The organism is Pseudoalteromonas sp. P1-26 (assembly GCF_001401795.1).
Taxonomy (GTDB): Bacteria; Pseudomonadota; Gammaproteobacteria; order Enterobacterales; family Alteromonadaceae; genus Pseudoalteromonas.
In genome coordinates, this window is record NZ_LKDX01000015.1 from 1 (window position 1) to 89840 (window position 89840).

Here is an 89840-nt window from a genome sequence, read left to right on the forward strand (position 1 = left end):
AAGCCGTTCCTACGTTTTGATGTAGGCGTGAAATTGTAGCAGCGGGTTTACCCCGCGTTATCTTTGAATATCTGTCAGTTTCTAGCCGAACGGTTTTGTTTGTAGGCCTTTGCCAAAGACTCACCTCGTAGGAGGTACTTTAGTGCTGAAAAACAATTCACGGCTAAAGCCGTTCCTACGTTTTGATGTAGGCGTGAAATTGTAGCAGCGGGTTTACCCCGCGTTATCTTTTGTATATTGCGCGATTTAAAATCGCGCCTACAATGTGACCACTAACCACTAACCACTAACCACTAACCACTAACCACTAACCACTAACCACTTAATACCCCTTCCCACCGCTCAAAAATGCGGCTCATCCTGTTTTGATAAGAATTGTTACATATTCGGTTTTATTGTTTTGCTTGAGAGGTTTATTATGGTGAAAGCGAAAAACTAATGATTAATTAGGTTTGCTAGTTTTTCGATAAATACATCAAAAAATAATTAGTACGGGACTCCCATGAAAAAAGTAACACTTACCGCGGCAAGTATTGCACTAGCCCTCGGTCTTGTTGGTTGTGGTGAAAAAGAACAAGAAACTAAAGCACCAGCAACTGCGACCGTAACTGAAGCAAAAGCTCCTTTAAATTCAGGCATTGAATTGGCGAACATGGACAAGTCTGTTCGCGCACAAGATGACTTTTACTATCACGTAAACGGCGAATGGTTAGAGAAAACAGAAATTCCAGGTGATAAATCAAACTACGGTTCATTCACTCAGCTTTACGATGATTCGCAAAAAGCGATGAAAGAAGTACTAGAAAAAGCAGCGGCAAATAAAGACGTTAAGCCAGGCTCTGATGAAGCTAAATTAGCTGCATTCTACAACAGCTATATGGACGAAGCAGGCCGTGAAGCGGCTGGCATCAAGCCATTAACACCAGTGCTAGAAAGCGTTGATGCAGTTAAGAACAAGTCTGATCTAGTTGCTTTAATGGCTGAACTTCGTATTAAAGGCGGTAGCCTACCGTTTGGTTGGTACGTAAACAACGACGCGAAAAATTCTAGCGAAAACGCGATGTATGTTTATCAGTCAGGTTTAGGTTTACCAGATCGTGACTACTACCTAAAAGATGAAGAAAAATTCACAAAAATTCGTGAAGCTTACCAAGCATACGTAACAGCTATCTTAAGCAAAGCCGGTGTAGCAGATGCTGAGTCTGCGGCTAAAGCAATTATTGATCTTGAAACAAGCATTGCTGATGCGCAGTGGAGCCGTGTTGAAAGCCGTGATGCAACCAAATCTTACAATAAGATGAGTGTTGCAGATGCAAATAAACTTACTGGCGACTTTGATTTTGCAGCTTACCTTGATGCATCAGGTATCAAAACTGAAGATGTAATCATTCGCCAACCTAGCTACCTAGAAAAATTCGCAGGTATCTACAATGATACAGACTTAGCAACTTGGCAGAACTACCTTAAGTTCCACTTTGTTAGCAACTACGCTCGCTTATTAGATAAAGAGTTAGTCGATCTTAACTTTGATTTTTACAGCACAACACTTCGCGGTGTAACAGAGCAATCTCCACTTTGGAAAAAAGCGGTTGATGCATCAAACGGTGTTTTAGGTGAAATTCTAGGTAAAGTATACGTGAAAGAAAACTTCCCGCCTGAAGCAAAAGCGCGCATGGAAGAGTTAGTTGATAACGTAATCAAAGGTTATGCAGTTGCGATTGAAAACCTTGAGTGGATGAGCCCTGAAACAAAAATTGCTGCTAAAGAAAAGCTTGATAAGTTCACACCAAAAATCGGTTACCCAGATAAATGGAAAGACTACTCAGCACTTGAAGTTAAAGGTGATGACTTAGTAGGTAACTACATTCGCCACAGCGAGTGGGAATATGCGGACATGACTGCAAAACTAGGTAAGCCAGTTGACCGTTCTGAGTGGCACATGACACCACAAACAGTAAATGCTTACTACAACCCTGTGAACAACGAAATCGTATTCCCTGCGGCTATCTTACAACCGCCATTCTTCAACCTAGAAGCTGATGACGCTGTTAACTACGGTGCAATTGGTGCAGTAATCGGCCACGAATTAGGTCACGGTTTTGATGACCAAGGTGCGAAGTACGATGGTGACGGTAACTTACGTAACTGGTGGAGCGAATCAGACCTTAAACAGTTTGAAGAGCGCACAGGTCAGCTAGTTGCTCAATATAACGAGTACAAACCATTTGAAGATGCAAGCGTTAATGGTCAGCTTACATTAGGTGAAAACATTGGTGACTTAGGCGGCTTAACTGTTGCTTATACGGCATACCAGTTATCACTTGGTGATGAAAAAGCGCCTATCATTGATGGCTACACAGGTGATCAGCGTTTCTTCATGGGTTGGTCGCAAATTTGGCGTCGTAAATACCGTGACGAAGAGTTACGTAACCGCCTAATGACAGACCCTCATTCGCCAAGCCACTACCGTGTAATCGGTATTCTTTCAAACATGCCAGAGTTCTATCAGGCATTTGATGTGAAAGAAGGCGACAAGATGTATATCAAACCAGAAGATCGCGTAAAAATCTGGTAATTGATTATCGATTATAAAAAGGCTCTGAGTGAACGCTCAGAGCCTTTTTTGTTTGGAGCAGTTAGCTTTGACTTAGGAAGTGTTTTAACGCCGAAATTATAGATAATTGTTGTGCGCGATATTCACGGCTAAAGCCGTTCCTACGGGATTGTAGGAGGTGTTTTAACGCCGAACATGTTTATCTTTTTTCCAGCTAAAGCGGTTCATACGAGGGTTTAACTTGATTCTTATACGTCTTTGTCTAGATTTAAAATAATAAATGGAGGGTTATGGATGACCGCACATTATCAAAATCTAAGAAAGCATAGGGTATCAATCCCATTTCACTATTACTCTGTTACCACTTCAACGCTTGACAGAAACTGTTATTTCTCTGACTTTAATAATGCACGAGTTTTAATTAACACTCTAAGGACTATAGAAGGTATTAAAGCTAAAACTATTTGTTTTGTGGTAATGCCTGATCACCTACATTGGTTATTTCAATTACAAGATAAAGTACCTTTAGCTCGATTGATTCAAGAGATTAAAGGGAAGAGTTCATATCTCATAAACAAGCCAACATGCTCTAAACGAAAAATTTGGCAGCCAGGATATTATGATTCTTTAATAAGGAACGAAGAACATTTGCTTGGAGTATCGAGGTACATCATCGCAAACCCATTGAGGGCTGGAATTGTTAAAAATGTGCGTGATTACCCTTTTTGGGATTGTATCTATTTATAGGTAAATTCTTCACGGCTAAAGCCGTTCCTACGAGGTTGTAGGAGGTGTTTTAACGCCGAAATGTTCAGGTGATTTTTTTGTTCGTGATGTTCACGGCTAAAGCCGTTCCTACGAGGTTGTAGGGGGAGTTAACGCCGAAATATTCAGGTGATTTTTGTACGTGATGTTCACGGCTAAAGCCGTTCCTACGAGGTTGTAGGGGGAGTTAACGCCGAAATATTCAGGTGATTTTTGTGCGTGATGTTCACGGCTAAAGCCGTTCCTACGAGGTTGTAGGAGGTGTTTTAACGCCGAAATATTCAGGTGATTTTTGTACGTGATGTTCACGGCTAAAGCCGTTCCTACGGGATTGTAGGAGGTGTTTTAACGCCGAAATGATTATTAAAAAGCCGCAAAATTATCATTAAGCGGCTTTCTTTATACAAATTAAAGCATAATCGCATCTTTTAGATACTGGAATAACTCTTTATAAGCTTTGGCTGGTTTTTCTGCTTTTACTTCTTTTGCGGCGCTGCGCACTAATTGGCGCATTTTTTGGCGCTCAAGAGACGGGTATTGATCAATTGTTGAATTGATCAGGTCGTCACCTTGTTTAATCAAATCATCGCGCAGGGTTTCGATTTTGTTCATCAAAACATCGGCTTGATTGTTTTTATTAAGCATGATGTCGATCATCGCTTGGATTTCATCAACGTTTTCTGTGGTACGTAATACTTTTGCGATGTAGTTTAAGTTACGACGGTAAGCATCGCTCTTATCACTTACTTTATCAGAAACAACTAACGCTTCTTTTAAATCGTGATTAAGCGGTAAACGATCGCGCTGCTTTTTCGGCATTTTTGCAATTTCAGCACCCAGACCATGATATTGCATGGCTTCACGTTTTAATTCGCTTTTTGATACGTAAATAATTTCTTCTTCGATAAGTGGCTTTTTCTTCTTCGCCATAAGGATGCTCATTCAGTAAACTTAACTATTCGCTATTATACGCCATTTAGTTAATGATTAATATTAGCTGATGCAGGTCTCGCAGTGTGTTAGCATTCGTTACACTATAAAAAATATCAGAACCTAGGACACACAAGATGAAAGATCCTATTTATCAACACATTTCTGAAGTGAAAGACGCGGTAAGCGAAGTACTGGAGCATGCAAAAAAATTGGGTGCAACAGCAGCAGAAGCGGCGATGTCGAGCACGTCAGGTTTGTCTGTCAGCACGCGCATGGGCGAAGTTGAAACAATAGAGTTTAACCAAGACGGTGGCTTAGGTATTAGTGTTTATGTGGGTAACAACAAAGGCTCTGCTTCAACAGCCGATTTAAACCCTAAAACATTACGTACAGTGGTCGAAAAAGCCATTGATATTGCAAAGTTCACCTCTGACGACCCATTTAATGGTATCGCTGATAAAGAGTTACTTGAATTTGCACCGCAAGATTTAGATTTATACCACCCGTGGGAAGTTAGCCCTGAGCAAGGTGTTGAGTTTTGTCATCAAGCAGAACAAGCGGCGCTGAATGCCGATGAGCGCATTGTAAATTCAGACGGTGCGAGTTTTTCTTCTCACCAAGGTTTACGTGTTTATGGTAACAGCCATGGCATGATTGCAGGTTACCCGCGTACGCGTCATAGCATTAGTACGATGGTGATTGGTAAAGAAGGCGAGCAAATGCAGCGTGACTCGGCTTATACCATCGCACGCCATAAAGATGATTTAAATGACGCTGCAAAAGTAGGCCTCGAAGCGGCAACCGAAACCTTGGCTAAACTTAACAGCCAAAAGCTCGGTACCATGAAAGTGCCTGTAATTTTTAGAGCAGATATTGCTAACTCATTATTCGGCCATTTAGTGTCGGCGATTGGTGGTGGTGCTCTTTATCGTAAATCGAGCTTCTTGCTTGATAGCTTAGGTACAAAAGTATTCAGCGATTGTGTGAATATCTCTGAGCGCCCGCATTTATTAAAAGGTTTAGCGTCTTCGCCGTTTGATGCTGAAGGTTTAAAAACCGTAGATCGTGAAATTATTCAAGGCGGTGAGCTGCAAACTTACCTATTAGCTAGCTACGCGGCACGCAAACTATCGATGGCACCAACGGGTCATGCTGGTGGTATTCATAACTGGCTAGTTGAACAAACCCATGCTGATCTAAAAGCACTTTTAAAAACCATGGGCACAGGCTTATTAGTAACTGAACTTATGGGCCAAGGTGTGAACACGGTAACGGGTGATTACTCACGTGGTGCGGCGGGGTTTTGGGTTGAGAATGGCGAAATCCAATACCCAGTAAGTGAAATCACGATTGCTGGTAACTTAAAAGACATGTTTAAGGCCGTTGTGGGCTTAGGTGGCGACATCGAACGTCGTGGCGGTATTCAAACAGGCTCTGTATTGATTGAACAAATGCAGGTTGCTGGTAGTTAATATATATACAACGAATCATTTTTTTAAAGCCTCACTTTTGTGGGGCTTTTTTATTTGAAAAAGTTCTTTACCTAAACTTAACTTGAGGTTTTATCTTGGTGGCAATTTAAAAATAAAAAGGAAAACTACCATGTATTTAGAACACGTAAACCTTGTTGTTAGTAATGTTGATGCCATGCTGCACTTTTATAAAGCAGCATTTCCGCACTGGCGTGTGCGTAGTCAAGGCGATAGCAAATGGTCGGGCAAACCGCGCAAGTGGCTGCACTTTGGTGATGATTACCAATACCTTGCATTAAGCGATAACGGTGAAGCTGAAAACCGTGATTTAGCTGGCCACCAAGTAGGCCTTGCTCATTTTGCTTATGTGACAAACGATATTAATGCCGTAGTTGAGCGTCTTGTTTCGGCTGGTTATGAAATTGATAAACACGGCCCAGAAAATCCATATCGTAAAAATGTATATTTCATCGACCCTGCAGGTTTTGAAGTTGAGTTTGTAGAGTATTTTAGTGATATCCCGAGTGAGAGGAATAATGACTTGTGAGGGAGCTGTCAGCTTTCAGCCGTCAGTTTTGAGCCGAGCATTGTTGTTTGTGGTCAGGCATTGATTGGTGGAATGGTGTTGTATGTAAGACGCGCCAAGCAAGCGTGACGCCTACGGTTGATGTAGGCGTGAAATTTATTTCGCGCGGTGGTTGTAGCAGCGGGTTTACCCCGCGTCATTTATTACCTATTGCGCGATATAAAATCGCGCCTACAATATCTCGCAACTCGCAACTCGCAACTCGCAACTCGCAACTCGCAACTCGCAACTCGCAACTCGCACCTTTACTGCACTTTATTCATCTCTTTCCAGCTGGCTTTTAGGCTGTTGGCAAAGCTGATGAACTTTTCTTTCATGGTACGTTTAACTGAAATCTCGACTGAGCCTAGCCATACATTACCTTCAATGGTGATGGTTGGGCCTTGGCCTTTGTTTAATGCAACAGATTTATTTTCTACGCTGCCAATCACACTAAATAATTTAGATACCACATTTACATGTTCTGGTACGTAGATTTCGTCGTTACCTAAAATACAGTTCACGTAAATGGTGACGTGCTGATGTTGGAAAATTGCTTCGCTAAAGTCGAGTTCGATTGAACCTAGGCAGTTTGTTAGGTGAATTTCTTTTGGTACTACCCATTGGCCGCTGCGCTCATTTGAACCCAAAATACTCCTAAGCTGTAGGCTTTCGTTGTCGCTGCTGTGGCTGTAGTGAGGTTTAAATTGCGCATGCTTATGCGATTTGTAGTCAATATCTGCCTTCAGATCTAAATCAGCAACCAGTTCAATCAGTACTTCGTTGCTGGTGGCTGCCATTGCCTGGTCTAGTCGGCGTTCAAATGCTTCGGCTGAAATAACAGCATGACTGTAGTTATAAATGAGTTGATCAATAACTTCTTCTCTTACTTGATCGATTGGGCGATCTTCAAGTTTAACGGCCATGGTAGTTCCCTGTTGTGATTTTAAAGGTGATTTTTTAGTTATTAATTACGAAGCAAGGCTTAGGCCAAAGTTTATTTTAATATAAATCAATGGTTTGTATTTTTTGCTAATAAGCAACTTCGTTAAATTAACCACAGATTAATAAAATCAGCAACTAAATGGTTATTTTTGCAACATCGTGAACTTCTTACCGAGCAGCTTGTAAATCTTTACCTAAATGAATATAAATAGCTGCTGAATGGGTGTTTAACCTGCTGAAAATAAACAAATAAATAGTTGGCATCATAGTCGCATTAGTAAATGTGTCTTAAATCAAAAGGAGAAGATTATGAACACTTTTAACAAATCTATGATTGCCGCTTTAGTAATTGGTGCAACTAGCATGTCAGCTCAGGCAAGCAGCTGGGAAAATGAAAGTAAAGATGCTTGGATTGATGGTAAGGCAGAAACTGTGCTTCTTATGAACACAAACCTTAACAACTTTGACATCAACACTGATGTAACGAATGGCAAGGTTGTACTTACAGGTAAAGTTGATAGCGAATTAGATAAAGAGCTTGCTGAAGAGCTAGTTCTTAGCCTAGACGGTGTTAGCTCTGTTGATAACAAACTAACTGTTGTTAAAAACATGAAAGCTAAGCACATGAAATCAGACAAAGCTGATTCAGCAGAAAGCGACTTAACCGACGCAAAAATCAGTACTGTAATCACAACACGTTATTTATTTAACTCAGAAGTGGGTGGTACAGACATCGATGTTGATACTGACATGGGTGTAGTAACACTAAAAGGTACTGTTGAGTCTGATGCAGAAAAGCAATTAGCGGTAAGCATTGCTGAAAATGCTGAAGATGTTCGCAAAGTAATCGATGAATTAACGATTGTTGCTGAATAATAGCAAGCCCTATATAGCCCAGCTTTGGCTGGGCTAAGCTTTTTCAAGGAGTGAGTCATGGATTTAATACGTATTATTTTATCGGTTTTAATTCCACCTCTTGGCGTATTTTTACAGGTAGGTTTAGGTGCGCAGTTCTGGATTAATATTCTTTTAACCTTATTAGGGTACATTCCAGGTTTGATTCATGCTGTGTATATCATCGCTAAGCGATAATCACCGCATTAATCTACAAGGATGGGTAATGGAGCACAGCAAGGAGTTGCTGTAGGAGTAACGGACGATAAACCGCAAGGAGTTTACAGTATGGATAATGTAACTACGCACAAAGGACAACAAGGAAGTAACAAGGCGTTATGGAGTAGCGCACAATGGCAACGCTTTATGGATAAAGTGAATGGAGATGACAGCAAGGAATAAGCTTAGGCAGGAGCCAAACAGGATGAAGCTAGCGTAAGGAGGAGACTATATGGAACAAGTACAAACGCAACCAACACAAGGATTGACCAACAATGGAGTTGCTTTATGGAACAAGCAACAGTGGCACGAATTTATGGAACACGCGAAAGCGGTTGCGCCACGACTAACAGGGAAGGCTGACGATAAAAACCCGATGTCATCTTCAGGTGACATCGGGTTTTTAACTACTTCAGCAATTTATCTTTATAACTTAAATTGATTCACCGTCTTATTTAAAGCGGCTGCCAATTCATTCAAATCACGTGCTTCATCCGCCAATTCATGGGCATGATCCGCAGTGCTATTCACTAAGTGATTAATTGCTGCCAAGCTATTGTTGATATCTTCTGCAACCACAGTTTGCTGCTCTGTCGAAGTCGCAATTTGATGACTTTGATCTTGCACATTTGTCACAGATTGCGCGATATCTTGTAGAGCTTGCAATACAATTTGTGTTTGCTCAACTGAACCTTCAGCACGCTCTTGACCTTGTTGCATCATAGTCGATGCTTGTTGGGCAATTTGCTGTAAGCGGCTGACCATATTGCGAATATCATCAGTAGATTCTTGCGTTCTGCTTGCCAGTGAACGAACTTCATCAGCAACAACAGCAAAGCCTCGACCTTGCTCGCCAGCACGAGCTGCTTCAATTGCTGCGTTCAGTGCTAGTAAGTTAGTTTGCTCTGCAATCGAGTTGATAACATCAACTACCGCACCGATATTGCCACTTTCTTGTTCAAGACCCGCAACCACTTTAGACGCTTCACCAATATGGCTTGCAAGGGCGGTCATCACTGATTGAGCTTGAGTAGAGCGTTTCGTACCGTCAACGGTAATGGTTTGCACTTCTTCAGCGGCATTATTGGTGTGCTGGGCATTACGCGAGATTTCCATCACTGTAGACGCCATTTCGGTTACCGCCGCACTAACACTATCAACTTGCTGCTTTTCTTGCTGAATTTCATCGTTGGTTTTTTGCGATACAATTTTCAACTGGCTTGCAGCTTGGCTTAGTTGCTCAGCCTGCGCAGCCGTATTTAGCATCATTGCACGAAGTTTATCGATAAAGGTATTCATGTGATGAGCAAGTTGGCCCACTTCATCATTACTCTTGATTTCGATTTTTTGTGTTAAATCGCCATCACCTGATGCGATATCACGCATGATGTAAGTTAGCTTAGTCAGCGGTTTGGTAATCATTTGCGTGGCCCAGAAGATCATCGCAATGATAATCGCAAGAATGATGATCACTGAGGTTGTGGTTGTCATCACTGCATCATTTACTGGCTCATCAATCATACTTGTTGGAATTAAAATACCCACGTACCAATCAAGGTAAGGGGTTTCTAGCTCAAGGCGGTTGTATACAACGTAATATTGCTCACCTTTGAAAGTAACAAAGCTGCTGCCATCTTTTTGGCTTTTCATCGCGCGGTTTAATTCGCTAAAGCCTGATGTGTCGCTAAATTGTTTTTCGAGGGCATCTAAGCCTTCCTTGCCATTCGGACCTTCGTCAGTCACAGATAGCTTGTGGCCAGTGCGCTTAGATAAGTGCACAACCTTTTGATTGCCATCAAGTAAGAAACCAAAGCCTTGGCCATTAAAGCGAATTTCTTCAACCATGTCGTTGATGTTGTTTAGCTGTAAATCAACACCACCAAAGCCTATTAGTTTGTTTTGCTTATAAACAGGCTGTTGTACAACTGCAGAGGCATTACCTGTGGTTAAATCCACAGAAATTGGGCCTACATAGAGTTTGTTGATCTTTAAAGCATCTTGCCACCAACCACGTTTGTAAGCGTAGTAAGGTTGGCCATTATAATGAGTGGTTCGCTCGTTTTCTTTAAAGTACTCACCAGTTGTTGCAGATGCAAAGAAGGCAGATAAGATGTTGTCATCGTTGCCGCTGATACGCACAAAATCTTGATTAACGCTGTCGTATCCAGGTTGGTTATCAAGGCTTTGGTCACGTTCAGTCCAATTGTCGAACCAATTCACTAAATGCGGATTTGTAATGAAGGTTTGAACCACTTTACCGTATTTGGCAAAGTAACCTTGCATTGAAAGTCGTTCACTCTGTAAATAGCTGTCGGCTTCGCGTTGAATAGCTTGGCGCGATAGGTCAGCAATATGGCTAACAAAAAAACTAGACGCGATGATCAGTAGTACACTTATCGTCCCGCCGATGAGTAGTAATATTTTTTTACGTAAAGAGAGGTTATTTAACATAGGTGCACGTGTTTTTATTATCGGGTAGAGTTATCTATCTAATCATATTTGCACCCAAATCGCTACACCGTTAAGCGAACGTTAATAATAATTTCTAGAGGTAGTTGGATAAATGAGTTCTGAAAATAATAAACTGGTCGTTTTAGGGGCAGGTTGGCTTGGTAGTGCGCTGTGTGTTGAGGCTAAAGAATTAGCATGGCAAGTGCAGGGGACACACCGAAGTAGCGAGCACGAACATGACTTTCAGCGCCAATTTGCGCTTGCAGACGATGTGCTTAAACACGATGTTTCTCTTGAAGGTGCATGGTGGGTGTGTGCAATTCCACCGCGTAGTCGCAGCTCAGAAAGTAATTATTTAGTCACTTTGCAAGCAGGGCTTGAGCTTGCCAAGCAACTAAATTGTAAAGGCTTTATTTTATGTTCTTCGACGGGTGTCTACCCAACTGAGAATGGTCAATACGACGAGAGTACAGTAATTAATTGTCAATCAGCGCGCCAGCAACTGCTATTTGATGCCGAGCAGTTAGTGCTCAATGCCGGTGGTAAAGTGCTGCGTTTAGCGGGCCTTGTTGGGCCTGGGCGCGACCCAGGTAAGTTTGTGGCAGGTAAAGAGCTGTCTAGCTCAAGTCAGCAAGTGGTAAACATGGTTCAGCAGCAAGATGTGATAGCGGCGATTTTTTCTGTACTTGAAAACTGGTCAAGCGCGAGCAGCATTTATAATGTGGTAAATCCGGCGCATCCAACAAAAGTAGATTATTACCAGCAAAAATGCGCTGAGCAGGGCAATCAGCCACCGACATTTACTAGCCATGATAAAGGCCAGCGCCTCATTGATGGCTCAGCGATTGAGTCACTGAATTTTCGTTATCAAGCACCTATTTAGCTACTTTTTAAAAGTTAGGTGGCCGCCCAGCCGGTATTTACTGCCCGGTGAGACTAAGCGTGCAAAGCTTACAATGCCTTGCGATGACCAGGTTCGGCGGATCACTTGTAAGCATGGCTCTTCGTTGTATAGGTTGAGCCATTCACACATTTCTTGGTTGGGCATGATTGCTTCGACCGTATGGCGAGCCTCGGTGAGTGGGGCATTTTGCGATAAGTATTCATGGGGTGTTAGGCTGTGAAAATCTTGTTGTAAGTAGTCTTTAGCAAGAGCAGGGTTCACAAAACGCTCCTCAACTTGCAAAGGTTGTTCGTTCTCATTGTGCACAATCACACTTCGATAAACATGGCTGTCGACCTCGACACCCAAAGCAATCGCGATGGGGGCAATTGCGCTGATTGATTCCATCACTAAAATCGTACAACTGTAATTGCTGTTTCGTGCTTTAACTTCATCGGCAATGTTTTTGATTTCTAGTAATGAAGATTGTGATTTGAAGCTGGCAACAAAAGTACCTTGCCCTTGGCTGCGGGTTAAAATACCGGCATCGGTTAACTCACTGAGTGCACGCCTAGCTGTCATGCGGCTAACTTGAAATTGACTGGTGAGTTCGTTTTCTGAAGGGACACGGTCGTTTTCTTGCCATTCTCCCGATTGAATATTTTCCAGAATGAATTCTTTTATTTGCGCAAACTTAGGGACGCTCATTATGAAAAGTTTATTGGTAAGTTAACAGTGTGTTACAAGGTGACATAATTTCCTTGTATATACAAGATGAGTTGATAAACTTTAAGCAATTTTAAATTTAGGCTCATACTGAGTCTTTAGCAAGCATCAATATAATAGGTGAAAAATGCACACAACCAACAATGATCAAGCGCTCTGGGATTTACTGATCACAGATGCCAATATCGCCACAATGGATCCTGCTGTCGATGCACCCTACGGCGCAATTGAAAATGCAGCGATTGCCGTTAAAGATGGCAAAGTTGCCTGGTTAGGTGCACAAACCGATTTACCTGAGTTTGACGCGTTAGCAACGCCAACTGTATCTGCAAAAGGGCAGTGGTTAACCCCAGGGTTGATTGATTGTCACACTCACTTAGTGTTTGCCGGTAGCCGCGCAGAAGAGTTTGAGCAGCGTTTACAAGGTGTAAGCTACGAACAAATCGCTGCAAACGGTGGCGGTATTGCAAGTACTGTACGTGCAACTCGCGAAGCCGACCACGAAACTCTCTTTGTTAGTGCTAAAGAGCGTTTAAATGCCTTATACGCAGAAGGCGTGACGACGGTCGAGGTTAAATCTGGCTATGGTCTTGATTGCGAAAACGAAATTAAGCTTCTCGAAGTGGCTCGTCTACTCGGTGAGAACCACCCGGTTGATGTTAAAACCACGTTTTTAGGTGCTCACGCATTACCGCCTGAATATAAAGGCCGTAGTGATGAGTACATTGATTTGGTGTGTGGTGAAATGCTTGACCGTGTTGTTGAAGCTGATTTAGCTGATGCCGTTGATGCTTTTTGTGAAAACGTAGGCTTTAGCAACGAGCAAACTCGTCGCGTTTTTGAAGCGGCTAAAAAGCACAACTTACCGGTTAAGTTGCACGCTGAGCAGTTATCTAATCAACATGGTGCAGAGCTTGTTGCTGAGTTTAATGGCTTATCGGCGGATCATATTGAACACCTAGATGAAGCTGGCATTCAAGCAATGGCCAAAGCGGGTACTGCAGCGGTATTGTTACCAGGTGCATTTTACTTTTTACGCGAAACAAAATATCCGCCAATTGAACTACTGCAGCAGTACCAAGTTCCGATCGCCATTTCAACAGACTTCAACCCTGGAACTTCACCATTATGTTCATTGCACTTAATGATGAATATGGCGTGCACTATTTTCCGTATGACACCAGAGCAAGCATTAGCTGGCGTAACACGAAACGCAGCGGGTGCGTTAGGCCTTGACGATCGTGGCGTACTAAAAGTGGGGGCTCGTGCTGATATTGCTCACTGGCAAATATCCCACCCTGCACAATTAAGTTACCAATTCGGCGTAAATAAACTGTTAAATCTGTGGATTTTGGGTAGACTTAGTTAGATAAGTTTTATTACGCAGTTTGGATTACATGTCATTGATTCTTAGTTTAGCGAGTAGTAGCACGCAACTCGTAAATTTAACAAGTGATGTAGTGCCAGTGTTTTTAGCTGGTAGCGTTTTTATGGCAATGATCTGTGCCTTATGCGTAACTCAAAACTCAACTTTAAGACTAAGCCTAGTCGTTAATGGCGTACTAGGTTTAGCTATTTTAAGCTTAGGATTACCTTGGCTGGTTATCTTACTTGCTTTAGCTTTATGCTTTCATTTATGGCAAGCATTTCGCACCACAAATTGGCTTGCCATAATATTGAGTGTCTCTGCTGCTATTTCATTTGCGGTTTTATACTCTGCCCACCTTTTACTCGACACCGCTTTATATTGGCTTGTTTTCTCGGTAGTTATTTTATCTATTTCAGGCTTTTTTAATTACGAAGAGCCCGAAGATGATGAGCAGGTTGAAGTTAAACCGCTCCATAACGATGATTTAGATGCCACACCACTGACTGGTTTACCTGATCGAAACGCGCTTAGAAATAGCTTTGTTGCATGGACTGAAGAGCACTCGGCTAACTGTGCACTAGTAATGATACGCCTTGAAGGCTTTAACGATGTTAACCAGCATATTGGTCGTGACTTTGGTGATTTATTATTAGCGCAATCGGCCACACGTATTAAACAGCAGCTCAGTGTTGATGCTGTGCTGAGTATGACAGGTAACACCGCACATGCTGAAAAATTAGCGCATTTGGGGGGCTTAAACTTTGCCTTTATTTGCTCACTCGAAGAGCAAAAACATCTTCATGAGCAGCTGATCAGCCAAATTAGGCAAGTCACATTAAAGCCATTCAACGTTGCTAATTGTACAATTGAAGTTAAAGTGCGCGCCAGTTACGTGAACTGTGACGAACCAGAATACAGCTTCGAGAACTTAATTTCATTTGCCAACCTTGCCCTTGATTCAAACCCAGAGCGAGAAATTGTGCCTTATCACCCGCAAATGATGATTGAGCAATTAGAGCAACAAGCACGTCTACGCGAATTAGCTCACTTAGATTTTGCCAGCGAACTTGAGCTTTATTTTCAGCCAGTTATTCGTAATAGCGACGAGCAAATTGAGTTTTTAGAATTGCTGCTACGTTGGCAGCATCCAAAACAAGGCATTCTTTCGGCTAACAAGTTCATTGATGATATTCGTGTCGCTGGCTTAAGTTACCCTGTGGCAGCATATGTTATTGAACGTGCTGCTGAGCTTGCTATGGCACTGCGTATGGAAGGCATTGAACTACCACTCAGTATTAACGTGTTTGGCCCAGAAATGCTGCATGAAGAGTTCATTGAATTTGTTGACCGCATTATGAATGAACACCGCTTAGAGCCGGGCGATTTAATCATTGAATGCCCGCTCGATCTATTTATGAGCTTAGATGACCAAGGTAAAGCCATGGTCGCAAGGCTAAATAGTATTGGTATTAAGCTATGTATTGATGGCTTTGGTGACACGCCAATTTGGCTTGCGAAGCTACCTAATCTTAATGTTGAGTATATTAAAGTAGCTGCATCGCTAACCGCTGATTTTGCCCATCAAAGCCAAGTTCGTAGTCTAGTCTCTGGCATGGTGGATATGCATAATCAAAATAATGCCAAGGTGATTTGTGAAGGGGTAGAAACCCTAGAGCAACTCAAGTTTGTTAAGTCGTTGAATACCTACGCCGCCCAGGGTTATTACTTTAATTACCCGCTTAGCAGCGTAGGCATGATGTCATGGTTAAAACAGTGGCGGTTAGAGCATCAGGGGGAAAGCTAAAGCCGTCAGCCGTCAGCCGTCAGCCGTCAGCCGTCAGCCGTCAGCCGTCAGCTTTCAGCTTGAAAGTTAGCGAGTAGTTTGACTCGTTACATCGTGTTTTATCTCGAATCTTGCTTCTAATTTAAGGGTCGCGGCATAAAGCCGCTGCTACAGGTAGGCGTGAAACTTGTTTCGCGCGTCTGACAGCTGAAGGCTGAGAGCTGACCGCTTCTATGTGTTGAGTATCGCTTATTTCGTCCCGACCCAACAAAAATCAGTCGTTACCTCGTTTCTCGCGTTTTTCTAACTTGCCTCTCTCGCCTGCAAATACGCATTCACTAGGGCGGTGATGATTTGGCCAGCGTCATTCATGCCTGCTTCTAAACTAACCGGGTGTTGTGATGGTGCGCCTTCGCATAAGTGAAGGTAATGAGCAGTTGTTTGGCTAGCTGCTAAATGCACAAAATGTTCTGCATCACTTACACTAAAGCCACAGTTGGTGTATGCACTAACCGGCATTAACGAAATGCTGTCTAGGTCGACTTCGACTCCTAGTGGCGCATTATCAAACTGCGCTAATGCGTGTTGACACGCTGAAGATAAATCAACTTTGCGACGTACTTGAATGTCTTGATAACTATCAAACGTGAAGTTTGCGCTTGTCAGGGCATCCATAATCGCTTGGTTATTTTTAAATTCGTGTAAACCCATCACATGGTAGTCAGCAAGGTGGTTTTCACTGTACGCATATCTAAAACCATTACCGCTATGACGGCCTTCACACTCTCTGAAGTCAGCATGAGGGTCTAAGTTGATAGCGTTGACTGGTTTACCATATTGCTTACTAAGGGCACGTAAAATACCTAAGCAGTTGTTATGGCCACCACCAATCACAATTGGCTCAAGGCCAGCTGCAAAAATCATTGCAAGCACTTGCTCAACGCGGGTGTCTATATCAGCGCATAATTCACGTAGTTTGGCTAAGTCGGCGTCGTTTTTATTATCAAGGTCAGCAGCTTGTTGGTTTAAATCATCAAGGGCCACTTCGCCGAGCAATAACACACGCTCGTGGTTTAAAAACTGATTATGCGTTTGGTTTAAAAAGCGCTTTAAAAATGCTTGCCACGCTTGTCCTGAGCCACCGTTACCTAAGTTAGCGCGAGGGCCAATATCTTCACATACGCCAACTAAAACATAGCGAATACCGAAGTGTTTTGCATCGATGAGTGCTTGTGGGGCGTTAACTTGAGTGTCGAGAAGGGCTAGGGCTTGCCAAGCTTTGAGTTCGTTAGCGCGGCGAGCACATAAGTGCTTTACCGCCGCTTCATCATAAATTTTAAGGTAGTTTGTCACCGAGATTAGTCTTCTATTATTTCTAACTCTAATTCTTCAGCAGATAATATAATACCGGTGCTATCAGCGTAAACAAAGTCGTCATCAAAGAAAGAAACGCCTGCGAAGTTAACGCCTATGCCGTCTTCACCTGCACCTTCACTATCGGCAGCAACAGGAATAGAGGCAATTGCTTGAATGCCTAAGTCTAGCTCTTCAAGTTCATCAACATGACGAATGGCACCGTAAACGATAATGCCTTGCCAGTTGTTTTCTAATGCGATTTCAGCCAGCTCTATATCAATAAGGGCGCGTCGGGTAGAACCACCACCATCAATCAATAACACGCTGTCAGTGCCATCGGTTGATAAAATTTCGCGGATCAGCTCGTTATTTTCAAAGCATTTAACGGTTTTTACTCGACCACTAAAGCTTGGGCGTCCACCAAAATTGATAAACATTGGTTCGAGCACATCAACCACATCTGCAAAGTGGTCGCATAAATCAGAAGTGCTGTAATCCATTTTTTCATCCTCTAAAGAGACTGTCTGTTTAGTACTCAGTATACCCTGATACAACTCAATAACAACGACTTAATAGCGGATTATTGGTTTAAATCAAAGGAATTTCGCCATCGCAACATTAGTGTCTCAAAAGCGTCACCTAATTGTTATTTTTAGCGCCTAAGCTGAGATGAGTATAAAAATTAGACGCAAAGTATGACAAGGAGCTCACCATGGCAAACAACATACTTACTAAATTGGCAAAAGTGGATGAACAGCTGTTTTTAAGTGTATTCAACGACGCTTCGCCAGTTTGGCTTAGAAGATCAGCGCTCGGGTTCTCTAAAAGCGGCGATGGCGGACTTTACGCGGTGTTGTTTCTTGGTTTTTGGTGGTTCACCGAGCAGCTGCACTTTCAACAACTGGCGATGAGTATTTTGGTGGGTTTTGCCATTGAGCGGCCTATTTACTTTCTCGCTAAAAAGCGCATTGCGCGGGTCAGGCCCTGCGACTGTTTAGTGCAAGGCGCGTATTTGGTGCCAAGTGACCAATTTAGCTTACCGTCGGGGCATAGTGCTGGGGCATTCGTGGTAGCGACGATTTTGACTATCTATTTTCCTGAATTTGCTGTGCTGTGGCTGATGTGGGCATCAGGGGTGGCGGCTTCAAGAGTGATTATTGGTGTGCATTACCCTGCTGATGTGGTGATTGGCGCAGTGATGGGTTCAAGTTGTGCGGTATTAGCTGTAATGGTGGTGGAGTCTATATGAGAATTTTGTACGGTATTCAAGGTACGGGTAATGGCCATATTACTCGAGCACGAGTAATGGCAACGACCTTTAAAGCATTGGAAGTGGATGTTGACTATGTGTTTTCGGGTCGTAAAGAGCAAGACTACTTTGATATGGATGACTTTGCCGATTACCGAGCTTTTCGAGGCTTGTCGTTTACCAGCAAGTCGGGGCAGGTTGATAGCTTTAAAACGTTGAAAAATGCGCGCCCGCTGCAGCTTTTAAAAGATATAAAAAACCTTGATTTACGTCACTATGATTTGGTGTTTAATGACTTTGAGCCAATCACCGCGTGGGCTGCTAAACAGCAAGGTATCCCCGTTATTGGTATGAGCCACCAAGCGGCGTTTTTATCTGATAAAGTGCCGATGTTTGGCCGAGCTTTTCTTCGTCGTGCCCTAATCCGTAATTATGCACCAGCGAGTGTTTATTTAGGGGTGCATTGGCAGCCTTATGCAGAAAACATCATTCCGCCATTTATTGCAAATCATCACCATGATAACCCGGTGATGGTCGAAAATAAGGTGTTGGTGTATTTGCCTTTTGAGAACCTAGACAGTGTGGTCGACTACCTTAAAGACTTTCCTGAGCGTGAGTTTTACTGTTATCACCCAGATGCGCAAGATTGCTCTATCGGTAATATTCATCTAAGAGCGCCTTCACGTGTTGGGTTTTTAAATGATCTGGCCAATGCTGGCGGCGTAATTGGCAATGCCGGATTTGAACTTGCAAGTGAAGCATTGCAACTTGGTAAAAAGTTATTGTTAAAACCACTTGGAAAACAATTTGAGCAGGGGATTAATGCACAGACGCTATTGTCGATGGGAGCAGCCCATGTCATGAGCTATTTAAACCCCAATGCGATGGATGATTGGTTGCAATCGCCACAGAACAAAAAACTGAATTTTCCGAGCGACCCAGCACCTTTGGTTGATTGGTTGCAAAAAAAACAATGGGAAAAGCTGGATAAATTGCATAAACATCTATGGCAACAGGTTGATTTAGAACAAAAACTGATTGTTTAAAAGTACCTTATATTGGAAAATGCGCGGCAAGTTTAACCACTTTTTATTAGCTGCTTTAAATAGTTTAGCTATACTTTAAATGCATGTTTCTATAAGGCACTTTGAATGAATGTATTACAAAACTTAACTATTAAGCGTCGTTTACAGTTAAACGCGCTCGTTGTTGGTCTTGCAATGATTGTGATGCTGTGTGTAATTATCTTTGAGTCGCGCATGATGCTAAAGCTCAACGAAACAATTCAAAATGCGGAGGAGCTCGACATTCATGAACTTGCGATGCGTAAACATGAAAAAAACTTTTTGTTTTACAAAGATGTCGATAGCCTCGAGCTTTTTGAGAAAGAGTATTCGCAGCTAAAAATTAAAATGGCGCGACTAGATGAGTTAGTGAAAGATTTGTCGATGGACTCATCTAAGCTCAATGAGTTTAGACGTCTTGCGAAAACTTATTACGATGACTTCAATGAAGTTGTGGTACTACAAAAGAAAATAGGTTTACACCCTAAAGATGCACTTTATGGTGATTTACGTGGTGCGGTGCATCAAGTAGAAACATTATTAAGTGAGCGCGAAAACTATAAATTACTAACTTTAATGTTACAGCTTCGCCGTGCAGAAAAAGACTTTATGCTGCGCTTTGATTTAAAGTATATGGGCAAGTTTGATGATTTAGTTGCTAGCTTTAGATCAGAGGTTAAAAACGCTGGGTTCGATGCAAATTACGAAAACCAATTACTTAGTTTGCTTACGACTTATCAAAGTAAATTTAAAGCCTTAGTTGATGCGCAAGTTGCCTTGGGCCTTGATTTAGAGTCAGGGGCACTCGGTGAGATGAAACGTAGTGTTGAGCTTAGTGATGCAATTGTCAGCCAACTGACCACACAAACTAAAGAGTTTGTAGAATCGAGAGCTGCTAGTGCGCAGTTGATTGCCATTCTTGTGTTTATTATTGCGAGCATTTTAGTGATGCTATTAGTTTACTTTACTAGCCGCTCAATTATTCAGCCTATCGAACGTGTGTACCACACGATTAACGAAATTCGTCGCAATAACGACTTAAGTATGTCGATTACTCAATCAGGTAAAGACGAAATCACCACAATGACGATCGACTTTAATAGCTTGATCAGTGATTTTAAAAAGCTGATTTACGAGGTAAATACAGCGCTAAGTACTCTTAACGTGGCAACAGAACATTTATCTGAAACGACTGCAGCAACTAGCTCAGGTATGCAAGAGCAGCTTCACGAAGCTGATATGGTTGCCACAGCTGCCACCGAAATGCAGGCGACGATTCAAGATATCTCACACAATACTGAAGCAGCAGCGAAAAAAGCTGAGTCGACTAACGTAAGTGCGCAGCAAGGCCGCTCTGAGGTTGAATCTACTGTGGTGCAAATAAACCACTTATCTGATTCACTCGGTAATGCGTCAAGCGTGGTGTCGCAGTTAGAAAAAGACGCTGAAACCATTGGCTCTGTACTTGATGTTATTCGTGGCATTGCTGAGCAAACAAACTTACTGGCACTCAATGCAGCCATTGAAGCGGCGCGTGCCGGTGAACAAGGCCGTGGCTTTGCGGTAGTAGCAGATGAAGTTCGCTCACTTGCGCAACGTACCCAAGATTCAACGCAAGAGATCGAGAGCATTATTTCGACCTTACAAGGGCGTACGCAAGAAGTGGTGAGCATTATGCAGCAATGTCGTACGCAAGGTGGCGAAAGTGCAGCACAGGCAAGTAAAGCTGGTGAGTTGCTTCGCTCAATCACCGAAGATGTACAAACCATAATGGATATGAGTACTCACATTGCCACCGCAATTGATGAGCAAAGCCAAGTGGCTTCTGAGGTGAATAAAAACGTGGTACGTATTCGTGATATTGCGCAAGAAGCATCGGGCCACGCGGCGACTAATGCGCAAACCAGCGAAGAGGTGTCTGAGCAAGCACGTGTGCTTTATCAGGCAATCGATAAGTTTAAAGTTTAATGAATTAGTCTGTTGAAAAACAAAAGCGCGGTGACGGTGTCGTCATCGCGCTTTTTTGTTTTTAGGTGTGCTTTATCGAGGCATTTTGATAGGTGTTAAGGCACAAACTTAATAGGCACGCTGTCTTTACTTGCTTCGTGCTCAGAGACTCTTGTTTGGTATTGCTGCCAAAGCTCATCATGGTTAGCTTGCAGCTCACTTAAATAGTGCCAACTGAATAAACCGCTATTATGATTATCGCTAAACACCAGTCGAATCGCATAATGACCAACCGGCTCAATCTTGCTAATTCCTACCTGTTGCTTACCAAGTACGAGTTTCATAGGTTCATTGCCATGACCTTGTACTTCAGCAGAAGGTGAGTGAACACGCAAAAATTCAGCACTAAATTGAGCAATAGTCTGATCATCAAAATGAACATCTAATACTTTGCTAACGCTGTGATAATGCACTTTAGTGACTTCTTTCATGTGAGCCTTACCTTATATAAACTAAAAAGCCTCCAACAGGAGGCTTTTAATTATAACGCTAATTTGTTGATTAAAGAATGAAGCGACTTAAGTCTTCATCTTCAACAAGTGCACCTAAATGCTGCTCAACGTAATTGGCATCAATTGTTAGTGTTGAACCAGCTTTTTCTGAAGCATCAAATGAAATTTCTTCCATTAGTTTTTCCATCACAGTGTGCAAGCGACGGGCACCGATGTTTTCGGTTTTTTCATTCACTTGCCAAGCTGCTTTTGCGATACGTTCAATGGCATCATCAGTAAACTCAACGTCAACTTGCTCTGTTTTTAACAGCTCACGTTGTTGCTCAGTTAATGAAGCATGAGGCTCAGTTAAGATACGTTTAAAGTCATCAGCACTTAGTGCTTCAAGCTCAACGCGGATTGGTAAACGGCCTTGCAGCTCTGGGATCATGTCTGATGGTTTAGACATTTGGAATGCGCCAGATGCGATAAATAACATGTGGTCAGTTTTAACCATGCCATGTTTAGTGCTTACTGTTGAACCTTCGATTAATGGTAGTAAGTCGCGCTGTACACCTTCGCGGCTAACATCTGGGCCAGATGCTTCACCACGTTTACAGATTTTATCGATCTCATCGATAAACACGATACCGTTTTGCTCTACTGCGAAGATAGCTTGCTCTTTTAACTCTTCAGGGTTAACAAGTTTTGCTGCTTCTTCTTCAACTAATAGCTTAAACGCTTCTTTGATTTTTAGCTTACGGTTGCTGCGCTTATCGCCACCCATGTTTTGGAACATGCTCTGAAGCTGGTTGGTCATTTCTTCCATACCAGGAGGAGCCATGATCTCAACATTAGGTTGAGCTTGTGCAACATCGATATCAATTTCTTTATCGTCTAACTGACCTTCACGTAATTTTTTACGGAAAGATTGGCGAGTAGAAGAGTTCTCTTCTGTTTTTGACTCACCAAAGGTATCGCGTGCTGGTGGTAAAAGAGCATCTAAAATACGCTCTTCTGCCGCTTCTTCAGCGCGATGTTTGAATTTTTTGGTTTGCTGTTCACGCGTCATTTTAATTGAGATATCAACTAGATCACGAATGATCGTTTCAACTTCTTTACCAACATAGCCCACTTCGGTGAACTTTGTTGCTTCAACTTTAATAAAAGGCGCATTAGCAAGTTTAGCTAGGCGGCGAGCAATTTCAGTTTTACCCACACCTGTTGGGCCAATCATTAAAATGTTTTTTGGTGTTACTTCACTACGTAAATCATCGCTCAGTTGCATACGGCGCCAGCGGTTACGTAGCGCGATTGAAACTGCTTTTTTAGCTTTAGCTTGGCCAATAATATGTTGATCAAGTTCGTGAACGATTTCTCTTGGCGTCATCTCAGACATGGCAGTTCCTATTACAATTCTTCAATAGTTTGGAAATTATTCGTGAATACGCAGATGTTGCCTGCAATAGTAAGGCTTTTCTCTACAATGTCACGTGCACTTAGGTCGGTGTTTTCTAGTAGCGCTGTGGCTGCTGATTGCGCGAAGTTACCACCACTGCCAATCGCAATTAGGTCGTTTTCTGGCTGCACAACATCACCGTTACCTGTGATAATTAATGAAGCAGTTTCGTCTGCAACTGCTAATAGTGCTTCGAGCTTTCTAAGTGCGCGATCACTACGCCAATCTTTGGCCATTTCTACGGCAGCTTTGGTTAAGTTGCCTTGGTGCATTTCTAGTTTGCTTTCAAATCGTTCGAAAAGGGTGAAGGCATCAGCAGTACCGCCAGCGAAACCAGCGATTACTTTGCCATTATAAAGACGTCGAACTTTGCGGGCGTTGCCCTTCATTACGGTGTTACCAAGCGAAACTTGGCCGTCGCCACCAATAACGACCTTGTCGTCGCGGCGTACACTTACAATAGTGGTCATGATTATTCCTCATCATCGAGCGGCAAGGCCGCTCGTAAAAAGCGATTGATGAGGTGTTTATATGGGTGAATGAACTAAAATCAAGTCCAAAGCCAAATTCCGCAGCCCATTATTTTGATGCGTTTAAGTTTATTCTTGTCACTTTCGGCTAAACGTTTGGTTTCGTATGGGCCTAAGCGCACTTTATACCAAACACCATTGCTGCCCTGTGTTTTCTTAACTTCGGCCACTAAGCCCGCAAAAGCGATTTTAGCTTTTAATGTTTGTGCTTGCTCTAATGTTCTAAAAGAGCCGCATTGCATTACATATGGGCCTTTTTGTTCAATCTCTTTTACTTCAACCTGAACTTCGTGCTCTTTAATCTCTTTGATAAATTCAGGTGTCTTAGGTGGTGGAATAACTACTTCTTCTTTTTTAGTCGGGTTCGCTTGCTGTTCTACTAACTCAGGATCAGCATTATGTTTGATATACCATAGGCCGTAACCAAACCCGCCTACTAAGATAAGCGCAATTAAAACAAGAATAATAGGGAAGGGCTTTTTCGCCGGGGCTTGTTTTTTATTATTTCGATTTGCTGGTTTTTTATTTATGTAATCGTGTTGTGCCATGACTCTTAATTGGCCTTTAAATCATATCTATAGGATCAACATCTAAGCTCCAACGCACCTTTTGCGCTAATTTACTGGTACTTATATAGTCGACCATTTGCGCTAAATATTGGTGTAAGTGGGAGCGTTCCTGCGCCTGAATATGTAACTGAAAGCGATATTTACCTGCTACACGTTCCAGTGGTGCAGGTATCGGACCGAGCAATTGTATACCAGATACGTTCTGGACAGGAACCAAATCAGTTAAAAAATCCATCACTTGATTTATGTTATGTCCTTCGGCACGAACCATAGCCATATTTGTGATTGGCGGAAGCTGCGCTTCTTCTCGCTCTGTGAGTGCGTAACGGGCAAAATCTTGGTAACCATTATTAACTAAGTCTTGTAGTAGCGGGTGCTCAGGAAAGTGAGTTTGTAATAATACTTGCCCAGGTTCACCACTTCGACCAGCACGGCCTGCCACTTGCGTAACCAGTTGCGCTAAATGCTCTGTGGCACGAAAGTCACAAGAATATAATCCACTGTCGACATCTAGGATTAAAACAAGGCTAACATCGGCAAAGTGGTGGCCTTTTGCCAACATTTGCGTGCCAACTAAGATGCGAGCACCGCCTTGGTTAATATCATCAAGCGCTTTTTCTAAGCTGCCTTTACGACGAGTTGAATCTCGGTCAATACGACTAATCGGAATGTCAGGGAAGGTTTGTGTTAAAAACTCTTCGATTTGTTCAGTGCCTTTGCCATTTGGAAAAATCTGCGTACTGCCGCAATCCGGGCATTGATGAGGGACCTGATGTTGTTCACCACAGTGGTGACAAATCATCTGGCCAATGGCTTTATGAAAGGTTGCACTGGTGCTGCAACGTGAGCACTCACTTAGCCAACCACACTCATGGCATATAAGGGTAGGCGAAAAACCACGACGGTTTAAAAACACCATCACTTGCTTACCACGTTCTAAATGTTGGCGCATATAAGCAAGGCTGGCATGGGCAATCCCTGCTTGCTCAGGCTGACCTTTCATATCCATTAAGTGGAACTGGTTATCAGTACTGGTTTGGGCGCGTTCAGTTAGACTCAACAGCTGATATTTGTTATTAATTGCTTTATGTAAGGTCTCAAGTGCTGGTGTGGCACTGCCTAGAACGAGCGGAATATTATGCTGATATGCTCTATAAGCGGCTAGGTCTCTAGCATGATAGCGTAGTGTATCTTGTTGCTTAAACGAGCTGTCGTGCTCTTCATCAACGATGATCATGCCAAGAGATAAAAAGGGCAAGAAAATACTCGAACGTGTGCCGATCACTATGGCGCAGCTGCCTTTTTCACAAAAACGCCAGGTCTGTAAGCGTTCGTTATCTGTTAGGGCTGAATGCCATAGCATAATTGGTGTATCAGGAAAGCGACGACGAAAACGGTTGACTGTTTGTGGTGTTAAGCCAATTTCAGGCACTAATACTAAGGCTTGCTGACCTTTTTTGAGTACTCCTTCTAGGCATTGCAAATACACTTCGGTTTTACCACTTCCGGTAACCCCTTCAAGCAAAAAGCTGGTAAAGCCACGAGCTTGGTTAATGCTGGTGCAGGCAACAGCTTGCTCTTTATTAAGCACCGGCTTGCTACCAACACTAGGCGCGCGTTGCTGCCATTGGTTATCATGTTCAATAAACTGAGTGATCAGTTCTTTATCGAGCAGACTGTCGATGGTTTTTTTGTTAAATCCGAGTGCTTTTAATTCTGTAACTGATGATTTGCCCGATTCGGCTAGCTGCTTTAATAAATTTAACTGGGTTTTTGCTTTCAGCGACGGCAGTTTTGTACCTTTATCGGTCAGCTCAACCATGTTAATGCTGGTTTTGTCTGGGCATTCGCCTTGCCTTAATGCAGCCGGAAGTGCCGTATGAATGGTCTCGCCCAATGGGTAACAGTAGTAGCGTGCTGTGAATTTTAGTAATGCTAAATGTTGCTCAGATAAAACAGGCGTGTCGTCTATAACATCAATAATCGGCTTGATTTTGTCAGCAGGAACATCGGTTGATGTTTTAAGAGCCAAGACCACGGCAACCTTTTTTTGACTACCAAATGGCACGCGAACGCGCATACCTGGCTTTAACTCAGGGCTATGCAGCAGCTGTTCAACTTTATAATCGAAGGTACGCTGTAAAGGGACTTTTATGGCAACTTCTACAAAGTGCATGACAACTCAACTGAAACAAAGGTAGAAAGATAATGTACTAAAATTACTGTTAAAAACCTACCAACAAATACTGAACAACACGCCATTTGATTATTTTTTTAGCGAAAGATGCATTTAAAGCTTGTCGCAAGGTCACTTGAGCTATAAAATACGCGGCCTATTAATTGTATTAACTGCGTATGGTGCCAGACTTCGGGTTTGGAGAGCGATACGGCCTTAACTAGAGGTTCCCTATGAAAGAAGGTATTCACCCTAAGTACGAAGCTATCACTGCAACTTGTTCATGTGGTAACAAATTCGAAACTAGCTCAACTCTTTGTAAAGACATCCACTTAGACGTATGTTCTGAGTGTCACCCGTTTTACACTGGTAAGCAAAAGATTTTAGACACTGGTGGCCGTGTTGATCGTTTCAACAAGCGCTTCGGTGCACTTAGCAGCAAGAAGTAATCTCTGCTGTTTAGTTAAAAAAAGCACCTTAGGGTGCTTTTTTTATGCCTAAAATTCACAAAACTCATTATTGATACCAATCCGCAATAATACTTAATCATTTTGAGGGATTAAACCTGTCGCTATCTGCGTTGAAAACTTTTGATTTAGAACAACTAAATAACGAAATTCTTGCCTTGCTATCAACGAGGTTTTATTGCCTCAAAATAGATCACTTAATTAAGCGAATTGGTATAACGCTGCCACTACTTATCATCTTCACTTATGTATCTTGCATAACTATTTCTGGCTGTTATGCCCATTATGTCGCTAATTTTGCAGACAAAGTGCCACCCCTTGGCTATATTCTTGTTTGTATAAACTTTCATAAAAGTTATTAAAAATAATAAATTTAAATAACTTTGTGAGTAAATGCTGTGAACTTCGTTGAAATGGATATTTTGGGCTAACTTCGGCTAATTGCAGTGTACGTGCGTATAAAATACAAAAACACGTGCTTAAAAGGTCATAAATAGGTGAATTTTTATGTCTGATTAATCGCAATTATGCGCAGAAATTGTTGGGAAATCCTTTAAAATTAAGCGATATAGCATATAACAGGATAGACCTGATAATACTTGGAATTTTTATACATTACAGGTATCGTACTGATGCAAGCTCTCTCACTTTTTAACTTTTTGCAGGATACTATCGCGTTATGTCAGATTTTCGTGAACAAGCATTACATTACCACGCTCACCCCGTTCCAGGTAAAATTAGTGTTGAACTAACCAAACCAGCCGAAACGGTTAACGATCTCGCTTTAGCTTATAGCCCAGGTGTGGCTGAACCAGTCCGTGAAATTGCTGCTGATCCAGCAAATGCCTATAAATATACAGGCAAAGGTAACATGGTTGCGGTTATTTCAAACGGTACCGCAATTTTAGGTTTAGGTAACTTAGGTCCGCTTGCATCAAAACCTGTAATGGAAGGTAAAGCGTTACTATTTAAACGTTTTGCTGGCCTTGACTCAATTGATATTGAAGTTAAACACCGCACAACAGAAGATTTCATTAATACGGTTGCTAACATCGCTGATACGTTTGGTGGTATCAACCTTGAAGATATTAAAGCGCCAGAGTGTTTTGAAATCGAAAAAGCGCTTATCGAGCGCTGTGATATTCCAGTTTTCCACGATGACCAACATGGTACAGCTATTGTGACTGCTGCTGGTATGCTTAACGCTCTTGAAGTGCAAGGTAAAGATATCGAAGATGCTATCATCGTATGTTTAGGTGCCGGTGCCGCTGCTGTTGCTTGTATGGAGCTTTTAATTAAATGTGGCGCACTGCGCGAACACATTTATATGCTTGACCGTAAAGGTGTGATCCATACACGTCGTGATGACTTAAACGAGTATAAGCAATTATTTGCTAACAATACCGATAAGCGTACATTACAAGATGTTATTGCTGATGCTGACGTATTCGTTGGTGTATCAGGTCCTAACTTGTTAACTGCAGATGATCTTAAGCTGATGGCTGATAAGCCAGTCGTGTTTGCATGTTCAAACCCAGATCCTGAGATTGCTCCAGAAGTTGCACACAGTGCACGTAACGATTTAATTATGGCAACGGGTCGTTCAGATTTCCCTAACCAAGTAAATAACGTGCTTTGTTTCCCATTTATTTTCCGTGGTGCGTTAGATGTTCGTGCAACGGCAATTAATGATGAAATGAAAATTGCTGCAGTTCACGCGATTCGTGGTATCGCGAAAGAGCCTGTACCAAGTGAAGTATTAAAAGCGGCTGGTGTTGAGTCACTTGAGTTTGGTGCTGAGTACATCATTCCTAAGCCAATGGACCCGCGTTTATTACCACGTATTGCACGTGCTGTTGCTGTAGCGGCAGTAGAGTCGGGCGTGGCGCAAATCGACATGCCAGAAGATTACATGCGTTAAGCTTAATTAGCTATTAGGTATATCGCGCAATAAAAAACTCAGCCTAGGCTGAGTTTTTTTATATCTGCGATTATCGGCGGTGATCCGATGGCCGAAATACTTATTCTGAATCAAGCACTGGGATATCTAATCCCATTTCTTGCATAATTCTTTTAACTTCTTCAGGTACCTTTTCAGGGTTGTCTTTACGTAGGTCGTCATCATTTGGTAATGGTTGACCTGTAAAAGCATGTAAGAAAGCTTCACACAATAACTCACTGTTCGTCGCATGACGCAGGTTATTGATCTGGCGGCGTGTACGCTCGTCAGTTAATACTTTTAATACGTTGAGTGGGATCGATACGGTAATCTTTTTTACTTGTTCTGATTTTTTACCGTGTTCTGCATATGGGTGAATGTATTCACCGTTCCATTTAGCCATAAGTTGTTTCGTTGCCTCGGTTGTCAGTGATTTACGCCTTATTCACAGCGCAAGATGCGGAAATTCTATCTCTTTAAAAAAGATAGTCAAATACTAGTTATTTAGCCATCTAGTGGTGTAAAAGTATAAACTTCTATGTGTAAGCCATAAATGCTTTGACTTCTCATATTTGATCATCTAACCTTTTAGACGTCTAAACATCCAATTTAAGAATAGGTGATGAAATGAGCGAAAAAAATAAAGCGACGATTGCTGTTCGTCACGGCATCGAAGCCGATAAACATCATGGTGCGGTTGTACCACCAATTTACTTATCAACCACCTATTCGTTTGCTGATTTTGATACTAAGCGCCAGTATGACTATGGTCGCAGCGGTAATCCAAATCGCGATATCTTAGCTGAAACCTTAGCTGAGCTTGAAGGTGGTGCTAGAGGTATTATAACTGCAACAGGTATGTCTGCTGTGCATTTAGCCACTCAGCTATTAAACAGTGACGATACGTTAGTGATCCCACATGACTGTTATGGCGGTAGTTACCGTTTATTCACCTCGCTTGAAAAACGTGGCCTGTTAAAACTAAAAGTTTTGGATTTAACTAAAACTGAAAATCTCCAAGAAATTTTAGCGATTAAACCCAAGTTGATTTGGATTGAAACGCCAAGTAACCCAATCTTGCGTTTAACAGATATTAAAGCAATTACTAGTATTGCTAAGCAGTGCGGTGCTTTGGTTGCGGCTGACAACACCTTCTTATCACCTGCATTACAAAACCCAATTGAGTTTGGTGTTGATATTGTTGTGCACTCAACAACTAAATACATCAATGGTCACTCTGATGTAGTGGGCGGTGCAGTGATTGCTGCAACGCAAGAGCTAGGCGACGAGCTTGCTTGGTGGGCGAATAATATCGGTATTACTGGTGCACCATTTGACAGCTACTTAACGCTTCGTGGTTTACGTACTTTAAATGTACGCCTAAAGCAGCACCAAGAAAATGCCTTTGCCATTGCTGAGTATTTAGAAAGCTCACCTTATGTAAGCCAAGTTTATTACCCAGGCCTTGCTTCTCACCCACAACATGAGCTTGCTAAAGCACAGCAACGTGGCTTTGGTGGCATGGTGAGCTTTGATATTAAAGGCGATATCAACGATGCAGCAGCGTTTTTAACAAGCCTTAAAGACTTTAGCCTTGCTGAGTCGCTAGGTGGGGTAGAAAGCTTGATTTGTCACCCTGCAACAATGACCCACGCAGGTATGGAGCCTAAAGCGCGCCTTGAAGCCGGTGTAGGCGATACGCTGATCCGTATTTCTGTAGGTATTGAAGACGTAAAAGATCTCATTGCAGATTTAGACCGTGTTTTCAATTTAGTAAAACCAGGTCAAGGCCAACAAGTTACAAAAGCTGAAGCTAAGCAAGCACAGCAAGATACACAGCAAAACGCGTCATTTAAGTTAACGCCAGCACATACGGCATTGTGGTAGAAGAAATGGTAAATATTGTTCATAAATTTGGTGGCTCAAGCTTAAGTTCGGCAGATCGTTACCATGCGGTAGCGAACATTGTTCTTGCTAATACAGAGCAGGGCGATTGCGTGGTTGTGTCGGCATCGGGTAAAACAACTGATACCCTGGTAAAGCTTTGGCAAAGTTACCAGCAGCAAGATAGCCAAGCTGTTAGCGATATTCTATTGCTTATTGATAATAATCAACGGGCTTTAATTGAGCAGTTACTTATAGGTCAGAATAAACAACAGGCCTTGGCACAGTTAAAAGATGAACTTGCCGTATTAAATGAATTAATTAGTCAACAGCAGCTACTTGAAGCACCTTTACTTGCTCATGGTGAAGTGTGGTCGGCGCGGTTATTGGCCGCTTACCTAAATCAGTTAGGTGTTGATGCGCAAGATGTTGATGCAAGGCAGTTATTTACTCTAAATGATGGTCAGCTTTTACATCAAAAAAACCAACAGCAGTGCAGTGATGCGATTAGCAGAACACATATCAACGTAGTAACGGGTTTTATAGCTGCAGATTGCCAAGGTAATGCGGTGACATTAGGCCGTAATGGCAGTGATTACAGTGCCACCTTGTTAGCGAGTTATACTTTTGCTAAGCAAGTGTCTATCTGGACAGACACACAAGGTGTATTTAGTACTGACCCCCGTAAAGTTAAAAATGCAGTTAAGTATGCCAAGGTGTGCCGCGAGCAAGCTAACTTATTAGCGCGTTTAGGTAACCCAGTATTGCATGCAAAAACCTTGTCGCCGTTAAAAGACACAGAAATTAAATTGGTGGTAAGAAGTAGTTTTGATTGTGATGCAACGCCAACCGAAGTAGTAAAAGAAGGTTACAGTAAAGCAAAGCGTTTTATTACTACCTTAGATAACATCGATTTATTAAGGGTTGATAAACTAAGCAGTGGTGAAGTCGGTGAACTTAGTCAGTTAATTCAACACAGCCTGCACCACTTTACTAAAGATGGCGATACTTACTTATTAGTGCCAGGTCAAAGCACTCACCAAGTTGTAAGCCACTTAGCGGGCCGTGCAAATATTGTCGAGTCTAATTTAAGTGGCTGTGCAGTGGTTGCACCGACGGCTGATGTAATTGCGCTGACAGAGCAAGCGACAGCACTTTTAAAAGAACAAAGCATTCATCCGCGTTTTGTACAACAAGACGATAACTATGTGTTGATCTTAAACGATCAGGCAATTGATAGTGATGTTTTAACCCTTCTACATGACAAGCTGGTAAACAAAGGTCAAGAGCTGGCTATTATTGTTGCTGGCCTTGGTAATGTAGGCGAAGTATTCTTATCGCAACTACAAGCTCAGTTTGCTCGTTTATCTGCTCAGTACAAAGTAAAAGTAGTAGCTCTTTTACGCTCTAAACAAATGCTTTTTAGTGCCAGTGGTTTAAATACCGAAACATGGCAAGAGCAGTGGCATAATGAAGCGCAAAGCTACGATAAAGCTGAGTTATTAGCACGTATCAATGAGCTAGATTATGAGCACAAAGTAGTGATTGATATCACTGCCAGTGAGGCTTTTAGCCAGTTGTATCCTGATTTTGTAGAGCTTAACTGTCATTTGATCAGTGCAAACAAATATGCGGGTACTGCCGCGCATAGTTGGTATCAAAACTTACGTACTAATTTAGCTGAGCGAAATCTACTATGGCGCTACAACACCAGTGTAGGCGCCGGTTTACCGATTAACTTTGCTTTAGCTGATTTACAAAATAGCGGTGACAGTATTAACCGTATTGAAGGGGTATTCTCGGGTACTTTATCGTGGTTATGTAGCAGTTACGATGGTAGCGTGCCGTTTTCAGATTTAGTGCTTCAAGCTCAGCAAATGGGCTATACAGAGCCAGATCCTCGTGAAGACTTATCTGGCCGAGATATGCAGCGTAAACTACTAATTTTAGCGCGTGACTTAGGCCTAGATTTAGAGCTAGATGACATTGCTTTGACACCTCTGATGCCTGAACAGCTTGCAGCAGGAAGCTGGCAAGATTTTCTTGCAAACAAACAGCTGCTCGATGAATTTATGACAGAAAAAGCAGCGCAAGCTGCGGCAGAAGACAAAGTGGTGCGCTACACCGGTGCTATCACACTCGTTGATGGCAAGGTTCAGGCGCAAGTTGGTTTAGTTAATGTTGGCAAAGATGATGTATTAGCAAGCCTTAAACCGGGCGATAACATCTTTGTGATCAATTCACAGTGGTATACAGACAATGCATTAGTGATCCAAGGCCCTGGAGCGGGTAAAGAAGTCACTGCCGCTGGGGTGCACTCAGACCTATATTGGCTGGTAAATAACCTAAAATAATTTTGCTGATCTTAGTTTAAATAGCTAAGCAAAAAGCGCCCCAAGGGCGCTTTTTTATTGTTTCAAAATAGCAATTCACTTATTTAGAACAACTCTTCCTCTGTGCTGAGCTTTTCTTCAAATACGTCTGTTGGTTGATCAAGTACGTACTTGGTTGGTGCTGTGCCTTTAATGAAGTATTCAAAACGACTGGTATAGTCATTCTTATGGCTTAAAAGACCTGTTGCTAAGTCGATACGAACCGATACCAAACCTTCAGGAAACTCAATAGGTGCTTCTGGCATGCCATCAAGAGCTGCACGCATAAAGTCGACCCATGCAGGTTGCGCGGTTTTTGCACCCGATTCTGCACCAGATATTTGTGACTTATCAAGGTTACTATTGTAGGTCGAGCGGCCAAGGGCTTTTCCAGGGTTATCAAAACCAACCCATACCGAGGTCATCACATTGCGGTTAAAGCCACTGAACCATGTATCAACCGAGTCATTAGTAGTACCTGTTTTACCTGCTAGATCGCGACGATCAAGTGCTTGTGCACGCCAGCCTGTACCACTCCAGCCGGTTTTGTGAGTCCAGCTACCACCACCCCAAATTGCGCTGTGCATAGCTTGCGAAATTAAGAATGCATTTTGCTTTGAAATGATACGCGGAGCACAACGCGGAGTGCTCACACTTTGTGCCTGATCCAATTGATTATCATCTAATGATGCAAACTCTGGTGTAACAACCTGCTCAGGTTCATCACAGGCAAGTTCTGGCTCTGTTTTGAATAACACATTACCAGCAGAATCCTGAATTTCAGAAATAAAGTAAGGGGTAATTAAGTGGCCGCCATTGGCGAAAGTACTCATTCCGCGAGCTAGTTCAAGAGGAGTGATTGAGGCACTACCCAGGGCCAATGACTCGCTACGATTAATATCACTATTTAAAAAACCAAACTTAAGTAAGTGATCTGCTGTACGTTCAAGACCTACACCACGTAGTAAACGTACAGAAATTACGTTTTTAGATTGAGCGAGTGCACGGCGAATTCGGATAGGGCCATTATAAACCGCCGGGCTATTCTTAGGGCGCCATGCTACACCTTGGCTTTTATCCCATTGATTAATTGGTGCATCGTTAAGAATTGAAGCGAGTGTGTAGCCGTTTTCAAGTGCTGCTGAATAAATAAATGGCTTGATATTTGAACCAACCTGGCGTTTTGCTTGAACTGCGCGATTGTATTGGCTTTGTTCAAAGCTATAACCACCGACAATGGCTTTAATACGACCATCTTGTGGGTCAAGTGAAACAAGTGCGCTCGATGCTTCTGGTACTTGGCTAAGGATGTAGCTTTCATCTGCATTTTTACGCAGCCAAATTTGCGCTCCCGCTGATAAAATTTCAGTAGCCGTTTTTGGTGCGAAACTTTGACGGTAACGGGTAATATATTTGCGTGCCCATTTTAGACCATCCCACTCAACCGTCACTTGTTCGCCGCTTTTTAATAGCACATCAATTGATTGCTCAGCGACATTAGTTACAACACCAGCTAATAGTGGGCCAAACTCTTTGACATCTTTTAATTTAGATAAGATCTCTTCTTGGCTAAGTGGACTTTCGTTTTCACTGTCCCATAACTGAGCCGTCGCACCACGGTAGCCATGACGCATGTCGTAAGCGTGTAGATTATCAACAATGGCATCTTGTGCAGCTTGCTGAATATTTGAATCAACACTGGTGTAAACTTTGAAACCAGTATTGTAAGCACGCTCATGACCATAGCGTTCAACCATTTCAGCACGCACCATCTCAGAGATATAAGGGGCGTACACTTCAATTTCTGCACCATGGAATTTAGCTGTAATTGGCGCATTGATAGCCTCTTCGTATTCACTCTGTGTAATATACTTTTCGGTATACATACGGCCTAGTACAACGTTGCGACGAGCCTTTGCGCGTACAGGGTTGCGAATAGGGTTAAGGGCTGAAGGAGCCTTAGGTAAACCAGCGATCATCGCCATTTGCGCTAAAGTAAGCTCATTGAGGTCTTTGCCGTAGTAAACTTGTGCTGCTGCACCAATACCAAAAGCGCGGTTACCTAATTCAATTTTATTTAAATATAATTCGAGGATTTCGTCTTTACTTAATATACTTTCAATATGTAAAGCGATAAAGATCTCTTTGACCTTACGAATGTATGCTTTTTCTCTAGTTAAGAAGAAGTTACGGGCAAGCTGCATGGTTATAGTACTTGCGCCTTGTTTCTTTTCGCCTGTAGATATGAGTACAATGGCTGAACGGACGATACCAATTGGATCGATACCAATATGCTCGTAAAAACGGTTATCTTCTGTTGCTAAAATTGCATCGATTAACGGTTGGGGGATTTGATCTATTGTAACGGGAATGCGGCGTTTTTCACCGAATTGGTTAATCAATAATCCATCACGTGAGAATACCTGCATAGGTGTCTGTAATTGAACGTCTTTTAGAACCTGTACGCTAGGAATATCAGGTTTAACGTAATAGTATAGACCAACTAAAGTGATTAGTCCTAAAAATGAGCAGATGATAATAAATTGTAAAGTTCGCTTTAATAAAATCACTTATATTTTCCCTAAATGGACTCCCAATTAGAATCGGAGACTGCTAGTATATATTGATTAAAAAATGAATAATATTTTTTCAGATAAAAATTATAACTTGTTTATTATTAAAACAAAGGCCAAGTTGCAAACATGCTAAGTCAGCTATTTAAAAAGCCTTCATCTATGATGGTAGGAATCGACATCGGATCGCACTGTATAAAAGCAGTGTTGCTGCAAGAGACAGACGCAGGTTTGCGGCTTGAAGCGTTAGCTATTGAACCTATGCCTAAAGGCGCTATGTCTGAGCGTTCTATTCAAGACATAGAAGCGATAGGTAATGTTATCGCTAAACTAAAAAGAAAAATTCCTAAATCAGTGCAAACCGCAGCAGTAGCTGTTTCAGGTCAAACTGTAATTACGAAAGTGATTTTTATGGATGTATCATTAACAGATGCTGAATTAGAGTCACAAATTGCCATCGAAGCTGATAGTTTAATCCCATACCCACTTGATGAAGTAAATATCGATTTTGAAAAACTTGCCATCAATGAAGCTGATCCAAGTAAAGTGAATGTTCTTCTCTCTGCTGCGCGAACTGAAAGTGTGCAAGCGCGAGTTGGTGCTCTTGAAACAGCCAACTTAAAAGCTGCGGTTGTCGATGTAGAAACTTATGCGCTAAGTCGAGCAATGGATGTGTATTATCAACAATTACCTAGTGATGCATACAATAAATGTGTCGCTGTGGTTGATATTGGTGCTGTGCTGATGCTTGTTAGTGTTGTACAAGAAGGTGAAACAATTTACACCCGTGACCAAGTATTTGGTGGCGACCAGTATACCAATAGCATTGTTGCGTATTACAACAAAAGCTTTGATGAAGCTGAAATTGGTAAAACTACAGGTGATTTACCACCAAATTATACCTTCGAAGTTTTAGCTCCATTCCAAACTTCATTGTTACAACAAGTTCGTCGTGCAGTGCAGATGTTCTTAACAACCAGTGGTAAAGATCAAGTTGATTACATTGTTCTGACTGGCGGCACAGCTATGATCGAAGGCTTAGATAGGCTCCTAATTGAAGAGCTAGGCATTCACACTGTTGTTGCTGAACCATTTGCTAACATTGAAATTTCGCCAAAGATTGATCGCAATATGTTGCAGCGTCACCGCACGCAATTTGCGATAGCCACAGGATTGGCATTAAGGAGCTTTTCATCATGCCACATATAAACCTTCTGCCTTGGCGCGAACAACAAAGAAAAGACTCACAAAATAAGTTCGTTACTGTGTTATTCGGCGTTGTTGTTATTAGCTTCTTAAGTATGTATTTACTAAGTTCTTTTTATGGCGGATTACGCGATGGGCAAAATGTAAAAAATAACTTTTTGAATACAGAAATAGCTTTATTGAACCAACGTATCCGTGAAATTAACGAACTTGATAAGAAAAAAGAAAACTTACAACAGCGTATGCGTCTAATCGAAGAGCTACAAAGTAACCGTAACCTAGGTACACAAATCATGGATGAAGTCGCCAAGATTGTTCCTGCTGGGGTTTATTTAACGAAACTTGAACGTCGTGATGACCGCATTCATGTAATTGGTCGCAGTGAATCAAATAACCGTTTATCTACCATGCTGCGTCAAGTTCAGAGCTCATATTTATTAGAACGACCTATTATGCAAGGTATTGTCGCAGGTGAACAAACCTCAAGATTATTGAGTGACTTTAATATGGATTTTTACGTTAAACCATTTGATCAGATAGGTGAGGCACGCAATGAACCTTGATATCAAAGCGTTAACAGACATAGATTGGAATGAAATTGAGCTTGAAAACATGGGCGATTGGCCTATTGCTGTTAAAGCTCTGTGCTGTGCGTTTGTGGCTGCGCTGGTTTTATACTTTAGTTACAGCTTATTAGTTTCTGACGAAATCGCCAGTTATCACAGTGCCGTAGCCAAAGAAACCGAGCTACGCCAAACATACAAAGCAAAATATGCTATTGCGAGTAATTTAGAGATTTATCGCCAGCAAATGGTTGAGATGGAAGATAAGTTCTCGCAGCTTTTAAAACGCTTACCAACCTCGAACGAGACACCTGGTTTGTTAGATGACTTATCTTACGTTGGTACTACTAGTGGTTTGACGTTTTTGAAAATTGGCTGGTTACCTGAAGTTGAAAAAGAGTTTTATACAGAGCTGCCAATTAAAATAGAAGTCGTCGGGACGTACCATGAATTTGGTGAATTTGTTGGTAAAGTTGCTCAGTTACCGCGAATTGTAAGTTTGCATGACTTTACTATTCAAACTCTCGGCAATAATGAACTCACTTTTAGTGTTGTTGCTAAGACTTATCGTTATGAAGGGGGCACTAAAAAATGAAAAAGCTTCCCTTAATTATTGCGATGACACTTGTACTTAGCGCGTGTAATGATGATACTTCAGAACAAAAAGAGTTTATTGATCAGGTTAAAGCAAGTACAACACCTAAAGTTGAGCCGATTCCTGAGATCACTAAATTCGAGCACTTTGCTTATAATGCCGGAAAATTACGTAGTCCATTTGTGGCGCCTAAACCGGAAATTATTCAGAGCAATTTAGTGCAAGTTAAAAACTGCTTACACCCAGATCCTGATCGTGTTCGTCAACCACTTGAAAAGTACCCGCTAGATAACCTTGTTATGCAAGGAACTATTGGCCGTGTTGGTAATACGTGGGCACTGATAAAAGCTGCAGACGATACGCTTTATCGAGTTACTGTAGGTAATTATATTGGTTTGTATCACGGTGAAATTAAACAAGTGCACGACAATTATATAGAATTATTAGAATTAATCCCGGATGGGGCTGGTTGTTGGAAAGAGCGCCTGACTAAGCTAGAAATGTTAGAGGCGGAAACAAATGGTGCAAGTTAATCTTATGAAAGGTAAAAAGAAGATGCATAAAGGAATGGCTTGGTTAAAACACATGCATAAATTCATGTTAGCTGCATTAGCCTTAATTTTGACGCAGACAGCAATCGCTGCCCCTTTACTGTATGACGTACGTTATAACCCGCTAATGAAAGGCGAAACACAATTACAGCTAGTATTTGATGAAGCGCTAACATTTGAACCAAAAGTTCAGGTATATAACGCCCCTGCTCGTATTGAAATGCTTTTCAGTAATGTAGGTGTTGATAATGAAGTGCGTGATGTGCCAGTTAACCAAGCAGGTATCCAGCATGTAACCAGCACCTTGACCGCAGACGGTTTAAAAGTTGTTGTAACGTTAGATAAGCTAAAAATTTATAAAACAATGGCGAAAGACAATATCGTTACTTTGCATGTTTCAGATAACCCAATCGCAACGGATGATTCAGCGGATGGACTGACAGCGTCTAGCAACTTTATTAATACAGTACAGTCGATTGATTTTCGCCGTGGTGAGAAAGGCGAAGCACGTCTTTTAGTTTTTTTACAAGATACGCAAGCAGCAATTGATGTTCATGAGAGTGGCGGCAAAATTATTGCTGAGTTCCACCACACTGATATTTTAGACGACTTATTGTATCAATTAGATGTGATGGATTTTGGTACGGTTGTAAGTAACATCGAAACCTTCAAAGAAGGTAATATGACGCGCATTGTGGTTGAGCCAAATGCAGCGTTTAAGTTTACTCACCAACAAATTGAAAATATCTTTACGCTAACTGTTGAAAAAGATGATACACAGCGTGCCTACCTCGAAGGCGGTATTGAATATCAAGGTCGCCCAATGAGCCTTAATTTCCAAGATATTCCAATTCGCTCTGTGTTACAGATTATTGCAGGCTATAACGAGTTTAACTTAGTAACCAGTGACTCAGTTACAGGTAATATCACATTGCGTTTAGATGGAGTTCCTTGGGATCAGGCACTTGATGTTGTGCTTAAAATTAAAGGTCTTGATAAGCGCATGGACGGTACTATTTTGATGGTTGCACCATCAGAAGAACTTGCCGCACGTGAAGCAAAAGAGCTTAAGGCAAAACAGCAAGTTGAGGATTTAGAGCCACTTTACAGTGAATATATCCGCCTTAACTATGCTAAAGCAGAAGAGTTTGCTGACTTATTGAAAACAGACACCAACAGCATTATTTCTGCGCGAGGCAGTGTGTCTGTTGATAAACGTACTAATACCTTACTTATCAAAGATACAGCGAAAAGCATCGAAAGCGTGCGCCGTATGGTGGAAACTTTAGATATTCCTGTTAAGCAAGTGGTGATTGAATCACGTATGGTAACAGTGAATGATAATGTGCAAGAAGACTTAGGTGTGCGCTGGGGTATCAGCGATGTAGGAAGCGACGGTGCTATCTCTGGCACATTAGAGGGCGCTGGTGGTATGTTTGGTGCTGGCTCTTACGATAATATCCCAAGTATTTCTGACCGCTTAAATGTTAACTTACCGGTTTCTAGCCCTGCGGGTAGTATTGGTGTTCAAGTAGCTAAATTAGCTAACGGCACTATATTAGATTTAGAGCTAAGTGCTCTTGAAGAAGAAAACCGTGGTGAGATTATCGCAAGTCCTCGTATTACGACGGCTAACCAACAAAAAGCCCGTATTGAGCAAGGTACTGAGATCCCTTACGTTGAAGCAGCATCAAGTGGTGCAACGACAGTAACCTTCAAAAAAGCAGTATTGAGCTTAGAAGTAACGCCACATATCACCCCTGATAACAAAGTGATTTTAGATCTCGTTATCACGCAAGACACGCGTGGTGATACAGTACAAACACCAACAGGTTCTGCTGTAGCAATTAATACCCAAGAAATTCAAACTCAGGTATTAGTAGAAAACGGCCAAACTGTGGTGCTTGGTGGTATCTTCCAACAGCAAATCGTTAACTCAACTAAGAAAGTACCTCTGTTAGGCGATATTCCTTACTTAGGCGTATTGTTCAAAAGTACGAGTGAATTTAACGAGAAGAAAGAGCTGTTAATCTTTGTAACACCAAAAATTCAAATCGATTAAGTGATTTTTTCTTAAGCAACGAGCAATTAGCATGTTTAATTGCTCGTTATCTAGCTTTTTATGCTAATTGACTTGAAATACCCAAGCAATTACTGAGATAATCCCCTCCTTAATTTTGGGGCCAGGTCGTTAGGCGGGGTTTTATTTCAAATTTTAGAGTTCGTTTGTACTAAAAAGATATGGCTGAGAAACGTAATATATTTCTAGTGGGCCCTATGGGGGCTGGCAAAAGCACAATTGGTCGTCACATTGCTGACCAATTACACCTTGAATTTTTCGATTCAGATCAAGAGATCGAGCGTCGTACTGGAGCAGACATTGCTTGGGTATTCGATCTTGAGGGTGAAGAGGGCTTTCGACTTCGTGAAGAAACTGTAATTTCAGACCTAACTGAGATGCAAGGTATTGTTCTTGCAACTGGTGGTGGTTCTGTGATCAGTAAAGAAGTGCGTAACAAGCTATCTGCTCGCGGTATCGTTGTATACCTAGAGACACCAATCGAAAAGCAAGTTGCACGCACGCAGCGCGACAAGCGTCGCCCATTATTGCAAACAGAAGAAGCACCGCGTGATGTATTAGAACGCTTAGCTGAAGAACGCGAACCGTTATACAAAGAAGTTGCTGATTTTGTTGTCCGCACTGATGAGCAAAGCGCGAAAGTTGTTGCTAATCAAATCATCGAGAAATTAGATTTTTAAAAACCAATAATAAAAAGGAAACTAGCTATGCTTGAATTAACAGTTAATTTGGACGAGCGAAGTTATCCTATTTATATTGGTCAATCTGCTCTTAAAGAGACTGGTCGACTACGCGAGCACATCGGCGATTGTCGACCTATCATTATCACCAACGACACCATTGCACCTTTATATCTTGATGATGTAATGACGTCGTTGGTTGATCTTAACCCGTTATCTTTTACCATCCCTGATGGCGAACAATATAAATCACTTGAGTGGTTTGAAAAGATATCGGCGTTCTTACTTGAACATAACTGTGGTCGAGATACATGCCTTATTGCCTTAGGTGGCGGTGTTGTAGGTGATCTAACGGGTTTTGTTGCTGCATGTTATCAACGTGGCGTGCCTTTTATTCAAGTACCAACTACCTTGCTTTCGCAAGTGGATTCATCGGTTGGAGGCAAAACGGCAGTAAACCATCCACTTGGTAAAAACATGATTGGTGCGTTTTACCAACCACAAGCCGTGTTTATCGATACGCAATCACTTCATACTTTACCTGAGCGTGAATTCGCAGCCGGTATGGCAGAAGTCATTAAATACGGCCTTATTTACGACACTGAATTATTTGCTTACCTAGAGCAAAATATCGCTAACCTTAAATCACTTGATGAGCAAACATTGCAGCATGTGATTTACCGTTGTTGTGAAATCAAAGCCTTGATTGTTGCACAAGATGAAAAAGAAGCAGGGTTACGCGCCTTACTTAACCTAGGGCACACCTTTGGACATGCTATCGAAGCACAAATGGGTTACGGTAATTGGCTACACGGCGAAGCCGTTGCCGCAGGTATGGTGCTGGCAGCACGCCTTGCACATACCCGTGATGACTTAACTGCTACAGAAGTTGAACGCATTGTTAAATTGATTGCTGAGTATGATTTACCAGTCGATATTCCTGCAGAAATGACAAGCGAGCAGTTTTTAACGCATATGCGTAAAGATAAGAAAAACAAAAAAGGCACTATTCGCTTTATTCTTCCTACCCAATTTGGTCAATGTGCGCTGGTAAGTGATATTACTGATCAGCAGGTTTGTGATTTAATAGCGCGCTAATGCAATCGCAAATATTGCCTAGCCGTGCTGCGCTAGTTGATCGAATCGCTCTGCAGTTTGAATATGGGCAAAATCTAATTTGCTTACTTGGCCCGTCAGGCCTTGGTAAAAGCTATTTATTAGAAACCTTCATTACTGATAAATACCTCGACTTTAATAAAGCGTTTGTTCAGTTGTCTGGAAAAATGACCGACCAACAGTTTATGACTGAACTGTTAGAACAAAGCTTTAGCAACCCACTAATTGATCACTCTTTGAGTTTGTCTGAAAACTTCTATCAACTCTATAAGCAACAGCCTTGTGGTGATTGTTTATGGGTGATTGATGGAGGGCGTCATTTATCTGAAGAGTTAATTCAGCAATTAGAAATTCTTGCCAAGCAAAGCCCGAGCACGTTATACATATTGATTGCATCACAATCGGTCGGCCAGTTTAGCCAAGCGGTCGAAATTCACCTTGAAGCGCTTAACTTGAGCGAAAGTAAGCAACTTATGCGTTGGTTTTTCGATAACCTCCCTGTTGAAGAAGACCCAGTTTTTCGCACATTTTTACAAGAAGCGCATGGTAACCCTGCCTTATTGCTAGCTTGGCAGCCTGAACAGCAAACTGCGGATATTCGCGCACCCGAGAAAAGCTATAAACTGCTTTATATAATTTTGCTCTTAATCACAACCATGCTGCTGATCATTGGCTTTTTATATAAAGCTGATATGACCGAGTGGTGGAAAGCACATTACCAACAAGATACAACAAGCTCTGTGGCAACTGCATTACCTGCAGAAGCAGTAGTTAATGGCCCTGTAGAGAGTAAAGAGCTCGTTACAGAACAAGCTCAAGATGAGCCTCCAGCACAGCAGTCAGTTGCTACTAATGATGATGATAACACGACTCAGGCTGCCGAGATGCCAGTTGATGGCTCTGACAGTAAAAACCATGACAATGAAAGTCATAACAATAACGTGGCTGCGATTGTTGATAGCCTTTTGCCAGTAGAGCCAGTTACACAAGAGACTGAGCAACCAACGACAGATGAAGTTGTAGCAGCTATTATCAGCGATGCTGAGCAAGCCGAGTCTGCAATTGAGCCAGAGCAGCCATTAGCAGGAAATGCGTGGTATTTGTCTCAGCCAGACGACAATTTTGTAATCCAATTACTAGCGGTCACTAAGCAAGAGATCAGTGATAAGTTTATTAATGAAAATGGCTTGCAAGGGCAGGTAAATACTTACCAAAGCTTACGGAGCGGTAAGTCGTGGTGGATCGTAACTTATGGCAGTTATGCCACACTGAATGATGCTAAGAAGGGCGTAACAACACTTTCTGATAATGTGCGTAAAAATCAGCCGTTTTATAAAAAAATAAGTAAAATTAAACAAGAAATCGCTTCACTAAATCAGTAAATTAAAACTGATTAGTGTAAAATCGCGCAACACCGAATTGAAGTTAAGAGCAGATGCAGCAAAAGACCAGAGCCTTCCTTAAATGGGCGGGTGGAAAATACAGCCTAGTTGAAGATATTCGTACCCGCTTGAAGCAAGCGAGTATGGATGCTGACACCTTAGTTGAACCTTTCGTTGGTGCTGGCTCTGTATTTCTCAATACTGATTTTAAGCATTATATTTTAAATGATATTAATGCGGATCTGATCAACCTGTACACTGAGCTAAAGCGCACGCCTGACGAGTTTATCAGCGATGCAAAAAAACTATTTGTAGAGCTCAATAACCATCCTGAAGCCTATTATGAGTACCGTGTTCAGTTTAATCAGAGCAGCGATGTGTATGAGCGCGCAATTTTATTCTTATACATGAATCGTCATGGTTATAACGGTCTGTGTCGCTACAATCTTAAAGGTATTTTTAACGTTCCTTTTGGTAAATATAAGCGCCCGTATTTTCCTGAAAAAGAAATGCACTTCTTTGCTGAAAAAGCTCAGCAAGCCACCTTTACGTGTTTAGGTTATGACGAGGTCTTTAAGCTCATTCCTAATAATGCGGTTGTGTATTGCGACCCACCTTATGTGCCGTTGAGTAAAACAGCATCATTTACTTCTTACGCTAAAGGCGGTTTCAATTTAGATGATCAAGCAAACTTGGCGAATTTAGCTGAGCAAGCAGCATTCGAAAATAACACGCCGGTACTTATTTCTAACCACGATACGGTGTGGACTCGTAAGATCTACAGCCAAGCATCACTGGATGAAATTCAGGTAAAACGCACGATTAGCCCGAAGGGCGGTTCACGTAATAAAGTGAATGAGCTAATGGCTATGTATTTAGCACCAAAGAAACGGTGAAATAAATCGCTGCTACAAACAGGCTGAATAAAACGAGGGCAATGACGATAATAGTACTGAGCGAGTGCTCTTTAAAGTCAGCTTGACGCTTATTTTCTGATTGCACACCAAAAAATGCCGCAAAGACACTTTGTAATGCACTAATGAATTTGTTCATGCGATTTAGAACTTAGAACCTAAACCGCTAACTTTCTTAGACTCTTCACTACTTGTTAATAACTCAAGTAAATCAAGATAATGGAACTGAGCGCTGCGGCTATCACCCGTTAACCAAGAAAACCATCCTGTTTCTTGTTCTGCTTTCATACATTGAGCAGAAGATGATGATGCGTTAAGCGTATTGCATGAGCAGCCAGACGCCGCTGCTAAAAAGTCGTCTTCATCAGCAGATGAGAAAGATACAAACGCAGCAACCGTAAGTGCGGACGCGATTAAGATCCCTATTTTAAAAGCACGCATGAGAATAACCCTTGTTTGTGTTATTTAGACAAGCATACATAACAATTGCTCAAATAACAAACTTAATTACGGCTGAATTAAATAAAAATTTAATAAAATTAGCCTTTTAAAGTAAATTTTATGTTTATATTTTGTTTCATTTAAATGCATTTATGCAAGCAGTTGAATAGAACGATTGTTCAATTTTTGATTAAATTTACATTAATTCAATAAGCTAAAAGGATTGGCCTTGAGCAATAGCGTTTTAACAGTTAGCTGTGGTGTTTTAATCAGCTGTCGATTGGGTTACATTATGCGCTCTTCTTGCAGTCGCAAATTATGATGGAATCTCTTATGTTGGAAACATTACAAAAGTATTTAATAGCCCCTTCTATTTTATCAGCTGATTTTGCCCGTTTAGGTGAAGATGTTGATCGAGTACTCGCAAGTGGGGCAGATGTTGTACATTTTGATGTAATGGATAACCATTATGTGCCAAACCTAACCTTTGGCCCAATGATTTGTAAAGCACTGCGCGATTACGGTATTACAGCCCCGATTGATGTGCATCTTATGGTGAAACCTGTCGATCGCCTAATTCCCGACTTTGCTGAAGCGGGCGCTTCTATTATTAGCTTTCACCCTGAAGCAAGTGAGCATATTGACCGTACCTTACAGCTTATAAAAGACAGCGGTTGCCAAGCTGGGCTTGTATTTAATCCTGCAACCAGCCTTAGCTACCTTGAGCATGTGCTCGATAAAGTTGATGTAGTGCTATTAATGTCAGTTAACCCTGGCTTTGGCGGCCAAAGCTTTATTCCTCATACCCTCGAAAAGCTTCGCCAAGCGCGTAAAATTATTGATGACTCGGGTCGCAATATTCGTTTAGAAGTTGATGGTGGCGTTGGTGTTGATAACATTGCTGAAATTGCAGAAGCGGGCGCTGATATGTTTGTTTCAGGCTCAGCGATTTTCAATCAACCAGATTACAAGGCTGTTATCGATGCGATGCGCAGCGAGCTTGCAAAGGTTGAGTCATGAAATACGATGCGGCATTTTTCGATTTAGATGGCACCTTAGTCGACAGTGTTTATGATTTATACATTGCGATGAATCTGACTCTAACTGACCTCGCATTTCCGGTTGTTACACAAAAGCTAGTTGAGAGCTGGGTAGGTAATGGCATAGAAACACTTGTAAAGCGTGGTTTGAGTGGCGATATGCAAATCAGTGAGCATTTAGATGAAGCCCTTACTGAGCGTGCAATTAATTTGTTCTATCAGCACTATGACCAAGTTGTAGGTGACTACAGTGCGCTTTATCAACATGTAGAAACTGGGCTTGCTGCACTTGCTGGTATTCCAAAAGTGGTGATCACCAATAAGGCACGTCGTTTTACCGAAAAGTTACTTGATAAGCTTTCACTGACTAGTCATTTTCAGTTGATTGTATGTGGTGATGATATGGCAAAGAAACCATCACCTGAGCCTTTACTATTTGCTTGTCAGCAATTAGATGTCAGCCCAGCCAAAGCGGTTATGATAGGCGACTCAAAAAGTGATATTTTGGCAGCAAAAGCTGCTAAGGTTGACGTTGTCGCACTCGGTTATGGCTATAACCAAGGTGAAAACCTCGCTGATTTCAATCCAGAGTACCTCTGCGAGAATTTCTTAGATATAATACCCGTTCTTACCCAAAGGTAAGTGCATTTTAATTTCGTCTTTTTAGTTTAGTAAAAATATAAAGGAACATCATGAGTAAACCAGTAGTGTTAAGTGGCATTCAGCCAACCGGTGGTATGACAATAGGCAACTATGTTGGCGCTATTAACCAGTGGCTTAAGCTACAGGAAGACCACGAAAGTTTCTTTATGTTAGTAGATTTACACGCCATTACTGTACGCCAAGATCCTGAGCAGCTACGCTCGCGCGTGCTGGACGGTATTGCGCTTTATGCTGCATGTGGTATCGACCCAGAAAAAGCGGCGTTATTCGTACAATCTCAAGTGCCAGAACATGCACAGCTTAGTTGGGTTTTAAACTGTTACGCTCAAATGGGTGAGCTTAACCGTATGACGCAGTTTAAAGATAAGTCTTCTAAGCATGCTAATAACGTGAATGTGGGTTTGTTCTCTTACCCTGTACTGCAAGCTGCAGACATCTTGTTATACCAAGCAGATCAAGTGCCAGTGGGTGAAGATCAAAAGCAACACCTTGAATTGACACGTGATATCGCAACACGTTTTAACAACCTATACGGTGACGTGTTCAAACTACCTGAACCATACATTCCTGAGTTCGGCGCACGTGTAATGAGCTTACAAGATCCGCTCAAGAAAATGTCTAAATCAGATGAAAATCCAAACGGTTACATCATGTTATTAGATGAGCCGAAGAAGATTGAAAAGAAACTGAAAAAAGCAGTAACTGATTCAGACGAGCAAGCTCGTATCTACTTTGATCGTGAAGAAAAACCAGGTGTATCTAACCTACTTACTTTATTATCAGTTGCAACTAAGCGCTCAATTGAAGACTTAGTGCCTGAATATGAAGATAAAATGTATGGTCACCTGAAAAAAGACACTGCAGCAGCGGTCGTTAATATGATTGAGCCAATCCAAGCGCGCTTTAAAGAAATTCGCGAAGATCAGTCACTACTTGATAGCATTATGAAGTCAGGTGCTGAAAAGGCGAGTATTCGCGCTGAAAAAACATTAAAAGCAGTCTACGATGCGGTAGGTTTTATTCCTCGCCCGTAAGCTTGCACAAATTATTGAAATAAAAATACCGCCTTAGAGCGGTATTTTTTTATTAAAAGCTCAGCACAATTAAAACAGTAAATAAGCAGATAAGTGCGGCAGCGGTTTTGTCTGTTTTTTCCATTTTCTTACTCCTCATCAGCGCTCAACTGTGCAATCACGTAGCCTTTACTTTCTAACAAGGCTAATAGGCTATCTTCACCGGCCAAATGAGCAGCGCCAACAAGTACCAACTCTTTTTGCTGATCAGTAAAGTAATCCTCAATATGATTAAGCCAATTCAAATTACGTTGCTTAATGAGTATTTGGTAGGTGAGGGGATCATGTTGTTTTAATGGCATGATAGTTAGCTCATTCATTGCGTGCATATCGCCATTGCGCCATGCATCAAGCATTGCACTGTAAAGCGCTTGGTAACTTGATACTTGCGCTAACTGTGACTGAATATAGGCATCTTCGTCTTGGCTGCCTAATTGCTTAAAAAGGTGTAATTGGAATGCCAAGGTTTCGAGGTAAGCTAATTCTTTGCTGTCTTGTTGGGCTCGCTTTGCGAAATAGCTATCAACACCTTCACCGAAAAGCTGTTGTTTTTGTAGTTCTAGCGACATCATCAGCAAGCTCACCATAAAAGGGCGAAAGCTGTCGAGTTCGCTAAGTTGCATATCGTATTGAGTAAGCTGTGCTTCTAATTGTTTTTTTACTTTTGCAGAGAGCTTACTACTTAATGTTTCACCAGTTTCGTAACTCAGTGCTTTAAGCATAGTAAGTTGTGCTGAGCTATTACTTGGCGCTGGCATATCGGCTTCAAGTACTAGGGTATCGGCTTGTTTATATGCTTGATTAAATTCAGCTGGTAGCGGTAGTTCCTTGGGCGGTAAAACATGAATTGAACCCGCAATGTATATAAATTCATCACCTTTACTTACCTGCCAAACGGCACTTTTTGCTGTACAAATACTCGTTGTTAACAAGCATGATGCAGCAATTGTTGAGAGCAGTAATTGAGTTAGTTGTTTCATTCTTTTAGCCTGTTAATTGAAAAAGCTTGCCCAATGTTCTGGGCAAGCAGGGCATTACTTGTTGAGTTTTAACTCAATTTGATGGTCAACTTTTTTGTTCATTTGCTCGATAGAAACCTCGATAGATATCTCAAAATGTTGTTCTAATTTTTGAGTATCTTGGCTATCAAATAAGGGGGTTGGCAGTGTAACAACAAGCGTGCTTACTGCGAGTATCGACACTATTTTTAAAGCTGAGTTGCTCATAACTTTATTCTCTTAATTGGTTGATTAGTTTTATCAGCGAAGCAAAGTTGGTTGGTGGCCCGTTGATGGAAACTACAATAGCGAGGAATTTACATAGAGTCGCTTATCTAGTTCTAAGCGATTTATTTATAAGGTTTTAAAATGTTAATTTTAATAGTTTCAATGGTTTAAGTTTAATTCTTATGAGGGGAAATAAGGTTTTAAATCACTTTATTTTTGTGTTTTTACCTATTGATGATAATTTGAATGTAGCAAATAGGAACTTGGAGGTTTTGCTTTGGTTTTATTGGGCTTTCGATATTTCATTTCATAAGAGAAAAACGCAGTAAGCCAAGTGAGTAGTATAGATTGCTGCGCTATTTTTCTACTGGGGTAACGCCTGGCGAGTCACAAGCAATGACTTCAAATCGATAGCCATATTCAGCATGGTGATCAGGGGTTACTTGCACTATTTCGTAATCATTCAGCTCAACGGCTTTACTGTTTTCTGCTTTTAAACAGCGTGAATAGCTATCGGCTTCAAAGCTGTAAGCAAACATCGCAATTAAACGTTTGCTGCGCTCAAAGTAACCTTTGGTATCTAAAAACTGGCGAAGGTTTTCGGCGGTTTCGCTGTCACCTTCTATATTGACGTCTTGGCTTGGGGCTGAGCTTTCTTCACTTCCAGGAAGTTGTTGCTCAAGCTTTTCACCGAGTTGTTCGACTGCTTTTTGCTGCTCTTCACCAGATTCTTTGGCAATGACTTTGCTATCTAAAAAGGTGCTAACCATATTATCGAGTACTTCTTCAGGTGGCTGATCGTCGATAAACGAAATCAGGTTAATAAATACCACTGATGCTAAAACAAAGCGCACGATGGCGGTTAACAGCGGTGAGTAGCTTTGGCTTATAAATTTAATTCGCTCAGAGCCAAATGGCTTTATTAGTAATAAAACAAAGATATAGAAAGGTAAAAAAAGTTGAAATAACAATAAAGTACCTAGGGTTATTCCCATTGCCCAAGGTGGTAAATATAACAGGGTGGCAAAGTTGTGGGTGTAATTAAAGTGACTAGCTGAGACATGAGTTACATCATTAACTATGCCGCTCGCACCGGCCAACACAAAATTAGCGATACTGGCATAGAAGATTAAAATCAGTGCTTTGCCGGCAAGCGAGTGCCAAAGTTGGTTAAACTTGGGCCAAAATTCAATAACAAGCGCAATAATGGTGATGGTGGCACTTAACCAGCCCGATTGCAGAACAATCAGGCTGCTTAATGCTAAAAGATAGAGCTTTTGTGCGGTACTTAAGTTAAACCAAATGGCTTGTAATCGTTCAACCAACCTCGTTTTATGAGGCTGCCAGCTACGTTGCTGTTGTTGAAACTGTTTATTAGCGCGCCATTTTGCAATTTTTAAATACCTACGCACGCAATATCCTTTTTTATAGTAGTGGTTTTAAGTACCTTCCTGTGTGTGAACGCTCACACTCGGCAACGTCTTCAGGTGTACCAGAAATTAAAATTTCACCACCGCCAGAGCCACCTTCTGGGCCTAAGTCGACAATCCAGTCTGCGGTTTTGATTACATCAAGGTTATGCTCAATAACAACAATGGTATTACCGTGATCGCGTAAGCGGTGAAGTACTACTAATAATTGCTGAATATCAGCAAAGTGTAAACCCGTAGTTGGTTCATCAAGAATATATAAGGTTTTACCGGTATCACGTTTTGAAAGTTCGCGAGCCAGTTTCACACGCTGCGCTTCACCACCGGAGAGGGTAGTAGCAGCTTGACCTAAGCGAATATACGACAAGCCTACATCCATTAAGGTTTGCAGTTTACGTGCAATAGCCGGAATTTTATCAAAATAGTCACGGGCATCTTCTACGGTCATTTCGAGTACTTGGTGAATGTTTTTACCTTTGTACTGTACTTCGAGGGTTTCACGGTTGTAGCGCTGACCTTTACATACATCACAAGGTACATATACATCAGGTAAAAAGTGCATTTCTACCTTGATCACGCCATCACCTTGGCAAGCCTCACAACGACCACCTTTAACGTTAAAGCTAAAGCGACCGACCTTATAGCCACGCGAACGGGCTTCTTGAGTGCCTGCAAATAGCTCACGAATACCAGTAAAAATGCCGGTGTAAGTGGCAGGGTTTGAGCGCGGAGTACGGCCAATCGGGCTTTGGTCAATATCAATCACTTTATCAAAATGATCTAGGCCCTTGATTGACTTGTACGGAGCCGCTTCAGCGGTCGTTGCGCCATTTAACTCGGTATGAGCCAGTTTAAATAAAGTGTCGTTGATAAGCGTCGATTTACCTGAGCCTGATACGCCGGTGATACAGGTCATTAAGCCAAATGGAATACGTAAATCAACGTTCTTTAAGTTGTTACCTGTGGCACCAAATAGCTCAAGCCATTTGTCGGTAGTTTGATGACGAGACTCTGGTACTTCGATTTTCTTTTCGCCAGAGAGGTACTGACCTGTGATTGAATCTTTACTGGCTAGAATATCGTCATGGGTACCTTGTGCAATAACATGGCCGCCATGAACACCGGCACCTGGGCCGATATCGATAATATGGTCTGCAGCGCGAATAGCATCTTCGTCATGCTCAACCACAATGACCGTGTTGCCTAAATCGCGTAAGTGAATAAGGGTTTTTAGTAGGCGGTCGTTATCGCGTTGGTGCAAACCAATTGAAGGCTCATCCAGTACGTACATAACACCAACAAGACCTGCACCAATCTGACTTGCTAAACGAATACGCTGCGCTTCACCACCTGACAGGGTGTCGGCACTTCGCTCAAGTGATAAATAATTAAGGCCTACATTAATTAAGAAAGATAAACGGTCACGAATTTCTTTGAGGATTTTTTCGGCAATTTGGGCGCGCTGACCAGTTAGATTCAAACCATCAAAAAATGCCATGCTTTCACCAATACTCATTGTGGTGATAGCTGGCAGGTTTGTTTGGCCAATAAATACGTGGCGAGCTTCTTCACGAAGTCGCGAGCCATGACAGCTCGGACACGCTTGGCTTGTTTGGTATTTAGCAAGCTCTTCGCGAACTGAGTTTGACTCGGTTTCACGGTAGCGGCGATTCATATTATTTAAAACGCCTTCAAACTCATGGTTACGTGTAATTAAATCACCACGGTCGTTACGGTAATTAAAGGCAATTTTAGTTTTACCTGAACCTTCAAGAATCACCTTTTGCGCATCTTTACCAAGTTCTTGGAAAGGCACTTCTAGGTCAAACTTATAATGCTCTGCGACAGCTTGCAGCATTTGGAAGTAATAAAAGCTACGTTTGTCCCAGCCTTTGATTGCACCGCCCGATAAGCTTAGTTCAGGATTTTGCACAACACGGTTTGGATCAAAATACTGGCGCACACCTAAACCATCACAGCTTTGACACGCACCCGCTGGGTTATTGAACGAGAATAAACGTGGCTCAAGTTCACTCATGGCATAGCCACACGTTGGGCAGGCAAAATTAGCAGAAAACAGCATGTCTTCGCTGAGTGAGTCGTCCATAGCCGCTACATGAGCAATACCACCTGATAGCTCAAGGGCTGTTTCAAATGACTCTGCTAAACGCTGTTGTTGGCCATCTTTTACTTTAAAGCGGTCAACCACGACCTCGATAGTATGCTTTTTATGAAGCTCAAGAGTTGGTGGATCTGATAAGTCACATACTTCGCCATCGATACGGGCGCGAATAAAACCTTGGCTTGCGAGTTGCTCAAGCAGTTTAACGTGCTCACCTTTACGGTCTTTTACCACCGGTGCTAATAGCATTAGCTTGCTACCTTCTGGTAAGGCTAAAACCGTATCGACCATTTGGCTGATAGTTTGTGCGGCAAGTGGCAAGTCGTGAGTGGGGCAGCGAGGCTCACCTACACGGGCAAATAATAAACGAAGGTAATCGTAAATCTCGGTAATAGTACCGACCGTTGAACGCGGGTTATGTGACGTTGATTTCTGTTCGATAGAGATAGCTGGCGATAAACCTTCGATGTGATCAACATCGGGTTTTTCCATTAGCGATAAGAACTGTCTTGCATACGCTGACAGTGATTCAACATAACGACGTTGCCCTTCTGCATACAAAGTATCAAACGCTAAAGACGATTTCCCTGAACCAGATAGGCCAGTGATAACTATCAGCTTATCACGGGGAATGGTTAGGCTGATGTCTTTTAAATTGTGCGTACGGGCGCCTCGGACTTCAATGTTTTCCATGCTATCTCGTTTTATTACCTAATTATTTTTTCAGTATCTCATAATACGCGATAAGATTAATCCTTGATCAAAGAAAAAATCATCACTTACAGGTGATTATTTAGTTTTCGCTTGTGGTAGAATCCACGCTCAAATTTTAATAGACAGCAAGATCAGTAATTCATGACAGCATCTTCACTCAACTCTCGAGAAAAACGCGCTGCCGTTTCGTTGGCGAGCGTCTTTGCATTCCGTATGCTTGGCCTATTTATGCTGATGCCAGTATTGGCGATTTATGGTCAGCAATTAGAAGGGTTTTCGCCGCTTTGGATTGGCTTTGCTATTGGTGCTTATGGTTTAACGCAAGCCGTGCTGCAAATTCCTATGGGTTGGTTGTCTGATAAAATTGGTCGTAAAAAAGTGATTATTGGCGGCCTTTGTGTGTTTGCACTTGGTTCTGTTATTGCGGCAACCGCTGAGTCTGTGCAAATGGTTACGCTAGGGCGTGCACTACAAGGCATGGGGGCGATTGCCAGTGCCTTATTGGCGCTTGCTTCTGATTTAAGCCGTGATGAACAACGTCCGAAAGTTATGGCCGTGATTGGTATGTGTATTGGTATGAGCTTTGCCGTTGCTATGCTACTTGGGCCAATTGTTGCTGCATCGTGGGGAGTTGCGGGGGTATTTTGGCTTACCGCAGGACTGGCTATTTTAGGTATTTTAATTGTGTTGTTTTTGGTGCCTAATGCTGTCAATAAGGCGCCAAAAGGTGACACACTTGCTACGCTTGATGATATTAAGCAACTAATTAAACATCCACAATTAGCACGCCTTGATTTTGGCGTGATGCTGCTTCATCTTACATTAACTACCGTATTTGTAGCCTTGCCAGGCCAGCTTATAAAAGATGGCTTAGTTGCAGACCATCATTGGTATTTATATATCCCTGTGCTGTTTTTAGCGTTTTTCTTGATGGCACCAATGATGATTGTGGCGATCCGTAAAGAAAAAGAAAAACAAGCCTTTATTGGCTCAATCGCGCTGCTTGTTTTAAGTATGCTCGCGATGTCGTTATGGGTTGATTCGGTGATTGGCATCGGTATTTGTATGTTGGTTTACTTTATTGCTTTTAACTTTTTAGAAGCAACCATGCCTGCACTTGTTTCGCGTATTGCCCCTGCAAACCAGAAAGGTTCTGCGATGGGAGTATTTTCATCTACGCAGTTTTTTGGTGCCTTTTTAGGTGGTTTATTAGGGGGTTACGTTGCTCAAGCATTAAGTGCGCAAGCAGTGTTTGCGGCGGCGGCACTTGTTGGGGTAATATGGCTTATCCTTGCTTGGAATATGCAAGTCCCACCAAGAAGTAAAATAATTAGCTTAATGACTGAATTAAGTTCAGAGCAGCAGGCACAAGCGCTTGCTTCTCGTCTTGTTGCTTTACCGGGCGTAATTGAAGCAACGGTTGTCTGTGATGAAAATCGCAGCTATTTAAAGATTAATGATAAAGAATTTGACCTAGACCAAGCACGCAAAGTGGCTGGTTTAATCTAACGTTTTATAGGAGAAGTTCCATGGCACGCGGTGTGAACAAAGTTATCTTGGTTGGTAATTTAGGCCAAGATCCAGAAGTACGTTATATGCCTAATGGCAATGGCGTAGCGAATATCAGCATTGCTACGACAGATAGCTGGAAAGATAAAAACACAGGGCAAATGCAAGAGCGTACTGAATGGCACCGTGTCGTGTTATTTGGCAAACTAGCAGAAGTTGCTGGTGAGTACCTTCGTAAAGGTTCACAAGTGTACATTGAAGGTCGTTTACAAACGCGTAAATGGACTGACCAATCAGGCCAAGAAAAATACACTACAGAAATCGTGGTAGACATGGGCGGTCAAATGCAAATGTTAGGCGGTCGTGGTGAACAGCAAGGTGGAGGCTATCAAGGTGGTCAATCACAAGGCGGTTACCAAGGTGGTCAACAACAAGGTGGCGGTTACGGCGGTGGTGCACAGCAATCACAAAGCAATAATAGCTATGCTCCACAGCAACAGTCTGCGCCAGCACAGCAGCAACAGCGTCCACAACAGCAATCTGCACCACAACAACAAAGTAATAACCAATATGGTGGCGGTTATGGTCAGCAGCAAAGCAGCGCACCTCAACAAGGCGGTTTTGCTCCTAAGCCACAAAATGCACCACAAGGCGGCGCATCAAACCCAATGGAACCACCAATCGACTTTGATGACGATATCCCGTTCTAGACAAAGACAAAACTGTGTAATTAGTTTTTAAGAAGCCCTGCATTAGCGGGGCTTTTTTATGTGCGAAAGTTAATGCTTAATCTAAAAGCAAGTTGGTAGGCGGAATTGGCTATATTCAAAACCTGGTCTAAGTTTATAGAACCTTAATTCCACAACTTTATTATTAACTATGCAACTTTTAAGGAAGATAAGTTTTCAACAGGCGCTTGCAGCGGTTATCGCTTTTGCTTTGGTTGTGATGTTTGCAGCGTCTTATACTGTGATCAATGAGTCGCTTGTTAGAAAAAGCACAGTTGAGAAAGATGCCGTATATATACGTGAAGCTTTAATGATTGATGAGATAGCTCACGAAACGGCTGTTGAACGAGGCTTAACGGCAGGCCTAATTGGCTCTGGCTATAGTCAAAATAAAGAGCGTGTTGCACAGCAGCGTGTAGTGGTCGATAAAGCATTTGATCAATTTGCCCGTTACACTCAGCAGCATAAGGTTTCATCAACACTATTCAATGCGGTATTAGCAAAACATAAGAAAATCACTGAGCTGAGAGAAAGTGTCGACAAGAAGCAAGGTAAACAAGCGTTTGTGGTCTATTCTGATTCAAACAAGTTTATGCTCGATGTTGCCAACAGGCGAGTCTCACAGGTCAAGCAAAGTGAGGCAATCGCTTCTGGTCTTGCAATAGTCGAAATGTCTTTATTGAAGGAAAGGCTTGGGCAAGTGCGAGGTAAAGTGAATGGTGTCTTATCTTCAAAATCGATTTCTGAGAGTAATCAAGTCTTAGTCAGTAGCTATTTTCACAATATTGAAGAGACCTTGTTTTTGCTTTCTTTAACACTTACAGGTGATGCTGATAAAAAATGGCTAGCAGAATTGATCAACTCACAAACTTATCAAGATGTAAAAAGCATTGTTGAAAAGCTTAATCAAGAAAGTGGTGAGTTATCTTTAAGCTATCCAACACCAGCAGATTGGTTTGCTCAGTCCACTGAGTTAATAGGTAAGGTCCGTAAGCATATTCTAAATAAGCAGCAAGCTTTAGAGTCGCTGATTGAGCAAAGTCGTAGTAGTGCAAATACTACTGTTTATGTCACGAGTGGCTTTGCCATTATTCTTATAGGTTTGTTCTTTGCTTTTGGGTTATTCGTTATTAAGTCGCTGGCGAGAAAAGTAACTAGGGTTAGAGATGTGATTAGCACTATTGCTACCAGCCATGATTTAGCGGTGAGAATTAACGATAATTCGAGTGATGAAATTGGTGCAATCTCCAGAAGCGTTGATGAGCTCGTCGATGCGCTTACCGATTTAATTAGGCAAGTTCAGCAAGCTAATAACACCAGTGAATCCAGTGTTCGGTCATTAATCACATTTGCTAAAGAGCTATCTGAGCGTGTTGAAAATATTAATTCAACGACCGCAACATTGCATGACAACTTCACTAGGCTATATAGCCAGATAGAGCAAATAGCAGTATCTGCAGAAGAAAGCTCTAAAAACACCATAAAGGCGAATGATCTATCTGCAAGTACTAAACAAATTATTGGTAGGAATAAAGCAAGTATTAGCTCGTTGTCAGAGTTAATACAGCAAGCCCATGAACAATCAGATGCCCTAAGTGCTAAAACAAGCAGTATTCAATCTGTACTCGATACGATTTCGAGCATTGCAGAGCAAACGAATTTACTTGCATTGAATGCGGCAATAGAAGCTGCTCGGGCAGGGGAGCAAGGCCGAGGCTTTGCTGTTGTAGCCGATGAGGTTCGTGGTTTAGCCACACGTAGCCAAGACTCTACATCTGAAATATCTTCAGTACTTGATGATATAAAACAGCAGGTTCAGCAGTTGCAGGTGTATATGGAAAATACCTCTGACTCAACGCAAATGGTCAGTGATAATAGTGAACAAGCGTTATCGAATATAGATACGTTAACAGCGAATATTGCTGATGTGAGTAGCCAAACAAATACGGTATCCGATGCAATTGAATCGCAAAGTCAGCTTGCTGAAGAAGCGAGCAAAGCAAGCGAAAATATCACTTCAAACATGCATGATGTTCAAAACGAGTTAGCGTTACTTGAGAAGTTAATTACAGATTTAGAAAATGCACAGCAAAAAACATCCGATGCCCTAAATGTGTTTAAAGTTGATTAGTAACTGCGTTGATTTGGACAAACTTTAGCACTGCAAACTTTCTTACTACTCTTTAAGTAGCAGTTTGTCGGTTACAAAATAATTCTCATTAACTGTTTTTGCTAGGTGTTTAAAATTACAAAACTTTTGACAGCGCTGGTTCTAGGATATTTCTGATATTGCTTTAAATCGCCCTGCAGCCTTGTATTTATAGGGTTCTTGAACAACACTTTGTATATGTTTAAGCAACTAACCTGTGAAATGAAACGAGACTTAGCTTCACAAATAAAGCAACCGGTGGTCATCTATGTGGCGGCCGCTTTTTTGCTATTAGTTGTTTTTAATATTTTCTTAAGCGATGTGTTGCACGACAAAGTTCATCGCACCGGTACAGAGCTTGCCAAGCAAGTGTATGAGTTAAACCTCGACCCGATTGCCTCGCAAGATATTATTGCTACCTTAGTTAAGAGCCAGGGCTTCGCAATGAACGCCAGTGATGTACCACATAACTTTGCAAACTTTATCGACTTAGAGCAAGAAGTGTTTAGCTATAAAACGGTTAACTTGCGTTTATTTCATTGGCCTTCTTGGTTGGTCGAAAGTCACTTATTTATTTTCCTAAATTTAATATTGCTTGGCACTGGGTACTGGGGTTTCCGCTGGTGGAAAAAAATGTTCAAGCAATTAGCAATAGCAGAAAAACCGCTGAGCAAACCATTTGAACAATTAAACACCCAGGTTACAGCCAAGAAAGTTGCACCACCTAAACCTTTAGGTCATCAGGATTTAAATATTTTGTATGGTGTACCAACAAACTATAACCATTTGTTTGCGCTATTCTTTTGGAAGAACCCTTTCCCTGCTAACCTCGACGTTGATAATTACTTTAAGTTAGTTATAGCAAAAGGGTTTGGTGAACTTGTAAATCGCTCTGTTAAATTATTGCCATCGGGTGGTATTGCTGTGACCTTAAACAGTGTGCCTGCCACCGAAGTTGATAAATACACTAAGCGATTACATCAGGTTATTTATCAAGCTTGTTTAAATTATCGTAGTGACTTATCTCGCGCTGATATAAAAATTGGTGTGTGTAATTACCGCGCAGGGGCTGATCAGGCAGTGGTTTATCAGCTTACTAAATCAGCATTAGCACTGGCGAAACAAAGCGCTTGGCAGCACATTCATCGCTTACCCTTTGGTCATACGCAGTCAAGCATGCTCGCTGATAGTAAAGAACACCTATTTGAGTACATAAAGAAAAAACATTTTATGTTGTTTTTTCAGCCTTTGTTCGACTTACAAACAGGCGATATTTTACAGCATGAGGCGTTGATCCGTATTCGCCACAAGAGTTTAGGTTTGCTAGCGGCTCGGCATTTTATTCCTCACATGAGCAGTAAAAAAGATGTCTTGTTATTGGACCAAACTGTGATTTCTCAAGTGAAGAAAATGCTGCTGAACGAAACGGGCTCATTAACGGTGAGTATAAACTTACACGCAATGAACTGGTTTAATGACGAGTTTTGGCTGTGGTTTAAACAGCAAATGGAAGGGTTTAATAGCGCAGATAAACTGCAATTTGAACTAAGCGAAGATGATTATTTAAAACAGCATAAAAAGCTCAGTGCACAGTTTGAATGTTTAGAAAAACTTTCTGCAGGCATTGTTATTGATAATGTGCGTACTGCAGAGCACTTGGCAACGTATAAAGGCATCAAAAACGTATGCTGTATTAAGTTGGCTTTTGAGCTGATCCACAATATTGACACCAACACGCAGCAGCAAAGAATGGTTAAGCAAATAATTACTAAAGGTACTGAGCTAAACTTTCCTGTTTATGCAGTTGGAGTAGAAACACAGAACGAACTTGCGACCTTAAAAAACCTAGGTGTCATTGCTGCTCAAGGCTTTTACTTTGCTGAGCCATTACAAAAACTGGCGGATATTACGCCCTATAGTTAGTCAATGAGGCCTCGGTACTTGAGGCCATCTAACCCTTGTAGCCCACCAGTATGAACTGCAATGATATGCGTTCCTTGACTAAAGTAACCTTGCTCTATTAATTGCCAAACGGCATAGAGCATTTTGCCGCTGTAGATTGGTTCAAGCGGGATTGCGTGTTGCTCACTAAAGGTTTGACAAAATTGCCACAAGTCATCGCTAAACTTTCCGTAACCACCATCATGAAAGTAGCAAAGCAGCTGCCAGTTTTGTTGTTGATTTGCTTTATTACTTAGCTGCTTTATCTCATCAATTAAGTAGTGCGCTTGCTTCAGTACTGCGACACCTAACAGCTTTGTGTGTTGTGGTGCACCTTCGATTAAACCTGCCAGTGTGCCGCCACTACCAGTTGGGCAAACAATCACATCAGAGCTTGGTAGGCTTTGCGCTAATTCTTTACAGCCTAAAAGTGCGGCTGTGTTAGTGCCGCCTTCTGGCAATATGTAGGCATTCGGAAACTGCGCTTGTAACTGTGCTAAATACGTTTGGTCGTGCCTTAAGCGGTAGGTAATTCGATTTACTGGGTGTAAGCTCATACCGCATTGCTTTGCGTAGTTGAGTGTTGGATTTGCTTCGTCTAGCTCAGGGCCGCGAATAATACCGTGGGTTTTAAAGCCAAATAGTTTACCTGCAGTTGCCGTGGCATGAATATGATTTGAAAACGCGCCACCAAAAGTGAGTAGCTCAGATTTACCCTGTTGCTGCATAACATCTAAGTTAAACTTTAGCTTACGCCATTTGTTGCCACTAATTTGCGGATGAATAAGATCATCTCGCTTGATGCTCAACTGAATTTTACGTGCAGCTAATAAGGGGTGATGAATTGTTTGTACTGGTGATTCAAAAGAACTATTCACGGCATTAATTTTCGTAAAAAAACACGTCTTATTGTAGCAAAGTCGTCTTACAGATAGAAATTAGTCAATTAAACTCAAATGATTTTGTTATTTACTGGCATCAACTAAGGTAATAGATGTAAACTCAGATAATAATTGAACAAAGCTTGTGTTTTGCCTTGCAAGTACATAGCATAAGAGTTTAATTATAAAAAAATAATAATGACCAAATAATTGCCGCTTTTTGGGAATGGAATATATGCGAATTGCTCCTTTATCTCTGTTAATTTCAGTTAGTTTGCTAGCAACTAGTGCATTTGCACAAGATACTGCTACGGTAACTGGCATTGAATCAGAGATCAGTAAAAAACAAGCCGAATACGATAACTCGACCTTAATCCTCGAAAAACACCTAAAAGAAGAAAGTCAGTTACAAAAACAACTCGAATTATTGCGCGCCCGCTCAACTGAGCTAGATAAAGAAAAAAACCAAGCGCTAGATGCAATGAACGAGATGTACCGCCGACTTATTGATGACCCAACTCTTGATATCAGCAATGCGCAGTCGCGCTATCAAAAAGCTGTGGTTGATCACAAACAAAACAAAGATGATATTTCGATGCAATTGGCGGCAATTGCTTCACATAGAAAAGACATTGAGCAAATTCGTGTATCAAAGCACACCCAGTTAAACACCTTAGAAAGTTTAAAAGAGCAGTTAGCAACGGCACGTGTTGAGCGTTTACGTAACGAATTCACTCGTGAAGGCACATTAGAGGTTAATCACACGATTAACTGTAAGCGCACCGAAACACTTGCTGCCTGTGAACAACGTGGCCAACAAATGGGCTTACAAAAAGCCACTAAACGTTTTGTAGACCAAATTTTTGCTAACTTAACTGAAGAACGTTTAGTTGAGCCAAAACGTAACCTTGCCGGTGCACAAGTTAAGATTTTAAGTAGCCATGTCGTGAACAGCGCGTTCAGTGGTCAAGGTAACTACAACGTTAACTTAAGTGTGACGATGCGCGGTGATGTAAACAGCAGCCGTTTATGTAGCTTACTTAACTTAGATAATCGTTTTTGTGCTGACTATGGCACGCCACTGGCTGGTAACTTTCAGCCAAGCTACGGCACTACCTATTCAGATAGTCAGTTAACATTCAGTGACTCTCAGGATAATGGGCAGGTGGTATCGGTTTCACGTATGAGTGAGCAACCAGTAAGCGATTATTCTGTAAAAAAGCCAATAAAGGTTGAACCATTACCTGATCTAAAAAAATCTAAAATGGTTGAATTAACACTGCGTTCAAATGTTTATGACGACGAAGTGTTTATTGATGGTGTTAGCTATGGTGCAACTAGGTTAACGACATCATTACCAAAAGGTTTTCATGATATTGAAATTCGCAAACGTGGCTACAAAAGCTATAAAGCGCGAATTGATCTGCGTAAAGCACAAACCATTAATGCAAACCTAGTTAAAGTGCCAGAGCCTGTTGTTGCTGAAGTGACTGCGGCACCAGAGCAACCTGTAACAGCACCTGTTGCAAGTATTGTTAATAAAACCAGCTCTGCCAGCATTGTAGTTATTCCCGCTGGTAAATTTAAGATGGGTGACATTAACGGCAATGGGTTAGCGAATGAGCGCCCAGTGGTAGAAAAAACCATTGCTAATTCATTTGCAATGCAAAGCAAAGAAGTAAGCGTTGGTGAGTATGAGCAATTCGTTGCGAATACCGGCTATAAAACAGAAGCAGAAAAAGATCGCGGCTGTGCGTATTACTTAAATGGCGAACCAGTGTGGGAAGCAACCTTAAACTGGCGCAACCCAGGCTTTGATCAAGAAAGTGATTTTCCGGCGGTTTGTTTAACTTATAACGATGCCAAAGCATATGCAGATTGGTTGTCGGGTCAAACAGGTCAGCTATTTCGTTTACCAAACGAGGTTGAGTGGGAATACGCTGCACGTGCAGGTAAAGAAACTGAATACCCTTGGGGTAACGAAATTGGTAAGAATTTAGCGAACTGTGGCTGGTGTGGCAGCGAATGGTCAAACAAGAGCGCTGCACCAACAGGGTCGTTTTCTCCTAACGCATTTGGCCTATACGATACAGTAGGTAATGTGTGGGAATGGACAAACAAAAAGTCAGGGCAGTCTGATGTGGCTGTTCGAGGCGGTGCATGGAATTTTGCTCCTAGCCTAGCACGCGTATCAACGCGCTTAATCTTAGCGCCAGATTTTCGTGCAAACTATATCGGCTTCCGTTTAGTACGCGAACGATAAGAATTTAAAAAGGAAGCAATGGATGCTTCCTTTTTTAGCATTTTAATTAAAGCAGTTGCGCTTTTTCATGATTAGCATGATAGAGTGAGAGCAGCTAGTATAAGAACGAATTTTCAAAGGTCATCCAGCCTCATGTTTAAAAAACTCCGTGGTATTTTTTCAAACGATCTATCGATCGACTTGGGTACAGCCAATACCCTAATTTATGTAAAAGAAGAAGGTATCGTATTAAACGAGCCTTCAGTTGTTGCTATTCGTCAAGAGCGTGCTGGTGGCCCTAAGAGCGTAGCATCTGTAGGTACCGAAGCTAAGCAAATGTTAGGTCGTACTCCGGGTAACATTAAAGCAATTCGTCCAATGAAAGACGGCGTTATTGCTGATTTCTATGTGACTGAAAAAATGCTGCAACACTTCATCAAGCAAGTGCATAACAACAACTTTATGCGCCCAAGCCCACGTGTACTTATTTGTGTGCCTTGTGGTGCAACGCAAGTAGAAAAACGTGCTATTCGTGAGTCTGCAATGGGGGCAGGTGCTCGTGAAGTGTACCTAATCGAAGAGCCAATGGCTGCGGCAATCGGTGCAGGCCTACCAGTATCTGAAGCAACCGGTTCAATGGTTGTTGATATCGGTGGTGGTACAACTGAAGTTGCCATTATTTCATTAAATGGTGTGGTTTACTCTTCATCTGTACGCATTGGTGGTGACAAATTTGATGAGGCTATCATCAACTATGTACGTCGTAACTTCGGTAGCTTAATTGGTGAAGCGACAGCTGAAAACATTAAGCACCAAATTGGTTCTGCTTTCAAAACAGACGAGCCAATTGAAATTGAAGTACGTGGTCGTAACCTTGCTGAAGGTGTACCGCGTTCATTCACGCTTAACTCACACGAAATCTTAGAAGCACTGCAAGAACCATTAATGGGTATTGTGAGCGCGGTAATGGTTGCATTAGAGCAATCTCCACCAGAGCTTGCGTCTGATATCTCTGCTCACGGTATGGTATTAACCGGTGGTGGTGCATTATTAAAAGACTTAGACCGTTTATTAATGGAAGAAACTGGTATTCCAGTTGTGGTTGCTGATGATCCATTAACCTGTGTTGCACGTGGCGGCGGTAAGGCATTAGAAATGATTGATATGCACGGTGGTGACGTATTTAGTTACGATTAATGAAGTTACTTTTTGGTCGTACCATCTCTTTGCAACTGCGACTTTTTGTCGCAGTGCTTTTGAGTGTCGTGCTGATAGTGGGCGATCGCTACACTCAAGGTGGAACAACAATCCGCACCAGCCTAAACACTTTAGTTAGCCCACTTATTTATCTTGCCAACTTGCCCTATGAGTTATTTAGTATTGGCGCGAAAAACCTGCATACCCGCGAACAGCTATTAACCGAAAACGAAGCGTTAAAAAAGAAGCAATTACTACAAAGCGAACAACTACAACAACTGCAATTTTTATCTCGTGAAAACGATAAGTTACGCGCTTTACTCGGTTCATCGGCTAAGCAATCAAACCGTAAGATTATTGCACAAGTGCTCTCTGTTCACTCAAACCCGTATAGCCACCAAGTGGTTATTAACCGTGGTACAACGGATGGCCTAAGCGAAGGCCAAGCTGTGATTGACGAAATGGGTGTAGTAGGGCAAATCACTCAAGTGGGTTCAACTACCTCGCGCGTACTGCTGATGACCGATACAACCCATGCCACACCTGTGCGTATTTTACGTAACGATGTGCGTACCGTGGTTGAGGGGATTGGCAAAATCAACGTGGTAAAACTTTCGCATGTACCACATAGCCTTGATGTTCGCATTGGCGATATCTTGGTTACGTCAGGCCTTGGTGGCACCTTCCCAGAGGGATATCCGGTTGCAGTGGTGACCGAAATTAACCGTGATGAAGGGCGTCCTTTTGCGCAGGTTTATGCTGAGCCAATTGCGCAACTTGACCGTATTCGCTTATTGGTTGTGCTGTGGCGTAATCAGCAGGAGAGCATCAGCAATGAATAGTCGTCACTTTTTGCTGATTGCTATCAGTATCTTCTTTGCATTGGTAATGGCATTAATGCCGTTGCCGATTTCGTTTGAACCATACCGCCCAGACTGGGTGTTAATGGTATTAATGTATTGGTCGTTAGCGGTGCCACACCGTTTAAATATTGGCACAGCTTGGGTCGTTGGTTTATTAATAGACCTTGCATCAGGCTCGCCACTTGGTGTGAACTCACTGACTTACTCGGTGTGTATATTTATCACTGCGAGTAATTTCCAAAAAATTAGAAACTTTTCTTTATGGCAGCAAAGCATTTTAATTGCTTTGTTTTTAATGCTTTACCACCTCATGCAATTTTGGCTGAACCACTTTTTAATGGGCGTTTATTTTAGCCCGCATTATATGTGGCCAGTGCTAACCGGCATGCTTTGTTGGTGGTGGATATTCTTAATTTTGCGTAAATATCGCCGTCATTTCAGGATTAGATAATGCAAACCGCAATTTATTTGGCGTCTGCATCACCGCGCCGAAAAGAGTTGCTCAGCCAACTTGGCGTTGAGTTTTCTCAATTTAGCGTTGATGCAGATGAAAGCCAATTCCCAAACGAAGCCCCGCGCGACTATGTAGAGCGTCTTGCCAGACTCAAGGCGCAATCGGGCGTTGCAATGGGTTACACTGACCGCCCAGTACTTGGCAGCGATACCGTGGTTGTCATTGATGATACCGCACTTGGTAAGCCGCTAGACCAAGCTGATTTTACCGCCACCATGAAGCGCTTATCTGGCCGTACTCATCAAGTTATGACGGCTGTGGCAATTGCTGATAGTGAGCAAGTAAAAAGCTGCCTTGTTGTCACCGATGTTACATTTAAACCGCTCAGCGATGCTGAAATTGATGCTTACTGGCATAGTGGAGAGCCGCAAGATAAAGCCGGTGGTTATGGCATTCAAGGCTTAGGTGGTCGCTTTGTTAGTCACCTTTCGGGTAGCTATTTTGCGGTTGTCGGCTTACCTTTATATGAGACAGAGCAGTTATTAAACGAATTTTTAAGAGGGTAACATGAGCACCGAATTACTGATCAACGTTACACCGAGCGAAAGTCGCGTTGCGCTTATCGAAAATGGCGTACTGCAAGAAATCCAACTAGAGCGTATTGGCAACCTTGGGATTGTGGGCAATATTTACTTAGGTAAAATCAGCCGTGTATTACCGGGTATGCAGGCTGCGTTTGTCGATATTGGCTTAGAGAAAGCCGCCTTTTTACATGCATCAGACATTGTAAACAGTGCCTCAATTGTAGAAGGCGTTGATGAGCAGCCAATCAAAAAAGTACAAGATATTCGTGAGCTTGTGCGCCAAGGCCAACATATCATGGTGCAAGTGGTTAAAGACCCGCTAGGAACCAAGGGCGCGCGCTTAACAACTGATATCACTATTCCTTCTCGTTATTTAGTGTTTATGCCAGATGCAACACACGTAGGTGTAAGCCAGCGCATTGAAACCGAAGAAGAACGTTCGCGTTTAAAGAAAATTGTTGCCGAATATGGTGATGATGACGGCAGCTTTATTGTTCGTACCGCAGCAGAAGGGGCGTCGGAAGCTGAGCTACGTCACGATGCGGAATTCTTAAAAAAACTGTGGCAAAAAATCGTCACTAAGCGCAAAAAAACCAGTAAAGAAAGCATCTTGCATGAAGACTTAACACTGGCGTTTCGAACTCTACGTGACTACGTAGGTGAAGACATGGAGCGTATTCGTGTTGACTCAAAACTAACCTATCAAGAGCTTAAAGAATTTACAGAAGAATTTGTGCCGCTGTTATCGGGAGCATTAGAATACTACCCGGGTGAGCGACCTATTTTCGATTTATTCGATGTTGAAACCGAGATCCAAAAAGCGCTACATCGTAAAGTTGAGCTTAAATCGGGAGGTTATTTAATTATCGACCAAACCGAAGCGATGACAACCGTTGATGTAAATACCGGCGCGTTTGTTGGCCATCGTAACCTCGAAGAGACCATTTTTAATACTAATATCGAAGCGACCTCAGCAATTGCTCGTCAGCTACGTTTACGTAATTTAGGCGGCATCATTATCATCGACTTTATCGATATGGTTAGTGATGAGCACAAACGCCGAGTCTTGCATTCACTTGAGTCTGCGCTTGCAAAAGATCGTGCAAAAGCCAACATAAACGGCTTATCTGCACTAGGCTTAGTAGAGATGACCCGCAAACGGACCCGCGAAAGCTTAGAGCACATTCTTTGTGATGTGTGTCCTGCGTGTTCAGGGCGCGGCTCGCAAAAAACAGTAGAAACGGTTTGCTACGAAATCTTGCGTGAAATCGTTAGGGTAAACCGTGCTTATGCAGCTGATAAGTTTATGGTTTACGCAGCTCCTTCGGTAAGCGAAGCATTGATCAACGATGAGTATCACAACCTTGCTGAGCTGGAACTATTTATCGGTAAGCAAGTCAGTATTCAAACAGAGAGTTTATATAACCAAGAACAGTTTGATGTGGTAATGATGTAATGAAGGCAAAAACGGTCTGCTTTTATTGTTTACGTAAGTTATGGCAAGTATTTGCTATTACTCTCGTACTGCTGGCCGTTATTGTCTCTGTGGTAAAGTATTCACTGCCATACGCAAATGATTATAAAGATGACATTGAAGCGTTTTTGTATGAACGCTTTGATGTAAATTTAGCGATTGGCTCAATCTCAGCCAGTTGGCATGGCCAAGGTCCTGCCTTAGTCATCGAAGATATTTCCTTTGAAGATAACCAAACCTCGCCGATTGCACTCACCATTGATAAAGCAAGCCTTGAAGTTAATTTATGGGAGTCAGTAAAAACCCGTCAGCTTAAATCTAACTACTTTGTGATCAATGGTTTTCATGCTGATGTTGATTTACCCACTATGCTTGATTTGGGGAATAACCAGCAAACCAGCAACTTTGAGCAAAAAGAACTAATCGAAGGCTTATTCCTTGGTGAAACTGGTCACTTTGCGGTGCAAGACAGTAGCCTTAATTTTACCCTCAATGATGGTAAAGAGCGCAAGCTGATCCTCGAAAATATTGTCTGGCAAAATACCCCAGAGCAACATCAAGGCTCAGGCACGTTAGCCTTACCGGGAATTTCTGTTGGTAGTTTTGACGCCCGCATGGCGCTGAATGGTTCGACCCTCGAAACCATGGCTGGCGATATCTATGTGCAAGCAGCGAACGTTGATGTATCTAAGTGGCTGGCGCAATATATTAATACTGACAAGCAGCAGCTTACTTCAGACATCAATTTACAAACCTGGTTTAGTCTTGAAAAAGGCCTGATCAGCGATGTAAAAGTGCAGTGGCTACCGAGCTTTATCAATTGGCAACAAAACCAAGAAGCACACCAAATCAGTTTAAGCGAAGGTGGTTTTCATTTATTTCCTAAACAAAATGGCTGGCGCTTAAAAAGCACCGGGCTCACCTTTGAAAGTGACTTAAAACAATGGCCAACCTTACAGTTTGAAGCTCAACTTGGCGATAAAAGCCAAATTTGGTTAAAGCAATTTGATTTTGCATTACTGGCAAAGTTATCGCAGTTAAGTAATTTTGAAGTACTTGCCCCGTTTTTAGCCCGTCAACCCAATGGTCAGTTAAGTGATGCCTATCTTGAGTTGGGTCAGCAGGATAACTGGCAACTTTGGTTTCAGGGCGAACAAATCAATTGGCTGTCCCTGCAGGGCATTCCTGGCGGTCAGGCGATTCGTGTTGATGGCTTAATTAATCAATCAGCTGGGCGAATTCAGCTATATGGCGAGAACAATCAACTGCTAACAAACGGCAGCTTTAGCCAAGATATTGCCTACAATCAATTAAATGTAGAGCTCGACCTTCACCATTACGATGATGGCTGGCGCATTAGTAGCGATAATATCTGGCTTGATAACGACGAAGTGACTGTGGCTGCTGAGATGATGCTCAGCCTGACCGATGAACCGCGGTTAGATTTATATGCTGAAGCCTATGCCCCTGATGCCAAAGTCGCTGGGCATTATTTCCCGTTACCTGTAATGAGCGAAAAGCTGGTTAATTACCTTAATGACGCAATTAAGGGCGGTGAAGTCAATAAAGCTCAAGTGCTGTTTTCAGGGCCATTTAAAGGGTTCCCGTTTAAAGAGCAGCAAGGTCAATTTGAAGTGTTAGCGAATGTTGAAAACGCTAAATATAAGTTTTCACCAAGCTGGCCAGAAGTTGAAGATGCCAACGTCATTTTACATTTCGAAAATGAACGCATGGATATCTATAGCAAGTCGGGCAAACTGGTTAACCTCTCTCTAGGGGAGAGTGTTCATGTCAGTATTGCTGATTTAATGAATGCAGAAATCCTAAAAGTTGCCATTAATAAACGTGCTCATGGCGACAAGCTTAACCCGTTCTTTACGGCGACTCCGCTTGCTAAACCTTTGGCGAGTGTTTTTGAAGTTGTGCAACCACAAGGCGAAGCGACGGCCGATATTGAGTTGTTGGTTAATTTACGTTCGGGTCATGTTGATGCGATTGGTGAAGTTGAATTAGCTAATATTCCGGTTTACCTTGCACAACCAGGTATCACGCTTAATCACATGACCGGTATTGTTAAGTTTAATAACGATAAAATCGACTTAAAAAATGCCAAAGCAGATTGGATGGGCATGCCACTCACAGCAAACTACAACAGTGAAAATGTGGCTGACACCTATCGCGCTGAAATTGAGGTAAAGCTGGGCCTTGAAGCTGAGCCTTTAATTGAACAAGCTCATGGTTTACTGGCCGGTTACTTAAGCGGTCAAAGTGATGTTGATATTAATGTGTCGCTTAACTTTTTACCAAATGACTTTAATTACCGCGCTGATGTGAGTGGTAATTTAATCGGTGTGACCAGCAAGCTGCCTGCACCTTATAACAAAAGCGCAGAGCAGAAATGGCCATTAACCGCAGTGGTACAGGGCGACCGTATTTCTAACTTGATCACCGCTAATGTTGATGAGCAGTTATTCTTTAATGCGATCTTAGATAACGGTGAAAAGAAATTTAGTAATGCCCATTTAATTTTAGGTGCGCAAGATTTAGGGCTTAATCGTGAAGGTTTTGCGGTATCTATCGATTTACCAAAAACCGAAATAGTGCCTTGGTTTGGCTTAATTGATCAAATTATTGCGCTAACCAAAGTTAAGTCTGATACACCAAGTGTGATGCCTGCGTTCAATAACGTAACGGGTAAATTTAACAAACTGGCACTACACAATATCGACTTTAATGATTTTGAATTTCGCTTAGCACCAAAGCAATCAGATTTAGAGCTAAAGCTAAATGCCAAAGAATTACGTGCCGACGCGCTTATTCCAACCGGTGAAACGCGCAGACCAATTCAAATTTTTACAGACTACCTGCGTATTAATTTTAACGAAGCCACAGAGCAAACAGAGCAAGACGCTGAACCAGAAGATTTAAGCTGGTTAACCCGAGTCCCAGCCATCGAGTTTAACTGTGAAGATTGTAAAGTGGCTGAGTATCAGCTTGATAAAATTAAAAGCAGCTTAGTTGGGGAGAACGATAAACTCTTGTTTACTGAGCTGGTCATCGACAAAGGTGACCACGTATTACGTGGTAAAGGACAATTTGCTGATGGGCAAACACGCTTTAGTGGTAACTTACAAAGTGACGATATTGGCGAGTTATTTGATGAGTTTGATATCACCACCACAGTAAAAGATTCAGATGCCAATATTAAGTTTGATCTTGCATGGCAAGGCGCACCTTATAGCTTTGATGTACCAAGTTTAGCTGGTGAATTAGATTGGCGTTTAGGTGAAGGGCACCTTGCTGAAATCAGTGATGGTGGTGCGCGAGTATTCTCTTTACTGAGTTTAGATTCGTTAGTGCGTAAGCTGAAACTCGATTTTAGAGATGTATTCTCGAAAGGCTTTTTCTATAACAGTATGCAAGGCACCATGCAGCTAGAAAAGGGCATAGCTTACACTCAAGATACCAAGCTTGATGGTGTGCCTGCCGATCTAACGATTAAAGGCCATACAAACTTAAACACCTTTGAAATTGATTACGACCTAGCGGTTGCGCCGCAGGTGACGTCGAGTATTCCAGTGATTGTGGCATGGATGGTAAACCCGGTAAGTGGTCTTGCAGCGCTGGCAATCGATAAAGTGATTCATTCGGCGCGGGTGATCTCAGAGATCAACTTTAAAGTTACAGGTAGTATGAACGATCCTGTCGTTGAAGAAGTAGATCGTAAGAGCCGTGAAGTGACGTTACCGCAAGCCGCGCAAAGTCAGCCGCAGTCGTCGACGCAACTAAAATTAAAAGATGCCGCATCTTCAGCGAGTTTAGATAACAATGAAGGCTAATCCTCCACCACAGGTTGTTGCTGTGCAAATGTGCTCAAGCATGAATGCTGAGCAAAACCTCGCTTTTTTAGCACAGACATTATCAACGCTTCCTGCAACTCGACCATTGCTAGTGTGTTTACCCGAAAGCTTTTTGATCTTTAGTAAGCAAAGCCAAGCAAGTTATGAATTAGGTCTGCAAAGTGAGTCATATAAAGCGAAGCTTGCTGATTTATGTAAGCAACATGATATTTGGTTAGCTGCTGGAACCCTGCCTGTTTCACAGCAAAATGGTAAGTATTTAGCCGCCTCGTTTTTATTTAACAACCAAGGCGATGTGGTTGCGCAGTACAATAAAATTCACTTATTTGATGTGGATGTTGCCGACACTACGCGCAGTTACCGAGAGTCTGATGCGACGCAAGCAGGCAACGATATTGTGGTGGTCGACTCGCCATTTGGTAAAATTGGCTTAGCAGTATGTTATGATCTACGTTTTAGTGGCTTATTCACCGCCATGCAGCGTCAAGGGGCTGAGCTTATTTTAGTGCCCAGTGCCTTTACCACAGTTACCGGTGCTGCTCATTGGCATATTTTATTAGCTGCACGTGCAATCGAAACACAATGTTATGTGGTTGCCGCAGCGCAGTGGGGCGAGCACGAGAATGGCCGCCATACTTATGGCCACAGCATTATTATTTCACCATGGGGAGAAACGCTCAGTGAGCTTGCCTCTGGTACCGGGTTTATCAGCCATGAGCTTGATTTAAACCGCTTGAATACAATTCGCCAAGACATGCCTGTGCAGTCTCAGCAACGATTTAGAGAGCATTTATTATGAACACGGTTGAACAGCATTTATTACATGACAGCCAACTTACGAGAGAAGAATTAGAAAAAACGCTCGCTTTTATTCATCAACATCAAGTTGATTATGCCGACCTGTATTTTCAATCGAGCCACCACGAATCTTGGGTGCTTGAAGATGGCTTAGTGAAAGAAGGCTCATACAACGTTGAGCGTGGTGTGGGTGTGCGTGCTGTTAGCGGTGAAAAAACCGGTTTTTCATACTCAGATGCGATTAACCTTGAAGCGTTAAACAAAGCAGCAACGGCAGCGCGCAGCATTGCTAATGCAGGCGAAAACAAAACGATTCAAGTATTCAGTGATGTTGCTGCTAAAGAGCAGTATGCACCGCATCAACCAATTCAAAGCATGAGCAACGATGACAAAGTAAGCCTGCTACGCGAACTTGAAAACTATATTCGTCAATTAGCACCGGATGCTGAGCAAGTGATCAGCTCAATGTCGGCGGTTTATGAAGAAGTATTAATTGCTGCAAGTGATGGCACCTTTGCCACCGATATTCGCCCGCTTATTCGCTTAAACTGTTCTGTCTTACTTGAGAAAAACGGTCGCCGTGAGCGCGGTGGTGCAGGGGGCGGTGCGCGTTTAGATTATGGCTATTTTAAAGAATTAGTCGATGGCAAACCGCGTTGGATGGAATACGCCGAAGAAGCTGTTCGCCAAGCAAAAGTAAACCTAGAAGCAATCGATGCACCTGCGGGTAGCATGGAAGTCGTACTAGGTGCAGGTTGGCCGGGTGTGTTACTACACGAAGCGGTAGGCCATGGCCTAGAAGGTGACTTTAACCGTAAAGGCGCATCGGCGTTTAGCGGTAAAGTAGGTCAAAAGGTGGCATCTGAGCTGTGTACAGTCGTGGATGATGGCACCATTGCTGATCGCCGTGGTTCATTGAACGTGGATGACGAAGGGACACCAGCTGCGTATAACGTGCTTATTGAAAACGGTATTTTAAAGGGCTACATGCAAGATAAGCTAAATGCCCGTTTGATGGGTGTTAACCCTACTGGTAATGCGCGCCGCGAATCCTACGCTCATTTACCTATGCCACGTATGACCAACACCTATATGCTAGGTGGCGAGCACAGCCAAGCCGATATCATCAGCTCGGTAAAAAAAGGTATCTTCGCGCCTAATTTTGGTGGCGGCCAAGTGGATATTACGTCAGGTAAGTTTGTATTTAGTGCCTCTGAAGCCTACTTAATTGAAAACGGTAAAATCACACAACCTATCAAAGGTGCAACACTGATTGGCAATGGCCCAGAAGTGATGCAGCAAATTTCGATGGTAGGTAATGACTTAGCCCTTGATAAAGGCGTTGGCGTATGTGGTAAAGATGGCCAAAGCGTACCTGTTGGTGTGGGTCAGCCAAGCCTTAAAATTGATAACTTAACTGTGGGTGGTACGGCTTAATAATCCTCACTAATAGTTAAAATGAACGCGAGGGTAATCCCTCGCGTTTTTGTATTAGCTAAATAGCATCCATATACCTGCGGCAATCATAAATAAGTTTTCACTCAGAGAGATAAAGCCGAGCGGCACATTACTGTCGCCACCAACACAGGCGCATTTCAGCTCTCGTTTATCGATATACACAGCCTTAATAACCGATACCGCACCTATACCACCAATAAATAATGAAAATGGTGCAACAGCTAAGGCGGGTAATTTAGCCACCATACCTATCGCTACATACGCCTCGATAAATGGATAAACATAGGCGTAGGGCACGACACGCATGGCCAATAGGTCATAGGTAATAAATGAGTTAGAAAAGCTGAATAAATCTTGCAGCTTTTGTATCGCTAATACCGCCATTGATAATGCAACGAACAGCATTAGGTTCTGCATGGAAAATAAAGTCTCACCGCTGGCATAAGTAAAACCACAGCTTAGTAGCATGGCCATTGCAAAAATCGCTAAAACAGGCGTGTAACTGGTGCCTTGTTGGCCAGCCTCAGGCAGATTAAAAAAGTCGCGCAAATCATCGTAACCACCAATGCGTTTATCATTGATAAAGGTTTGTGGTGTGGTTTTTACATCATGCTGCTGTTTGAATTCGTCAGTTTGCTCACGGCTGGTTAAATGACGATCATCAACATCGTAGCCATGACGCTCTAATAAATCTTTTGATTTTAAACCGAATGGGCAAATATGCTCATCGGTCACCATGCGATATAAAATTGCAGACTTAGACACAGTGCCTCCTTGTAAAAATGCCTTGAGTACTGCGTAAAAGTTGCTTAATTACACAGTAAACAAGGACAAATTCTTGCTATAACTGGTTACTTTATTAACAGTTACAAGGTTTGTGCCAGCTTTAAGCATAAAAAAACCTTGTGGCAGTACCACAAGGTTTTAAAATAGACTCGCAACTCGCAACTCGCAACTCGCAACTCGCAACTCGCAACTCGCAAAGCTAGTTTATCTCATTGTTACAAACTCTTCAGAGCCAGTTGGGTGAATTGCCACAACAGCATCAAAGTCTGCTTTGGTTGCGCCCATCTTCATTGCAACAGCAAAGCCTTGGATCATTTCATCAACGGTAAAGCCAATACCGTGTAAGCCAACAACTTTTTCGTCTTCGCCAGCACACACTAGCATCATGTTACATGCTTGACGGTGCTGAGTAACCGCTGTGTACATTGCTGCAAAGCTTGATTTATATACTTTAACGTTATCGCTGCCGTATTGATCAATTGCTTGCTGCTCTGTTAAACCAATTGTGCCGATTGGTGGATGGCTGAATACCACTGTAGGTACTAGCTCGTAATCCATTTTTAAATCATCAGGTAATTCTTTATTGAATAAACGCTCTGATAGAGTACGACCCGCTTTAACGGCTACTGGCGTAAGTTCAATACCGTTTTCGATGATATCGCCAACTGCGTATACGTTTTCAGCTGTGGTGTTTTGGAATTCGTCTACTTTAACGTAACCGCCTTCAGTTACTTCAACACCTGCCGCAGCAAGGTTGATCTTGTCAGTTGTAGGTGTACGGCCAATTGCCCAAATAACTTCATCAACGTTTTGGCTGTGACCATTTTCAAAGTGAATTGTTAAGCTACCATCGCTTTCTTTAACCACTTCTTTTGGTGTGCACTCAGTGTGAAGAGTCGGGCCTTCTTTTGCCATAATATCGACAAGCGTATCAACAATGTATGGGTCAAAAGTACGTAGTGGTTTGTTTTTACGAACAAACAGGTGTGTTTCTGTACCAAGGCTATGAAGTACACCGGCGATTTCAACGGCAATGTAACCAGCACCAACCACAGCAACACGCTTAGGCTGTGCGTCTAGCTCAAAGAAGCCATTTGAATCAATACCAAGCTCAGCGCCTGGGATGTTAGGAATAGTAGGGCGACCACCAACAGCAACAAGGATATGGTCTGCTGTGTATAGCTCACCGTTTACTTCAACTGTTTTGTTATCAACAAACTTAGCAAAGCCATTGATTACAGTTACACCATTGCTAGATAAGTACTTGTTGTAACCTTGGTGAATACGGCCAATGTAAGCTTCGCGGCTTTCAACTAATTTAGCCCAGCTGAAGCTTTTTAATTCAACATCAAAGCCGTAGTCAGGTGCATATGCGTTAATTGCTTCAGCGATTTGTGCGCCGTGCCACATTACTTTCTTTGGAACACAACCCACGTTTACACAGGTGCCACCCATGTGTTTTGCTTCAATAAGAGCGACTTTTGCGCCACGCATTGCTGCACGGTTTGCAGAGGCAATACCGCCACTACCACCACCAATTGCAATGTAATCAAAATGCTGAGCCATAGTTTGTCCTCAAAAATAGATAATTCTTTATTAATTAATCGATTTAGTAATAAGTTGATAATAGCATAATAAAGACCAAGGTTAAGCCCCTTGTATTTCATCAATTCGCCCCAACTTCAAAATCATCTTCGCATAAAATTTGAGAACGAAAATGACAATTGCAGAAAATAACCCACTCATTGGTTTAGAAGGGCTTCCGCCGTTTTCTAAAATTAAACCAGCACACGTAGTGCCAGCATTAAAAGCAGCGATTGCTGAGTGTCGTACCAAAATAGATGAGGTACTGGCAACTAAATCATACACATGGAATGATTTGGTGCTTCCGCTTGAAGAAGCTGATGACAAGTTATCACGCTTATTTTCACCGGTATCACATATGAATTCTGTCGTTAATAACGACGAGCTACGTGAAGCCTATGAGCAATGTTTGCCGTTGTTATCTGAGTATTCAACGTTTGTTGGTCAGCATCAAGGTTTATACGATGCTTACAACGAGCTTCACAACAGTGACGAATTTAAAACACTAACGATTGCCCAGCAAAAAACCATTACTAATGCACTGCGTGATTTTGAGCTCTCAGGTATTGCTTTAAAGCCTGAGCAACAAAAGCGTTATGGCGAAATCAGTGCGCGTTTATCTGAGCTGGCCTCTAAGTTTGGTAATAATGTAATGGATGCCACACTCGCTTGGCAAAAGCATATTACTGATGAAAGCGAACTGGCTGGCTTACCAGAGTCTGCGTTAGCCCTTGGTGCAGATACAGCTAAAAGCAAAGAGCTAGATGGTTGGGTGTTTACGTTAGATTTTCCATCTTACTTACCAATCATGACTTATGCTGATAACCGCGAGTTACGTGAAGAGTTTTACACTGCGTTTGTGACCCGTGCCTCTGATCAAGGCCCTAATGCCGGTGAATTTGATAACTCTGCCATTATGAGCGAAGAGCTTGCACTGCGTCATGAGCTTGCCGAGTTACTTGGCTTTAGCAGCTACGCTGACATGTCACTGGCAACTAAAATGGCAGAAACGCCTGAGCAAGTTTTCTCATTCTTAGAAGATTTAGCGGCTAAGTCTAAACCGCAAGCTGAGCAAGAGCTTGCTGAGCTAACAGCTTATGCAAAAGACAAGCACGGTGTGACGGAACTTGCTGCATGGGACTACGCTTACTACGGCGAAAAACTTAAGCAAGAAAAGTACGCGATTTCTGATGAAGTACTGCGCCCATATTTCCCTGCCAATAAAGTTTTAAGTGGCTTATTCACTACAGTTAATCGTTTATTTGGTATTAGTGTTAAAGAAGTCACAGAGTTTGATACTTACCACCCTGATGTACGTTTTTTCGAAATTTACGATAGTAGCAATACCTTACGTGGTCGTTTTTATCTAGATTTATACGCCCGTGATCGCAAGCGTGGCGGCGCGTGGATGGATGACTGCATGGGTCGTAAAGTACGTGCTAACGGCGAATTACAAACCCCCGTTGCGTACTTAGTGTGTAACTTTAATAAAGCTGTGGGTGATAAGCCTGCTTTGTTTACGCATAACGAAGTGACTACTTTATTCCATGAGTTTGGTCATGGTATTCACCATATGTTGACACAAGTTGATGCTGCGCCAGTTGCAGGTATTAACGGTGTTGCATGGGATGCGGTTGAGTTACCAAGTCAGTTCCTTGAAAACTGGTGCTACGAAGAAGAAGCCTTAAGCTTTATTTCGGGCCATTACGAAACAGATGAGCCGTTACCAAAAGAGTTATTAGATAAACTCCTAGCTGCGAAGAACTTTCAATCAGGTATGCAAATGCTGCGTCAGCTTGAGTTCTCGCTGTTTGACTTTACTATTCACCATACTTACAAAGCGGGTGAGCCATGTAACATTCAAGCAACACTTGACGAGGTGCGCAGTAAAACGGCCGTTGTTAAAGCGCCAGCATTTAACCGCTTTCAACATGGCTTTAGCCATATTTTTGCAGGCGGTTACAGCGCAGGTTATTACTCTTACAAGTGGGCTGAAGTACTTTCGGCTGATGCGTTTTCTAAATTTGAAGAAGAAGGCATCTTTAACCCAGCAACGGGCGAAGCGTTCTTAAAGAACATTTTAGAAAAAGGTGGCAGTGAAGAGCCAATGGAGCTATTTAAAAAGTTCCGTGGACGCGAACCACAAGTTGATGCACTACTTAGGCACAGCGGCATTGCTGCATAATAAAGTTTGTTGATCTAAAGCGCCGTAAGGCGCTTTTTTTATTAATATTTCTTCGCAAAATCACGCTCTCGTACTATCCTTCTTAAAAAAGAGTTTATAGGAATTAAGCATGTCAAAACTTGTATTAGCCATTGATGATGATAAATATATCCATCATGTGATTGAGGAATCGCTATCGGGCTTTTGCACACTGATCCATGCTAAAAATGGCGACGAAGGATTAAGACAGGCGTTAAAGTACAACCCTGATATCATCTTACTAGATATCGAAATGCCGGGTAAAACGGGCTTTGAGGTATGTAACGAATTAAAAGCTAACCCGCAAACAAAAGACACGCCTGTGATGTTTTTATCGGGTAAAGCTGACCTACCAGACCGTGTAAAAGGTTATAACGCAGGTGCTGCTGACTACATTGTAAAACCATTTAATGCTGAAGAACTCATGGCACGTATTCGCGTGTTATATCAATATCGTCAGCACTCTAAAAAGCTTAAAAGTGATGTAGAGCGAGCGCAAATCACTGCCGAAATCGCGATGACAGACTCAGGTGATATGGGTCGCATTATGCGTTACGTTGGGCAAAGCTATCATGCACACGATATCAAAGCGTTATCTGAGCATATGTTTGAGTTTTTTAATCCGATGGAGCTCGATGTCGTACTGGCGTTTTGGTATCAAGATGTTGGCGTATTTTGTAGTGCTGAGGGTGGGGTGTGTCCACTTGAGCAAGAGCTACTCGAAAAACACCGTGATGCAAATCGCTTTGTTGATTTTAGCCATCGCACTATTATTAATTACCCTAAAGTGTCGATGCTGATCAAAAACATGCCACTAGATGATGCCCAGCTTTATGGCCGTTATAAAGATCTATTCCCGCATATTCTTGAAGTGACTAACGCCAAAGTACAAGATATGGAAAACAATGAGCGGGCACTGACTCAGGCGCAGCAAATTGGTAACTCGTTTAATGAGCTATCTGATCAAATGTACCAAAACAGTGATTCGCGCGAACATGCTGTAGAGAAATTTGCCGCCCAACTTGATGAGCTAAATAAGTCTATTGAGCAAAGTGGTTTATCGGGAAGCGACGAAGTCGCATTTCACTTGCAGCAATTAAAGCAAACTCAGCTGATTTTTACCTCACTCAATGAAGACTTATCGTTTATAAAGTTTCAGCTAAAGCACATTATCGAATCGCGTAGTGAGCTTTTAGCTAGCTTACAAAAAATGGCTGAGCCGAGTGAGACCGAAGATGTGACCTCACAAACGGATATCGAGCTATTTTAAGCCATGCTATACTGGCGGCGAATAATATAGCTCGGAGTTTTGCGTGGTAATTCATTGTCCTTTTAAAGAAATGCGTCCTTATTTAGATGCGATTGAACAGCGTTTTGGTTTGGCTAAGTGGGCTGAGCAAAATGCTGGCTTTTCGCTTCATTATGACGATCAAGGCTTGAGCTTGAAAAAAAAGGACGAGCCAAAGCTTGGTGCTATCCATGTTGATTTTGTAACTGGTGCTGCAGCTCATCGACGCAAGTTTGGTGGTGGTAAAGGGCAGGCAATAGCTAAGGCTGTAGGGTTAAACAAAGGTGCCACGCCAGTGGTGCTTGATGCCACTGCAGGCCTTGGCCGCGATGGCTTTGTACTGGCATCACTAGGCTGTAAAGTGATTTTGCATGAACGCCACCCTGTAGTTGCTGCGTTATTATTTGACGGCCTAGAACGCGCCTATAACGATGCAGAAATCGGCCCTTGGATGAAAGAAAACATGAGCCTAGTGTTTGGCTCAAGCCATACTTTACTGGCGCAGTGTAGTGATACTCCTGATGTTGTGTACTTAGATCCTATGTTTCCTCATCGTGAAAAATCAGCCCTAGTTAAAAAAGAAATGCGAGTATTCCAAGAGCTTGTTGGCGGAGATAGCGATGCCGATGATCTATTAGAATTTGCTTATCCGCTTGCTAGTAAGCGAGTCGTTGTAAAGCGCCCTGACTACGCCCCATTTCTAAATGACAAACCCCCGAGTATGCAAATCAAAACCAAGAAGAACCGCTTTGATGTATACGTAAAAGCTGCAATGGTCTGATACCATCCGCAATATTAAGCGAATTGGTATTTATTTAACCCTTTTGGGTTAGTTGCTATCGCTTTTACCTGTTATTTTTTATGGTTTACATCAAATTGTCATAAAAGGTTAATATTCTACGCGCGTAACGTTACTTGGGAATATCGTTTATGCGCGTGTCATCATTTACTCGGCTATTGGCCGTTTTACTCACACTCGCCAGTATCTTACTGGCAGCCACCCTGTTCTGGGCTAGTCAAACCTTACTCGGCTTAGAGCAGCAAGATAACGCTTATAATAAGCTGAAAAACACCATCATTATTGATTTAAAAAGTTACCTTGATGATTATTTAGAGCAAGGTGACAGCCAACACTTAAATAAAGCCTCAACGCTGATAAGTGATGTTAAAAAGCAGCATTTAGCTGAGCTACCAAATGATTTAGCGGGTCAACTAAATAGCCAACTGACAGCCCTCGATAAAGACATTAACGGTAAGTATCGCGCTTTAGGTAAGCTATCGGGTAACGAAATGGCACTGCTCGATAACTCGTTAAGACAAATGGCAGGCTCTGCCTCATCATTAATTGGCTATGCAAGTAAAGCCGAGCCGCAAACAGCGCTTGCGCTTGAATATTATCAACTTGCTGCTGACTACTACAGCGAAGTGACATCACTTGCTTTATATACTTACAAGTTAGTGATCAACTTTGATCAAGACACTAAAAACAGCCTTAATCAAAGTGTTGAAAACTTAAATGCCCTTGCTACTAAAATCGACAGACTCGAAAACCTAGGTGTAATGAGTGAAGTGGATGAAGACGCTTTATTTTTTGGTGAAGAAGCAGAAGATTTAGCCGGTGATATTAAAGCTGAGTTAACAAGCTGGCCTAAACGTTTCCCTCGTGATTTAGCATCAACACTTGAGCAAGCTGAGCAACGACAAACTGGCATGCAAGCACTGCGTAAACAAATCGGCGCGCTTTCAGCAACGGTACTTGGTGCAGAGCAAAAACTAAAAGATGAACAAAGCGAGCTTAAGCAACAAGTGTTTATCGTGTTTTGTGTAGCCATTGGCATGCTGGTGGTTTTAGCGGCGGGGGTGTATTTCGTACAGCGTAACCAAGTGCTTAACCCTTTGCGCCAATTGCGTGATGGCTTTGCCTTCTTGATTGAAAGTAATGAGCTTAAAAACATTGAGAGTAAAAACCCGAAAACCGAAGTTGGTGAAATTGCTCATTACTTTAATCAATTGATTGAACGCCAGCGTGGTGAGGCAGAAGAGCGAGCACAAATGCTTAAGGTTATTAATGACTTTATGCTAGAGATGAGCGAGCACTTACATACCATTGCTCAGCAAACGGATGCCAGCCACTCTCAGGTTGAACAAAACCAAGGTTTACTTACTGATATTCAACACATTGGTGAGCAGGTCAATAACATTAATGGTCAAGTTGCTGATAACGCCAAACAAACCTTTGGTGCGATGGAGCAGAGCTTAGGCTTTGCCGACAGCATGTTAACCGCAAGCTCTCGCACTGAAGAGCGCGTTGAGCAAGGTCTAGCTAGCTTAAAAGAGCTATTAAAAGGCGTTGATGATGTTGGCCAAGTTATTGAGGTGATCAAAAACATTGCTGAGCAAACAAATCTACTGGCATTGAATGCGGCTATTGAATCAGCGCGGGCAGGTGAGCATGGTCGAGGCTTTGCGGTTGTCGCCGACGAAGTACGAAAGCTTGCCAGACAAACACAAGGCTCGCTTGATGATATCAACAATCAGCTAAACCGCCTAAGTGAAAACTCAACCATGGTATCAGAGCAAATTAGTGCACTGGCTACCGATGCCGAGCTACAAACACAAAATGCTCAAGAGCTTAAACGTAATTCAGAAGGCGTTGCCGATAACGCGCAAGATGCTAACAAGGTAGCGTTTGATGCTATGGAGCTTGCTAAACAGCAAAATGCCTTACTCGAAAACTTTAGCCAATCAATGCAGAGCATGAAAGGGCAGGTAAGTGAGTCAAACTCACTGGTTAGTGATATTCAGCACCGCCTACAAGAGCAAATGCACACCATTAAAACCAGCTTAGGTTTATAACTCTTCAAGGGGCGAGCAATGGTTTGCATTGTTTGCCCTTAAATCATGCGGTATTCAATTTTTTGGGTATATACTCTGTACTCTTATTTTCTTTCAAGGAATCACGATGATCGAACAAGGCCAAACTTTACCAACAACAAACCTAACAGAACTAACGAGCGAAGGAATGCAAACGCATTCAACAGAGGCATTATTTGCAGATAAAAAAGTGGTGCTATTTGCGGTGCCTGGTGCATTTACGCCAACCTGTTCAAACGCTCACCTACCTGAGTTTATTACGCTAGCCGATAAAATTACCGCTAAAGGCGTTGATGTAATTTACTGCGTATCGGTGAACGATGCATTTGTAATGAAAGCATGGGGTGAAGCTCATAACGCTGAGCATATTCGTATGTTAGCTGATGGTGATGCAAGCTTTACTAAAGCACTTGGTCTAGATAAAGACACTGCGAGTTTTGGTGGAATCCGTTCAAAGCGTTATGCGATGATCGTTGAAAACCAAACGGTAACAGGGCTTTTTGTTGAACAAGACAAAGAGTTTGTAGTAAGCCGCGCTGAAGCTGTGCTTGAAAAGCTTTAAGAGCAATTCGTTTTATTGATATAAGTACAAAAAAGCCGGACGTAAGTCCGGCTGAAAAGTCCCAGGGGGATACTGGGGAGATCAACTATTAAGGTTGATACTGTGCATCCAATGTTACACCAGAGAAAGTACGGTAAGCATTTAAGCTTAAGTGCCACGTACCTGCTTGTGGATTACTGAATGTACATGTTTCTGCGTTACCGTTTTTGTACGGACGACAGTCATAGCTAGATGACGTTGGTTGGCTACCAAACTTAACGAATAAGTCAGCATCACCTGAACCACCAGACGTTGTTACTGTGAAGCTTGCCATACCTGCTGGTACTTCTAGTGTGTAATGTTTCCATTGACCTGCACTTGCAGAGATATCAGTCACTGTGCCGCCACCTGCTTGTGGTGAACCTGAGCCTGAACCACCGCCAGAAGTTGTTAAATCACCCACAAGGCTAACACCTGAGTATGCAGAGTAACCATTGAGCATTACATGGTAAGTGCCTGCTGTTGGGTTATCGATAGAACATACTTCGTTGTTACCGCCTTTATACGGGCGACAATCATAGGTTGACGTTGTTGGTGCGCTACCTGCACGAACGTAAAGGTCAGCATCACCTGTACCGCCACTCATTGTGAAGGTTACGTTAGTCGCACCTGTTGGCACTTCCATTGTGTAGAAAGTTTGGCTGCTAGCAGAGCCACTTAAACCTGTTAGTGCTTGGCCATCTTCTAACACATTACCTGTTGGTGGTGGCGGTGTTGTGCCTGATGCTGCTGCCACAGCGGCTGCTGCATCAACAATACCTGTACCACAGCTTGTACATGTTGCTGGGAAAGAACGAGTTGTTGATTTTAAGATGCTTTCGATTTCATCTGGCGTTGCAGATGGTTTAGCTTGCTTGATTAGCGCTGCTACACCCGCAACATGTGGTGCTGCCATCGACGTACCTTGCGAGTAGTGATATGAATCGCTGCTTGGGCTTGTAGAGCCTGAGTTGTGTGTTGATAACACACCTTCAGAATCATTCGCAAAGCTTTGCGCGCCACCCGGTGCTGCAACATCAATGTTGCTACCGTAGTTTGAGTAATAAGCACGACCACCGTTACGACCAACAGATGCAACGTTTACAACGCCATTACAGTTACCTGGGTTGTAGTTTGCAGAGTTATCGTTATCGTTACCCGCAGCGATTACGATTACAGAGCCGTTGTTACGCGCTTGGTTGATAGCGTTTTGTGTTGTAGAGCTACATGAACCGCTACCACCTAAACTCATGTTAATAACATCAGCAGGGTTAGCATTTGTAGGTACGCCAGAAACTGAACCACCTGAAGCCCAGATAATACCGTCAGCGATATCAGAAGTTAAACCACCACATTTACCAAGTACACGTACAGGAACAACTTTTGAGTTGTAAGCAACACCGGCAACACCTTCACCGTTGTTAGTCACTGCTGCAACAGTACCCGCAACGTGCGTACCGTGCCAGCTTGAGTTTTGCGCACCATGTGTGTAACCACATTCGTTAGCGCTGATTGCATCACCTGGATCGCGTGCATCGCTATCACGACCACCCCCATCGTTAGCTACAGACACATTAGAGATCATGTCATAGCCTTGAAGGATGTTGGCATTTAAATCAACATGCGGACGGTAACCTGTATCAAGTACCGCAACAACGACACCGCTACCCGTTGCTGTATCCCAAGCCGTAGGAAGGTTAAGACCACCCGCTTGCTCGTAGTAGTGCCATTGGTCGTCATAACGTGGGTCGTTAGGCGTTGCAAATGGCTTTAACATTTGGTCGATTTCGATGTATTCAACGTTACCTGATGCAACCATCTCTTGCATGAATTCTTGTGCTTCTTGAGCTGAAAGTTTTTTATCAGCACGCATAACGTGGTGATTACTCATCGCCATTGCACGAACGTATTGCGCTTTTACTTTACCTTTTTTGCTGGTGAAGTTTTTAACAAAGCCTTTTGCTTTTTTGTTCATCATAGTCGGCGTTTGTTCTGCTGCCGACATCGTCATCATTTCATCACTGTTGTTTTTATACTTGATGATGAATTGTGTACCAAAGCCTTCTTGGCCTTGTAATTTCGCTGCAGTTTCCTGCATAGATGGTGACATTAGTTGGTTTGGAGTAGCCATTGCTGCCGTCGTCCCAAACAACGCAGTCAAGCTCAGTGCAATTGCGCACTTCTTCAAGTTGTTGTTAGTTGTCATAATGATCCCTAGATTGTTATGTAAATCTCCACGATATTTTTCGCGAAGGGGGACAAAGGTAAAATAAATGTAAATTTAGTTAAAATATCGTTTTATTATGGTTGTCTCTATTTTGGTTATAACTAAATGTATAGACGTCTAAAATAGTCTTTTTATGGTGCTTTTTAGTAGTTTTCTCATAATAAAGTTATAATTTTGTGGTTTTGAGTTTTTACTTTATTTCGTTTTTTGGTTTTATCTTTTTTGTAAAAACACCTCAGTGTTAACACAGCAGCGACAATAACTTGTTATAATCAGCTAAATTTTTTTAGTGAGTATGAGTAATGACCCAAGTAGATGTAATTGTGATTGGCGCCGGTGCCGCAGGTTTGATGTGTGCTGCACAAGCAGGCTACCGTGGTCGCAATGTTACTGTGCTTGATATGGGCAAAAAGCCGGGCCGTAAAATATTAATCAGCGGCGGCGGGCGTTGTAACTTCACCAATGAAAACGCAAGCCCAGACAACTACTTGTGTGGTAACCCTCACTTTGTAAAATCGTGTCTAAGTCGTTATACCCAGCATGACTTTATAGAGCTGGTGGACCGTCATGGCTTGGCCTATCACCATAAAACGCTGGGCCAGTTATTTTGTGATAACAGTGCACAAGATATCGTCGATATTCTTTTAACTGAGTGTGAGTGGGCGGGTGTTAACATAGCGCTGCGTAACGAAGTACTCAGCGTGACAAAAACCGATGCAGGTTATGAAGTTATTACTGAGCAAGACAGCTATCAATGTGAGTCGTTAGTTGTCGCATCGGGCGGATTAACCATGCCTAAACTTGGTGCATCACCAATTGGTTATAAAATTGCCGAGCAATTTGGGTTAACAGTGCTACCAACCATGGCGGCATTAGTGCCATTTACGTTGCACCAGCATGATAAAGATCGCTTTGATGGATTATCGGGGATCAGCATTCCTTGTCTGGTAACCAGTGAAGATGGCACCCAGTTTAAAGAAAACATCTTGTTTACTCACCGTGGCCTGTCGGGCCCAGCGATTCTGCAAATCAGCTCTTTTTGGCGTGCAGGGCAAACTGTGTACATCAACTTGTTACCCGAGCTCGATTTAAAACAGCAGCTTGAGCAGTGGCGTCAAAGCCAAGGGCAGAAGTCACTAAAAAATACCCTTGCGACAATTTTACCAAAACGCTTTGTTGAAATGCTGCACGACACGAAAGCGATCCCTGATTGCAATGTAAACCAACTAAGCCATGCGCAAATCGACGCATTACATGACTACATTCACAATTGGCAAATTAAACCCAACGGCACCGAGGGTTACAGAACAGCCGAAGTAACGCTTGGCGGTGTAGATACCGACGAGTTAAGCTCAAAAACCTTCGAAGCGAAAAAGTCACCGGGTCTTTATTTCATCGGCGAAGTCACCGACGTCACCGGTTGGCTAGGCGGCTACAACTTTCAATACGCCTGGAGCTGCGGCTTTGCAGCAGGGCAGTATTGTTGATTTGAGTTGCTAGTGGCTAGTTGCGAGTTTCTAGGGGAAAGATGTTAGTGGTCAGGTCATAGGAGCTAGGCTCTAGGAGCTAGGTGCTAAGTTAGCACTTGCTTGTAGGTCGTGCCTTAGCGCGAGGCTGTTATTAATGGAGTAATAGATGAATAAAGTATATAAATTTTATCCAGAATATGAAGATGAATTTATTACTCCGATTGATACCTCAGAAACGAGTTTATTATTCTATGAACAGCTTTAAAGCTTACTTATTACTTTGTTTTCTACTGGTGGTTACATGTCATACGTATGCTGATGATGTTAGTTGGCAGTGGCAATCAGATTTGGAAAAAGCGATATTGAAAGCCGATACCTCAGTGCAAAATATAGAGCTTGGTTCTTACTGGGATACACGTTATAGGGCTGCTGTATTTTCTGTTGCAAACTCAATATCAATCGGTTGGTCTAGTAGAGGGTTTAATCCAGAAATATACAATACGGTTTTGAATGATATTTGGAATAATACTAGTCAAAAGCACTTGCTAAATGACAACTTAATTCGCTTATCTTCTTTAACGTGGAGGTTAAACCTTAAGAATAGATGCTTTGATGCTAACGTGAATAAAAGCCGTGCTCGTAAGTACATCATTGAAATGATTAACTCGGATGAGAATGTTTTAAAGGATTCTGCAATCAGTGGGCTCGGGTTATTAGGCGAACGTGAAGATGTTGATATGTTGATTGAGCTATTGATTAACAATCAAAATACCTTTGTTGGCTCTTCTGCATTAAGCTCTCTTTTGCTTGTTGAAGGTGATTACGCGCTAGAAATGCTTAGAACTAATATGCAAAAAGTCTCCAATGATTCTCTAAAGCAGCAGATTAAGGAAGAGCTTAGCTTCATACGAGTCAGTGATGATAAGTGCGCTGAATAAAATCTATCGCATTCATAAAAAGTCAAACTATGCTGGTAGCACCTAGCACCTAGCACCTAGCACCTAGCACCTAGCACCTAGCACCTAGACAAGACTACTATAAGGTTACCCATTTATTTTTCATGCATATGATTGGCGATAAGTAGTTAAATAAAATCATTGGAGTTAAGCTAAATTATTTTCTGATGCCATGGGCGAGGTAGTGGCAAAAGAAAGACCTGACCCCATGAATTTCCTAGTATTAATAGTCGAAGAAAAGAGCAAGATAGTCTTAAGAAAGCTGGACAAAGTAAGCAATCAGATCAATATAAATCTCATGAGGCACGTGTTGAGTTTGAACAAAAGCAGTTAGATGAGTTAAACCAATAGAGTTAATATAATTATGGGCAGAAATATAACTAATGACAGTTCATTTGATGAATTATTAGAATCATTTTTAAGTGGCGATATAGAGGAGCTTTTTCATGACAAAGATAAAAGCTCTGTGCAATTAGGAAATTTGTTATGGGATAAAATGCCCTCTGTCAATCACATTAAGCCACTGTTCTATTCTCAATTTGAATCTTGTCAGTATTGGGGAACCTATATTGTAAACGAAGGAAATGATTATGGTAGGGAACTCATGGATTTAGCTATTTGTTTAGCTGGATCTCACTTTGCCACGGTTAGGTATAACATTTGTTCTGCTTTATGGGCTTTTTGGAATAATAGATATATAGAGGCACTCATTTTGTTTTTAAACGATAGAGATGAGCAAACTAGAATGGTCGCATTATCTCTGTTGGGACAAATTCCAGATAAAGACTTTGAATCAATTGTTTACAAGCTAAAAAAGGACGAATATACAGCTTGTAAACTTAGGCACTCTATTGAGTATTTTAGTGCCTTAAGAGCAAATAATGTTGAATCACTTAAGGGCATTATCCGTCATACCAATGACGAAGTTCTAAAAAAAGTAGAATTGTTGCGAGATAGTTAAAGGGGCTGGTGATTTATATAAACAGCATCAGTTTCTATCTAGTTTAACTTTGAATCACAACAAAAGCCTCGCACTCGCAGACCTAAGGTTTGCACTAGCGGGGCCTTTTTTTTCTAGCTGTGGTGGCTTGGAGTTTGTTTTCAAGACTGGCTAAGCTGCTCAATGAAAAGAACCGCTTGCTGGCATGGTGAGGTAGTGGCAAAAAGCAAAACCTGCTCCCATGTGTTTGAAGCGCAGTAAAAGGAGCATGATTTATAATGACTGAAATTACAAAAACTCAAAGATTGGTCTGTAATGAATTTAATGCTGACTTTGTATCATCTCCCGAAGATATGAAAGTTGGGATTTCTCGTAACGTCAAGCAAGGGGTTATTCCTATTAATGGACTAAGACACTCCCCTGAAGGAGATACAACAGGTTGGTACATTTGGGGGGGAGAAGAGTTTTCTGAAGAACCTGATTTTTTCGTTCCTCTTCATGTTGCTCATTTAGGTGAGTGGTGTCCTGATATCAAAAAGTATCTTGCGCTACCTCCGGGTTATAGGTTTTTAATCGCAGGAGATTATGTTGATGTTTGGTTTGATGAGTCTTTATTAAATATTTGACGACATAGTTTGAATTCTAAGCTTCGTACTCGCGGGGGCTTTTTGTTGTTTTCAACTTTGATGATATTCTCGATAGATTAATTAATTGTGTGGTATCCAATTTAAGATGAAAGGAATAACTCATCTGCTAGAAGTTCAACAGAAGTGTTGTGAACACTATAGTGCACAATATACACCAGTTGACGAGGAGCAAATGGTAGTAATATCTGACGGTGTATATGAGGGGCTGCCTTTAGAAGGAGTTCGTTACCCTTCACCGGACCATATGAGCGGTTGGTGGTTAACCACTGACGAATATAATGGAGATATTTCGAGTTTAAAAACGGTTCACTTTACTCATATTGTAAAATATAGACCTGAAGTAGCTATTTATATAGCTTTGCCACCTGGTTATCGATTCATGCTGGGTGGAGAGCAAGAACATGTTTGGTTTGATGAAGAAGTAGCAAACGACAAATAGATAATATCTTTTTAATTCAGAGCTTCGCACTCTCGGGCTTTGTTCTTAATAAACATGACTCAAAGAAGAAACTCTATATCTTATATTTTCGCCTAGCCCCTAGCCCCTAGCCCCTAGCCCCTAGCCCCTAGCCCCTAGCCCCTAAAACCTAGAATCAATTCTTGCCACCACAAATGACGCCCTACATAATTTTGATAGCTGATAGCTGATAGCTGATAGCTGATAGCTGATAGCTGATAGCTGATAGCTGATAGCTGATAGCTGATAGCTGATAGCTG

The 89840-nt window shown here is 42.2% G+C and carries 75 protein-coding genes; 52 read left to right on the top strand and 23 right to left on the bottom strand.

Annotated features, from left to right (window positions below; translation table 11 throughout):
• Nucleotides 1-502 precede the first annotated feature (502 nt).
• Nucleotides 503-2575 (top strand): M13 family metallopeptidase, encoded by a 2073-nt coding sequence (locus tag AN394_RS09460; protein ID WP_054563310.1) that lies wholly within the window; start codon nt 503-505, stop codon nt 2573-2575.
• A 273-nt stretch (nt 2576-2848) separates the two neighbouring features.
• A complete protein-coding gene (locus tag AN394_RS09465) occupies nt 2849-3301 on the top strand; it encodes an REP-associated tyrosine transposase (protein ID WP_054563311.1) in 453 nt (150 codons plus the stop codon).
• A 426-nt stretch (nt 3302-3727) separates the two neighbouring features.
• On the opposite strand, the gene yjgA is transcribed toward AN394_RS09465, so the two are convergent.
• Nucleotides 3728-4249 carry a ribosome biogenesis factor YjgA gene (yjgA, locus tag AN394_RS09470; protein ID WP_054563425.1) on the bottom strand — a complete coding sequence of 174 codons (522 nt, stop codon included), beginning with the start codon at nt 4247-4249 and terminating at the stop codon, nt 3728-3730.
• 137 nt (nt 4250-4386) lie between these two features.
• On the opposite strand from yjgA, the gene pmbA reads away from it, so the two are divergent.
• Entirely contained in the window at nt 4387-5724 is a 1338-nt protein-coding gene (gene pmbA / locus AN394_RS09475) for a metalloprotease PmbA (RefSeq protein ID WP_055021365.1), read from the top strand.
• A 130-nt stretch (nt 5725-5854) separates the two neighbouring features.
• Nucleotides 5855-6271 carry a VOC family protein gene (locus AN394_RS09480; protein WP_054563313.1) on the top strand — a complete coding sequence of 139 codons (417 nt, stop codon included), beginning with the start codon at nt 5855-5857 and terminating at the stop codon, nt 6269-6271.
• A gap of 284 nt (nt 6272-6555) precedes the next feature.
• Here AN394_RS09480 and AN394_RS09490 read toward each other — a convergent pair whose 3' ends face one another.
• The gene (locus AN394_RS09490) at nt 6556-7215 is read right to left on the bottom strand and encodes a LiaF domain-containing protein (protein WP_055021367.1); all 660 of its coding nucleotides are present in this window, start codon (nt 7213-7215) and stop codon (nt 6556-6558) included.
• A 328-nt stretch (nt 7216-7543) separates the two neighbouring features.
• Between AN394_RS09490 and AN394_RS09495 the strand changes: the two genes are divergently transcribed.
• The 3 genes from AN394_RS09495 to AN394_RS09505 all read left to right on the top strand — a co-directional run bounded on the left by AN394_RS09495 (nt 7544) and on the right by AN394_RS09505 (nt 8789).
• A complete protein-coding gene (locus AN394_RS09495; protein ID WP_054563315.1) occupies nt 7544-8110 on the top strand; it encodes a BON domain-containing protein in 567 nt (188 codons plus the stop codon).
• A gap of 57 nt (nt 8111-8167) precedes the next feature.
• On the top strand, nt 8168-8326 hold the full coding sequence (locus tag AN394_RS21640; protein ID WP_064971745.1) for a YqaE/Pmp3 family membrane protein: 159 nt from the start codon (nt 8168-8170) through the stop codon (nt 8324-8326).
• Nucleotides 8327-8579: 253 nt separating this feature from the next.
• Nucleotides 8580-8789 carry a hypothetical protein gene (locus tag AN394_RS09505; protein WP_055021368.1) on the top strand — a complete coding sequence of 70 codons (210 nt, stop codon included), beginning with the start codon at nt 8580-8582 and terminating at the stop codon, nt 8787-8789.
• Here AN394_RS09505 and AN394_RS09510 read toward each other — a convergent pair.
• Nucleotides 8774-10798, bottom strand: a complete 2025-nt coding sequence (locus tag AN394_RS09510) for a methyl-accepting chemotaxis protein (RefSeq protein ID WP_054563318.1) — start codon at nt 10796-10798, stop codon at nt 8774-8776. The two genes, AN394_RS09505 and AN394_RS09510, sit on opposite strands and share 16 nt — an antisense overlap.
• 112 nt (nt 10799-10910) lie before the next feature.
• Between AN394_RS09510 and AN394_RS09515 the strand changes: the two genes are divergently transcribed.
• Nucleotides 10911-11681, top strand: a complete 771-nt coding sequence (locus AN394_RS09515; RefSeq protein ID WP_055021369.1) for an NADP-binding protein — start codon at nt 10911-10913, stop codon at nt 11679-11681.
• Here AN394_RS09515 and hutC read toward each other — a convergent pair whose 3' ends face one another.
• Complete coding sequence (hutC, locus tag AN394_RS09520) at nt 11682-12389, bottom strand: histidine utilization repressor (protein WP_055021370.1); 708 nt, start codon at nt 12387-12389, stop codon at nt 11682-11684.
• Between the two features lie 145 nt (nt 12390-12534).
• Here hutC and hutI point away from each other — a divergent pair, with 145 nt between their 5' ends.
• Nucleotides 12535-13776, top strand: a complete 1242-nt coding sequence (hutI, locus tag AN394_RS09525; protein ID WP_054563321.1) for an imidazolonepropionase — start codon at nt 12535-12537, stop codon at nt 13774-13776.
• A 121-nt stretch (nt 13777-13897) separates the two neighbouring features.
• Entirely contained in the window at nt 13898-15580 is a 1683-nt protein-coding gene (locus tag AN394_RS09530) for a GGDEF domain-containing phosphodiesterase (protein WP_055021401.1), read from the top strand.
• Nucleotides 15581-15862: 282 nt separating this feature from the next.
• Here the strand turns inward: AN394_RS09530 and AN394_RS09535 are convergent, their stop codons facing one another.
• Both AN394_RS09535 and rraA read right to left on the bottom strand, forming a co-directional pair.
• Nucleotides 15863-16912 (bottom strand): formimidoylglutamase, encoded by a 1050-nt coding sequence (locus tag AN394_RS09535; protein ID WP_055021371.1) that lies wholly within the window; start codon nt 16910-16912, stop codon nt 15863-15865.
• 5 nt (nt 16913-16917) lie between these two features.
• Nucleotides 16918-17415 carry a ribonuclease E activity regulator RraA gene (gene rraA, locus AN394_RS09540; protein ID WP_054552822.1) on the bottom strand — a complete coding sequence of 166 codons (498 nt, stop codon included), beginning with the start codon at nt 17413-17415 and terminating at the stop codon, nt 16918-16920.
• A 212-nt stretch (nt 17416-17627) separates the two neighbouring features.
• On the opposite strand from rraA, the gene AN394_RS09545 reads away from it, so the two are divergent.
• The 3 genes from AN394_RS09545 (at nt 17628) to AN394_RS09555 (ending at nt 21196) form a co-directional block, all read left to right on the top strand.
• Entirely contained in the window at nt 17628-18164 is a 537-nt protein-coding gene (locus AN394_RS09545; protein WP_055021372.1) for a phosphatase PAP2 family protein, read from the top strand.
• Nucleotides 18161-19210, top strand: a complete 1050-nt coding sequence (locus AN394_RS09550; RefSeq protein WP_055021373.1) for an MJ1255/VC2487 family glycosyltransferase — start codon at nt 18161-18163, stop codon at nt 19208-19210. The genes AN394_RS09545 and AN394_RS09550 overlap by 4 nt, the downstream gene beginning before the upstream one ends.
• A 105-nt stretch (nt 19211-19315) precedes the next feature.
• A complete protein-coding gene (locus AN394_RS09555; protein ID WP_055021374.1) occupies nt 19316-21196 on the top strand; it encodes a methyl-accepting chemotaxis protein in 1881 nt (626 codons plus the stop codon).
• 95 nt (nt 21197-21291) lie between these two features.
• Here AN394_RS09555 and AN394_RS09560 read toward each other — a convergent pair whose 3' ends face one another.
• The 5 genes from AN394_RS09560 to priA form a co-directional block, all read right to left on the bottom strand.
• Entirely contained in the window at nt 21292-21666 is a 375-nt protein-coding gene (locus AN394_RS09560) for a gamma-butyrobetaine hydroxylase-like domain-containing protein (RefSeq protein ID WP_055021375.1), read from the bottom strand.
• A 70-nt stretch (nt 21667-21736) separates the two neighbouring features.
• Entirely contained in the window at nt 21737-23065 is a 1329-nt protein-coding gene (hslU, locus tag AN394_RS09565) for an HslU--HslV peptidase ATPase subunit (RefSeq protein WP_054563327.1), read from the bottom strand.
• Nucleotides 23066-23076: 11 nt separating this feature from the next.
• Nucleotides 23077-23595, bottom strand: a complete 519-nt coding sequence (gene hslV / locus AN394_RS09570; RefSeq protein WP_054552816.1) for an ATP-dependent protease subunit HslV — start codon at nt 23593-23595, stop codon at nt 23077-23079.
• 80 nt (nt 23596-23675) lie between these two features.
• The gene (locus tag AN394_RS09575; protein WP_054563328.1) at nt 23676-24203 is read right to left on the bottom strand and encodes an SPOR domain-containing protein; all 528 of its coding nucleotides are present in this window, start codon (nt 24201-24203) and stop codon (nt 23676-23678) included.
• A 16-nt stretch (nt 24204-24219) separates the two neighbouring features.
• Nucleotides 24220-26400: a primosomal protein N' gene (gene priA / locus AN394_RS09580; protein WP_055021376.1), complete on the bottom strand. Its 2181-nt coding sequence runs from the start codon at nt 26398-26400 to the stop codon at nt 24220-24222.
• A 233-nt stretch (nt 26401-26633) separates the two neighbouring features.
• Here priA and rpmE point away from each other — a divergent pair, with 233 nt between their 5' ends.
• Both rpmE and AN394_RS09595 read left to right on the top strand, forming a co-directional pair.
• Nucleotides 26634-26849 (top strand): 50S ribosomal protein L31, encoded by a 216-nt coding sequence (rpmE, locus tag AN394_RS09585; RefSeq protein ID WP_036973208.1) that lies wholly within the window; start codon nt 26634-26636, stop codon nt 26847-26849.
• Nucleotides 26850-27546: 697 nt separating this feature from the next.
• Entirely contained in the window at nt 27547-28788 is a 1242-nt protein-coding gene (locus AN394_RS09595) for a malic enzyme-like NAD(P)-binding protein (RefSeq protein ID WP_055021378.1), read from the top strand.
• Nucleotides 28789-28888: 100 nt separating this feature from the next.
• Here the strand turns inward: AN394_RS09595 and metJ are convergent, their stop codons facing one another.
• A complete protein-coding gene (metJ, locus tag AN394_RS09600; protein WP_036973203.1) occupies nt 28889-29209 on the bottom strand; it encodes a met regulon transcriptional regulator MetJ in 321 nt (106 codons plus the stop codon).
• Between the two features lie 224 nt (nt 29210-29433).
• Here metJ and metB point away from each other — a divergent pair, with 224 nt between their 5' ends.
• Together metB and metL are read left to right on the top strand one after the other, a co-directional pair.
• Nucleotides 29434-30693, top strand: coding sequence for a cystathionine gamma-synthase (gene metB, locus AN394_RS09605; RefSeq protein ID WP_055021379.1), 1260 nt, complete (start codon nt 29434-29436; stop codon nt 30691-30693).
• A 5-nt stretch (nt 30694-30698) separates the two neighbouring features.
• A complete protein-coding gene (gene metL, locus AN394_RS09610; protein WP_055021380.1) occupies nt 30699-33044 on the top strand; it encodes a bifunctional aspartate kinase/homoserine dehydrogenase II in 2346 nt (781 codons plus the stop codon).
• 83 nt (nt 33045-33127) lie between these two features.
• Here metL and AN394_RS09615 read toward each other — a convergent pair whose 3' ends face one another.
• Complete coding sequence (locus AN394_RS09615; protein ID WP_055021381.1) at nt 33128-35632, bottom strand: penicillin-binding protein 1A; 2505 nt, start codon at nt 35630-35632, stop codon at nt 33128-33130.
• Between the two features lie 132 nt (nt 35633-35764).
• Between AN394_RS09615 and AN394_RS09620 the strand changes: the two genes are divergently transcribed.
• The 9 genes from AN394_RS09620 (at nt 35765) to AN394_RS09660 (ending at nt 44704) form a co-directional block, all read left to right on the top strand.
• A complete protein-coding gene (locus AN394_RS09620) occupies nt 35765-36844 on the top strand; it encodes a pilus assembly protein PilM (RefSeq protein ID WP_054563334.1) in 1080 nt (359 codons plus the stop codon).
• Nucleotides 36832-37404 carry a PilN domain-containing protein gene (locus AN394_RS09625; RefSeq protein WP_055021382.1) on the top strand — a complete coding sequence of 191 codons (573 nt, stop codon included), beginning with the start codon at nt 36832-36834 and terminating at the stop codon, nt 37402-37404. Before AN394_RS09620 ends, AN394_RS09625 begins: the two co-directional genes overlap by 13 nt.
• Nucleotides 37394-37999: a type 4a pilus biogenesis protein PilO gene (locus tag AN394_RS09630; RefSeq protein WP_054563336.1), complete on the top strand. Its 606-nt coding sequence runs from the start codon at nt 37394-37396 to the stop codon at nt 37997-37999. The genes AN394_RS09625 and AN394_RS09630 overlap by 11 nt, the downstream gene beginning before the upstream one ends.
• Entirely contained in the window at nt 37996-38532 is a 537-nt protein-coding gene (locus AN394_RS09635) for a pilus assembly protein PilP (protein ID WP_054563337.1), read from the top strand. Before AN394_RS09630 ends, AN394_RS09635 begins: the two co-directional genes overlap by 4 nt.
• Nucleotides 38519-40612 carry a type IV pilus secretin PilQ gene (locus AN394_RS09640; RefSeq protein WP_082401713.1) on the top strand — a complete coding sequence of 698 codons (2094 nt, stop codon included), beginning with the start codon at nt 38519-38521 and terminating at the stop codon, nt 40610-40612. Before AN394_RS09635 ends, AN394_RS09640 begins: the two co-directional genes overlap by 14 nt.
• A gap of 179 nt (nt 40613-40791) precedes the next feature.
• Entirely contained in the window at nt 40792-41310 is a 519-nt protein-coding gene (gene aroK / locus AN394_RS09645) for a shikimate kinase AroK (protein ID WP_036973192.1), read from the top strand.
• Nucleotides 41311-41337: 27 nt separating this feature from the next.
• Nucleotides 41338-42408, top strand: coding sequence for a 3-dehydroquinate synthase (gene aroB / locus AN394_RS09650; RefSeq protein WP_054563338.1), 1071 nt, complete (start codon nt 41338-41340; stop codon nt 42406-42408).
• Nucleotides 42408-43808, top strand: a complete 1401-nt coding sequence (locus AN394_RS09655; RefSeq protein WP_054563339.1) for an AAA family ATPase — start codon at nt 42408-42410, stop codon at nt 43806-43808. Before aroB ends, AN394_RS09655 begins: the two co-directional genes overlap by 1 nt.
• A gap of 53 nt (nt 43809-43861) precedes the next feature.
• The gene (locus AN394_RS09660; protein WP_054563340.1) at nt 43862-44704 is read left to right on the top strand and encodes a Dam family site-specific DNA-(adenine-N6)-methyltransferase; all 843 of its coding nucleotides are present in this window, start codon (nt 43862-43864) and stop codon (nt 44702-44704) included.
• On the opposite strand, the gene AN394_RS09665 is transcribed toward AN394_RS09660, so the two are convergent.
• Nucleotides 44676-44861 carry a DUF2970 domain-containing protein gene (locus AN394_RS09665; RefSeq protein ID WP_054563341.1) on the bottom strand — a complete coding sequence of 62 codons (186 nt, stop codon included), beginning with the start codon at nt 44859-44861 and terminating at the stop codon, nt 44676-44678. The two genes, AN394_RS09660 and AN394_RS09665, sit on opposite strands and share 29 nt — an antisense overlap.
• A gap of 5 nt (nt 44862-44866) precedes the next feature.
• On the bottom strand, nt 44867-45163 hold the full coding sequence (locus AN394_RS09670; RefSeq protein WP_054552801.1) for a hypothetical protein: 297 nt from the start codon (nt 45161-45163) through the stop codon (nt 44867-44869).
• 333 nt (nt 45164-45496) lie between these two features.
• Here AN394_RS09670 and rpe point away from each other — a divergent pair, with 333 nt between their 5' ends.
• Genes rpe through trpS form a run of 3 tightly spaced genes read left to right on the top strand, consistent with a single transcriptional unit; the run spans nt 45497 to nt 47900 of the window.
• Complete coding sequence (gene rpe, locus AN394_RS09675) at nt 45497-46183, top strand: ribulose-phosphate 3-epimerase (RefSeq protein WP_054563342.1); 687 nt, start codon at nt 45497-45499, stop codon at nt 46181-46183.
• Nucleotides 46180-46845 (top strand): phosphoglycolate phosphatase, encoded by a 666-nt coding sequence (locus AN394_RS09680; protein ID WP_054563343.1) that lies wholly within the window; start codon nt 46180-46182, stop codon nt 46843-46845. The genes rpe and AN394_RS09680 overlap by 4 nt, the downstream gene beginning before the upstream one ends.
• Nucleotides 46846-46895: 50 nt before the next feature.
• Nucleotides 46896-47900 carry a tryptophan--tRNA ligase gene (gene trpS, locus AN394_RS09685; RefSeq protein ID WP_054552798.1) on the top strand — a complete coding sequence of 335 codons (1005 nt, stop codon included), beginning with the start codon at nt 46896-46898 and terminating at the stop codon, nt 47898-47900.
• Between the two features lie 128 nt (nt 47901-48028).
• Here the strand turns inward: trpS and AN394_RS09690 are convergent, their stop codons facing one another.
• The 4 genes from AN394_RS09690 to uvrA form a co-directional block, all read right to left on the bottom strand.
• Nucleotides 48029-48919 carry a TraB/GumN family protein gene (locus AN394_RS09690; protein ID WP_054563344.1) on the bottom strand — a complete coding sequence of 297 codons (891 nt, stop codon included), beginning with the start codon at nt 48917-48919 and terminating at the stop codon, nt 48029-48031.
• Between the two features lie 54 nt (nt 48920-48973).
• Complete coding sequence (locus tag AN394_RS09695; protein WP_054563345.1) at nt 48974-49165, bottom strand: hypothetical protein; 192 nt, start codon at nt 49163-49165, stop codon at nt 48974-48976.
• 356 nt (nt 49166-49521) lie between these two features.
• On the bottom strand, nt 49522-50577 hold the full coding sequence (locus AN394_RS09700) for a hypothetical protein (RefSeq protein WP_055021383.1): 1056 nt from the start codon (nt 50575-50577) through the stop codon (nt 49522-49524).
• Nucleotides 50578-50590: 13 nt separating this feature from the next.
• Nucleotides 50591-53410 carry an excinuclease ABC subunit UvrA gene (gene uvrA, locus AN394_RS09705; protein ID WP_055021384.1) on the bottom strand — a complete coding sequence of 940 codons (2820 nt, stop codon included), beginning with the start codon at nt 53408-53410 and terminating at the stop codon, nt 50591-50593.
• A 162-nt stretch (nt 53411-53572) separates the two neighbouring features.
• Between uvrA and AN394_RS09710 the strand changes: the two genes are divergently transcribed.
• From AN394_RS09710 to AN394_RS09725, 4 genes are all read left to right on the top strand, one after another.
• Entirely contained in the window at nt 53573-54940 is a 1368-nt protein-coding gene (locus AN394_RS09710; protein WP_054552792.1) for an MFS transporter, read from the top strand.
• Between the two features lie 20 nt (nt 54941-54960).
• Nucleotides 54961-55650, top strand: coding sequence for a single-stranded DNA-binding protein (ssb, locus tag AN394_RS09715; protein WP_054563349.1), 690 nt, complete (start codon nt 54961-54963; stop codon nt 55648-55650).
• Nucleotides 55651-55819: 169 nt separating this feature from the next.
• The gene (locus AN394_RS09720) at nt 55820-57799 is read left to right on the top strand and encodes a methyl-accepting chemotaxis protein (RefSeq protein WP_055021385.1); all 1980 of its coding nucleotides are present in this window, start codon (nt 55820-55822) and stop codon (nt 57797-57799) included.
• A gap of 216 nt (nt 57800-58015) precedes the next feature.
• Entirely contained in the window at nt 58016-59740 is a 1725-nt protein-coding gene (locus tag AN394_RS09725; protein WP_055021386.1) for an EAL domain-containing protein, read from the top strand.
• Here AN394_RS09725 and AN394_RS09730 read toward each other — a convergent pair.
• Nucleotides 59737-60636 (bottom strand): 1-aminocyclopropane-1-carboxylate deaminase/D-cysteine desulfhydrase, encoded by a 900-nt coding sequence (locus AN394_RS09730; RefSeq protein ID WP_055021387.1) that lies wholly within the window; start codon nt 60634-60636, stop codon nt 59737-59739. The genes AN394_RS09725 and AN394_RS09730 overlap by 4 nt on opposite strands.
• A gap of 238 nt (nt 60637-60874) precedes the next feature.
• Here AN394_RS09730 and AN394_RS09735 point away from each other — a divergent pair, with 238 nt between their 5' ends.
• From AN394_RS09735 to tldD, 9 genes are all read left to right on the top strand, one after another.
• The gene (locus tag AN394_RS09735; RefSeq protein WP_054563353.1) at nt 60875-62902 is read left to right on the top strand and encodes a formylglycine-generating enzyme family protein; all 2028 of its coding nucleotides are present in this window, start codon (nt 60875-60877) and stop codon (nt 62900-62902) included.
• Nucleotides 62903-63034: 132 nt separating this feature from the next.
• Nucleotides 63035-64078 carry a rod shape-determining protein gene (locus AN394_RS09740; RefSeq protein WP_054552787.1) on the top strand — a complete coding sequence of 348 codons (1044 nt, stop codon included), beginning with the start codon at nt 63035-63037 and terminating at the stop codon, nt 64076-64078.
• Nucleotides 64078-64920: a rod shape-determining protein MreC gene (gene mreC, locus AN394_RS09745; protein WP_054552786.1), complete on the top strand. Its 843-nt coding sequence runs from the start codon at nt 64078-64080 to the stop codon at nt 64918-64920. The genes AN394_RS09740 and mreC overlap by 1 nt, the downstream gene beginning before the upstream one ends.
• Nucleotides 64913-65392 carry a rod shape-determining protein MreD gene (gene mreD, locus AN394_RS09750; RefSeq protein ID WP_055021388.1) on the top strand — a complete coding sequence of 160 codons (480 nt, stop codon included), beginning with the start codon at nt 64913-64915 and terminating at the stop codon, nt 65390-65392. The genes mreC and mreD overlap by 8 nt, the downstream gene beginning before the upstream one ends.
• Nucleotides 65392-65961, top strand: a complete 570-nt coding sequence (locus AN394_RS09755; protein ID WP_054563356.1) for a nucleoside triphosphate pyrophosphatase — start codon at nt 65392-65394, stop codon at nt 65959-65961. The genes mreD and AN394_RS09755 overlap by 1 nt, the downstream gene beginning before the upstream one ends.
• 1 nt (nt 65962) lies before the next feature.
• Complete coding sequence (gene rng / locus AN394_RS09760; RefSeq protein WP_054563357.1) at nt 65963-67435, top strand: ribonuclease G; 1473 nt, start codon at nt 65963-65965, stop codon at nt 67433-67435.
• Nucleotides 67435-71292 (top strand): YhdP family protein, encoded by a 3858-nt coding sequence (locus tag AN394_RS09765; RefSeq protein WP_055021389.1) that lies wholly within the window; start codon nt 67435-67437, stop codon nt 71290-71292. Before rng ends, AN394_RS09765 begins: the two co-directional genes overlap by 1 nt.
• Entirely contained in the window at nt 71282-72112 is an 831-nt protein-coding gene (locus tag AN394_RS09770; RefSeq protein ID WP_055021390.1) for a carbon-nitrogen hydrolase family protein, read from the top strand. Before AN394_RS09765 ends, AN394_RS09770 begins: the two co-directional genes overlap by 11 nt.
• On the top strand, nt 72109-73548 hold the full coding sequence (tldD, locus tag AN394_RS09775; protein WP_055021391.1) for a metalloprotease TldD: 1440 nt from the start codon (nt 72109-72111) through the stop codon (nt 73546-73548). The genes AN394_RS09770 and tldD overlap by 4 nt, the downstream gene beginning before the upstream one ends.
• A 54-nt stretch (nt 73549-73602) precedes the next feature.
• Here tldD and AN394_RS09780 read toward each other — a convergent pair whose 3' ends face one another.
• A complete protein-coding gene (locus tag AN394_RS09780; protein ID WP_054563361.1) occupies nt 73603-74334 on the bottom strand; it encodes a glutaredoxin family protein in 732 nt (243 codons plus the stop codon).
• A 225-nt stretch (nt 74335-74559) separates the two neighbouring features.
• Nucleotides 74560-75921, bottom strand: a complete 1362-nt coding sequence (gorA, locus tag AN394_RS09785) for a glutathione-disulfide reductase (RefSeq protein ID WP_054563362.1) — start codon at nt 75919-75921, stop codon at nt 74560-74562.
• Between the two features lie 151 nt (nt 75922-76072).
• Here gorA and prlC point away from each other — a divergent pair, with 151 nt between their 5' ends.
• The 5 genes from prlC (at nt 76073) to AN394_RS09810 (ending at nt 82866) form a co-directional block, all read left to right on the top strand.
• Nucleotides 76073-78124: an oligopeptidase A gene (gene prlC / locus AN394_RS09790; RefSeq protein ID WP_055021392.1), complete on the top strand. Its 2052-nt coding sequence runs from the start codon at nt 76073-76075 to the stop codon at nt 78122-78124.
• A 109-nt stretch (nt 78125-78233) separates the two neighbouring features.
• Nucleotides 78234-79412: a two-component system response regulator gene (locus AN394_RS09795; protein WP_054563364.1), complete on the top strand. Its 1179-nt coding sequence runs from the start codon at nt 78234-78236 to the stop codon at nt 79410-79412.
• A gap of 43 nt (nt 79413-79455) precedes the next feature.
• Nucleotides 79456-80211: a class I SAM-dependent methyltransferase gene (locus AN394_RS09800; protein ID WP_055021393.1), complete on the top strand. Its 756-nt coding sequence runs from the start codon at nt 79456-79458 to the stop codon at nt 80209-80211.
• Nucleotides 80212-80360: 149 nt separating this feature from the next.
• A complete protein-coding gene (locus AN394_RS09805; RefSeq protein WP_055021394.1) occupies nt 80361-82286 on the top strand; it encodes a methyl-accepting chemotaxis protein in 1926 nt (641 codons plus the stop codon).
• Nucleotides 82287-82392: 106 nt separating this feature from the next.
• Nucleotides 82393-82866 (top strand): peroxiredoxin, encoded by a 474-nt coding sequence (locus AN394_RS09810; protein WP_055021395.1) that lies wholly within the window; start codon nt 82393-82395, stop codon nt 82864-82866.
• Between the two features lie 88 nt (nt 82867-82954).
• Here AN394_RS09810 and AN394_RS09815 read toward each other — a convergent pair whose 3' ends face one another.
• Nucleotides 82955-85090, bottom strand: a complete 2136-nt coding sequence (locus tag AN394_RS09815; protein ID WP_055021396.1) for a S8 family peptidase — start codon at nt 85088-85090, stop codon at nt 82955-82957.
• A gap of 323 nt (nt 85091-85413) precedes the next feature.
• On the opposite strand from AN394_RS09815, the gene AN394_RS09820 reads away from it, so the two are divergent.
• The 5 genes from AN394_RS09820 to AN394_RS09840 all read left to right on the top strand — a co-directional run bounded on the left by AN394_RS09820 (nt 85414) and on the right by AN394_RS09840 (nt 89562).
• Entirely contained in the window at nt 85414-86598 is a 1185-nt protein-coding gene (locus tag AN394_RS09820; RefSeq protein ID WP_054563381.1) for an NAD(P)/FAD-dependent oxidoreductase, read from the top strand.
• A gap of 233 nt (nt 86599-86831) precedes the next feature.
• Nucleotides 86832-87518 carry a hypothetical protein gene (locus tag AN394_RS09825; protein ID WP_055021397.1) on the top strand — a complete coding sequence of 229 codons (687 nt, stop codon included), beginning with the start codon at nt 86832-86834 and terminating at the stop codon, nt 87516-87518.
• A gap of 382 nt (nt 87519-87900) precedes the next feature.
• Nucleotides 87901-88497 (top strand): HEAT repeat domain-containing protein, encoded by a 597-nt coding sequence (locus tag AN394_RS09830; protein ID WP_055021398.1) that lies wholly within the window; start codon nt 87901-87903, stop codon nt 88495-88497.
• Nucleotides 88498-88754: 257 nt separating this feature from the next.
• Complete coding sequence (locus AN394_RS09835) at nt 88755-89102, top strand: hypothetical protein (RefSeq protein WP_055021399.1); 348 nt, start codon at nt 88755-88757, stop codon at nt 89100-89102.
• 106 nt (nt 89103-89208) lie between these two features.
• The gene (locus tag AN394_RS09840; RefSeq protein WP_055021400.1) at nt 89209-89562 is read left to right on the top strand and encodes a hypothetical protein; all 354 of its coding nucleotides are present in this window, start codon (nt 89209-89211) and stop codon (nt 89560-89562) included.
• Nucleotides 89563-89840 lie beyond the last annotated feature (278 nt).

Coding starts and splice junctions, on each gene's coding strand:
- AN394_RS09660 (WP_054563340.1), top strand. CDS start 43,862: ATGCAGCAAAAGACCAGAGCCTTCCTTAAATGGGCGGGTGGAAAATAC.
- AN394_RS09635 (WP_054563337.1), top strand. CDS start 37,996: ATGAAAAAGCTTCCCTTAATTATTGCGATGACACTTGTACTTAGCGCG.
- metB (WP_055021379.1), top strand. CDS start 29,434: ATGAGCGAAAAAAATAAAGCGACGATTGCTGTTCGTCACGGCATCGAA.
- trpS (WP_054552798.1), top strand. CDS start 46,896: ATGAGTAAACCAGTAGTGTTAAGTGGCATTCAGCCAACCGGTGGTATG.
- AN394_RS09510 (WP_054563318.1), bottom strand. CDS start 10,798: ATGTTAAATAACCTCTCTTTACGTAAAAAAATATTACTACTCATCGGC.
- mreC (WP_054552786.1), top strand. CDS start 64,078: ATGAAGTTACTTTTTGGTCGTACCATCTCTTTGCAACTGCGACTTTTT.
- AN394_RS09655 (WP_054563339.1), top strand. CDS start 42,408: ATGCAATCGCAAATATTGCCTAGCCGTGCTGCGCTAGTTGATCGAATC.
- AN394_RS21640 (WP_064971745.1), top strand. CDS start 8,168: ATGGATTTAATACGTATTATTTTATCGGTTTTAATTCCACCTCTTGGC.
- AN394_RS09575 (WP_054563328.1), bottom strand. CDS start 24,203: ATGGCACAACACGATTACATAAATAAAAAACCAGCAAATCGAAATAAT.
- AN394_RS09495 (WP_054563315.1), top strand. CDS start 7,544: ATGAACACTTTTAACAAATCTATGATTGCCGCTTTAGTAATTGGTGCA.
- AN394_RS09515 (WP_055021369.1), top strand. CDS start 10,911: ATGAGTTCTGAAAATAATAAACTGGTCGTTTTAGGGGCAGGTTGGCTT.
- metL (WP_055021380.1), top strand. CDS start 30,699: ATGGTAAATATTGTTCATAAATTTGGTGGCTCAAGCTTAAGTTCGGCA.
- AN394_RS09690 (WP_054563344.1), bottom strand. CDS start 48,919: ATGAAACAACTAACTCAATTACTGCTCTCAACAATTGCTGCATCATGC.
- AN394_RS09465 (WP_054563311.1), top strand. CDS start 2,849: ATGACCGCACATTATCAAAATCTAAGAAAGCATAGGGTATCAATCCCA.
- AN394_RS09545 (WP_055021372.1), top strand. CDS start 17,628: ATGGCAAACAACATACTTACTAAATTGGCAAAAGTGGATGAACAGCTG.
- rng (WP_054563357.1), top strand. CDS start 65,963: ATGAGCACCGAATTACTGATCAACGTTACACCGAGCGAAAGTCGCGTT.
- AN394_RS09830 (WP_055021398.1), top strand. CDS start 87,901: ATGGGCAGAAATATAACTAATGACAGTTCATTTGATGAATTATTAGAA.
- AN394_RS09735 (WP_054563353.1), top strand. CDS start 60,875: ATGCGAATTGCTCCTTTATCTCTGTTAATTTCAGTTAGTTTGCTAGCA.
- hslV (WP_054552816.1), bottom strand. CDS start 23,595: ATGACCACTATTGTAAGTGTACGCCGCGACGACAAGGTCGTTATTGGT.
- AN394_RS09695 (WP_054563345.1), bottom strand. CDS start 49,165: ATGAGCAACTCAGCTTTAAAAATAGTGTCGATACTCGCAGTAAGCACG.
- mreD (WP_055021388.1), top strand. CDS start 64,913: ATGAATAGTCGTCACTTTTTGCTGATTGCTATCAGTATCTTCTTTGCA.
- tldD (WP_055021391.1), top strand. CDS start 72,109: ATGAACACGGTTGAACAGCATTTATTACATGACAGCCAACTTACGAGA.
- AN394_RS09765 (WP_055021389.1), top strand. CDS start 67,435: ATGAAGGCAAAAACGGTCTGCTTTTATTGTTTACGTAAGTTATGGCAA.
- rpmE (WP_036973208.1), top strand. CDS start 26,634: ATGAAAGAAGGTATTCACCCTAAGTACGAAGCTATCACTGCAACTTGT.
- AN394_RS09560 (WP_055021375.1), bottom strand. CDS start 21,666: ATGAAAGAAGTCACTAAAGTGCATTATCACAGCGTTAGCAAAGTATTA.
- gorA (WP_054563362.1), bottom strand. CDS start 75,921: ATGGCTCAGCATTTTGATTACATTGCAATTGGTGGTGGTAGTGGCGGT.
- AN394_RS09640 (WP_082401713.1), top strand. CDS start 38,519: ATGGTGCAAGTTAATCTTATGAAAGGTAAAAAGAAGATGCATAAAGGA.
- AN394_RS09680 (WP_054563343.1), top strand. CDS start 46,180: ATGAAATACGATGCGGCATTTTTCGATTTAGATGGCACCTTAGTCGAC.
- AN394_RS09820 (WP_054563381.1), top strand. CDS start 85,414: ATGACCCAAGTAGATGTAATTGTGATTGGCGCCGGTGCCGCAGGTTTG.
- AN394_RS09620 (WP_054563334.1), top strand. CDS start 35,765: ATGCTAAGTCAGCTATTTAAAAAGCCTTCATCTATGATGGTAGGAATC.
- AN394_RS09795 (WP_054563364.1), top strand. CDS start 78,234: ATGTCAAAACTTGTATTAGCCATTGATGATGATAAATATATCCATCAT.
- rraA (WP_054552822.1), bottom strand. CDS start 17,415: ATGGATTACAGCACTTCTGATTTATGCGACCACTTTGCAGATGTGGTT.
- AN394_RS09505 (WP_055021368.1), top strand. CDS start 8,580: ATGGAACAAGTACAAACGCAACCAACACAAGGATTGACCAACAATGGA.
- AN394_RS09630 (WP_054563336.1), top strand. CDS start 37,394: ATGAACCTTGATATCAAAGCGTTAACAGACATAGATTGGAATGAAATT.
- AN394_RS09670 (WP_054552801.1), bottom strand. CDS start 45,163: ATGCGTGCTTTTAAAATAGGGATCTTAATCGCGTCCGCACTTACGGTT.
- AN394_RS09720 (WP_055021385.1), top strand. CDS start 55,820: ATGCAACTTTTAAGGAAGATAAGTTTTCAACAGGCGCTTGCAGCGGTT.
- AN394_RS09555 (WP_055021374.1), top strand. CDS start 19,316: ATGAATGTATTACAAAACTTAACTATTAAGCGTCGTTTACAGTTAAAC.
- hslU (WP_054563327.1), bottom strand. CDS start 23,065: ATGTCTGAGATGACGCCAAGAGAAATCGTTCACGAACTTGATCAACAT.
- AN394_RS09460 (WP_054563310.1), top strand. CDS start 503: ATGAAAAAAGTAACACTTACCGCGGCAAGTATTGCACTAGCCCTCGGT.
- AN394_RS09770 (WP_055021390.1), top strand. CDS start 71,282: ATGAAGGCTAATCCTCCACCACAGGTTGTTGCTGTGCAAATGTGCTCA.
- pmbA (WP_055021365.1), top strand. CDS start 4,387: ATGAAAGATCCTATTTATCAACACATTTCTGAAGTGAAAGACGCGGTA.
- AN394_RS09810 (WP_055021395.1), top strand. CDS start 82,393: ATGATCGAACAAGGCCAAACTTTACCAACAACAAACCTAACAGAACTA.
- AN394_RS09805 (WP_055021394.1), top strand. CDS start 80,361: ATGCGCGTGTCATCATTTACTCGGCTATTGGCCGTTTTACTCACACTC.
- prlC (WP_055021392.1), top strand. CDS start 76,073: ATGACAATTGCAGAAAATAACCCACTCATTGGTTTAGAAGGGCTTCCG.
- AN394_RS09490 (WP_055021367.1), bottom strand. CDS start 7,215: ATGGCCGTTAAACTTGAAGATCGCCCAATCGATCAAGTAAGAGAAGAA.
- aroB (WP_054563338.1), top strand. CDS start 41,338: ATGCTTGAATTAACAGTTAATTTGGACGAGCGAAGTTATCCTATTTAT.
- AN394_RS09755 (WP_054563356.1), top strand. CDS start 65,392: ATGCAAACCGCAATTTATTTGGCGTCTGCATCACCGCGCCGAAAAGAG.
- priA (WP_055021376.1), bottom strand. CDS start 26,400: ATGCACTTTGTAGAAGTTGCCATAAAAGTCCCTTTACAGCGTACCTTC.
- AN394_RS09480 (WP_054563313.1), top strand. CDS start 5,855: ATGTATTTAGAACACGTAAACCTTGTTGTTAGTAATGTTGATGCCATG.
- AN394_RS09665 (WP_054563341.1), bottom strand. CDS start 44,861: ATGAACAAATTCATTAGTGCATTACAAAGTGTCTTTGCGGCATTTTTT.
- AN394_RS09550 (WP_055021373.1), top strand. CDS start 18,161: ATGAGAATTTTGTACGGTATTCAAGGTACGGGTAATGGCCATATTACT.
- hutI (WP_054563321.1), top strand. CDS start 12,535: ATGCACACAACCAACAATGATCAAGCGCTCTGGGATTTACTGATCACA.
- uvrA (WP_055021384.1), bottom strand. CDS start 53,410: ATGGAAAACATTGAAGTCCGAGGCGCCCGTACGCACAATTTAAAAGAC.
- aroK (WP_036973192.1), top strand. CDS start 40,792: ATGGCTGAGAAACGTAATATATTTCTAGTGGGCCCTATGGGGGCTGGC.
- rpe (WP_054563342.1), top strand. CDS start 45,497: ATGTTGGAAACATTACAAAAGTATTTAATAGCCCCTTCTATTTTATCA.
- AN394_RS09625 (WP_055021382.1), top strand. CDS start 36,832: ATGCCACATATAAACCTTCTGCCTTGGCGCGAACAACAAAGAAAAGAC.
- metJ (WP_036973203.1), bottom strand. CDS start 29,209: ATGGCTAAATGGAACGGTGAATACATTCACCCATATGCAGAACACGGT.
- AN394_RS09595 (WP_055021378.1), top strand. CDS start 27,547: ATGTCAGATTTTCGTGAACAAGCATTACATTACCACGCTCACCCCGTT.
- yjgA (WP_054563425.1), bottom strand. CDS start 4,249: ATGGCGAAGAAGAAAAAGCCACTTATCGAAGAAGAAATTATTTACGTA.
- hutC (WP_055021370.1), bottom strand. CDS start 12,389: ATGAGCGTCCCTAAGTTTGCGCAAATAAAAGAATTCATTCTGGAAAAT.
- AN394_RS09835 (WP_055021399.1), top strand. CDS start 88,755: ATGACTGAAATTACAAAAACTCAAAGATTGGTCTGTAATGAATTTAAT.
- AN394_RS09710 (WP_054552792.1), top strand. CDS start 53,573: ATGACAGCATCTTCACTCAACTCTCGAGAAAAACGCGCTGCCGTTTCG.
- ssb (WP_054563349.1), top strand. CDS start 54,961: ATGGCACGCGGTGTGAACAAAGTTATCTTGGTTGGTAATTTAGGCCAA.
- AN394_RS09740 (WP_054552787.1), top strand. CDS start 63,035: ATGTTTAAAAAACTCCGTGGTATTTTTTCAAACGATCTATCGATCGAC.
- AN394_RS09530 (WP_055021401.1), top strand. CDS start 13,898: ATGGCAATGATCTGTGCCTTATGCGTAACTCAAAACTCAACTTTAAGA.
- AN394_RS09815 (WP_055021396.1), bottom strand. CDS start 85,090: ATGACAACTAACAACAACTTGAAGAAGTGCGCAATTGCACTGAGCTTG.
- AN394_RS09825 (WP_055021397.1), top strand. CDS start 86,832: ATGAACAGCTTTAAAGCTTACTTATTACTTTGTTTTCTACTGGTGGTT.
- AN394_RS09725 (WP_055021386.1), top strand. CDS start 58,016: ATGTTTAAGCAACTAACCTGTGAAATGAAACGAGACTTAGCTTCACAA.
- AN394_RS09840 (WP_055021400.1), top strand. CDS start 89,209: ATGAAAGGAATAACTCATCTGCTAGAAGTTCAACAGAAGTGTTGTGAA.